The sequence below is a fragment of the Halorussus caseinilyticus genome (genome assembly GCF_029338395.1).
Taxonomy (GTDB): Archaea; Halobacteriota; Halobacteria; order Halobacteriales; family Haladaptataceae; genus Halorussus; species Halorussus caseinilyticus.
The window spans coordinates 1,902,907-2,014,825 of record NZ_CP119809.1 but is presented as its reverse complement, the minus strand read 5'-3'; the positions used below and the strand labels follow the sequence as shown (position 1 = coordinate 2,014,825).

Sequence of the window (111,919 nt, the reverse complement as noted above, 5' to 3'; positions counted from 1 at the left end):
GCGGCACCGTGACCGACCTCCACGGCGACCCGTGGCGACACGACTCCGAGAGCCTCGTCGCTTCGAACGGCGAGGCCCACGACGAACTGGTTGCCGCGCTCCAAAACGTCGCCTGACGGGGGACTTGTTGTCTGACTAACCACAAAATACCCCGCTTCTGGCGAGATGAATTCTAAGGATATTTAGTCTGAAAGAATCTGATGTAGGATATGGAACTCGATGATACCGACCGCGCAATCTTGGAAGCACTGCAGGAAGATGCGAGAACTCCGTTCAGTGAAATTGCACGCCGAATCGACATGTCGAGTGCGACAGTTCACGACCGCGTGAACCGAATGGAGGACGCTGGCGTTATCGAAGGCTATCACGCGAAGGTTAATCCGAAAGCTCTCGACTACGGAATCTCCGCTATCGTGGGTCTACAGGTCGAACAAGGACAAGAGCAAGACACGCTCGGCCGACTCGAAGATATTCCCGGCGTACAGCAAGTCCACCTCACCACCGGGTCGTGGGACGTACTCATGCGCGTCTACGCCGAAGACGCCGACCGCCTCCGCGAACTCATGTTCGAGAACGTCGCCCAGATGGACGGGTTCGCCCGTTCCCAGACGATGGTCATCCTCGGCACACCCTACGAGACCGAAGAACTCCCGATAGACGAGAGCGAAATCTAACGCGGTCGCACGGACGGCGACCCGGGTCGTTTACTCGAAGCGACCGGAGTGGCCAGTGCCGACTGCGGTCCGCCCGACGACGCGGCGCGAGCGACTGCCGACGACACGGCCGAGACCGGAACCGTAAAACGGCCGCGTTACACCTTGGGAAACATGGGTACCGCAACCGAGCGGATGGACACCGAACAACTCTGGGGTGGCGCAGTCGCGGCGTTATTAGCCGCGCTGGTCGGCGGTGCGCTCGTCTTCCCGGAGCGCGTCTACTACGGATTCGTCTGGCACTACTTCTGGGGACCGGTCGTCGCCGACGCCAAGAGCGCCCAGTGTGCGGCCTACGCCGACGGGACGGTGACGTTCCTCTACGAGTCGGCGGCGTGTCAGACCGCGGCCGAACCGGTCGCGTACCCCGGCTACACGCTGGTCTCGGAAGTCGGTTACGCGCTCACGATGTTGCTCGCGCTGTTGGGCGTCGTCTTCATGCTCCGGCGACTCGGCGTCGGGCAGGACCGGGGACTGTTCTACGCGCTGTTCCCCTACATGCTGTTCGGGGGAGCGCTCCGCGTGGTCGAAGACGCCTTCGACGGACTGTCGGCGGCCGACGCCGCCATCACCTACCCGTGGAACACCCTCATCATCAGTCCGGTCATCTACTTCACGATGTTCGCCATCACGCTGGCGGCCCTCCTCGGGAGCGTCTCGCTCCGGAAATCGGGCGTCGTGGACGACTACGAGTTCCCACTGGCGGGTATCGGCACGGTCCTCCTCGCCGCGACGGTAGGCTATCTCGGACTGCTGGCGTTCACTACCGACTACGTTGACTTCCACCCCCAAATCTCCATCATCGTCCTCGCCGGTGCGACGGTGGTGACGTGGCTGACGTGGCAGGGTATCGAGCGATACAAGCCCGAAATCAACCGCGGAACCGGCCAGATGGGTCTGGTCGTTCTGTGGGCACACGCGGTGGACGGCGTGGCCAACGTCGTCGGCATCGACTGGGCGAAGGAACTGGGCCTGCCCGCGGACCTCGTGCCCAAACACCCGGTCAACCGCGCGCTCATCGGCGTCGGCGAGCAGTTCCCCGAACCCGTCGTGAACCTCATCGGGACGGCGTGGCCCTTCCTCGTCGTGAAAATCGTCGCGGCGGTGTTCGTCGTCTGGGTGTTCGACGAGGGAATCTTCGAGGAGAGTCCCCGCTACGCCATCCTGTTGCTCGTCGCCATCGTCGCGGTGGGTCTCGGTCCCGGCACGCGGGACATGCTCCGGGCGACGTTCGGCATCTGAGACCGTCCGTCTCGTCATCCTCGCGCCCTCGCTCTCCGCGCTAACTCCGAAGTCGCTCCAGCGTCGTCTCCGGGAAGTACCGGCCGCCGCAGTTGGGACACTCCGCCACTTCCACCGAGTCGAGCGAACCGACCCCGAACCGGTCCGCGGCCACCTTCCGGCGCGTCAGCGACGACCCGCAGGTCGCGCAGTCGAGTTCGAACTCCGAAGTCACGGGCATCCCCCCCGATAGTTGCCTCTCAGAAATGGTGTCATACGTTAGCACGTATACCTCCGTTCGATATAAAACCCTCGTTTACTCAATAACGAATTCCGACTCTAGTCGAGCCGTTCGCGTCGTGGATTCGGAGTCGTGAGTCGTCCTCGGCGTCGGAACCGTCCGCGAGCGGGCGGCCCTTTTATCCACCCGACGGTGGTCCGGCCCCTCCGCTTCCGACCACCTAAGCACGTCTTTTAGAAATGTATAGATATGGGAAGAAAAGAGAAAACTTTCCAAGGGAACGAATTAGTTGTCCGGGAACGCGCGTCCGGTTCCGAGCAGTCGCTCCGCCCCGGCGACGGTGACACACGAGACGAACGCCGTGGTCCCGAGTTTCCCGCCCGCGCCCGAGAACGCCGCGGCGACGGTGACGAAGACCAGTCCGCACACCGCCCCGGCGAGCGCGACCCGGCCCGCGCCGCCGAGTCGGTCGGTCGAGGACATCCCGACGAACGACGCGCAGAACGCGGCCGCGGCCAGCGTCCCGCCGGACCCGAGCGCGAGCGCAGGGAGTCCGGCGACGAGACCCACGACCGCAGAGCCGACCACCGCGCCCAGTCCGAGGCGGACGCTCAGGACCGCAGTGGCGACCGCACCCGCGACCGAGACGGGGACGACGAGACCGGCCTGCGTCCACGCGAGCGCGCTCGCGGCGGCGTAGTCCGCGCCGGTCAGGACGGCCGTCGCCGCGCACCCGAACAGCGCGAGCGTGCCGAGTTTTCCGCCGAAGCCGTCGAACGCGCGTTCGGCGGCGACGAACGCGAGACCGGCGAGCAGGCCCGCTACGGCGAGGTAGCCGACCGAGGGAAAGAGGTCAGGCGAGGCCATGCCCACGAACGACCCGCAGTAGGCGGGAACCGCGATTTCGGCGGCGAACGCGCCCGCGGCCAGTCCGACGAGCGCGGAGGCGACCACCGGACCGAGACCGAACCGGACGCTCAGAACGTAGGTGAGGACCGCCGCGGCGACCACCGAGAGCGCGTCGATAATCTCCCCGCGGCCGAGTTCGGGCGCGTCCGGCGTCCCGAGCGCGCGGTCGCGCTCGGCCGCCACCGCGACGCCGCCCGCGAGGACCAACCCGCCTTCGAGACCGACCGTGGCGGTCGAGGCGCTCCCGGCGAACAGCGCGCGGGCGAGCAACGCGACCGGGGTTAGCGACAGGACGACGTAGCCAGCGAGACGAGTCGGCGCGTACACGCCCGCTCGTAGTCCGTCGACCCCTGTAGTGGGTTGCGATTCCCCGCCGGACTGCCGGGAGCGCGAGCGGTCGTCAAGCCCTCACGGATACGGGTGGTGGTCGCGGTCGGGCCGGAACTCGAAACCCAACTCGGCGGGCACCTCGCGGGCGCGTTCGCCGAAGAACGCCTCGCCGGTGAAAAGCGGTTGGGCCGCGGGCACCAGCGCGCGGACCGCCTCGAACCCCAACTGGTCCACGTCGCGGGTCGTCAGGCGCGCGGCGTAGGCCGGGAGGTCGGCGTCCGCGAGTCGGGCGAGAACGGCGTCGAGTTCGGTCCCGCCGGTCGGCGGGTCGGCCGGGCCGACGCTCGCGGTGGGGACCGCCGTCTCTGCGGTCACGAACTCCCGTGCCGTCTCGGGGAAGTCGGCGTACCGCCCGATTGCGCCGTCGGCGTCGGCGGCGTCGTCCTCGCCCATCGACCGGAGTTCCATCCAGTTCTGGAGGGCTTCCGCCAGCGCGGAGACCGCCGCGGCGTCGGGGTTCAGGTCGGCGTCGGACCCGACCGCGAACCGGGGCCACTCGCCGTCTCGATGCACTGCCACGGCGACCACGGGCACGTCCACGTCCTGCGTGACCAACAACGGCGTCACGTCGAGGTTTTCCGCGCGTGCGCGCGACCTGAGCGTCTCGAACCGCTCGCTCTCGACCGACAGTCCGAGGGGTTCGAAAGTCGAGTACCACGCGAGCATGGTGGCGTCGCGCTCGATTACCTCGTAGAGACCCGACAGCAGGGCTTCGACGGTCGAACTCCCGAGACCGAGACCGGTCGTGATGGACGGCTTGTACCGGACCTCCGGCGGCGGGAAGTGGACGAACTCTGCCGGGAGCGAGACCGACTCGCCGGTCCGTAGGTCCTGCCCGTCGCGCCACGCCACTTCGTCGTCGGGCGAGGGGTCGGCCCACCCCTCGGGCCGGACGAACGCCGCCGGTTCGACCGCGGAACCGAGGTCGGCCGCGCGCGCCGTCTCGAACTCCCCGACGCGGTAGACCCCCGCGGCGTAGCGTTCGAGCGCCTCGCCCAGCGCCTTCATCAGCGCCTCGTTCCAGTCGTGGGCGACTCCGGCGGCCTGTTCTGCGGCCTGCGCGTCGCTGAACTCGGAAGTGTCGGCGAGTTCGGCGAGGTAGTACGGCGCGGGGAACGACTCGGCTTCGCCGATGGTCGAGACGACGCCCACTCGCTCGTCCACGGACTGCTCGGCCCGCGAGAGCGCGCTCTCCAAGTCGGTGTCGGCGTACTCGCGGTCTATCGCCGGGCCGCCCTGCGCGCTCGGTCCGGATTCGCCGCAGACCGCGCACCCCGGCACCGGAAGCAGGGTGCGCTCGGCGTGTGGTACCTCCACGACGCCCCCGAGGACCGCCGATTCGCCGCCAGAGAGTAGGGTCGCGGCCTCGCGCCCGGCGAGCGCGCCCGCGAAGCGCGCGCTCGCCGAGTCGATTTCGGCGTCGTCCCCACCGGCGTCGCCGCCCTCGTCGTCCAGATTCGCCGCGACTCGCGTCCGGAGACACTCCCAGCAGGCGGTCCCCGGTGCGAACCCCGAGACGGCGGCGTCCACGTCGGGTATCGCGTGGCCGCCCGCGCCGCCGAGTTCGACCGCCAGCCACGGCGTTCCGGTCTCGCGCGCCGCCCGGGACGCCTCGCCGAAGGCGTCGGCGTCCGTCCCGCCCGCGACCACGGCGAAGTCGGCGGTCCCGACTCGCCGGGGGTCACACTCGACGGTCTCGGCCCGCACGTCGGCGAGCGCGGCCGTCACCGCGTCGATTGCCGGACCCGACCCGACGAGTCCGACGGTGGGTGCGTTCATGGCGCTACCGAGGGGCGCGGTTCGGAAAAAACGCTGTGCTATCGCTCCGGGGTCAGTGGGCCGAAGAAATTGTGGTTTGAGTCGTCAGTGCAGGAGACTCTGGGCCGCGCTCGCCAACTGGTCGGTGTCCGCGTTGCGCAGGTCGTCGTTGGCCAACTTGAGGCGCAGGCGCGGTCGACCCACGTCGATGGGGACCTTCTCGGTACCGATGAGACCCATGTCTTCTAGCTTCGTCTTCGTGCGCGAGAACGTCGCCTTGCTGGCGATGCCCACGTCTTCGCCCCACTTGCTGATGTCGTAGAGCAGGGCCTCGTTCTTGGCGGCCACGAGCAGGCTGATGGTAACCTCGTCGAGTCCGTCACCGTCGCCACGCGCGGTCTCCATCGACGACAGCACCTCGTCGAAGTCGTGCTGGGCGTCGGGGCTGATTTCGTCGCCGAGCGTGTCCCGGACCTGCGAGAGCGGCGGCGTGCGGAGCGAGAACTCGTCGGCCGACTCGAACTGCGCGGTGTACGAACTGTTCGCGTCCGAGACGAACTCGGCGTCGTCGGCGGTGAGACCGCCCACGCGGTCGTCCGCGGTCACGAGCGCGATGACCACTTCGTCGGTGACGAGCAGCGAGTTGCTCGGCACCTCGTCGGTGGTCCGGAGTTCGAGCGACCCCGCGGCCATGAGGTCGGCGGCGTTACTGGCGACGATGAAGTCTTCCATCACGTCTTTCAGCGTCCCCGACTGCGCGAGCATGCGCAGGGTCGGCAGGTCGCCTTCGTACTTCGTCGCGACGTTGATTAGCTCTTCGATGGCGTCCTTCGAGGGGTTGACGACGAGCATCGTATCCGGTGCCTCGTCGATGACCGTCCGAAGGATTTCGGCGATTTCTTGGTCGAGTAAATTCGATTCGGTCTCCATGTACCGACAAACGTTTTACCCCTACTTAATTTTAACGTTAGTAACGGGGGGAAATCACGGATTATCCGGAGAGAGGTCGAAGTCAGTTACACAATTCTAATCCGAGACCCAAATGGGTTTTGGGTTCCACGCCATTTTGCAACCGAATTAACATCTCCGGAGCAAAACCGAAAGAAGGAAGCGGGGTTAGAGACCGCCATACTGAATTCGAGACGCGCGTTAATAGGATTAATGACGGCTTTCCAGAGTTATTATCCTTCCCTAAATGCGTGAAAGATACGAAACAATAAAGTGGTATGGTTGTCTAACACGAATCAAGCCATGCAAGGTAATATCCGGCAGTGGTTCGTTGACAACCCGCAAGCACTGAATGCAGCGTTCGCGCTGATGCTAAGTACCTCGGTCGCGTTCGAAATCGGCATTCAGGACGCCATTGGCGCGACGAGCGGTCCTTAAGGACTAATTCGGTCAGACAGTTCTTCCGACCAGAACAAATCGCCGTCGTACACGAACGGCGATTTTGCACGTTCTAAAAATTCGAGCAGTTCAGACTGGTCGAGCGTGAAGGCCGACTCGGTTCCGTGAAGTCGCGGTTTCTCTTCCCCGTCTCGATACACCTGAAACACGCCACCGATGTTCGGCATCGAGAGGGTCCTGTACTCGACCTCGTACTGGTCGCCTCGCTCTTCTAACGTGGCGATTGTCGGATACCGGTTGTCACACTGGGTCAACTGGTGGCCTCCGTCGCCGACCACCGCGTAGTCTTTCCCCATCATGATGCGACGGCGCGCGAGTTGGATGGCGTGGGCGATGTCGTAGCCGTTGATGAGCAACTGGGAGAACGCCACGCCGACCTTCGCGGCCTGCTTGTTCAGGACCTTGGTGAACGTCACCGCGCCCGCGACGCTCCCCTTCTGTACGAGGTCCCTGCCCTCGTAGTAGGACCCACAGGCGTTGAGGAAGAACGTCTGGACGTTGCTCTCTTCGATGTCCGCGACGGCGAGATTACCGTCGCGGCACCGCAGGCCGTCTTTCTCGCAGTGGCCGATGTAGTGAACAAAGTCGTGGGGCGACTCGAACACGTCTGCGAGTTCGGCTTTCGCGAGATGTTCGTGAACGGTTACGTCGATAGGCAAGTGTTCGGCGCGTTCTTTGTAGATTTCGGCCACCGTCTCGTGTTCGTCGGACATCTCATCGTCGTTGAGGATGACCGTCACGTCGATGTCCCCGCCGCCCTGATTCAGGTACTTGAAACGGTTCTCGTAGGCTTCGGGAACGGCTTTGAACACGTCTATGGGCACGCCATCGGCCAACCACCCGTTGACCTGCCCCTCGTAGAGAACGGGGTCGCGCCTATCGACGGACTTCACCGGGCCGGGACCTTTCCGGGGCGCCTCCGCGACCGGTCCGGACGGTCGCAACTCCGGGGGTTTCTCGGGGGACTTTCCGCGGTAGAAGTCGTCGATGGACTTGTTCAGCAGTTCGTCTTTCTCCAAGTCGCTCGACTCGGGGAGGTAGACGAGGCTGAGCGTGTCCAGAAAGTACGAGAGCGACGTGGCGTTGTCCGGGCGGGGACTGATGTGCATGGCGAGGTGCCACTCGGGTAACTCGTCGTCGATTCGCTCGTAGGGCGCGTCTAGGTACGTCGCCAGTTGCTCGGCCGGGGTCGCCTCGTAGGTCTCTTCGGCGTCGATACCGACGGTATCCAGCATCGGCAACTCGGTCAGGTCCCAACTGTACTCGCCCGCGTTCCGGACGAGGCAGTCGAGAAAGAACACCCGGCGAAGCATGTCGGTGGCTTCGTGTTGGAACCCCGGAAGCGGGGTGAATCGGTACTCGACGTTCGCTTCGGGTGCCCGAAGCACGGGCGACCGTCGGTCTTCGACCGTCATCTCGGCCTGCAAGTAGTAGGCGAGTGGGGCCGCGACGAAGGCGTAGTCGAAGCTATCGGGAATCGCCAACTCGATGCCCACGTCGAATCGTTGCTCGCGGACCGGCGTGGGAATCTCGGTCTCGTCACCGAGTTCGATGCGCGGCGGGTGGCCCCGGAGCGTCGGGTACGACCGGTCGGGACCCGAGACTTTGTGCGACGACGAGAGATGCGTCACCGCCGTCGCCACGCCCTCGGGGGTCTTCGGGACGGTAATCGTGTCCACGGGTTCCTCGTGGTGGCTTCGGAAACCGAAGGTCACGAGCGTCGGGTCGGGAAACGAGACGTGAAGTTCGTTGTAGTCGTCGGTCTTCGAAACCGTCACCGCTCCGGAGAACCGGAGATACGTCTTCACGTTGAGACTGATGTTGAGCAGGTAGTTTTCGGCGTCGAGTTCGAGGGGTTCGGCGTCGCCAGCGTGCTTGTACTCCTCGCCGGAGTCGAGACCGGTCGCCTTCACCAACGCCGCCGGGAAGCGAATCTCGGACACGTAGCCGGACACCGTCTCGTCGAGTGGGCGTTCGATGTCGTAGCCCGCATCGACCGCCTCCCACGCGTCGGTTTCGATAGACACCTCCGTCTTGGTGCGGTCGAACACTCGCAACCCAAAATCAGTCTCGTCCCACTCAATCATGTCGGCGTTGTACAACGTGTCTCACCGGGACTTTATATTTTTGTCGCCCAGTGCCGTTCCCGCGAAAGGTAAGCTTATACTCCGGGCCGCACCGATTTTTGGTATGAAGTACGACCGCGTTCGTGACGTAGACCCGAAGGTCGCAGACGCCCTCGAAGCCGAGGTAGACCGCCAGCGCGACACGCTGGCGATGATTGCGAGCGAGAACCACGTCAGCGAGGCAGTTCTCGAAGCACAAGGGAGCGTCCTCACGAACAAGTACGCGGAGGGGTATCCGGGGTCGCGCTACTACGGCGGATGCGAACACGTCGATACGGTCGAGGAGTTGGCCATCGAGCGCGCGAAGGAACTCTGGGGGGCCGAACACGTCAACGTCCAGCCACACTCGGGCACGCAGGCGAACATGGCGGTCTACTTCGCCATGCTGGAGGCGGGCGACAAGATTCTCTCGCTCGACCTGACCCACGGCGGCCACCTCAGCCACGGCCACAGCGCCAACTTCACCGGCCAACTCTACGAGGTCGAACAGTACGAGGTGGACCCCGAGACGGGGTATCTCGACTACGAGGAGTTGCGCGACCACGCCGAGGAGTTCGAACCGGACATCATCGTCTCGGGGTACTCGGCGTATCCCCGCGAAGTCGAGTGGGAGACGATTCAGGAGGCCGCCGACGCGGTGGACGCCTACCACCTCGCAGACATGGCCCACATCACGGGTCTCGTCGCCGCGGGCGAACACCCCTCGCCGGTCGGCGTCGCCGACTTCGTGACCGGTTCGACCCACAAGACCGTCCGGGCGGGCCGCGGCGGGATAGTCCTGTGCGACGAGGAGTACGCCGACGACATCGACTCGGCCGTGATTCCGGGGATGCAGGGCGGTCCCTTGATGCACAACATCGCGGGCAAGGCGGTCGGGTTCGGCGAGGCCCTCGAACCGGAATTCGAGGAGTACGCGGCCCAGACCACCGCCAACGCCGAGGCCCTCGGCGAGAGCCTACAGGAGAACGGCTTCGGTCTCGTTTCGGGCGGCACCGACACCCACCTCGTGCTGGTTGACCTCCGGGAGTCCCACGAGGACGTGACCGGAAAAGAGGCTGAGGAAGCCCTCGAAGACGTGGGCATCGTCCTGAACGCCAACACCGTCCCCGGCGAGACTCGCTCGCCGTTCGTCACCAGCGGAATCCGGGCCGGGACGCCCGCGCTCACGACCCGCGGGTTCGACGAGGAGGACTGTCGGTACGTCGGCGACCTCATCTCGCGCGTGGTGAACAACGTGGGCGACGAGGACGTGAAGGCCGAAGTCGCAGAGGACGTACAGGAACTCTGCGAGGCCAACCCGCTGTACGAGTAAGCCGCGGTTACTACGGCGGTATCCGCTCTTACGGCGGCAGAAAGCTTATAATGACAATCTAGTATCGATTTTTCATGCCGCCATCCCGCCGCCACCTGCTCGTCGCGGCCGGTGGGTCCCTCCCGGCGCTGGCCGGATGCCTCTCGTCGTTCTCCGGCGGCGAAAAAGTCGTCCTCGACTACCAGACCCTGCTGAACCGCGACGGCGAGGTGATTCCGGAACCGACGGTGCCCTACGACCGGGTGAAACGGGTCGCGCCGCGCCGGGTCACGGTGTCGCTCACGCTGGACGAACGCGAACGCGCCTGCGTCGTTCGCGTGAAAACCCGCCAGACCGAGGTACGGCAGACGTAATGTGATGCACTATTGTGCATAAAAGCTGGTATTATTTGGAGTAAATACGCACGAACCCGAGGGTTGAAGGGGTTCGGCGTCCCTCTATCGAACGATGACAGAGGTAATCGACGGCGACGCCGTCGCCGAGCGAATCCGCGACGACCTGCGGGACGGCATCGAGACGCTGGCCGACGAGGGCGTCGAAGTCGGACTCGCCACGGTGCTGATGAGCGACGACCCCGCAAGCGAGACCTACGTCTCGATGAAGCAACGCGACTGCGAGGAGGTCGGCATCGAGGGCATCCACGTCGAAATCGACCCCGAGGCACCCGCCGAAGAACTCCACGACACCATCGCGGACCTCAACGACGACCCCGACGTTCACGGCATCCTCGTCCAGATGCCCGTCCCCGACCACGTGGACGAACGCGAGGTTCTGCGCGCAATCGACCCCGAGAAGGACGTTGACGGCTTCCACCCCGAGAACGTCGGCCGACTCGTCGCGGGCCACGCCCGCTACCGGCCCTGCACGCCCCACGGCGTGCTGAAACTGCTGGAGTCGGCGGGCGTCGAGACCGAAGGCGCGGACGTGACCATCGTCGGCCGGTCGAACATCGTCGGCAAACCGCTGGCGAACCTCCTGATGCAGAAGGCCGACGACGGCAACGCCACAGTCACGGTGTGTCACTCCCGGACCGAGGACCTCGCGGCGAAGACCCGGCAGGCCGACGTGGTTGTCGCGGCCTGCGGCGTCCCGGAACTCGTGGACGGGTCGATGCTCTCTCCGGGGACGACGGTCATCGACGTGGGCGTCAACCGCGTGGACGCCGACAACGAGAAGGGCTACGAACTCGTCGGCGACGTGGACTACGAGAGCGCGAAAGAGAAGGCCAGCGCCATCACGCCCGTCCCCGGCGGCGTCGGCCCGATGACCCGAGCGATGCTCCTCTACAACGCGGTCAAGGCCGCCGGTCGCCGAGAAGACGTGGACGTGGACCTGCCCTGAACCGAGCGTTCTCCGACCAACTCCGGCTATCTCTAACCAACCTCTAGCAAGTTAAGACACTTCTTTATATTTTTCTAGGACACTTTTACGATTCTATACCCCACCTCGACCGGCCCGGCGCGCGAGTGACGCGGCGCGTCACTCGCGTGCTTCGCGGTCCGTTCGCGCGACTTCCTCGGCCCGTTCGCGGATTCGCTCGCCTTCGCGGTGGGCCGCCCGCTGTTCGTTGTAGGCGTAGGGCGCGTATACCTCGCCGCTCCCCTCGACCTGCCGGTCTTCGGGTCGCTCGGCGAACCCGTCGGACGGCGACCGGCCGCGCGACCGGCGCTTCTGGCGGATGAGGAGCGCGACGACGGCCAGCAGGACGCCGAGTCCGGCCGCCCGGACCAGCAGGTCCGTACCGACCCGCGGGAAGAGGTCCGTACCGACGAGTCCCCACCGGACGACCAACGGCGAGAGGACGAGCAGAACGACCGCGAGTTTGGCCGCCTGTCGCAGTCGGGAGGCGGTGTCGGACGCCATACCTAGTGGGAAGTTAGCAAGAACCAAAAGCGTTGACCGAAAATTACGAGGACAGTCTTCCGGTTATCGGTCCGCGAGCGCCTGCCACGTGTCGTGGCCGACGATGCCGTCCACGGTGATACCCGCGTTCGACTGGAAGTCCTCGATAGCGCCGCGGGTCTCCGGACCGTAGTAGCCGTCTACGGCGATGTCGTAGCCCTGTCCGTACCGAAGGTGGTGTTGCGCGCCGTAGGTCGCCCACCACGGGTCGTTCTCGGCGTCCCACACGGTCACGTAGAGTTCCTCCCACGTGTTCGGGCCGACCACGCCGTCCACGGCGAGTCCGCGCGCCGACTGGAACGACTCGACGGTACTCTGGACTTCCGACCCGTAGATGCCGTCGTGGTACTGGAGGCTGTAGCCGTGTTCCTCCAGCAGGTACTGGATGGAGTAGACCGACTCGGCTTGGTCGCCGTAGGAGTAGGTCGGCCAACTGTAGGAGGTACCGCTCCCGCCGCCGTAGTCGATGTTCGATGCGAGCAGGTTCATCACGTCACGAATCTTCTCGGCCCACTGGTCGTCGGTGGCGTAGTGGACGTTCATCCCGGCGAGGTGCGCGCCCTCGTAGTACTGGGCGCCGGGCGTGAGATACAAGTCGCGGACGCGGGGCATCACGTGGCGGATGCAGTGTTCGAAGGAGTCGAAGCGCTTCGCGCCGTCGTAGGGGTCGCTGTCGTACGCGCCCCACCCGTAGATGTTGTTCTTGTCTTGGGCGATGTTGCTGGTCCCCCACGCCGACTCGTGGGCGGCGTGTGCCGCCATGTAGACGGCGTTCATGCCTTGTTCGGCCGCCACGTCCTTCCACGTGCTTCCGAGACCCACCAGCGGACAGTCGCCGCGAACTTCGAGAATCGCGTTGTCGATTTCGTCGGCGGTAACGCCGTCCTCGTAGGTTCGAAGGTCGGAGTAGATGGTGTATCGACCGGCCGCGGCCGACCCCGAGAGGGCCGCGACGCCGCCGAGACCCAGCAGTCCTGTACTCGTCGTCTTGAGGAACTTTCGTCGTGAGTAGTTCATCCTCGACCTACTCCACACCGACGCCGGATTTAGATTTTCCCTTTTTAATTTGGAATTATTTGGCCGGTTGCGTTCAGGCAAGTCGGCCGAATCGGTCGCGCGCGCTGACGAGGGCGTCGTCGTCGCCCTCCCGGAGGTATCGGCCCACGTCGCGGGCGGCGGCCACGAGCAGTTCCGCGGCGTCGGCGTCCACGTCGCCGTCGAGTGCTTGGACGCGCTTGACGTGTTCGCCGAGGGTTTCGAGCGCGTCCCGTCCGTTCGGTCCGACGGCCTCCTCGTCTGTCCAGTCGGAGAGTTCTCGGCGGTACTCGGCCACCGCGTCGGCGTAGGCGAGACCCCGAACCGGATGCATCGACTCGGGCACCTCGCCCGGAGCAGGGCGCTTGTCGGCGTCGGTCTCGGAAGCGTCCGGGTCGGTCTCGGCGTCAGCGCCGCGCAGAAGCGCGAGGAAGTACCACTCCTCGTCGTCGCTCAGGTCGAGACCCCGGCCCACCACGTCGGCGGCGTGGCGGAGTTCATGGGCCGCGAGGTAGGTGTCGTCCAAGGGTCGGAGGTTCCCGCCGCGCACGAACCCGCGCTTGCGGACGTACTCGCGTGCGGTCTCGCCCGCGCGGTCGGCGACTTCTCGGAGTGGTCGGGCGTCCACGTCTTGGCGGACCTCGGTCAGGTCGAACTCGGCCGGACTGTCGGTGTGGAGTCGGCGCTCGGAATCGACGCCGACGCTCCGGAGACTGCCGCAGTCGGGACACTCTACGCTCCCCGTCTCGTAGTAGGACCACCGCGCGCCGCAGTCGTTACACTCGCGCTGGCCGCGAACCTTCATGTCGGCGCCTTGGTCGGCGAGATACAAAATACGGTCGCTCTCGACGCTCTGACCTGCTCGCGTTTCGGCGTCGGAACGCCGCCGCGCGCTCTCGCTCGCACGCGCGAGACTGACCAGAGAGCGAGGGAGTCGGCCGAGGAGGGTGGGTCTGCGGTCCCATCGCTCTGCCACGCCGCTGGCCGGTTTCGAGCAGTAGTCACCGCGAGTAATCGGGCAGAGAAACACCGCCGACGCGACCCGAGACGCCGACGGACAGCTAAAGACCGCCGAAATTCACCTCAAAGTTTATGCTCGAAAACGACGACAGATACCGTATGGAAGAGCGTGGCAAACCGCGGCCGCTCGCGTTTCGCGTGCCGGTCTCCGACGGCTTCTGGCGCGAGTACGGCATCTCGCTCGGCCTGCTCGTGCTGGCACTGTCGGCCGTGGCGGTGGTGGCCGCACGCGACCCCGGCGACGGCGTGGTCGTCGGCGCGACGTTCGTCGGGTTGTCGGCCGGAGCGATACTCGCAGGGCTGGCGGTGTACAATGTGGTAGTGGCCGCACTCATCGCCGCGAAGCGGTGAGTCGGACGAACTACCCGGAGATTTATCATCCCGGTCGCGCTACACTGGGATGGTATGTCGAGCCACGGTCTCACCGAGCCACCCGAGGATAGAGTAAGTCGCCAGTCGGCGGCTGGTCGAGAAATTCCGCGCGGAGTCCGATAGCTGTTCTGACCCGGAGCGAGTCGCGGTAACCGTCGCGGGCGAGACCCACGAACTCACCAGAGCCGAGGCCGACCAGCTACGGCAGTCGCTCGGCGAGGCGCTGACCGAGCGCCGGGAGTTCGTCCGCACCGCCGGGACCCACCGCGAAGACGGCAGTTACGTCGTGGAACGGCGGCGCGCGGAGTCGTCGGGCCACCGGAAGGTGTTCGAGAGCTTCGCCGAACTCCGGCGACTCTACGACCGACTGCCCGGCGAGTTCACCGCCGCGGACGTACAGCAGACGGGACTGACCGGCGGGCGGCGGCACATGCTCGTCCACCACCTCGCCGAGCATCCCCACTTCGACTGCGAACTGGCGAAGCGCCAACCGTTGACCGCGCGAAAGCGAGCGAACGAGCGAGAGCGACCCGCTGGCGGGGGTGAAACCGGAGACTGACGCCGCCGGGCGAACGCTTTTCGGCCGCGCGGCCCTCGACTCGGGCATGGAACCGCGACCATCCACGTTCTCCATCGTCGCGCGCGACCCCGAGACGGAAGCGGTCGGCGTGGCGGTCCAGTCGAAGTTCGTCAGCGTCGGGTCGGTCGTCCCGTTCGCCAGCGCCGACGCCGGAGCCATCGCCACCCAGAGCTTCGCCAACGTCGCCTACGGCCCGGACGGACTCGACTACCTCCGCGAGGGGAAATCGGCCGAGGAAGTCGTGGCGGCGCTGACCGACGACGACCCCGAGGCCCCACAGCGACAGGTCGGCGTGGTCGGACAGGACGGCTCCGTCGCCGCGTTCACCGGCGAGGAGTGCTTCGAGTTCGCCGACGACCGGCAGGGCGAGACCTACACCGTGCAGGGCAACATCCTCGAAAACGAGGCCACGCTGGAGGCGATGGAAGACGCCTACGAGGCGACCGAGGGCGGCCTCCCCGAGAAACTGCTCGCGGCGCTCCACGCGGGCAACGAGGCGGGCGGCGACAAGCGCGGGGAACAGAGCGCGGCGATGTACGTCGTCAAGCCCGAGGGCGGGTACGACGGCAAGAACGACCGGTGGATAGACGTGCGCGTGGACGACCACGAGACGCCAATCGAGGAACTCGAACGGGTGTTCAAAATCTACGACGTGACCCTGCTCGAACGCGAGGAACCCGACGACCTGCGGGAACTTGACGGCGAGACGGCCGCGGAAGTCGCGGAGACGTTGGCCGAGTTGGGGTTCTACGGGACCGAGGCGCGAAGCGCCTCGGATGCGAGCGGTGAAACCGCGAGCGAACCGACCGAGACGTTCGGCGAGGACGAACGCGAGGCCCTCGAAGCGTTCCGCGGCATGAACAACTTCGAGAACCACGACCTCGCGGTCGTGGAGGACGCGCTCGCCCGCGGGTGGTCCGACGCCGACGGCGAGGGCGAAGACCGGATGGTGGACGCCATCTGGCACGGTCTCTCGCGCTCGGACCGGAAATAGAGAGATGGCTCCGAGACGCGTTTTTATCCTCTATAGCAATATTTTTCGTTGTTAGAGGATTGTAATAGTTGCTCGTCTCCCACTGGCACGCGGGCGCGGCCACGAGTGGCCGCGCCCGCGCGAGGTTTCCGGGAACGGAGCGACCGATTGCTCGCCACGGGCGAAGTGACGGGAGACGAGCGAGTGGCCCGTCACCTCCGACCACGCTCCGATGGCGAATCCCACCGGACTCATTACCCGCGAAACCAAACCGTCGTCACATGAGAGACGAGGAGGAAATTCGTGAGCAGTACGAGTTCCTGAAAGAGCAACTCGACGACGAGAACATGCGCCACGAGGGGGTCAGACAGATGTTCACGTACTACAAGCGCGCGCTCGGGTGGGTGCTGGAAGAAGAACACATATAGCTCGCCTAACAACACCGAAAATTTCGCGCTCGTGGTTCTGAAATCGGTGATGCAACCCGGTACCGGTACAAGGTTCCGGCGGCGTTAGGTTTAAGTTGTTAGGGCGTTTTGGTTCAGGTGACGCTTCGCTTGGAGGGCCGAAGCGTCAGCGGGGACCAATTCAGGGCGGCAAGCGGTTCGCGGGGCTTTTTCACCCCCGCGTTTTCCGCTTTCCTTTCCATATTCGCTTTCGAGTGTCCACAAGTTCGGTAGTCACGGCTTCGTCTCTACGGATTTCGATACTGACGAGTCGCTAGTGTGTCGCTTCTCTCGTCACCAGAGCCGCGCCTTCGTTCAAGAGTGTCGCTGGTCGCTACGTGACGAGCAGTCGGCGCACAGCGCCGACGACACCGGCAGACGTACGTTCCTGCTCACTTCGCTGTCTCCGAAAATCGAAGATTTTCGGGATGACGAGAGCGTTGCTCTCGAACCATGCGGGCGTGCGACTGCCGAGGTTCGCGTCGCGTCGCTCCGCGGACGGTCGTCTGACCGACATCTCTTCGGTTCGCTTCGCTCACCTCGGAAAGGGGTCGGTCAGACGACGGCGGTAAACGCGACCGGGCGGTCCCTTCATCCACCCTGTCGGTCGATAGGCCGTGCGCGTGGCGGTGGGAGCGTCGCCGGTCCAGACCTGTAGCCGTGGCTACGGCGTTCGGGAAGTTTCGAAACGGAGAGGTCGAAAACCGTGTCGGTCGAGCGCCGACCGAGGGCAGGCGGGCGGTCTACCAGAGGTAGCCCGGCCAGACGAACTTGAACAGCAACCAGATGAGACCCGTCAGGATGGCGGTCATCAGCACGTTCAGCACCATCCCGGCGCGCATCATGTGCTTCTGCTTGAGGTGGCCACTCCCGAAGACGATGGCGTTCGGCGGCGTGGCGACCGGAAGCGCGAACGCGAAACTCGCAGCGACGGCACCGCTGACCGCGAGGAACACCGCGGCCGCGACTTCCGTGAGACCGAGCGTCGTGGCGAAGATGCCGCCGATGCCGATGAGAATCGGGACGATGATGGCCGACGTCGCGGTGTTCGAGGTCATCTCGGTCAGCAGGATGACCAGCAGGACGACGGCCGCGACCACGAGCAGGATGGGTTGGCCCGTCAGCGACCCGAAGATGGTCTCGGCTATCCACTTGGTTGCGCCGGTCTTCTCCAGCGCGTCGGCCAGCGAGATGCCGCCGCCGAACAGCAGGATGGTTCCCCAGTCGATGTCCACGAGGTCCTCCCACTCCACCGTGTCGGCGAGCACCAGCGCCGGAATCGCGTACAGGCCGACCATCACGTAGTAGAGCAGTCCCTGATGGCTTTCGACGCCGAGGACGGTCATCCCCGGCCCGCCGAAGATGGTGGTGTACCACTGGGAGGGGAGTAGCCCCTCGAACACGAGGTCGAATCCGCCGAGGACCCACAACCCCGCGGTCGCGGTGAAGATGTACGCGACGCGGCGACCCCGCGGACCGAGGCTTCCCTCCTCGTCGAGGTACTCCCGGGCCTGCTGGCGCGCGCCGCTCACGTCCTCGATTTCGGGCGGGTAGAGGTGGAACGTCAGCAGGTACCACACCAGCGGGAGCGTGACCGCCACGATGGGCAGGCCGATGATTAGCCAGTCGGCGAACCCGATGGAGTAGTCGAGCATCGCGTTGAGTTGCGTGACGACCACCGCGTTCGGCGGCGTCCCGATGATGGTGCCGACGCCGCCCACGCTCGCGGCGTAGGCCGTGCCGAGCAACGTCGCTATCTGCATGTTCGAGAACGCCTCGGCGTCGTCGGCGTCGGCCTCCAGCACTTCTTCGCGGCCGATGACCTGCGCGAGGACGCCCAGCGCGATGGGCGTCATCATCGCAGTCGTCGCCGTGTTCGACACCCACATCGAGAGGAAGGCCGTCGCCAGCATGATGGCCAGAATCAACCGGCGCGGCGACGACCCCATCTTAGTCATCAACCAGAGCGCGATGCGCCGGTCGATGTTGTACTTCTGGAGCGCGTTGGCGAGCATGAATCCCGCGACGAACAGGAAGATGAGGTGGTCGGCGAATCCCGAGAGCGCCGGGTCGATGTCGCCGTACACGCCGAACGCGGTCAGCGCGACCGGAATCGAGAGCGCAGTCACCGCGAGCGGAACCACGCCCGTCACCCACAGCACCGCGGCGAAGAACATCGTGGCTATCGCGTACTGGCCCCTGACCGACAACCCGTCCGGCGAGGGCGCGAACGCGAGCGCCGCGGCACCGAGCGCCGCGACGAGAAATACGACGATTTTCCTGCGTTCCGTACTCATACCGAGCTGTATCATTGATACACATCGGAATGTACGAAGGTGATATTTAACGATTTTCCTCTCGGTTCAGAAACGGTAACAAACGACAGGCCATCGCCGACGAATCGTCACCCCCGAACTCAGAAGTGTTCGACGAGAACCTCGACCTGCTCGTCGGAGAGTTCGGCCGAGTAGAGTTCGAGGAGTGCCGCCCGCCGCGACCGGGAGAGACCCCGACTTCCGCTTTCGAGCATCGAGACGTGGGCCTGCATCAGGTCGTCGATTTCGCGCTCGACCGCTCGCTGGTCGTAGTCGGCCGCGGTCCGGAGGAGTCGCCACGCGAGCGGCGAGATGTCAGCGACGTCTACGGCCTCCGGGAGGTTCATCTGTCAGGTGGTGTCTCGACATCGGCGTATAAAACCCTGCGTCTCGCCGACGCTACTGGATTTCCAGCGAGGCGTCGGTCTCGCTCCCGCCGGCACCGTCCTCGTCCCACTCCAACTCGAACTCGATGCTGAGTTCACCGGGACCGCCGCTACTCGGCGTCTCGTGTTCGGCCTTCACCTCGAAGGTGGGTTGGGCGGGCGGGTCGAGCGTCACCGACTGGTCGCCCGCCGACAGCATAATCGAGTCGCCCGACTCCAGTTTCTCCGCGACGGTCCGGAGGTAGGACGCAACGTCGTTGCGATTCATCCGGCGCTCGGTTTTGAACAGCACTTCTTCTGGCATACCTACAGAGACGGGGGCCAAGCGGATAAGTTCGCCGCCTGTTCGTCCTGACGCTGACCGGAGAAATCCGTGCGTGACCCGAGACTCGCCGAGACGTACCGGGTCGTTTACACGGCGAGAGTCGGCCACGAAGGGCCGTTATCTTCATTTCCATCGCTCTCTTAATCCGTACGTTACCGATGCACGACCTGACGGGTTTCCAACGCGACCTGCTGTACGTCATCGCCGGACTTGACGAACCGCACGGACTCGCTATCAAGGACGAGCTGGAGAACTACTACGAGAAGGAGATTCACCACGGTCGGTTGTACCCGAACCTCGATACGCTGGTGGACAAGGGGTTAGTCGAGAAGGGCCAGCGTGACCGCCGGACCAACTTCTACACGCTGACCCGGCGCGGCGACCGGGAAATCGAGGCCCGGAGGGAGTGGGAGGCCCGGTACGTCGAACTGAGTGTCGAGGTCTGAGGTTCGTCCGGAGGCGTCGGTCCGGTCAGCGCCCAGTCGCGCCAGCGGTGTCCTCGCCCCCGTCCTCGGGGTCGTCGTCCGGCCCTCCGCCACCGACTTCGGTATCGACTCCGCCGTCCGTCTCTCCGGCGTCGGCCGCGTCCGCGGACCGGTCGGCGTTCCGGAAATCCTCGTTCGCTCTCGTCCTCGGTTCGGGGTCGAAGAGGTAGGTCGGGTCCACCGCCCACGGTCGGATGGGTTCGCCCGCGACCAATTCCGGCAGGACGATGCGGACGAAGTGGACGACCAACACGAGTATCATCGGTCCGAGGAAGATGCCGTACCACCCGAACAACAGCGGTCCGAAGATGTACGCCAGCATCACGAGACCGACATGGAGGTTCCGACCCGAGACGTAGGGCCGCAACACGAGGTCCGGAATCGTGTCCACGACGACGAGCGAGACGGCGAAAAACAGCGCCGGGAACCAGAGAAACGCGGGGTCGGCCATCATCGTTTCGACGCCGAGATACGCCGAGACGGGGAAGTAGACGAGTTTCATCCCGACGATGGGGATGAGACTGGCCGCGCCGGTCAGCAGGCCCAACAGCGTCGGAAACGGGACGACGAGTTCGGTGGGCGCAATCAGGTTCAGCGCGTTGTACGACGCCGCGCCGATGGTCCCCGTGAGCAGGGCGTTCAGGATGTTGCCGAAGAAGATGCTGTTGAAGTCCCTATCGACCGCCCGGACGTAGGCCTCCACGACGCCGCCCTCGTCGCCGAACTGCCGCCGGAAGAACCGCGAGAGGCGGTGGTCGTCCCGGAGCAGGTAGAACGCGATGGCAATCATCACGAACAGGTGCAACACCGCGTTGCCGATGAACCCGACGTACTCCAGCGCCGACCGCCCGACTTCGCTGACCAGCGCGGGGTCGGGATTCGCCAGCAGTTCCTCGGGACTCCGGGCCAGCGACGAGACATCGACGTAGGGTTGAATCGTCGTCTGGAGACCGTCCACGTCGGTCCTGTCGGCGATTTTGTCGAACTCCTGTAGCGCGATTGCGCCGGTGTAAGCCATCAGGAGCAGTACCGGAAGCGCCAGCGCGAACAGCGCGGTGGCGACGGCCAGACTCGGCGGCCGGACGCGTCGGCGAAGCCGCCTGTAGACCGGCCGAGTAGCGTAGTAGAGGAAGATACCGAAGACGAAGGTGCCGACGAACGAGTAGACGACGAACAGCACGGCTACGCCGAGCGCCAACCCGACCAGCCACCATCCGACTCGCGCCCGGTCGATGTCCAAACCGCCGACCATACCCATGGCACGGTGGCGCTGTGGTAAAAACGTTCGCAGTCAGACGGGTTTCCGACCGGTGAGTTCCGGGTGTCGCGTCGTCGCCGGGTCCCGTCTGGGGAGAGATATTTATACCTACATAGCCATAGTGAGAGAAGTGCCGAGTATCGTCGACTTCCTCACCAAAGTGCCGTTGGACAGCAACGTCGTCCGCATCGCCCTCGCGGGGGCGCTGGGCCTGTTCCTCGGACTGGAGCGTGAGTGGTCACACAAACCCGCCGGGATTCGGACGTTCACCCTCATCAGTCTGCTCGGCGCGGTGTTCACGCTCCTCGACCGGGACGTTCTGCTCATGCTCGGGGGTCTGCTCGTCATCGTGCAGGGCGTCCTGCTCGCGGTGCAGGGACTGACCGACGACGAGGAAGAGGGTCTCTCGCTGACGACTTCGGTGTCGATGCTGGTTTCTTTCGGCGTCGGCGCACTCGTGATGGAGGGGTTCATCCTCGTGGGCGTGACGGTGGCGGTGCTGTCGTCGCTGTTGCTCGTCCTCAAGCGCGAACTCCACAGTTTCGCGTGGGGGATGTCCCGGGAAGAACTCCGGTCGGCCGTCGAGTTCGCCATCCTCGCGTTCGTCATCTACCCCCTGCTCCCCGACGAGGAGTTGGCCTTCGGCGTCGAACCCCGCGTGGTGTGGCTGATGGTCGTCACGGTGGCGGCCATCGGCATCGTCAACTACGCCGTCGTCGAGAGCTACGGCGGTCGGGGCATCGCCGTCACCGGCTTCTTCGGCGGTCTGGCGTCCTCGACGGCGGTCGTCGGGACCATGCTCGACCACGTTCGCCAGCGCCCCGAGGCGGCCTCCTACGGCGTGGCGGCCATCCTGCTGGCGGACGCGGCGATGGCGGTCCGGAACCTCGGTATCGCGCTGGCGTTCTCGCTCGGGAGCGACAAGCCGATTCTGTACGGCGCGGTGCTTCCGCTCGGGGCGGTCATCCTCGGGAGCGTGGCGATTGCGGCCTACGCCGCCGACTGGTCCGAACACGTGGACATCGACCTCGAAAGCCCGTTCTCGCTCCGGAACGCCCTCGGATTCGGGGCCATCTTCCTGCTGGTCATCGCGGGCGGCGCGGTCGCCCAACAGCAGTTCGGGTCCGCGGGGTTCTACGTGACGGCCCTGCTGTCGGGACTCGTTTCGAGCGCCGGGGCGACTTCCTCGGCGGTCCTGCTCTACCGGGCGGGCACCATCGGCCACGGGACCGCCGTGTTCGGCATCCTGCTGGCGACTGCCTCCTCGATTACGGTGAAAGCCGCGCTGACCCTCTCCGCGCCGAACCGGAGGTTCAGCTACCGGGTCGCGGCGTGGAGCGGCGTCCTGCTCGCGGGGTCGGCAGTCGCCGCGGCGTTGGCGACAGTGTAAGTTCGACGGCGAGAGTCGAAACTGTTGCAAGTATTGCCCGAAGCGCAACAAACCAATTCAATTAAAGGGTGCCTCTCCATACCCCGTGTCATGGACCGAGATACCGTAGAGCCAGCGGTCGATGGCATGCCCGGAGAGCGTGCCCAAGAGTGGGCCGACTACCACCACCAGTTCTCCGCACCGAGTACCTACGTCTACGACTTCGTGTGGGACTTCACCGAGGAGGCGGCGGGTCCCTTCTGTACCGACGTGGACGGCAACGTCCTGATGGACTTCACCAGCCACGTCGCCGCCGCGCCGCTCGGGTACAACAATCCGAAGATTATGGAGAAGTTCGAGGAGTTCGACCTCGTGGACCCGACCAAAATCGCGGGGCAGGACTTCTACGCCGCGGGTGGCTGGCCGCCCGAGGAACCCGAACTGCCGGGTCCGACCCAACTCATGGACCGCCTGACCGACCTCACCAGCCACTACGACATGGACACCGTGTTCCTGTCTAACTCGGGCGCGGAGGCCGTCGAGAACGCCATCAAAATCTGCTACGCGCAGGGCGGCCACCGCGCGTTCACCTTCGACGGCGCGTTCCACGGCCGGACGCTCGGCGCGCTCAGCCTCAATCGCTCGAAGGTCAACCACCGGAAGGGCTACCCCGAAGTCGGCGGCGTGGTCTCGGTTCCCTACCCCTCGACGGAGGAAGCCTACCGGACGAAGTGGCTGACCGACGGACCCGGTGGCAACGTCGTCGCGGACAAACTCGACCCCGAACAGGGCGTCATCGACCCCGACGAGGTGGCCTACATCATCCTCGAACCCGTGCAGGGCGAGGGTGGCTACCGGACGCCCCACGGCGAGTTCGTCGCCGACCTCGCCGAGATTCGAGAGCGGTTCGACGTGAACGTCATTAGCGACGAGATTCAGGCCGGGATGGGACGGACCGGCGAGATGTGGGGCGTGGACCACCTCGACCTCGAACCCGACGTGATTACCTCGGCGAAGGGGCTTCGCGCGGGTGCGACCGTCGCCAACTCCGAGATGTTCCCCAAGGAGAAGGCCCGCCTCTCCTCTACGTGGGGCGCGGGCAAAATCGTGGACTCGATGCAGGGCGTGTTCACCATCGACGCCATCCACGAGTACGACCTGCTGGAGAACGTCGCGGAGCGCGGCCGTCAGATGACCGAACTCCTCGAAGACGCCGACCTCCCGAACGTCGTGGACGTGCGGGGTCGCGGCCTGATGCTCGCGGTGGAGTTCGACACGAAGGAACGCCGCGAAGCGGTCGTGAAGGCCGCCCTGAAGCGCGGCCTGCTCACCCTCGGATGCGGCTACAAGACCCTGCGCCTCCTGCCGCCGCTCGACGTGACCGCGCGCGAAATCGAACTCGGCTTCGACCTGTTCCGCGCGGCGGTCGAAGACGTGGCCTGAGCGAGTTCTGTCTCGCCTTCGCGGGTATTTTTCGGAGTTTTCGCCGGACTGTCGTCGGTGAGTCGGTGAGAGGTCTCTGGCGACGACCGCGAGAACCGGCGAGAGGTCTCTGGCAACGTCTGTGGGAATCGGCGAGAGGTCTGTGGGAATCGGCGAGAGGTCTGTGGGAATCGGCGAGAGGTCTGTGGGAATCTGCGAGACGCTAGCTTCAGTCTTGAACCCATCAAGACCGCACAGCACCGCACCGCAACCGCCACCGCACAGCACCGCGCCCCGAACCTCCCCGCGTGCGTCTGCGCTCGCGCGGAACCGCGAGCGCGAGCGCAGACGCGGCGCATCCCGTGGATTGTGAAGATTCGCGCATCCCGTGGACTGTGGGACCTCGTGCGTCCCGTGGACTGGGAGGATTCGCGCCCCGCGGTCCCGGTTCCCCGCGAGAAGATTGATAACGCCCATCGCCGATACCACGGACATGTATCAACTCAGCGACTCGCTCCGCGAGGAGTCCTCGCTGGCGGCCCGACTCCTCGGTGCGATTCGGAGTCGCGCCGCGGGCGTCCTCGGGGTCGTCGCAGTGCTGGTCGTCGTCGCGCTCCCCGACCCGCTTCCCGCCTACCCCGCGGGGGCCTACGCGCTCGTCGGGATTGCGGAGGGCGTCGGACTCGCAGTCGCGGCCGAGAACCTCGTGTGGCGGCCAGCGAAGGGGTTCGACTTCGGGCGCGCGAGCAGGCGCGTCGGCGGCGTGGCCGGGACCGCGGCGGTGTTCGTCGTCGCCATGGCCGCGCTCGGGGTCGAACTCGGCCCGCGCGACCGGGCGCTGTTGGCCGGGTTCCTGCTGTCGGGACCGGGTGCGATAGCCGCTATCGACTACCTCAAGGCGCGAGCGCAGGCCGACCTGCTCGCGGGCGACTCCGCGGCCGACTGCGGATGAGGTTCGAGACGAGTCGGCAGTCCATCGGCGCGTCAGCATCCCCGCCAACGTGAGCTTTTAGTCCGCCCGCCGTCTTCCGACACGATATGAGTCAACTCGCGGCACAGTCCCCCGACGTGCGGCGCTTCGAGGCGACCGTAGCGGACGTGGACGGCCGAGCGGTCGTGTTGGACGAGACGTACTTCTACGCCGAGAGCGGCGGCCAACCCGCCGACCGGGGCACCCTCGGCGGCGTCACGGTCGAGAACGTACAGAAGCGCGACGGCCGGACCGTCCACCACCTCGCGGCCGAACCGGACTTCGCGGCGGGCGAGAGCGTCACGGCCGAAATCGACGACGACTTCCGGACCTACTGCATGCGCGCCCACTCCGCCAGCCACGTTCTCTACGGCGCGGGCCGCAAGATTCTGGACGAGTTGGGCTACGGCGGGTTCGACATCGGCGAGCGGAAGGTCCGGGTGGACTTCACCACCGCGACCGACATCACCGACGAGACGCTGGCGGAACTGGAGCGCCTGACCAACCGCGCGGTGTGGGACTCGCTGGACGTGTCGTGGGAGGAGGTGCCCGAAGCGGAGGCCCGAGAGCGCGAGGAAGTCGCGTTCAACACCAAAACCGAGGAGGGCGTGATGAGCGAGTCGGACGCCGTGCGCGTCGTCACCGTCGCCGACTGGGACTGGGCGGCCTGCGGGGGCACCCACGTCTCGAACACGAGCGAAATCGGTCCCGTCACGGTCCTCGGCCGGTCGAACCCCGGCGAGGGCCTGACCCGCGTGGAGTTCGCCGTCGGGCCGACGGCCATCCGGCGGCGCGCCGCGGACGTGCGCGCCGCGCGGGAGGCCGCCACGACCCTCGACGTGGGCGTCTCGGAACTCCCCGAGGCCGCCCAGCGAGTCAGCGAGCAGGTCGAGACGCTGGAGGCCGACCTGAACGACGCGAAAGAGGAAGTCCTGAACGCGCGACTCGCCGAACTCCGCGAGGACCCCCTCGAACGCGACGGCGGCGAGTGGCTAGTCGGCACGGTGTCGGGGTTCGGCCCGAACGAAGTCGCGGACCGCGCCCGCGAACTCGCCGGTGACGCGGCCGACGCGGTGGTCCTCTCGGGCGAGGACGGCGCGACGTTCGTGGTTGCCGCGACCGGCGGGAGTCCGGACGCGGGCGACGTGGTTGACGACGTGACCGACGCCTTCGGCGGCGGTGGCGGCGGCAGTCCGACGTTCGCGCAGGGCGGCGGGTTGGACGCGAGTCCGGAGGAAGTCGTCGCCTTCCTCCGCAAGTGAGAAAGACAACTATAGATTGCTTTTAGAATTATCTTATTTGTCTAAAGAAAGGTGGGAATAGCCGTCAACCGCGGTATGGGCGGCGTCTGCGCTCGCTTCGCTCGCGCAGACCCGACAGACGCCGGCCGTCCGCCGAGTCGTCGGGGACGACGCGGCTTCCCGGTCGCGCTCGTCGCCACGTTCCGGTCCGAGGGTCCTCGGGCCGCCTCGTACCTCTGGAAGAGAACGACCCCGCCGTCCCGTAAAAACCGTGACCACATGAAGACTTATTCCACTAGATTCACTATCAGTCTTATGAGCGAGCGGGCAGAGGCCTCCGACGCCGACTTCTGGGGAGACGCCGACGAGACGGAGGCGCTTCAGCACTACCGGACTCTTCTGAACGCGGTAGACGACGGCATCTACCGTCTCGACGCCGACGGGCGGTTCGTCGCCGTCAACGAGGTCCTCGTCGAGTTGTCGGGCTACCGGCGCGACGAACTGGTCGGCGAACACGTCTCGGTCCTTCTCGACGCCGACGACTGTACCACCATCGAACGCGAGATAGAGCGGCGTCTCGGAAGCGGCGGCGACCGGCTGAGTACGTTCGAGTTCCCCGTCCAGACCGCCGACGGCGAGCGGGTTCCCTGCGAACTGCGGTTGAACCTCCTCGTGGAGGACGACTCGTTTCGGGGGACGGTCGGAGTACTGCGCGACGTTTCCGAACGCAAGCGGACCGAACGGGAACTCGGCGAGCGCGAGCGACAACTCGAACGCGCCCGCGACCTGACCGACGAAATCCTCGAATCGAGTCCCGTCGGCGTCGTCGTCATCGACGCCGACGGGACGGTCACGCGGACGAACGAACGGGCCAGAGAGATACTCGGCGTCTCCGAGAGCGAGCGAGAGACCTACTCGGCCTCCGACAGACCCACCTACGACGAACGGGGTCGGCCGGTTCCGGTCGAGGAACACCCCTTCGCGCGGGCGCTGGAGACGGGCGAACCCGTCTACGACCGGGTGTTACAGGTCGAACACCCCGGCGGCGAACGCCGATGGCTGTCGGTCAACGCCGAACCAATCCTGACCGGCGACGGCGAAATCGACCGAGTGGTGACGACCGGCGAGGACGTGACCGACATCAAGCGCCGCGAGCGCGAACTGGAGAGCGAACTCAGCGAGGTGTTCGGACGCGTCACCGACGCCTTCTACGCGCTTGACTCCGAGTGGCGGTTCACTCACGTCAACGACCGCGCCGAGGAGCTAATCGACTCCCGTGGCGAGGGACTCGTCGGCGAGTGCTTCTGGGAGGTGTTCGAGTGGGCCGCCGACTCGAAACTCGGCGAGCAGTACCGGACCGCGATGGAGACCCAAGAGCCGACTTCCTTCGAGTTCCATCACCCCGAACCGGGCGAACTATGGTACGAAGTCCGCGCCTACCCCTCCGAGACGGGGCTGTCGGTGTACTTTCAGGACGTGACCGAGCGCAAGCGCCGCGAGCGCGCACTCGAAGAGAGCGAGCATCGCTACCGGACGCTCGTGGAGAACTTCCCGAACGGTGCCGTGGCGCTGGTGGACGAGGACCTCCGGTACGTCACCTTCGGCGGCGAACCCATCGTAGACGACGCCACGGTCGAGGGGTTGGAAGCCGAGCGCGTCCGCGACGCCCTCCCGACGGAGTTGGCCGACGAACTCGTGCCGCGCTACGAGTCCGCACTCGACGGCGAGCGGAGTTCGTTCGAGACCGAGGTCGGCGACGACGTGTTTCAGATTCACTTCGTCCCGGTCCGGGACGACGGCGGCGAAGTCTTCGCGGCGCTCGGGATGTCCCAGAACGTCACCGACCATCGGGAGAACCAGCGGAAACTCGAAGAGAGCGAGCGCCGCTACCGGACTCTCGCCGAGAACTTCCCGAACGGCATCGTGACGCTGTTCGACCACGACTTGGAGTACACGCTCGCGGCGGGCCAAGCGTTCGACGAGTTCCCCGTCGAACCGGAGGACGTGGAAGGGAAGTCGTTCCGCGAGGTGTGGGGCGACGAGGCCGCCGACACGCTCGAACCCGCGTTCGAAGCAACGTTAGACGGCGAACAGCGGTCGGTCGAAGTGGAGTACGCGGGACGAGATTGGCTGGTCCACGCGGTTCCCATCACCGACGAACGCGGAGACGTGTTCGCCGGGATGACCATGGCCCAAGACATCACCGAGCGCAAAGAACACGAGCAGTACCTCCGCGACGCCAAGTCGCAACTGGAGGCCGCGACCGAGGCCGGAGCGGTCGGGACGTGGGAGTGGCACATTCGAGAAGACGAGTTCGTCACGGGTGCCTCGTTCGCGCAGGTGTTCGGCGTGTCCCCCGAAGCGGCCCGCGATGGCGTCTCGCTAGACCGGTTCGTCTCGGCAGTCCACGAGGACGACCGCGAGCGAGTCGAGCGGAAGATAGCGGAGGCCGTCGACTCCGGCGGCGAGTACACCGAGGAGTACCGCGTCTGGAACGACGACGGCGAGTTACGGTGGGTCGTGGCCCGCGGACACGTCGAGTGCGACGAGGACGGGAACCCCGTCAAGTTCCCCGGTGCGCTGGCCGACATCACCGAACGAAAGCGGGCCGAGCGGGAACTCGAAGAACACAGAAAGCAACTCGAAACCCTCTTCGAGGTCCTCCCTGTCGGCGTTCTGGTCGCGGACCGCGACGGCCGACTCGTGGAAGCCAACGAAGCCGCGAGGGACATCTGGGGCGAAGAGTTGTTCGACGCCGAGAGCGTCACCGACTACGACCGGTTTCGCGGGTGGTGGGCCGACACCGGCGAACCCGTCGGTCCCGAAGAGTGGACCCTCGCGCGCGTCCTCGACGGCGAGGAGGTCACAGAGCCGGACATCTACGAAATCGAGACGGCCAGCGGGGAGCGCCGGACCGTCATGGTTCACGGGATGCCGGTCCGGGACTCGACCGGCGAGGTCACGCGCGCCGTCGCCACGATAACGGACATCACCGACCGCCGGGAGTACCAGCGCCAACTCGAAGAGTCCGAGCGCCGCTACCGAACTCTCGCCGAGAACTTCCCGAACGGTGCGGTCGGCGCGTACGACACGGACCTCCGGTACACGCTGACGCAGGGTGCCGCGCTGGGTAACGGACTTCCCGGCAGGGAGGCGCTCGAAGGCAACACCGTGAGCGAGGTGTTCCCTCCGGACACCGCGGCGGAACTCGAATCCCTGTTCGGGGGCGCAGTCGAGGACGGCGAGACCGATAGCATCACCATCGACTTCGGCGGCCGAACGTGGCAGTTGTGGGCGGCACCGCTCCGAGACGCGAGCGGCGACATCTTCGGCGGACTGAGTTTCACGCAGGACATCACCGAACAGGTCGACCGCGAGCAGAAACTCGAAGAGACCGTCGCGAAACTCGAAGAGTCGAACGAGCGACTCGAAAGCTTCGCCAGCATGCTCGCCCACGAACTCCGCAACCCCGTCACCATCGGCCAGATTTACGCTCAGCAACTCTCCGACGAGTCGGACCCGGAGGCGGTCGGCTACGTCACGGAGGCGTTCGACCGCATCGAGAACATGATAGACGTGATGCTGATTCTGACGCGGGGCCGGGAGGCGGTCGGCGAGAACAGTTCGCTCTCCCTTTCGGCCGTCGCGCGGGACGCGTGGGGGGGCGTGGACGCGCCCGACGCGAGACTCGAAGTCGAAGTCGATGCGGTCGTGGAAGCCGACGAGACGTACGTCCGCCACCTCTTCCGGAACCTGTTCGAGAACGCGGTCCAACACGGCGGTTGCGACGTGGCCGTCCGAGTTGGAGAGCTACCGGGCGGGTTCTACGTGGCAGACGACGGGTGCGGTATCCCGGCGGACGACCGGAACGCCGTGTTCGAGGCGGGATTCACCACCGCGGCCAGCGAGGGAGGAACCGGACTCGGACTGGCGTTCGTCGGCGAACTCGCCGAGGTGTACGACTGGTCGTACCGGGTCGTCGAGAGCGACGGCGGCGGGGCGCGCTTCGAGTTCCGGAACGTCGTTCCGTCCCCCGAGGGGTGACCGACGAGTAGCGTTCGGGACCCCCGCCGAGAACAGGCAACTTTTTCCACGCACTCCCCGACACGTCAGATATGAACCTCTCCGACGAGCAACGGGCCATCCGCGACGTGGTACGGGAGTTCGCAGTCGAGGAGATACGCCCGACCGCGGCCGAGTGCGACGAAGACCAGACGTTCCCCGAGGAAGTGTGGGATGGACTCGCCGACCTCGAAGTCACCGGCATGACCGTCCCCGAGGAGTACGGCGGACTCGACGTGGACCGACTCACCTACAGTCTGGTCAACGAGGAAGTCGCCTACGGGATGCTCTCGGTGGCGACTGCCCTCTCGGTCCACAGCCTCGCCACCTCCTGCATCGCGGAGTTCGGCGACGAGGACCAGAAAGAGCGGTGGCTTCCGGACATGACCGAGGGCCGCCCCGTGGGAGCGTTCGCGCTCTCGGAACCGCAGGCCGGGTCGAACCCCGCCGAGATGACCACCGAGGCGCGCAGGGAGGGCGACGAGTACGTCATCGACGGCAAGAAGCAGTGGATAACCAACGGCCAGCGCGCGGGCGTCGTCGTCCTGTTCGCCAAGACCGACCGCGAGGACCCTCGGTCCGTGACCCAGTTCGTCGTCCCGAAGGACGCCGATGGCTTGGAGGTCGGCAAGAAGGAAGACAAGTTGGGGCTTCGCGCGAGCGACACCACCTCGCTGATTTTCGACGACGTTCGCATCCCCGCGGAGAACCGCCTCACCGAGGAAGGGAAGGGTCTCTCGGCGGCGTTCCACATCCTGACCGGCGGGCGCATCGGCATCGCCAGCCAGTCGGTCGGACTGGCCCAGTCCGCGCTCGACGAGGCCGTCGCGTACGCACAGGACCGCGAGCAGTTCGACAAGCCCATCGCCGACATCCAGACCATCCGGCACAAGTTGGCCGACATGAAGACCCAACTGGAGGCCGCCCGCTTGCTGACGCGGGACGCCGCACGCCGCGAGGACCGCGGCGAGAACGTCGAGATGGCCGCGAGCATGGCGAAGTACTTCGCGAGCGAGGCCGCGGTGGACGTGACCAACGAGGCGGTCCAGATTCACGGCGGCTACGGCTACACCACCGACTTCGACGTGGAACGTCTCTACCGGGACTCGAAGATTACGACCATCTACGAGGGCACCTCCGAGATTCAGAAGAAGGTTATCGCCCGAAAGCTGTTGGAGTAGCGCCGAAGACGGCGCAGAGACCCATCTGGCGCGACCGACACGCCTTTTTCCGCGCTGGACCTACCGCGGAACGTGACCCGAGACGACGCGAGCGAAGTCGAGGCGGTCGTCTACGACTTGGACGGCACGCTGGTCCGCCTCGCCGTGGACTGGGAGGACGTGGAGCGACGACTGACCGAGTTGCTGGAGCGAGAGGGCGTGAACGCCGACCCGCTGAGCGCGTGGTCGTTGCTGGACGCCGCCGAGGACGCGGGAGTCGGCGACGAGGCCGACGAACTCGTCGCCGCGGCCGAGCGCGAGGGTGCCCGCGCGTCCGAGCGCCTGCCGCTGGCCGACGAACTCCTCGCTCGGGAGATTCCGGTGGGTGTCTGCTCGCTCAACCACGAGAGAGCGGTCCGCATCGCGCTCGACGCCCACGAACTCGCTGAGAGCGTCGAGAGCGTGGTCGGCCGGGGCACCGTCCCCGAGCGCAAACCGCACCCCCGCGCCCTGCTCGCGGCCGTCGAGCAGTTGGGCGTCGAACCCGAGCGCGTCCTGTTCGTCGGCGACTCGGCGAGCGACGAGGAGACCGCCGAGCGCGCCGGGACGAAGTTCGAGCGGGTCGAGTGAGGGGGGTCGAGCGATAGCCGCGGGCGCTCGGCCCGACAGACCACCGGAAACGGCCGGTGAACCAGACCGCGGTTTGGGTGGACGAAAGGGGCCGCCCGCTCGCGTTCAGTTCAGTCGTCTCAGCGACCCCTATCCGAGCGAGCGAAGCGAGCGAGGATATGTCGCTGAGCGGCCGTCTGCGGAGCGAAGCGACGCAGACCTCGGAAGTCGCACGCCCGCGCAACGCAGTGAGCAGGAACGTCTTCCGGTGGCGAGCGGGCGGGGGCTTTCTGAGACTTCTCGTCGGCGGTTCTGGCGGTTGGTGTCGCCTATTCAATGACGTAGAGCAGGCGGAGGCTTCCGAGGAAGACACCCCGTCTCCGTCGCCGGAAAACGATTTCGAGACGCTTACTCCTGATTCCGCTTGGCGTACAGAAACACGCCCACGGCCACGACGAACCACACCAGCGCCCCCACACGGACGGCGAACGACACCCGCGCCCCCCACGTCGGGAGCGAGACGCCCACGGCCAACGCGACGAGGGCGACGAGGGGCGCACCGGCGACGATGGTGACGACGAAGGTGGTCTGCATCACCCACCCGTAATCGACGCCCTCGGGGTCGTGAGTCTCGACTGGTTCGGGCACGTCCGAAAGGCGGGACGCTCGGGGCTTAAACGTTGCAGTCTCGGCCGGAATCTATCACGAACGAACGGAATCGAATACGTTTAACCGAGGGATGGAGAGTTCTCGATATGGCGACGACCGTTCAAGACCTCGCGGAGATGGCGGGAGACGAGGAGATTACGATGCTGACGGCGTACGACGCGCCGACCGCGGCAATCGTGGACGAGGGGGGCGTGGACCTCGTGCTGGTGGGCGACAGCATGGGGAACGCGGTGTTGGGTTACGACTCGACGCTCCCCGTGACCGTCGAGGAGACCCGGAGTCGGACCGCGGCGGTCGCGCGAGCGACCGACGACGCGATGGTGGTCGCGGACATGCCGTTTCTGAGCTACGGGGTAGACGAGAGCGAGGCAATCGAACACTGCGGGCGGATGCTCAAGGAGGCCGACGCCAACGCCGTGAAGTTAGAGAGCGGCCCCCACACCGTGGAGTTGACCGAGCGACTGGTGGAGTTGGGCATCCCGGTGATGGCCCACCTCGGCCTGACGCCCCAGCGAGTCAACCAACTCGGGGGCTACTTCCGGCAGGGAACCGACGAGGAGAGCGCCGGAGAGATGCTGGAACTGGCGAAGGCCCACGAGGAGGCAGGTGCCTTCTCGCTGGTGCTGGAACACGTCCCGTCGAACGTCGCGGCCCAGATTACCGACGCCATCGACATCCCGACCATCGGCATCGGCGCGGGACCGGACACCGACGGGCAGGTCCTCGTTCTGAACGACGTGTTCGGCATGAGCGAGCGGAGTCCGTCGTTCTCCGAGCAGTTCGGCGACGTGAGAAGCGAGATGGAGCGAGCGGTCGAAGGGTTCCGCGAGGCCGTCGAGTCCGGGGAGTTCCCGGCCGAGGAACACAGCTACGAGGAAGCCGAAATCGACGACATCTACTGAGTCGGCGCGTCCGCGCCGTCGAACAGCACCGCCGCGAGGACCGCACCGCCGACGCCCGCCATCGCCTCGCCGGGCGTGAGAAATCCGGACGGACGCGCCGGAGCGACCAGAAGCAGGACGCCGACGGCGGTGGCAACGGTTCCGGCCCCGAGCAGTTTCGCCAGCGCGTGCGGTCCCGAGAGTCGGTCGGCGAGCAGTTCGTAGACGCCCAGCGTCGTGAACCCCGCGACCCCGGCGACGACCGCGGGCCAGTAGGCGGGCGGCGACGAGACGGCCGCGAAGAGGTCCGTCGTCGCGTCTATCGCCGGGACGACCAGATTGACCACCGCGGTCGTCACCGCGGCGAGTAGCGCGAGAAAGCCGTCGGCCGACAGCGACGACCCCGGCGGGAGCAGGCCGACGAAACTCCGGTAAGCGACCACCGACCCGACCAACGGAAGCGCCACGGTCACCGGCGTCACCCCGTCGGTGTACACCGTCGCGGCCATGCCGTGCCCGAGGAACGCCACGCCGAGGGCGAACAGCGCCAGCGCGTAGGCGTAGCGCTCGTGTCTCGCGTAGTTCATATCACCTCGCGCTCACGCTGGGGCAATGAAGGTTCCGTCGTGGCTTTGAAAAGGTATAGATTGCTTTGAGCAGTTTTTCTGTTTCTTTTAGCAATGTAAAGTTAGTTTTGTCGCGGGGTCGAGGCGGGACCGCACGGCACCGTACAGCACCGCTCTGCACCGCAGACGGAGCGACGATTCGCGGAAACTAGCTTCAGGTTTGCGCCAATCAGGGCCACAACCGCACCGCGAACACGAGAAGTCGGTGAAGGCTAGCTTCAGGCTTGAACCAATCATACCGCACCGCACAGCACCGCGACGGCCACGTCCTCCCCAACCGACTCCCTCGTTCCCTTCGGTCACTCGGTCGTCCACCGTCGGAAGCGAGTTCCGACGAGCCTGCGCTCACGTTCGTTCGCGCAGACCTCGCGCGGGCGCGGCGCACGAGAGCGCCGCGCCCTCGCGCGCCGGGTGTCGGTGGTGGTTCGGTCGGGTGTCGGTGGTGGTTCGGTCGGGTGTCGGTGGTGGTTCGGTCGGGTGATGTCGGTGGTGGTTCGGTCGTCGCCGACACCGGTTCAGACGCCCGTCTCGTCCAGAAAGTCCACGATTGCGGCGTTGAACCCCTCCGGTTCCTCCAGCATGGCGAGGTGGGCCGCGCCGAGGACCTCCCGGTAGCGTCCGTCGGGAACCGCCTCGGCCAACTGCTCGTGGTACTCCGGCGGCGTCAGGTGGTCGTATTCGCCGACGAGAGCGAGCGTCGGCACGCCAACGTCGCCGAGTCGGTCCCGAACGTCGAAGACGTGGCAGGTCTCGAAGTCCCGGCGAGTGACGCGCTGGCCGACCGCCCGCATCGTCTCGGTCGAGAGTTGGACGTACCGCGAGTCGGCGTCGTGAAAGAGGCGGTCCGGGCCGTGGAGGAACTCGACCGCGCGCTCGAAGTCCGATTCGAGCCATCCCCGGAGGTCGTCCAGTACGGGAAGTTTCGCGCCCGTTCCCGCGAGGACGAGGGCCTCGAAGTCGTGGTCGCGTTCGATGGCGACGTGGAGCGCAATCGCGCCGCCGAGCGAGTTGCCGACCAGCACGTCCGCGTCCGTCTCGTCGGCGACCGCCAACACGTCGTCGGCGTAGGCCGAGATAGTCTCCCAACCGGGGTCGGCCTCGAAGTCCTCGGAGTCACCGTGCCCGCTCAGGTCGAGTGCGACGACCGGCCGCCGACTCGCCAGTCGGCCGAGTTGGGACTTCCAGACTTCGTGCGTGCCGCCCGACCCGTGGACCGCGAGTAGTGGTGACCCCTCGCCGCCGCGGTCGGCGGCTCGATAGGCCGTGGTCCGTCCGTGGTGCGTGACCCGTTGCATGCCGAGACAAACGTGTGCGCGAGACAAAAACCTCCGGTCGCGCCACGGTCCGAACCGCAATTCAGCTTGTCCTGAGGAACCCCGACGCCATACCGCGATTTTCAGGAGAAAGATTTAAGTACTAGAAACACTAACCTGTAGTTAGCACCAAAATGTCACTGAAACACATCGCCGACCGCGACGACGTGTTCGCCCGCCGATACGTCTACGACGACGAGGAGGTCCTCGTGGCCGACCTCGGCGTCGGAAACGACGCTACCGTGGACGTTCTGGACGACGCCGCCATCGTCGTCTTCGAGGACGACGACGAGGCGCGCCAAATCGAACTCCAACTGCCCGAAAGCGGGGCGGAAGCGTTTATCACCAACGGCGTCCTCACTATCGAGGTGGGACTATGAAGCTAACTGTCAAGCCGTTGAAACAGAAGGACGCCGGTCGCGGACTGGCCGCCATCGACCGCCAGTCGATGCACGACCTCGGCGTCGAAAACGGCGACTACATCGTCATCGAGGGGAAGAATCAGGGTCGGGCAGTCGCTCGCGTCTGGCCGGGCTACCCCGAAGACGAGGGCCGGGGGGTCGTCCGCATCGACGGACAACTGCGACAGGAGGCGAGCGTCGGAATCGACGACAAAGTTACCATCGAGAAGGCCGACGTGAAGCCCGCGAACTCCGTCACCATCGCGCTCCCGCAGAACCTCCAGATTCGGGGCGACATCACCCCGCACGTCCGGGACAAACTCAGCGGACAGGCCATCACGCAGGGCCAGAACGTCCCGTTCGGATTCGGGTTGATGGGGATGGGTTCGGGTCAGTCCATCCCGCTGAAGGTCGCCAGCACCGACCCCGAGGGAACGGTGGTCGTGACCGACTCGACCAACATCAACATCAGCGAACGCGCCGCCGAGGAAATCGCGCAGGGCGGCGCTGGCGGCGAGGGCACGCCCAGCGTGACCTACGAGGACATCGGCGGACTCGAAAGCGAACTCGAACAGGTTCGGGAGATGATAGAGTTGCCGATGCGCCACCCCGAACTGTTCAGTCGTCTCGGCATCGACCCGCCGAAGGGCGTCCTGCTCCACGGCCCGCCGGGGACCGGCAAGACCCTGATGGCGAAGGCCGTCGCCAACGAAATCGACGCCCACTTCCAGACCATCTCGGGTCCCGAAATCATGTCGAAGTACTACGGGGAGTCCGAGGAGAAACTCCGTGAGGTGTTCGAGGAGGCCGAGCAGAACGCTCCGGCAATCATCTTCATCGACGAGTTGGACTCCATCGCGCCCAAGCGCGAGGAGGCCGGTGGTGACGTGGAACGCCGCGTCGTCGCGCAACTCCTCTCGCTGATGGACGGTCTCGAATCCCGCGGCGAGGTCACGGTCATCGCGGCGACCAACCGCGTGGACGCCGTGGACCAAGCCCTGCGTCGGCCGGGACGGTTCGACCGCGAAATCGAAATCGGCGTGCCGGACCGCGAGGGCCGCCTCGAAATCATGCAGGTCCACACCCGCGGGATGCCCCTCGCGGACGGCGTGGACTTAGAGGAGTACGCCGACAACACCCACGGCTTCGTCGGCGCTGACCTCGAAAATCTGGCGAAAGAGGGCGCGATGAACGCCCTCCGGCGTATCCGGCCCGAAATCGACCTCGAATCCGAGGAGATTCCGGCCGACGTGCTGGAGTCGCTGAAAGTCACCGAGAAGGACTTCAAAGAGGCGCTGAAGGGCATCGAACCCTCGGCGCTCCGCGAGGTGTTCGTGGAAGTCCCCGACGTGACGTGGCAGGATGTCGGCGGACTCGAAGACACCAAAGAGCGCCTCCGGGAGACCATCCAGTGGCCGCTTGACTACCCCGAGGTGTTCGAGGCCCTCGACATGCAGGCCGCCAAGGGCGTGCTGATGTACGGCCCGCCGGGGACCGGCAAGACCCTGATGGCGAAGGCCGTCGCCAACGAGAGCGACAGCAACTTCATCTCGATTAAGGGGCCGGAACTCCTGTCGAAGTGGGTCGGCGAGTCCGAGAAGGGCGTCCGCGAGGTGTTCAGCAAGGCCCGCGAGAACGCCCCGACGGTGGTGTTCTTCGACGAGATAGACTCCATCGCCACCGAACGCGGGAGCGGACAGGGCGGCGGGTCGCAGGTCAGCGAACGGGTCGTCTCCCAACTGCTGACCGAACTCGACGGTCTGGAAGAACTCGAAGATGTCGTGGTCATCGCCACCTCGAACCGGCCCGACCTCATCGACTCGGCGCTCCTGCGCCCCGGTCGGTTGGACCGCCACGTCCACGTGCCGGTGCCCGACGAGGACGCCCGCCGCGCAATCTTCGAGGTCCACACCCGGAACAAGCCGGTCGCCGACGACGTTGACCTCAACTGGTTGGCGGGCGAGACTGGAGGCTACGTCGGCGCGGACATCGAAGCAGTCACCCGCGAAGCGTCGATGGCGGCCTCTCGGGAGTTCATCCAGAGCGTGGACCCCGAGGAAATCGGCGAGAGCGTCGGTAACGTCCGCATCGGCAAGGAACACTTCGAGCAAGCACTCGACGAAGTGACGCCCAGCGTCACCGAGGAGACCAAGGAACGCTACGAGGAAATCGAAGAGCAGTTCGACACGGCCGAACCCGAGACCGGCGAGGACCAACTGGGTCGGACCTTCCAATGAAAAACGCGTCGTCACCCTCGGCCACGCGCCTGCGGCGCGTGACTTCGAGGATTCCTCGGTCCGCTCGCTCGGTCGCTTCGCTCCCTCACTCGCGGTGGATTGCGGTATCCTCCCGCGGCTTGCGGTACGCTCCCGCGGACGGACCCGCCGAGCCAAGCGCGTCGGTTGCTGATTTTTCGGTTCGTCAGTCCAGAATCGCCGAGAAACCCCACAGGTCCCCCTCGAAGTAGCTGTGACTCTCGAAGCGGTACTCGCCCGACAGCGGACACAGCGCGTCGCCCGCGGGGGCCGCGAGCAGGGCGTAGGTCTCCGCCGGCGTCTCGCCGGGCGCGAGTCGTCGCGGGGCCGAACAGCCAGCGAGCGCGAGCGAGAGCGTCGTTCCGGCGGTTCGGAGGACGCGGCGACGGCGACGGGAACGCTCGGGCGGCATCTCAGGCCCCCGGAACCAACCCCGTCACGTCCAGCGTCTCCAAGACCATCCAGACGATGAAGACGCCGTAGAAGGCGAGCAGAGCGTATGACTCACCCGTCGAGAGCGCAAGTTCCGTCCGGAGGAAGCCGAAGACGACCATCGTGGCGAGGGTCAGAAAGCCCATCATCGGGACCGCGACGGCGAAGTCGATGGGCGCGGTTCCGGCGACGAGGATGCCCGCCGGAACCGCCACCAGCAGGTCGAAGACGTTGCTCCCGAGGACGTTGGCGAGACTCGTCACGCCCTCGTCGTCTCTGGCGGCCCGGACGCTGACGAGCGTGTCCGGGAGACTGGTTCCGGCGGCGATGACGGTCAGTCCCCAGACGAAACTCGGCGTGTCGAACACCTCGCCGAACCCGAGGGCCGCGTGGACCAGACCCTCGACTGCGCCAGCGATGAGGACGAGGCTGACCGCGAGAAACGCCCACTCCTTCAGGGGTTCTACGTCGCCGGGCGCGGCCTCGGCGTCGTGGTCCATCGTGTCCTGATACTGGGTGAACACGTAGACGGCGTAGAAGCCCACCGGAATCAGCGCGAGTCGGCGGGTGACGGACCCGCCGAGTCGCATCCCCTCGACGGGGTTGTAGATGACCGCCAGCGCGAAGGTGATGACCAACACCGACACCGAAATCATGTAGAACTGGGCTTCCTTGTACACCAGCGTCCGGTCGGCCTCCACGCCGTCGCCGAGGATGCCCGACAGCGCGGGGATGACCAGCAGGTTGAAGATTGCCGACCCGACGATGGCGCTCACGCCGAGGTCGAACTCGCCGTGAATCCACGTCGAGATGACCGCGCTCGACAGTTCCGGGAAACTCGACCCCACCGCGACGACGACTGCGCCCTGCACGACGGCGGGCAGACCGTAGTAGACCGAGAGATTCTCGGCCGCGCGTTCGAGCAGTCCGCTGGCTTTCCAGATAACCGCGGTTGCGACCACTGCGACGACCGCGTACTCCAGAATCGGCGTAACCATTCGGGTAGGTGGTGTCGCCCGCCGGACTTAAATCGGCAGGGGAACGCTTCCGCGAAGCGCGGTCCGGTTTTGACAAAGGCGAGCATATATCTAACACGAGTATACATTTACGAAAGCAATATTTCCGATGCCGAAAGCAACCGATACGCGTCTTCGACGGTCGCGGAAAAACACCGCCCTACTCCAGTCGCTCGGCCGCGCCGCGTTCCACGAGGGGTTCGGCGTTCGCCTCGGGGAGGGTCACTACGTCCTCGCTCGCCAGTTCGTAGGTGCGCTCGTCCACGCCGAAGATTTCGCCCACGTCGTCGGTGAGACGGACCGTCGTGCGCTCGTCCAGTCCCGCCAGCGGGTCGTCGTCGTCAGCGCCCGAGTCCGGTGCTGACGCCGCGCCAGCGGATGACCGCTCGTCGGCGGGCGACTCCCCATTCGCCGGGCCTGCCGTCGCTCCGGGGTCGGGTCCGTCCGCGATGGCGGCCGCTTCCGCGGCCGCCGGACGCTCGCCGTCGCCGTCCGACCCGCCCGAGGGCGTCGAACCGACCGTCGCGTCGGACCTCGCGTCCGTCGCCTCGCCAGCGTCTCCGCCCATCACGTCCGCGGCGCTCACGTCCTCGCCCGACGCGCCCGCGCCGGGAGCGGGCGCGCCGCCGAGGTCCGACGGGTCGCCGGAGTCGGCCACGGGGTCGCTGGCGGCCGACCCGCCGGAAGCGGGTGCCGACTCGCCGGACGGCGAGTCGGCTGGCGGCGGCGTGGGCGACTCCGCGGCACCCGCCGATTCGCCAGCGAGGACGCTCAGCACGTCCTGTTTGTTCGACTCGATGCGTTCGACCAGTTCGGTGAAAAGCTCCTGTTCCTCGCCGGTCAGACCCTCCTCGTCGGCGGGCATCCCGGCCGCGGCGAGACTCGCGCGCTTGACGATTTTCCCGACCCGGCGCTCGTAGACGGCCTCTACCACGTCCTCGGCGGTGCTGATTTCGTCGGTCAGTCGGTTGACCTCCGGGTCGTCGAACGGACTGTCGGCGCGTTCGGCCGCGCGCTCTCGCTGGTCTTTCAGGTCGGCGATGTAGTCGGCAACGTCCGCGTAGAACGACTCCCGCAGGTGTTGGAGGCTGTCTTTCGACCGCTCTTTGCTCTGTACCGTGCGGAGTTCGTCCAGATTCATCGTCGTCCCGTCATCGTCGTTCCGTCATCTCTCGGTCGTCTCTTTTCCTTTTTCGGCCCGGCCGCGCGCCATCAGGAACACGGCCACGTGTTCGGGAAGCGATACGTCGCCGGCCGAGAGCCTAAAGCTTTCGCCGCCGAGTTCCACCGGTCCCGGTTCGGTCACTTCGACGGTCACGTCGTGGCCGACGAACGTCTCGGACACCGGGTCTACCAGCGGGTCGAAGTCGGCCACCTCCTCGCGCGGGATGCGCGTGACCGCGAGTCCGGTGCCGCCGTGGAGACTCCCCGGCAGGCGGATGAGTCGCCGGAGGTCGGTGGTGACGGGTTCGTCGATTGCCGCCGACTGGTCGGCGACGACCTGTTGGGTCGTCACCTTCGCCAACTGTCGGATGCCCGGCCCGCCGCGTTCGATGTTGCCGCTCTCCAACTTCTCGTAGTCCTCCGACACCGCTCCGAGGATGGTCTTGGCCCGGCCGTCGCCGATGCGGTCGAACTCCTTGAGGCGTTCGAGGGCGTCCTCTTCGTCCAGTTCGAGCAGTTCGTCGGCCAGCGAGAGGAGTTCCCGGTGGACCCGCCGACCCCACCCGCCGTCCTTCTTGAGGACCCGTCGGGTCGCGGTGCCGCCCATCTCGGTGCGCTGGATGGCGTCGAGTTCGATGCCCTCGCCGCGAACGTAGTCCACGATTTCCCGGCGCTCGTCCCGCCCGAGTTCCCGGACGCCCTCGTCGCGGACGTGGACGTGGTAGCCCCGCCCGCCCGAGAAGACCAACGTCAACTCCGAGAAGCCGAAGTCGTCTTCGAGCAGGTCCAGCAGGTTCAGCACTTCGGCTTTGCCCGCCGCGAGCATCTCGCCGTAGCCGTCTCGCTGTGGGTCCACGCCCGAGAGGTGGTCGGCGTCGATGTCGAAGACCAAATCGGAGTCGCGCCACCCCTTCGCGTCCATGTCGTCCTCGCCGGGGTCGTCGTAGCGCCCGGCCGAGAAGTAGACGTGGCGCGGGCGCTCGCGCCGGAGGAAGTCCCCGATTTCGCCGAGTTCCAGCAGGGACTGGTGGCGGACCATCCGGGTCGCGCCGTGGGTCCACGGGATGTATCCCCACTCGCGCGCCTCCGGGTCCGGCGGCGGGGTGAGGTCCGTCCCCCGGTAGTGGTCGCGGAACCGACCACGGAGGTAGCGTAGGGTGCGCTCTTCCATGCTGTCTCGGCTATGCTCGGGCCGAGACTAAAACGCTGACTATCTCTCTGCGAGGAGCGATTCGCGCCGTTTACGACGGGAGTGAACCCCCGTCAAATACCGGAAATTTCAAGTTAGATTCTAGAAACGAATGAGTATGAAAGTCGAAACCCAGACGGCCGAACGCGACTCCCCGACCGATTCCGGATTCCCGTGGCACTACCTCGTCTACGCGGGACCGGCGAATCTGGTCCTCTCGCTTCTGACCGCCGTCGCTATCGGTGTGTACATGACGACCGATATTCGTGCTATCGGCACCGTCGCCGGACTCGGCTTCCTCGTCCTCGCTCTCGGCGGGTTCCTGACGGTGATACTCGTGGAGGTCGGTCTCTTCTTCGACATCGCGTCGGTACAGGACGCGGACGTGCAGTGGTCGCCGAGTCGGTTGCTCTACATGCTCGGTGCGCTTCCGTTCGCACCGCTGGTCGGAACCGTCTACGTCGTCCAGCGACGACAGTACCTCGGGTAGGTCTCGGGTCGCTCACCCGCGCATGAAGTCCGAGATTTTCTCGGTGAGACCGCCGCCGCCGCCGAGTTTCAGGTAGTAGGCGTCCCCACCGTCCTCGTAGTAGTTCTGGATGTGTCGCTCGACTTCGAAGCCGAGGTGTTCGTAGAATCCGAGCGCGTTCTCGTTGCTCGCGCGGGCGTGGCAGGTAACGCTGTCGTGGTTCTCCGCGACTCGTCCAACGAGGCGCTTGCCGACGCCTTCTCCGCGGAACTCGGGTGCGACGGCGAGAAAGAGAATGTAGCCGTCGCGTCGGACCGCGGCGAACCCCATCAGATGTTCGTCGTCGCCCTCGTGACTCACGAGGAGGTAGACGGTCGAGCGTCGGTAGGCGTCGGTGAAAAAGCCCTTCCGCTGTTTCAGGACATCCTCCGTCTGTCGGATGCGCTCTTTGAGTTCCCACGCCGCCCCGACGTAACTGTCGTCGCCGGGGCGAGCGGTTTCTGTATCGACGTTGACGCTCACTAGATTGGCGTAGGCCCGTGGTCAATATAATTCCACCGCCCCGTCGCGCCAAGCGGCCGCGCTTCTCTCGCGTCGAGTCCGGATAGCGACCGGCCGACCGGCGCGTCTAGACGGGACCGAAATCGACTACCACGCGTACTCCTCGCGCGGGTCCACGTCGTCGCGTTCGCGGTCGTAGACGCGTTCGCCCTCCACGAACACCTGCCGGGCGTCCGAGTCGAGTTCGAACATCGGGCCGTCCCACACCACGAGGTCGGCGTCGGTGCCTTCCTCGACGGTGCCCACGCGGTCCTCGACGCCCAGAATCTCCGCCGGGTTGCGCGTGACCGTCCGGAGCGCAACCTCCTTCGGCAGGCCCTCGCGGACCGCCAGACCCACGCACACGTCCAGATGCTCCTGTGGGAGGACCGGCGCGTCGGTCTGGATGGCGACTTTCACGCCCGCCTCGTGGAGGATGCCGGGCGTCTCGAAGGTGATGTTGCGGAGTTCGTACTTGCTGGCCGAGGAAATCGTCGGTCCCACGACGGCGGGCACGTCGCGCGCGACGAACTCCTCGGCGAGGACGTGGCCCTCGGTGGCGTGTTCGATGGAGAGGTTCTCGATGCCGAACTCGTCGGCGATGCGGAACACGGTGGCGATGTCGTCGGCGCGGTGGGCGTGGACCCGGAGGGGCAAGTCGTCTTCGAGGACGCGCGCGAGGTTCTCCATCCCCAAGTCGCGCTCGAACTGCTGGTCGTTCTCTCGGGCGATGTCCCTGTTGCGGAGGTAGTCCTCGGCGTCCATCAGGGCTTGGCGGAGCGTCGCGGCGACTCCCGGCCGGGTCGAGGGTTGGCGGTCCTTCTCGTCGCCGTGGAACCGCTTTGGGTTCTCGCCGAACGCCGCCTTCATGCCGTCCTCCCGGATGAGCATTCGGTCGGCCACGTCGCCGTAGGTCTTCATCGAGCAGATGATTCCCCCGACGACGTTCGCGCTCCCCATCCGGGCCGAAACCGTCGTCACGCCGCCCTGAAAGGCGTGTTTCAACTCGTCGTCGCGCGGGTGAAAGCCGTCCAAGGCGTTGACGTGGGGCGTCACCGGGTCCGACACCTCGTTGAAGTCGCCGTCCTCGGGTTCGCCCCACTCGGCCATCCCCGCGTGGCTGTGGGCGTCGATTAGGCCGGGCGTGACGTGGGCACCCTCGGCGTCGAACACTTCCGCGCCGTCCGGTACTTCGACCTCCTCGTCCGGTCCGACCGCCGAAATCTCGCCGTCCTCGACCAGCACCGTAGCGCCGTCGATGGTCCCGCTCTCGGCCACCGTGTGAACCGTTCCGTTGACGATTGCTCGCATACCACGATGTTCGAAAGCGCGAGCAAGAGGGTTTCGGGTCGAAGTACCACCGGCCGCTCCCCCGACGACGGGAGCGGTCGGCCCCACCGGACGCGGGACGAATAGCTCGTTACGGCCTCAGGTATAGCTCGTTACGGAGTTAAATAGGTGGTTCGCGCGCGACCCCGAAGAGTCGCGCGGGATTTCCGGTCTCAGAGACCGAGCATGTTCCAGTAGGACAACTGCCAGACGAACGCCGCGAGTGCCACCGCGAACAGGGTGTAGTGGAGTCGGCCGACCAGCCCCCAGTAGCGGTCCTTCCACGCCAGCACCGCGAACGCGACGACGCCGAGCGTCGTCGCGCCGACCAGCCACGGGACGGCGAACAGGAGCGCGGGCTTGCCGGGGAAGTAGAGCAGACCCGTCGGGTTCGTCGCGGCCAAGCCGACGAATCCGCCGAGGAATCCCAGTCCGAGCAAACCGGCGAACCCGGCCAACCAGCGCGCCGCCCGCGGTCGGTCGCTGGTCGCGCTACTCGCTTGCGTCGGCCCGTCGTCGCTCCCCCGCCACCGTCGCCAGAGCGCCGCGCCGGGCCATCCGAGGATGCCCGAGAGGAACACGACGAGCGCTCCGCCGAACAGACCGCCTTGGAAGAGTCTGAACTCCCAGAACGGGATGCGCTCGAAGCTCTGTGGCGCGGCGCTGTCGAAGAAGACGTAGGTCGCTCGGCCGTCCTCGACCCGGAAGGCCATCTTCCCGTCGCCGCCGACTTCGCTGAACACCGTCGGTCCGGTCCGGGTCCAGTACCGGGTGCCTTGGCGCGGGGCCGAGGTCACGAGCGTCCCGTTGTCGGCCTTCCGGACCCGGAAGTGGGAGTTGAGCGAGATGGGTTTCAGGAACGTCGTGTGGGGGAACCGCGTGGTGCGGTACGGCCCGGTGAACGCAGAGAGCGACGGCCCGGACGCCGCGCCGTCCTCGGTCGCGGTCGGCGTCCCCTCCGTCGGGAAGTAGCGGTTCATGAACGAGTCGAAGAACTCCTCGCGGGCGGGCACGCCGCCGTTGCCGTTGTAGGAGACGAACACGCCCAAGTCGCGTTCGGGGAACAGCCACATCCCCGAGTGGAAGACGCGGGTGTCGCCGCCGTGAGCGAGGATTCGCACCCCGTTTCGGCTCTGCTCCATGAGACCGAACGTCATCCCGTTCAGCGCGGGGTGGTTGGTGTACTGCTGGGTGTGCATCCGCTCGGCCGACGACTCCGAGAGGATGCGGGCGTCACCGTAGCGGCCGTCCTGTAGGTGGGCAATCATGAACTTACCCATGTCGGTGGCCGTGGCGCTCATCGCTCCGGCGGGCGGCGTGGCGACGGCCTCGAAGTCCTGCGGGACGTACTCGCCGTTCTTGTACTGGTAGCCCTTCGAGAGGGTGCCGGGCATCTCGGCCGGAACTGGCTGGCGGAAGGTGCTGTGTGTCATGTTCAGCGGTTCGTAGATGCGCCGGTCGATGTAGCGCGGGAACGTCGTGTCGGCCTGTCGAGCGACGATGTGACCGGCCAGCGCCGCGCCGTAGTTGGAGTACGACGTGGCTTCGCCCGGCGGTCGGACGCGGGCGGGCACGTCGCTGAGTGACTTTCCGAGCGGTTGCACGTCCTCGGGCGATTCAAGCATGATGCCTTTGACCTCGGCTTCGAAGCCGGGCGTGTGGGTGGCGAGGTGTTCGACGGTGACGGGTTCGCCGTACTTCTTTGGGACGTGTATCCGGTCGAGATACCGGTTCACGCTCGCGTTCGTGTCGATGTTTCCGCGTTCGACCTGTTGCATCACCGCGGTCCAGAGGATGGGTTTGGACACCGACCCGATTCGGAACATGGTCCGGTTGGCGACGACCGGCGTCTCGTTGCGCCGGTCGGCGTAACCGTACCCCTCGCTGAAGAGGATTTCGCCGTCTTTGACGACCGAAACGGTCGCGCCCGAGAAGCGATGCTCCTTCATGTCCTCGGTCATCTGTTCGTCCACGAAGGTCTCGACTTCCTCGCGGGAGTCCACGCCTCGCGTCTCGTCTTGCCGGTTCGACAACTCCGTCGGCGGGGCCGCGAGTACCGGCCCGACCTGTGCGGCGACGAGCAGACACGTCGCCACCAGTGTCAGAATTCGTGTTCTATTCGTCATGGAATAAAGTACGGGGGTCCCGGTATTTAGATTTCGGGCACCGGCGGTTTCCGGACGAACTCGCGCGGGGACGTATCCTTTTCTCGGCGGGGTGCGAACGACGGCACGTGACCGACCCCAACCGAGAGCGTCTCCACGCCGAGATGGACGAACCGTTCGTAGTCTTCCTCGTCGGGATGCGCATCAACTCGTTCTGGCGCGTGTGGGAGTGGCTTCCGGTGTTGCTCGCGATGCCCCGGATGCTCCGCGAACTGGCCGACGACGACGCGATGCTCGGCAGTCGAACCAAACCCGGCCTGCGAAACTGGATGGTCGTCCAGTACTGGCGCTCGTTCGAGGAGTTGACCGAGTACGCCCGCGATGACGAGGCCGAACACCTGCCCGCGTGGAGCGAGTACAACGAGAAGCGAGCGGCGTCGGGAGCGGTGGGTATCTGGCACGAGACGTACGTCGTCGGTCCCGGCGACTACGAGACCGTGTACAACAACGTACCGCCGCAGGGACTCGGCGAAGCGGCCCCGCTCGTGCCAGCGACCGGCCGCAGAGAGAGCGCCGCCGGGAGACTCACCGAGGACGCAGACGATTCGGAACGTGACGACGAACCGTGATACTCGCCGCCCCGGACCTGTGATTCGTCCGATACGAAACGCGGAAAATCCCGCGACGTAGCATCACAAACTCGGAAGGTCAATTCTTTAATACCCGGCGCGGAACCGTAGGGATATGAAGCGAGTCGATGTTGCCATCGTCGGCGGGGGTCCCGCCGGGACTTCCGCGGCGCGGGCGGCCGCCGAGCAGGGGGCCGACGCGCTCCTCGTCGAGAAGGGCGTTCCACGCGCCGACCGCGAGGAGTTGGGACCGGACTCGACGGACGCCGCCGGGATGCTCGACTACTGGGTGGACATCATGGGGATTCCGTTCGAGAAGATTCCGGACCGCGTGGTCCTCCGGGAGTTGGAACGGACCGAGTTCTTCGGGCCGAGCGAAGCGTGCGTCATGGAGAGTACGGGTATCGAGTCGTCCTACGACGGGTTCGGGTTCACCTTCCACCGCACACGGATGGACGATTGGCTACGAGACCGGGCCGAGCGAGCAGGCGCGGAGTACCGCGTCGGTCTCGGCGTGACCGACGTGGAGACCGACCTCACGGGGACGCCGACACACACGCTCCACCTCTCTGACGGCGAGGAGGTCGAGGCCGAGTATCTGGTGCTGGCCGACGGGCCACAGCGACAGGTCACGATGCGAGTCCTCGACCGATTCTCGCCCGCGGACCGCCGTATCTCCGAGGTGATGGCCCCGAACGAGGCGAACCACATCGCGTATCAGGAGTACCGACGGTTCCCCGAAGAGCTGTTCGACCCGAGTTCGCTCAAGTTCTGGTGGGGCGTGATGCCCGGCGAGACGGCCTATCCGTGGATTTTCCCCAACGACGGGACCGTCGCCCGCGTCGGCCTGACGATGCCCATCGGGATGGACCTCCAAGATGTGGACCGTCCCGGCGACTACGACCTCCTGCGGGCAGACGACGACGCGGTTCCCCGGCCCGCGGAGTACGTAGAGCGCCTGCTCGAACGCGAGTTCGGCGACGAGTACGACGTGAGCGACTTCCCGCTGGTCGAAGACCGAGGGAAGAGTGCGGGTACCGAGACCTACCCAATCTCCTCGACGCGACCCATCGACTCGCCGACCGCCGCGAACATCGCCGTCGCTGGCGGCGCGATGGGCACCACCTCGGCGTTCCACGAGGGCGGCTATCACGTCGCGGTCCGGACGGGGAGGATTGCGGGCGAACTCGCCGGGAAGGGCCGCCTGTCGGGGTACAACGACCGATGGAAAGACGCCATCGGCGAGGAGATTACCCGGAACGTCACGTTCGCCGACATCGTGGCCGACTACGGTCCCGACGACTGGGACAAGACGTTCTCGGCCGCGAGCGACATTCTGGCCGACGAGAGCGAGGGCCGACTCCGGAAGTACAAGCTATCGTCGGGTCTCACCGGCGCGAAAATCGTCACGAAGTACAAGACGGTAAAGCGCAAGTACAAGAAGGGCAAGTACGTCCAGTTCGAGGAATCCGAGTACACGGTCTGAGAGCCGCGAAATAGGACGGCCCGCGAAACGGCCTACGAAGTCGTCGTCTGATTGTCGTCGCCTCCGAGTTCGTCACGAACCGCACCGAACGGGACAGTGCCTGCCTCCTGAATCCGGGTCGGGTCGAGTGCGTCGGCGTCGAGGACTTCCGCGGGCGTCAGCCACACCCACTCGGTACCCTCGTTTCGGTCGCTGAACCCGTCGAGTTCTCCTTCGAGCATCTCCCGACTGTAGGGGGCTAACACCGGCGGGTCCTCGGAGCCTTCGAACGTGGCTTCGTACTCGGGGACGGCATCCTCGCCGAGTTCGCCGACGACGAGTCGCATCACCATGCCGAAGACGTGGTGTGGCCCGCAGTAGGCGTCGTACACCCCTTCGCGGTCGAATCGGTAGAGCCACGCGCCCCCGACGTTGACCACCGGCGACGAGAACGGCGGGACGTTCTCGGGGACTCGCCGCTGGAAGCCGTTGGCGGGATGGTACGCCGTGACGGTGTGGTCCGGCGTGTCGAAGGTGAACTGAACGATGTCGCCCGCTTCGACCCGGAGACCGGTGGGTTCGAAGAAGAACGACGGCGGGGTCCCCGCTTGCGGGTCGGGCGGCGTGATTTCGAGGGCGACTTCGTGGTCGGGTCGCAGGTCGGCGGGAATCTTCCCGGCGTCCGGGACCGGATAGCCGTACCGGGGGTCGATTTCGGCGTCGTCTTGCTCCCCGGCCGCGAGACCGGGGGCGAGCGAGAGAAACAGGTCGTCCTGAAAGCCACCAAGTACTACGACGACGGCATGACCCCCTTCGACGCCTTCCACGCGGCGGCGGCCGAAACACGCGGTAGCGACGTTCTCTCGTCCGAGCGGGTCGAAGTCGAGCGCGTACCGCTCGAACCGCCGACCGAGGACTGACCGCTCCATTGGGTAACGGACCCAAACCAGAACGTACTACAGTCTCGAAGCCTTCCAGTATCTCCCGTGGGCGACTCTGGATACCGGAACGTGACGAAACACCCGACGTTCGTCCGCCTCTATCGGTTCGTCGTCGTCGGGGCGAGCGCCGCTCTCGTACAGACGGCGGTCCTCTGGCTACTCGTCGAGTACGGCGGTCTCAACTACCTGTTCGCGGCGACGCTCGCAATCGAGTTGACCATCATCCTCCAGTTCTTTGCGAACAACGCGTGGACGTTCCAGCACTCGCGTCACCACGCCCGGTCGGACTATCTGGTGGGTCTGCTCCGGACGAACGTCGTGCGCGGGACGGCGATTCCGCTCCAACTCGGTCTGCTGTGGGCGTTCGTCAACTGGGCCGGACTCATGTACCTGCTCGCCAACGGGTTCGCCATCTTCATCAGCGGCTTGTATCGGTACTATCTGGACTCGCGGTGGACGTGGCAGATTGCGTGAGTCGGCACGCTCATCCGACGTTTGAAAAAGAGATATATTGCTTTTAGATGTGTATTTAATTCTCTAGCAATTGTCTTTCGTTTCGAGTGACCGAAGCGGGGAGTGCGGTGCCGTGCGGTCGCGACGCTGTGCTGAGCGGTGGCGGTCGCGGTGCCGTGCGGTCGCGGCGCGGTGAGTACCAGCGATTCTTCCGCGAGCGAGGAGCGCCGTCGGCGCTCCTCGCTCGCGGGCCGAGGAACCCCGGAGAAGCGCCCCCGGCGCTTCGGAGGGAGTGACGACGGCTTTTTGGTCGAGCTTTTATCGAACGCAGTCGCCGGTGGCGACTGCGTTCGCAATAAAAAGGTCGTCTAGAAGCCCTTACCGAGCAACTCCCGAGCGATGATGTTCTTCTGAATCTCGGTGGTGCCCTCGTAGATTTGGGTAATCTTGGCGTCGCGGTAGAACCGCTCGACCGGGAAGTCGTTGACGTAGCCCGAGCCACCGTGAATCTGGACCGCTTCGTTGGCCACGTCCACGGCGACTTTAGAGGCGAACTCCTTGGCCATGCTCGCCAGTTTCGTGATGTCCTCGCCTTGGTCGACGTTCCACGCCGCCTTGTAGGTCAGGTTGCGCGCCGCCTCGGTCTGGGTGTGCATCTCGGCGAGTTTGTGCTGGATGGCTTGGAACTCCGAGATGGGGCGGTCGAACTGCTCGCGCTCTTTGGCGTAGTCGAGCGCCGCCTCGGACGCGCCCTTGGCGATGCCGACGCCTTGGGCGGCGACGGCGGTTCGGGTCTCGTCGAAGAACTGCATCTGCTGGAGGAAGCCCATGCCGCGGGTGCCGATGAGGTTCTCCTCGGGCACGCGCACGTCGTCCAGAATGAGTTCGGCGGTGTCAGAGGCCCGAATGCCGAGTTTGCCCGTAATCTTGTCGGCCTCGAAGCCGTCGCGGTCCGACTCCACGACGATTTGACTGAAGCCGTTGTACCGGCCGTCGGCGTCGGGGTCGGTCTGACAGAGGACGACGTAGTAGTCGCCGACCGACCCGTTGGTAATCCACATCTTGTTTCCGTTGACGACCCACTCGTCGCCGTCCTTCTCGGCGGAGGTGGAGACGCTCGACACGTCCGACCCCGTGTCGGGTTCCGAGATTGCCGCGCCCATGATGGCCTCGCCCTCCGCGACCGGCGTCAGGAAGCGCTCTTTCTGGTCGTCGGTACCGAACTCCATGATGGCGTCCGCACCGAACGCCGCCGACGTGATGCAGAGACCGATGCCGGGGTCCACCGCGAACAACTCCTCGGTGATGATGGCCGATTCGAGGTTGCTGTAGCCCGCACCGCCGTACTCCAGCGGGATGTGGGCACCGAGCAGGCCCATCTCGGCGGCCTCGTCCATGAGGTCGTGGGGGTACTTCTCCTCTACGTCGTACTCCTTGGCGACCGGAGCGATTTCGTTCTCGGCGAATCGCCGCACTTCCTCTCGAATCTGCTTCTGTTCGTCGGAGAGTCCGAAGTCCATGTGTCCGGATTACATACCCTGCCCTAAATCTCTTCGTAACCGAGAGTAAACTGGAAGAGAGTTTCTAACCTGCGATAGGGAAACGTTCAAACGCCCGGCAACCGACTCCACGAACATGGAAGTAGATAATATCAACACCATCGCGGTTCTCGGAGCGGGCAACATGGGCCACGGCATCGCCGAAGTCGCGGCACTCGCCGGGTACGAGGTCAACCTGCGCGACATCAAAGACGAGTTCGTCCAGAACGGCTACGACCAGATAGAGTGGAGCCTCGACAAACTCGCCGAGAAAGACCAGATTTCCGACGAGGAGGCCGACGCCGCCCTCGACCGAGTGACTCCCATCGTGGACTTCGAGGAGGCCGTCGAAGACGCCGACTTCGTGGTCGAGGCGGTCCCCGAGAAGATGGACATTAAGAAGGACGTGTACGGCGAACTCGAAGAGTACGCGCCCGACCACACGATTTTCGCCACCAACACCTCCAGCCTCTCGGTCACGGAACTCTCGGAAGTCACCGAGCGACCCGAGCGCTTCTGCGGGATGCACTTTTTCAACCCGCCGGTCCGGATGCAACTCGTGGAGGTCATCTCGGGCGAACACACCGACGACGAGGTGCTGGACCTCACCGAGGACCTCGCCGAGGCGATGGGCAAGACGCCCGTCCGGGTCCGGAAGGACAGTCCCGGATTCATCGTCAACCGCATCCTCGTTCCCCTGATGAACGAGGCGGCGTGGATGGTCGAATCCGGCGACTACACCGTCGCGGAAGTCGATAGCGCGACCAAGTTCGACATGGGCCTGCCGATGGGGAGCTTCGAACTCGCCGACCAAGTGGGAATCGACGTTGGCTACCACGTTTTGGACTACATGAACGACGTGTTGGGCGAGGCCTACGAACCGTGCCCGCTCCTCGTGGAGAAAGTCGAGGCCGAGAAACTCGGCAAGAAGACCGGCGAGGGCTTCTACGACTACGACGAGGGCGGCGCGGACATCCCCACCGACGCCGGGAGCGAGGACGCGGTTCGCCGCCTCCAAGCGGTGATGGCCAACGAAGTCGCCAAACTCGTCGCCAACGACGTGGCCGACCCCGACGCAATCGACGAGGCGGTCATGCTCGGCGCTGGCTTCCCCGAGGGACCGGCGAAGATGGCCGACGACGCGGGTCTCGACGCGCTCGCCGACACCCTGAACGAACTCCACGACGAGACCGGTGCGGCCCGGTACGAGGCCAGCGACTACCTCCGTGAGGCCGCCGCCGAGGGCGGTTTCTACGGCGGCGACGAGGAATCCGAGGGCGAGGAGGGCGCGTACGACTACGACAACATCCGCGTCGAGAAACCGGGCGAGATGGTCGGGAAGGTCGTCCTCGACCGACCACACCGGATGAACACCGTCAGCGAGGAACTGCTGGACGAACTCGGCGAGGCCGTCGAAGCTCTGACCGAGGACGACGACGTGCGCGCGCTCCTGCTCGTCGGCGAGGGAGACAAGGCCTTCTCCGCGGGCGCGGACGTACAGAGCATGGCCGCGGGCGGGGGCGACCCGATTCAGGCGGTCGAACTCTCGAAGAAGGGCCAAGACACCTTCGGCAAACTCGAAGCCTGCCCGATGCCGGTCGTGGCGGGCATCGACGGCTACTGTCTCGGCGGCGGGATGGAGATGGCGACCTGCGCCGACATGCGCGTCGCCAGCGACCGCTCGGAGTTCGGCCAACCGGAACACGACTTGGGTCTCCTGCCCGGATGGGGCGGGACCCAGCGCCTCAAGCACATCGTCGGCGAGGGCCGCGCGAAAGAAATCATCTTCACCGCCGACCGCTTCGAGGCCGAGACGATGGAAGATTACGGCTTCGTCAACGAAGTCGTGGAGGTCCCCGCGTTCGAGGACCGCGCCTTCGAACTCGCCGCGGACCTCGCCGCCGGACCGCCCATCGCCCAGAAGTACACCAAGCGCGCGATGCTCGCGGGCCGCGACGACACCGATGCCGGTCTCGAAGTCGAGTCTCAGGCCTTCGGCCACCTGATGAACACCGACGACCTGATGGAGGGCATTACCGCCTTCATGGGGGACGGCGAACCGGAGTTCGAAGGGAAGTAAGCGAACGGCGTTTCCGAAAAAGCGAAGCGAGGGCCATCCGGTATCGGTGGCCATCGTATCGGTTCTATTCGTCCTTTTCTCTCGGAAGTCGTAGTGCTTTATAGTCTAGGAAGTCTAACCCGACTATAGATGGGGCGGTATCGAAGTGGACACTGGCTCGAAGTAAAATACCAGAAGGGGGGTCTCACACAGCAGAAAATCGCCGAAGAGTGCGGCGTTTCACCGAGAGCTATCCGGAAGTACATGGAGAAGTTCAGTATTCCGACACGATAGATACGTGGCGAGAATCATCCTCACTCGTTCGAAGGAGACTCGTCGAAGAATGAGCGAATCGACGGCAGGAGAGCGAAACCCGAACTGGCGAGGCGGCTACAGCAACCACTACGGCTCCGGTTGGTCGGTTGCACGCGAGGACGTTCGAGAACGCGGCGAGGTATGCCAGCACGCGGTCACGTCGGGTCGGAGTACCGTCTGGAGGTTCACCACATCGTGCCCGTCCGACTCTTTCGCCAGTCGGAGAACTGCTCAACGAAAGACGCCCACCGTGGGGAAAACCTCGTACTCCTCCGTAAACGATGCCACGGCCGAGCCGAACACGGAAAGATAACTCTCGACGCTCCGATAGAGTTACTATTCGAGGCGGAACGAGAGGGTGGTCGGGACAGACATGCTAAACCACACCACGCTGATAGAACGATTTAGTTGGGTTTATAAGCATGCGGTCCATTCGTCAAAATGCGTCCGGAAGAGGACCCGGATGGAAGCTAACGCTCCGTTGGTGTAGTCCGGCCAATCATTTCGGCCTTTCGAGCCGATGACCTGGGTTCAAATCCCAGACGGAGCATCATTTTGTCGAACATTACGCTCGAATAGCGACGATTCTCCGGTTTCGGTTCTCCGAAAGTGCGAGCTACGTCTCCGCGTACAGCGAGTAGGTCAGGACGCCGAACCCGAGGGCCATGAAGACGCTCTCGACGACGATGCCGTCGGCGATGCTGAGGGCGGTAAACTGGTGGACGACGCCGCCGAGGACGGTGCCGGTCGTCACGAGACCGAACCCGACCGAGAGCGCGCGGAGCGCAGCGACGTTCGTCCGGCGATACGCCTCGTACGCGAAGTAGGTCAGCGCGATGCCGAGCGCCAGCGTGATGGTCTTGAGTGCGACCACCATCGCGGAGTCGGCGAGGGCTTGTGAACTGGTCATACGTGTCACTACGCCCTCTCGGGCTTAGTACCGGGTCGTCGTTTTCGAGAACTGGGAACCGGTCGCTACGCCGACTCCTTCGGGTCGAGTACGTCCCGCATCGCGTCTCCGAGGACGCTGAACGAGACTATCGTCGTCGCCAACAGCGCCACCGCGAACGTCGAGGCCCACCACGTCTTCGGGAACCCCTTCCGGAGTTCGAGCGCGATGATTTCGCCCCACGACATCAACAGGAGGTTGTTGAGTTCGAGGTAGGCGATGGCCGCCTCGGTCAGCAGGAAGACGGGAATCTGTCGGCTCATCGCGGTTGCGACGGTCGAAGAGACGTTCGGGAGGACGTGCTTTCTGAGGACGTGCCAGTGGCTCGCGCCCGCGTTCCGTGCGGCCGTGACGTAGCCCTCGCGCCGACGCTGGAGGACTTCGCTCCGGACCATCCGGGCGGTGCCGCCCCAACTGGTCAGGCCGAACACGAGGACGACCAGCAACAGTCCCTTGTCGAATAGGAAGATGAGGACGAGATAGAGGACGAACGCCGGAAGCGTCTGTTGCACGTCCACGTAGCCCATCAACAGGGTATCGGTCCATCCGCCCGCGTACCCGGCGACGACGCCGATGGTGACGCCGACCGGAACCAGAATCGTCGCCGAGACGAGCGAGACCAGCAGGCTCACGCGCATCCCCGACACCAACAGCGCGAGGACGCTCTTGCCGGTGCCGTTGGTCCCGAGGGGATAGCGCAGAGTCCCGTGACACCGACCGTCCACGACCGGACCGAGGCAGTTGTAGACGAGTCCGTCGGTGATGGTGAAGAACATCGGCGGTTGGTTGGCGTGGCCGAAGTTCAAGTCGGGTTCGAGGAACCACGGACCGACGGTGCCGACGACCAAGAAGACGACGAGGTACGCGAGGCTGGCGACTGCCAACCGGTTCGTCCGGAGTCGTCCCCAGTAGGTGCGAGTCATCCGCGGACGCGCGACAAGCGGCCAGACGACGAACGTCGCCAGCGCAAGCCACGAGAGGGCGAAAAGCCAGTCCAACCCGGAGGGGTCGATACCCGCGACCAGCGGTCGGTCCCCGCGGACGAATCGGTCGATTGCGAACCCGACGCCGAGACCGAGTGTCCCGAGACCGAACGCCGCGAATCGGCCGCCGACCGACGCTCGTCGGGTCGTCGCCGCGCCGTCGTACCCTACGTCGCCGCCCATGTGAACGTGGGAGCGATTGTCACCCACCGCAAATAAATATTGAGATTCTGTCGTAACTGTCGTGGCGGCGTCCCGTTCGACCCTGCCGTGGGTATCGGTACCATCGACCCCGAGAGTCGACCGCAAGTGTTAATTTTCTGTCCTCGGCAACGGAGAACGATGGGACTGCTCCGACACGTTACTCGTCGGACAATCGTCGCGCTCGTCGCCGTCTATCTGGTGACGAGCGTGGCGTTCGTCTTCGTCGCGGCCACACCGGACCCGAATCAGGCGTTGGTGGCCTATCAGGTGTCGAAGAAAGGCGGGAGTACCGAAGACGTGCAGAGCGCGATTCGGGTCTACCGAGCGACGCGGAACTTGGACGAACCGCTGGTCGAGCGATACGGTCGCTGGGTAGTGGCCGTTTCGACGTTCGAGTGGGGGCGGTCGTACAGTTTCGGCGTCCCGGTCACGTCGCTGATACGCGACAGACTTCCCTACACCGCGCTGTACGTCGTCCCGGCGCTGTTGGTGTCGCTGATAAACGGAGTGGTGATTGGTCTCTACGCGGCGTTCAACCGCCGGGGCATCTTCGACCGGGTGTCGAGTCTGACCGCCTATCTCGGACTCGGGGTGCCGAACTTCTGGCTCGCGGAAATCGTGACGCTGGCGTTCGCGGTGCAGGTCGGGTCGTCGGGTCTTGGCGTCGGACAACCCGACTTCTCGGGCGGGGCGTTCTGGAGCGTCTCGCACCTGAAGCAGTTCGTCCTCCCGGCGCTGGTGCTGTCGTCGGGCCTGTTCGCCGGGCAACTCCGGTACGCACGCGCGGAGTCGATGGAGTACGTCAACGCCGAGTTCGTCGCGGCGCTCAAGGCCAAGGGCGTCTCGCGCCTGTCGGTCGCTCGCCACGTCCTCCGGAACGCCGCGGTCCCCATCCTGTCGCTTTTCTTCACCGACATGGTGGCGGTCCTCGTGGTCAACATCTACGTCATCGAGGAGATATTCGGCATTCAGGGACTGAGCGCGCTGAGCCTCTACGCCATCGAGAAGCGCGATGTGCCGGTCGTCGTCGGGACGACCATGGTCATCGCGTTCGTCGGCATCGCGGCCAACTTCCTGCAGGACGTGCTGTACGCCGTGTTGGACCCGCGAATCAGCGAGAAGCGGTGAGTGACTTCGGTCCGGGGACCGACCGTTATCCCGGCGTCACGTTCCCGAACGAGGGGAGTATCCGGACCTGCACTTGGTCGGCGGTGTCGCCGTCCACGTCCACCGTCAGGGTGTAGCGACCCGGTTCAACGCCGTCGGTGTTCATGGACACCGCCCAGTTGCCGTCCAAGTTCCAGTCTTGGGTCCACGCGGTCGAGATGCGACTGGGAGTCGGTCCGTCGGTCGCTTCGACCATAATCGTACTCTCGTCGGGGAGTCGGTTGGTCCGGCCGCGGACGACCATCGTCTCCCCGGCAGTGACCGCGTAGATTCCCTCCGCACCGACCAGACTCTCGGGCGTGACGCTGGAGACGGTAGTAGACTTCTCGGCGTAGCGAAACTGGGTCGAGACCAGAAGGTCGTCGCTCCCCGCCTCGTCGACTGTCTGGCCGAGGAGTCGCTCGCGGACCTGCCACGCGTCGAGTCGACCCGGCGAGGTGGTGAGGTACTCCGCGAGCGCGTCGAGAGTGGCGTTCGACCCGTCGGGGAGGAGTCCGTCGCCGACCCGGTTGTCTCGACCGACCGCGAGTACGTACCCGGTCGTCTGGCCCTCGGCGAGTTGCTCGCCGTCCGGGGTCAGAAGCGCCACGTCTTGGTCGAACGAACCGCTTCCGCGCGGGACGGCTATCCGGTCGGCCGCGACGTTCCCGCGCGAGTCTACGAGGACGACGAGCAGTTCCTGCGCGCCGCGTGCGGTCCCCTCGACGGTAATCTCGGCGTTCTCGGTCGGGAGTTCGCCGCCGACGGTCAGGAAGCTCCCTTCGAGTCGCGCGCGCTCGATTCGGAGCGAGGACTGCGCGCCTCCGGCCTCGAGGAGTCTGTTCGCCGGAAGACTACTCGGGACCGACCCGTTCTCGCCGACCTCGGCGGCATCGACGGCACCTAGCTGGTAGTTGCCGGGGTACGACAGTATCGGGTTCGAGTCCGCGAGGACGAGGTTCCGAACCGACCAACTCCCGTCCGTGTCGACCGTGAGCGTGTCGCTTCCGTCCCGAACCCCGTCCTGATTCACGTCGAGCAACAGCCAATCGCCGCTGGCCCGCGCGTAGAGCGCGACAGACCCGACGCTCCCGTTCGCCGTCCCGTTGATGGAGACTGCCTCGCCCACGAAGTACTGGTCGCCCTCCGAGGGCGAGTCAATCGTCACCGACTGGTGGGACGCCGACGCCACCGGCGTCCAGAACGCTCCCAGTCCGCCCACCGATACCGCCAGTGCAAGTACGACCGCCGAGACCGTTTTCGTCCACCTCATCGTGTCACTCCGTAGGATGTGTCACGGTAACGTGCTTTATGCCTGTTCGGGTGGTCGGCCGAGCGCGTTCGGTGGTCGCGTCCCCGGAGCGTTCGCGGTGAAGCCGTTCTGCCGCGTATAAAATATATTTCTATTGCTTAAGAGTATCTAAATATTGCTTTAAGAATCCTATTTAATTCTCTATCGGCGCGCGCTGGCGCGACCGTCGTGGTCGCGCCAACCCGCGCGAGGGAGTCGGCCGCCGGAGGCGGCCGACGAGGTTGGGGAGGCGTGAGGCGTCGCGGTGCGGTTGCGGTCTCGATTGGCTCGAGCCCGAAGCTAGTTCCTCTTGTCTTCCACAATTCAAGCCCGAAGCTAGTTCCTCTTGTCTTCCACAATTCAAGCCCGAAGCTAGCGTTCTCGTCGTCGTGATGTACGGTCGCGGTGTTGTTGCGTACGGTACGGTTGCGATTCTCGGCCGTTCGACGCCAAAACTCACCCGTGCCGATAGCCGACCCCCGTACACTTTTCACCGCACGCGCGGTCACTCACTCCATGCGACTCCTGTTCGTCCACTCCGACCACCTCGAGTTCGAGACCACCACCGAGGCCGGGGAAGGTCTCGCCGAGACCGAGGGCGTCCCGATGGCGGGTCGGATGGAGGACTGCGTGACCGCCTTTATCAGCGTCGAGCGCGAGGACGAGGCCGACGTAGACGCCGTGGTCGAGAACGCCGCCGACGAACTCCGCGACGTTGCCGACCAGTTGAACACCCGGAATGTCGTCCTCTACCCCTACGCCCACCTGAGCGAGGACCTCGCAAACCCCGACAGTGCCAAGACCGTCCTCCAAGACCTCGAAACCGCGCTCGCCGACGATTTCGAGGTCCTGCGCGCCCCCTTCGGGTGGTACAAGTCGTTCGAGGTCGCCTGCAAGGGCCACCCGCTCTCGGAACTCTCCCGGCACGTCACGCCCGAACGAGGCGACGGCGACGACGAAGCCGCCGAACGCGCGCCGAGCGACTGGAAACTCGCGTTCCCCGAGGGCGAGACGGTGGACGCTCTCCAAGCTAAAGATTCCGACCGCGTGAGCGACGACATGCGCGCGTTCGTCACTGGCGAGGTGGAGGGCGAGACCGCCAGCGCGGGCGAGCGACCGCCCCACGTCGAACTCATGCAGGAGAAGGAAATCGCGGGTTACGACGAGTTGAGCGACGTGAGCAACCTCCGGTGGTACCCCCGCGGGAAGGTAATCCGCGACTCGCTGATGGAGTACGTCGACGACCTCGCGGTCGAGTACGGCGGGATGCCGGTCGAGACGCCCGTGATGTACGACCTCGGCGTCCGCGCGGTTCGGGAACACGCCGAGAAGTTCGGCGAGCGCCAGTACCGCTTCGACTCGGGCGACCGGCGGATGATGCTCCGGTTCGCGGCCTGCTTCGGCCAGTTCTCAATCATGCGGGACATGCACGTCTCCGAAAACGACCTGCCCTTGCGAATCTACGAGATGGCGACCTACTCGTTCCGACGCGAGCAACGCGGCGAGGTCGTGGGCCTGAAGCGCCAGCGCGCGTTCACCATGCCCGACATGCACACCGCGACCCGCGACCTCGGACGGGCCAAGGAAGAACTCCGGGCGCAGGCCAAACTCGCCCTGCGGACCGGCGACGACCTCGGCCTGAACTACGAACCCGCGATTCGCGTGACCAGCGAGTTCTACGACGACAACGAGGCGTGGGTCGAGTCGCTCGTGGAAGACCTCGGCAAGCCGGCCCTCCTCGAAGTCCTGCCCGAGCGCCACCACTACTGGTCGGCCAAAATCGACTTCGCGGCAATCGACAGTCTCGGCAGGTCTATCGAGAACCCGACGGTCCAAATCGACGTGGAGAGCGCCGAGCGCTTCGACATCACCTACGATACCGGAGACGAGACCCGACACCCGCCCATCCTCCACTACTCGCCGTCTGGCGGAATCGAGCGGGTGGTCGCCGCTCTGCTCGAAACCGCCGCCAAGCAAGAAACGCCGCGACTCCCGACGTGGCTCTCGCCCACGCAGGTCCGGTTCGTCCCGGTCGGCGAGGAACACGTCGAGTACTGCGACGCCCTCGCAGACGACTTCGAATCCGACGGCATCCGGGCCGACGTGGACGACCGAGACGAGTCGGTCGGCAAGCGCATCGCCAGAGCCGAGACCGACTGGGTGCCCTACTACGCGGTCGTCGGCGACCGGGAGGTCGCCGACGACGAAGCGTTCAAAGTCACGGTCCGCGGCGAGCAGACCGAACGAGAACTCACCTTCGAGGAGTTGCGGGAGGCAGTGCTTGCCGACATCGGCGACCTGCCGAAGAAGCGCCGCTACCTGCCGAAACACGTCAGCAGACGCCCGAACTTCACCGGCCGGTAGGCCGAGGGTTCCACTGATAGGTAGGACGAACTTCCGCCCGACTCCGAGTCACCGGTCGAAGTTGCCGCGTTCTACGACACAGCGCTTGTGAAGCGGCTACAGCCGTGTCTAGCGATACCAGACTGCAATTTGAATATTCCTTATACGAATAAAATCGTTCCTGTTTAATACTCTCGCGCATTATTCGAGGTCGTCAATGGCTTCGCTCGACTTCGAACCGCTCACGTACGGAGAACTGTCGCCCGAGCGACGGCCGACGCTGGCGCAGGCGCTCGTGCCCGTCCTCGGCGTCGTCGTCTTCCTCGGAATCGGGTCGGGGTACCTCGAACTCGCGCCCCACGGTCCCCTGCTCTGGAGCATCGTCCTGACCGGACTGGTCGGCTACTACTGGATTGGTCTCTCGTGGGACGACCTCTACGACGGCATCGCCGACAGCCTCCTGATGGGGTTACAGGCCGTCCTCATCCTGTTCGTCATCTACGCGCTCATCGCAACGTGGGTCAGCGCGGGGACGATTCCCGGCCTGATGTACTACGGCCTGTCGATACTCACGCCGGAGGTGTTCCTGCCCGCGACCGCGATTCTGGCGGCCGCAGTCGCGTTCTCAATCGGGTCGTCGTGGACCACCGCGGGGACGCTCGGCGTCGCGTTCGTCGGCATCGGGTCGGGGCTGGGAATCCCCGAACCCATGACCGCGGGCGCGATTCTCAGCGGCGCGTACGCCGGTGACAAGCAGTCGCCGCTCTCGGACACGACCAACCTCGCGGCCGCGGTCACGAACACCGACCTCTACGACCACATCCGAGCGATGCGGACCGGCACCGCGCTGGCACTCGGCATCTCGCTGGTTCTCTACGCCCTGCTCGGACTCCGGGCCGGTGGGGCGATTCCGGCCGGACAGGTCGCCGAGATTCAGGGCGCGCTGGCGGGCACCTACGACCTCTCGCCGCTGGTGTTCCTGCCGCTGGTCGTCACCTTCGGTCTCGCGCTCTACGGCTCCCCCGCGCTCCCGTCGCTCGTCGCGGGCGTCTTCGCTGGCGTGTTCACCACGATTCTCGTGCAGGGCGTCGGCTTCACCGCCGCGTGGGACGTGTTCCTGAACGGGACCGCACCCGAGACCGGCACGAAACTCGTGAACGACCTGCTGGCCGCCGGGGGCGTCTCCGGGTCCGCGTGGACAATCTCGGTCGTCGTCGCCGCGCTCTCGCTCGGCGGTCTACTGGAGGGGATGGGCGTCCTCGCGGTGCTAGCCCACTACCTCGCGCGGGGCGTCCGGAGTGCAACCGGCCTCGTCGTGAGTACCGGCGCGTCCGCGATTCTGGTCAACCTCTTCTCGGCACAGCAGTACATGGCGATTGTGGTGCCCGGTATGACCCTCCGAAACCTCTACGACGAGTACGACCTCGAAAGCCGGAACCTCTCGCGGGCGGTCGAGGCCGCCGGGACGCCCACGGGCGCGCTCATCCCGTGGCACGCTGGCGCGGTCTACATGGCCAGCGTCTTCGGCGTGGCGACCCTCGAATACGCCCCGTACTACTTCTTCGGGTTCCTCTCGCCGCTGGTGCTGTTCGTGACGACGTTACTCGGGTGGAACACGACCAGACAGGAGTCCCCGCAGTCAGAGACACCGGTTTCTGCGGACGACTGAACCACCGGAAGCCGGGTCGTTGTCTGCTTCACTCCCGGCGCGCGCCGGTCCCCGGTCGCTCCATCCCGGCGAGGTCGATTTCTCCCTCGGGCATCGGGACGCCCGCGTACTCGTCTTCGGCGAGCAACAGCGACCCGTCGAGGTCGGCGTAGTCAAGCAGTGGCGCGAGGTGGGCCGCCGCCGCGATAGCGGCGTTGGACTCTATCATGCACCCGAGCATGACTTCGAGTCCGTGGGCGCGCGCGGCGTGAATCATCCGCTTGGCCTCCCGGAGACCGCCGCACTTCATGAGTTTCAGGTTGGCGATGTCGGCTTTGTCGGCGATTCGAGGGATGTCGGGCAGGGTGACGCACGACTCGTCGGCCGCGATGGGGAGCGCCGCGCGCTCCCGGACGAACCGCATTCCCTCGGGATTCGCGGCCGCGACGGGTTGCTCCACGAACTCGAGGTCGTAGTCCGCGAGGCGGTCTATCTTCCGGACCGCTTCGCGCGGCGACCACGCCTCGTTCGCGTCCACGCGGATGGTCGCGTCGGGCGCGTGGTCGCGGACCGTCGAGACGATTTCCTCGTCGCGGTCGGTGCCGACCTTCACCTTCAGGACGGAGTAGCCGCGTTCGACCGCGGTCTCGGTCTTCTCGGCCATCTTCTCGGTGGAGTCGATGCCGATGGTGTAGGAGGTCGGGACCGTCTCGTCGGGGTCGAGTCCCCAGTAGCGGTACAGCGGCAGGTCCGCGCGCTTGGCCACCAAGTCGTGGAGCGCGATGCTGACCGCGCACCTCGCGGCCGGGTTGCGCGCGACCGTCTCGCGCATTCGGCGCTCGATGCGGTCGAGTTGGTGGGGGTCGCCGACTTCCTCGACGACTTCGAGGAGGTCGGGGAGGACGGCTTCCACGGTGGCGGCGGTCTCGCCGTAGTGTTCGGAGGGAGCGGCCGCGCCGACGCCCGCGGTCCCGTCGTCGTCCTCGACTCGGACGACGACGTTCTCGGCGGTCTCTTGGGTCCCGCGCGAGATGGTGAAGGCGTTTTCCAGCGGGAGCGTGACGCGCTCGAAGTGGGTTTCGAGGCTCACAGAATCGCCTCCAGCACCGCCTCAAGGCTCTCGGAGTCGGGACCGCCGAAGCGAACGGGGTCGGTCACGGGCGCGTCGAGTTCGTCGCCGAAGGTCGCCACGGCGTCTCTGGCCGCGTCGTCGTCGGCGACTTCTCTGGTGTTGAGCGCCCCGGCGACGACTTCGGTCTCGTGGACCGGTCGGGCGAGGTCCTCGTAGAGGTCCACGTAGTCGGCTATCGGCGGCAGGTCGAACTCCTCGTAGCCGTGGACCGCCTCGCGGCCCGCCTCGTGGCAGAGGACGAGTTTGTCGGCCATCGACCCGTGGAGGATGCCACAGGTGACCGCGGAGTAGGCCGGGTGGACGATGCTTCCCTGTCCTTCCACGAAGAGGTAGTCGTAGTCGTCGCCGCGTTCCAGAATCATCTCCTCGACCGCCCCGGCGGTGAAGTCGCTGACCACGCGGTCGATGGGGTTTCCCCACCCCTCAATCATGATTCCGGTCTGGCCGGTCGGGATAAACCCGGCGTCAACGCCGCGTTCGCGGGCCGCTTCGAGAAGTTCGAGCGTGGCGGTCATCTTCCCGACCGAGCAGTCGGTGCCGACCGTCAGCACGACTTCGGCGTCAACCTCGTCGGCGACCCCCTGCGCGACGGTCAGGTCTTCGGAAGGTTTGCGAACGTCCCACACGTCGCAGTCGTTCTCGGCGGCGAGTTCGGCGAACTCGTCGTCCTCCGCGAGGAAGTAGTGGAGACCCGAAATCAGGTCGCATCCCCGCTCCAACGCGGTGGTCACGTCCGAGCGCCACGACTCGTCGAACCCGCCCCCGATGGGCGCGATGCCGACGATGAGGGCGTCCACCTCGGGCGCGTCGGACATCTCGGCGACGATTGGGGCGTCCTGCACGTCGGCCACGAAGTCCGAGACCCGTTTCCCGGCGTTGTCCCGGTCGAGGACCGCCTCGACCTCGTAGTCGGAGTAGCGCAACAACCCGACGGCGGTCTTGGCGCGGTCGGGGAACTTCTCGTGTGCGAGTACGGCGACTCTCATGGGAGAAGGGTTGCGATACGGGGGTATAAAACTCGGTGTGGCGGAACATAGGTGGTCGGCGAGATGACTAGTTTCGAAGTCGGAAAGCGGACGACGGTGCCAGCGTCTCCCCTTCTCGAAAGCCCCCGCCCACTCGCTTGGAAACGGCGTAGGTTGTCACCGAGGCGACCGGAAAAGTACACTCAGAAAGTGTCCGCTCGCCACCGGCCAAGCTTTCGCTCGAACGGAACGTTGCTCTCCGGCAGAGCGTCGCTCTGACGAGCAGTCGGGAGCGAAGCGACGGAAGGGGCCTCAGCGCGTGCCTTTGGAGGTGTCTGGGCGAACGGTCATTCGCGCAGGTGCGTCGGCACTCGCTTCCGCCGGTGGACGACCGAACGAGCGAAGCGAGTGAGGGAGTCGGATGGGGCGAGTGTGACTATACTGCTCTAGCAAATCCGTACAAGTCTAAAAGCAATCTATATCTGCCTAAAGAAATTAAAAAACGTGTTCGAGGACGCGACCACCGACGGACTCGGGGAAACGGAGTCGGCGAACGTCCTCAGTCGATGACAACCCGGTCGCCGTCGTCGCGGCACTCTTCGAGTGCGTGCTTGGCCGCCATCCCCGCAGTCTGGGGGTTCGCGGCCTGTCCGACGCCGACCTTCAACTCGACTTCCACGGTGTCCCGAACGTGTTCGATGGCGTCCTCGTAGGCCGCCGCGTCCAAGTCGGGACACACCGCGATGATGTTGTCCCCGCCGACGAAGAACGAGAGGGCGTCGTGGGCGCGGCGCATGTACTGCATGAGTTCGGCGTAGCCCTGTTCGATGTGGATGAACGAGTCGAAGGCGTTCATCCGGTCGGTGTACTTCCCGGTGGCGTCGTTCACGTCGAAGTGGGCGATTTGCACGTCGTCGTCCGCCCGTTCGTCGGGGTCTAACGTCCTACCCCGCAGAATCTCGGTTCTGTCGGCTTCTTGGGCGCTCCCGGCGTCTTGGATGTGGTCGGTCGCCGCCGAGAGTGCTTCGACGGGACTCGGGTCCACGCCCACGCCGAAACTGACGGTGACGGGATAGCGGTTGCCGACCGACTCCTGAACGAGGGCGTGGTCGGTCTCGTCCATCCCGTTCGTCACCGCAATCATGTTGTCGAACCGGGTGAAGAAGACGTACCCCTCGCGGTTGCCGACCAGTTGCGAGAGGTCGGCGTACAACCGCGATTGGAGGGTCTGGAGGTCTACTTCCCGACGCGGTTCGGGCGTTACGGTCCACGGTCCGTAGTTGTCAATCTGAATCAGGGTGACCTGCGCGTTCGTCACTGTTGACAGGGGTTTCGGTTCGATGGTTAATAAGTCGTCCTAATTCTGGTAGCGTTTCCAGAATTGGAGGGCGGGTTCGTTCTCGGGGCCTCCGTTCGTAGCGATACGCCACCTGCGAGAGTCGCCGGGGAGAGGTCCTCGAAAGTCCCGTTCGCTACGAAATAGAATCGGTACAGCAACCGCAGAAACCGCAACGACGAACACCCAGAAAGCCCCCGCCCGCTCGCGGTCGCTCAGCGACATATCCTCGCTCACTGCGTTCGCTCGGATAGGGGTCGCTGAGACGACCACGGGTCTGCGACCCGCGAGCGGGCGGCCCCTTTCATCCACCCACACGGGGGTCCGGTCGGCCGAGCGTTCGCTGGTGGTTGTCGGGCCGAGCGTCTGCCAGTGGTTTGGTCGGCCGGGGCGTAACTGGCCGGTGACGCTCTCCCAACCCGTCGGCACGTTTAACTGCTCGCGGCCCCCACCGACGGGTATGTCGGCCGCGGTCCACCTCACGGCGTCCGCCCGCGCTATGCGTATGCGCAGTCGCGCGTAGCGTCGGGAGGACCCGCCGGACCGTGGCGCGGACGGTTTCTCGCGGTGGCGAAACCCGACCACCCGCCCGAATCGCCGACCAGTCGCAACTGCGACCCACCGAACACTGACGACCCGATACGATGCTCGAACACGGAAATCGGCGGGTTTTACACCCGCGAAGGAGGACTGCATAGTATGAGCCACGACGACTTCCCCACGGAGAATCCCGCGGTGGTGACGTGCGGACTGCCCTACGCCAACGGCGACCTGCACATCGGCCACCTCCGGACGTACGTCAGCGGCGACGCCTACGCCCGCGCGCTGGAGAAATTAGGCCAGCAGACCGCGTTCGTCTCCGGGTCCGACATGCACGGGACCCCCGTCGCGGTCAACGCCGCGAAGGAGGGCGTCTCCCCCGAGGAGTTCGCCACGCGCCACCACGAGAAGTACGCCGCGACCTTCCCGAAGTTCAACGTCGAGTTCGACAACTACGGTCACACCCACGACGAGACCAACACCGAACTCACCCAAGAGTTCGTCCGGTCGTGGATAGACGAGGGCCACGTCTTCGAGAAGGAGATTCAGGTCGCGTGGGACCCCGAGACCGACCAACCGCTCCCCGACCGCTACGTCGAGGGCACCTGTCCCTACTGCGGCGAGAAGGCCCGCGGCGACGAGTGCGACGAGGGGTGTCAGCGCCACCTCGAACCCGGCGAAATCGAAGACCCCCACTCGACGCTCACCGGCAACCCCGCGGAGTACCGCACCCGCGAACACGAGTTCCTGCGACTCTCGGACTTTCAGGAGTACCTCGGGGAGTTCATCGACCGACTCGAGGGCACCGCGAACGCCCGCAACCAGCCCAGAGAGTGGATAGAGGGCGAACTGCAGGACCTCTGTATCACCCGCGACATGGACTGGGGCATCGACTACCCCGCTGGCGAGGACGGAGAGACCAAAGAGGACCTCGTTCTCTACGTCTGGGTAGACGCCCCCATCGAGTACGTCGCTTCCACGAAGCAGTACACCGAGCGCGTCGGTACCGACACCTACGACTGGGAAGCAGTGTGGAAAGACGGCGCGCCCGCGGCCAGCGAGAGCGACCCCGACTGGGACGCCGACGACACCGGCGAAATCGTCCACGTCATCGGCCGGGACATCATCCAGCACCACACCGTCTTCTGGCCCTCGATGCTCCGGGGCGCGGGCTACAACGAACCGCGCGCGGTCATGGCCAGCGGGTTCGTCAACCTCGACGGTCAAGCGTTCTCGACCAGTCGCAACCGGGCGGTCTGGGCCGACGACTACCTCGACGAGGGCTTCCACCCGGACCTCGTGCGCTACTACCTCACCACGACCGGCGGTTTCCAGCACGACGTGGACTTCTCGTGGGAGAAGTTCCAAGAGCGCGTCAACGGCGAGTTGGTGGGCACGCTCGGCAACTTCGCCTACCGGAGTCTGCTGTTCGCGGCCCGGAACTACGACGGTGCGCCCGACGCCGACACCTCCGAGGAAGTCGAAGAGCGCATCGAGGAGGCCGTCGCCGACTTCGAGACCGCGGTCAACGACTACTCGCTCAAGAAGGCCGGAGACGCCGCCCTCTCGCTCGCCGGGTTCGGCAACGAGTACATCCAGCGCAACGAACCGTGGAACCTGACCGGCGACGACCCCGACCGCGCCGCGCAGGTCATCTACGACTGCGTGCAGATAGCGAAGGCCGTCGCGGTCCTCTCGGCCCCCATCCTGCCCGGCAAGGCACAGACGCTCTGGGAGCAGTTGGGCGAGGACGGCACGGTCCACGACGCGGACCTCGACGCCTGCCTCGAATCGCCGCCCGGCGAGTTCGGCGAACCCGACGAACTCTTCGAGAAAATCGAGGACGAACGCGTCGAGCAACTCAACGAGAAGCTACAGGAGCGAATCGAAGCGGCTACGGAAGACGACGACGAAGCGGACGAGAGCGAGGACGAAACCGTGAGCGAGTCAGACATCCAACCCGTCAACGACGACCGCATCAGCTTCGAAGAATTCCAAGACCTCGACATCCGAGTCGGCGAAATCGAAGTCGCCGAACCCATCGAAGGGGCCGACGACCTCGCGCGCCTCGAAGTGGACATCGGCGTCGAGACCCGCCAAATCGTCGCGGGCATCAAGCAACTCCACGACCTCGACGAACTGCCGGGCACGAAAGTCGTCGTCGTGGCGAACCTCGAACAGGCCGAACTCTTCGGCGTCGAGTCCAACGGCATGGTGCTGGCGGCGGGCGAAGACGCCGACCTCCTGACGACCCACGGCGACAGCGTTCCGGGCACGAAGGTCAAGTAGCGCCGACGCGACGGTCGAGGAAGCTTCTTTTTCGCCGCGACGACCGGCGAGTGACGGGTATCGGCGTCGGGCCACCCCGGACGACAATTACCGAAACCGACAGAATCGGCGACGAAGGCGCGGAATCGAGCGCGATAGCCGCTAGACGTGACCAATCAGTCGCATCTGACCATCAGAACCTACGTTACGGATATATCCGTCCAAATATTCACTAATCTGCGAAACGAATTACCCAAGACTTATCCGTATAACCCACATCTGTCTAATTGCAATGGCAGAAGGAAACGTTGATTTCTTCAACGACACTGGCGGCTACGGTTTCATCTCGACGGACGACGCGGACGACGACGTATTCTTCCACATGGAAGACATCGGCGGCCCGGACCTCGAAGAGGGAACTGACGTAGAGTTCGACATCGACCAAGCCCCCAAGGGCCCGCGCGCGACGAATCTTACGCGCCTTTAAATACGCTTTCAGGCCGCCGCGAGGCGGGTGAACGCGCTTTTTCCGTGCAATTATCTTCCGCGAGCGACTGCTTACGGTATACCAGTTTGAGCAGTTGAGTTAGGTATCTCGTTTACCACAGCGACCAAGCTAGCTTCAGGCCCGAGCAAATCAGACCGCAACCGCCCCGCATAGCACGGCACTGCCCGGCGACCGCACGGCACCGCGCCCGCAGGCCTCGCGCGGTTGGACGCGGCGCGCGCAGTTCTGCGCGCGCCGCGCCCGCACGCGCCGGGATGAATAACGTCACGGAGCGCAGTCTACCTCGTGTCCTCACTCGACTCGTCCGAACACCGGAGACGCTCCTAGCAGAAACGGAAAGAATCGGAATCCGGGAGATTCAAACCCCAGTCCGCCCTGCACCACACCAATGACCATCCCGTCGTTCGTCGTGGGTATCGCGGGGGGGACCGGGGCCGGAAAGACGACGGTCGCCCGCGAAATCACCGAGGAAGTCGAGGACGCCGTGACGCGCATCCCGATGGACAACTACTACGAGGACCTGAGCCACATGGACTTCGAGGAACGCGAGGAGGTCAACTACGACCACCCCTCGGCGTTCGAGTGGGACCTGCTCCGGGACCACATGGACGCCCTACTCTCGGGCCAGACCATCGAGATGCCCCAGTACGACTTCTCCATCCACAACCGGAAAGACGAGACCGTCACGGTCGAACCCACCGACGTAATCGTGCTGGAGGGCATCTTCGCGCTCTACGACGAGGACGTGAACGAGATGCTGGACATCCGCGTCTTCGTGGAGACGGACGCCGACGTGCGCATCCTCCGGCGCATCGAACGCGACGTGGTGGACCGCGGCCGGGACTTGGAGGGCGTCATCGACCAGTACCTCTCGACGGTCAAACCGATGCACGAGCAGTTCGTCGCGCCCACCAAGAAGCGCGCGGACCTCATCATCCCCGAGGGCGCGAACGCCGTCGCGGTCAACCTGCTGGAGGAGAAAGTCCGCGCGGAGACCTACACCGACTCGGGGTCGGCGTGGACACTGAGCGACGAGGGCGTCGAACGCGAGGAGCGCGAACGCCTCGCCGTCACCGGTCCCGCCACCGCCGACGCGGCCCCGGACGGCCCGGAGTTGGGCGACACCGACCGAGACGCCGTGGAACGCGACGACGACGACCGGCGGTGGGAAGACGACAGCGCAGAATAAGAAACGGACTCAGGCGCTCTTCTTCTCGGGGTTCTCGCCCTGCGGGTGGTAGTCCCAGAACCCGCCGCGGCGCATCCCCGCGCCCACGGCCTTGTGGAAGTCCACGATGGTCTCGAACTCCTCGCCCTCGACGTGTTCGAAGATGTCGCCGACGCTGACGACGCGCTTGTGGTTGATGCGAATCGGTTCGTCGGCGTGTTCCTCGGCGAACTCCCGCTTGTTCAGCGGGAAGTCCTCGTCCTCGTCGAGTTTCTTGGCGAGAATCGCCATGCCGTACTTGCGTCCGCCTTCGCTCCCTTCCTCGCCGTCGGGGTCGTGCGGCCAGTCCATGTCCGGAACGTGGGACGGCCCGTAAAAAGAGTTTACCGTTCGCCCGAGCGTTCCGGGGATTCGGGGCGGTGGTATCGGCATACAATTTCTTTAGCCAACCAGATATTGTTTTAAGCAATGTATAAATTTCTCCGAGGGCGTAGAAAGCCCCCGCCCGCTCGCTTCGTCTCGGCGTGACCGCGACCGCGAATCGCAGAATCGGTGTCGTCCTCTCGAAGCCCCCGTCCGGTCGCGGTCGCTGGCCGGGATATTCGGCGCTCTCCGCACAGCCCGCGCCGAATACTGGCCCGGCCAGACGACCACGTAAACGCGACCGGACGGCCCCTTCATCCCCCCTGTGGTCCGGTCAGAGAAGCTTCTGCTGGCGGTCGGTCGGCCGAGCGCGTTCCGGTGGTCCGGTTCACCGAGCGTCGGCCGTCTCCCGGTCAGTCGTCGGCGTCCGCCGTCTCGCGCTCGTCGCGCGGGGCGCGACTCGCGCCGTCTCCGAGCAGTTCCTCGCGGTGTTCGTCCAGCAGGGGCGCGCGCTCGCCCGGTTTTGGCGGGGTCTCGCTGAGTTTGATGGGGGACCCGGCGATGGTCACGTCCTCGTCCGCGCCCGGTTGTTCCACGTCCACCAGCATCTCCCGAGCGTGGACGTGGGGGTCCTCGAACACGTCGGCCGCGTCTTGGACCGGCGCGCAGGGGACCGACCCTTCGAGGGCGTCACGGATTTCGGCGGCGGTGAGGGTCGCGGTCCAGTCGGCGATTTCCGACCGGAGGGGTTCGCGGTGTTCGAGTCGGTCCGCCGTCGTCGGGTACTCCGCCGCGAGGTCCGGCCGGTCCATCGCCTCGCAGAGCGCCCGCCAGTGGTTGTCGCCGAACGCGGCTATCACGACGTGGCCGTCCGCCGCCTCGAACGCGTTGTACGGGAACAGCGTCGGGTGGGCGTTGCCCCGGCGCGTGGGCACGTCGCCGGTGTAGGAGTGCTGGTAGACGGTGCGCTCGCACATCGAAATCATGGCGTCGTACATCGCGGTATCGACGTACTGGCCCTCGCCGGTCCGGTCGCGGTGGTGGAGCGCCGCCAGAATCCCGACCGCGTTCAGCGTCGCGGTGAACAGGTCGCCGATGCCCGGTCCCACCTTGGTCGGCGGGCCGTCCTCCTGTCCGGTAATCTCCATCACGCCGCCGAGTGCTTGGGCGATGAGGTCGAACGAGGGTTGGCCCTGCCGGTCGGTCTCGCCCGTGCGAGGGTCGCCGAACCCGCGGATGGAGGCGTAGACGAGTTCCGGGTTGCGCTCGCGCAGGGTCTCGTACTCCAGTCCGAACTTCTCCATCGTCCCGGCCCGGAAGTTCTCGACAACCACGTCGGCGTCCTCGACCAGCGCCAGAAAGTCCTCGCGGTCCTCGCCGGTCAGGTCCATCTCCAGACTCCGCTTGCCGCGGTTGACGCTCTGGAAGTAGCCGCCGTAGGCGTCGTCGTCGCCGACGAACGGGGGGTTCGGCCGGATGAGGTCCCCGCCGGGGCGCTCTATCTTCACTACGTCGGCCCCGAGGTCCGAGAGGAGCATGGTGCAGTACGGTCCCGCGAGAACCTGCGTGAGGTCTAACACGCGCACGTCGTCCAGCGCTTGCATCGTTGCGACGGTGGACCACCCGGACCAAAAACCTTCTCAATAAATCATGTGGTTTGTGTCGAAGGGACACATACACCCTCAAATGACCTTAAAGGGATTTAATCATGAACAATGATTATCTTTAAGTATTGTTCATTGGTTTTCTTGGATGCGATGTCTGCCACAGTCATCCTCGGCGTTATCGGGTCCGACGCACACGCCGTCGGAATCACGATACTCGAACAGGCCCTCTCGACTGCTGGCTTCGAGGTCGTCAACCTCGGCGTCCAGTCCAGTCAGCAGGAGTTCATCAGCGCGGCACAGGCACACGAGGGTGACGCGGTACTCGTCTCCTCGCTGTACGGTCACGCCGAGCAGGACTGCCGCGGGTTCCACGAGGCCATCGAAGACGCCGGTCTCGACCCCATCACCTACATCGGCGGCAACCTCGCGGTGGGTCAGGACGACTTCGACCGGACCAGAGACCGCTTCCGCGAGATGGGCTTCGACCGGGTGTTCGACTCCGAGACCAAGCCGACGGAGGCCATCGCCGCGCTCAAGGCGGACATGAACATCGCCGAATCCGAAGCCGAGCGAGCGAGGCTGACGACCTGAGCCGCCCCTTTTTCAGCATGTTACGCGACACAAGACTATCCGGAGAGGAACTCTCACGAATCGACGAACGAATACGCGACGACTGGTCGGTCGAAGACGTAGACTTCGAGAAAGCGGTCGCCTACCACGACTCGCTCCCGGCGGGCAAGCAGTTCGCCCACGTCCTCGAATCCGCCGACCGGCCGCTCCTCCAACCCCGCGCTGGCGTCCCGAGACTCGACGACCAAATCGCGCTCTTGGACCACCTCGAAGAGGCGGGCCGAGCCGACCTGCTCCCGACGACCATCGACTCCTACACGCGGGACAACGAGTACGGGAAGGCCCAGCAGGGTCTCGAAGAGGCCCGCGAGAGCGGCGAGGACACCCTCAACGGCTTCCCGGCCGTCAACCACGGCGTCGAGGGGTGCCGCGAACTAATCGAGGCGGTGGACGCGCCCATCGAGGTCCGCCACGGGACGCCCGACGCCCGACTGCTCGCGGCCGTCACCTTCGCTGGCGGGTTCCAGAGCTTCGAGGGCGGTCCCATCTCGTACAACATCCCCTACACGAAGGAACACGACCTCGCCGAAACCATCGAACACTGGCAGTACGTGGACCGCCTCGCCGGTGCCTACACCGAGCGCGGTATCACCATCAACCGGGAACCGTTCGGTCCCCTCACCGGGACACTCGTCCCGCCGTCCATCGCCATCGCGGTCGGACTGGTCGAGGGGATGCTGGCCGCCACGCAGGGCGTCCGGAGCATCACGCTCGGATACGGGCAGGTCGGCAACCTCGTCCAAGACATCGCGGCGCTCCGTGCGCTCCGCGAACTCGGCGAGGAGTACCTCCCGAACGAGGTGACAGTCACCACCGTCTTCCACGAGTGGATGGGCGGGTTCCCGCCGGACGAGGCCCGCGCCAACGGCGTCATCGCCCTCGGCGCGGCCACCGCCGCCATCGCGGAACCGGACAAAGTTATCACCAAGTCGCCACAGGAGTTCGGCGGCGTCCCGACCAAGGAGGCCAACGCCGCGGGCCTGCGCACAACCAGACAGCTCATCGATATGATGCGCGAGCAGGACATCGAACTCGATGGCGTCGGCCGAGAACGGGAGTTCATCGAGAAGTCCACCCGGTCGCTGATGGACACCATCCTCGAACTCGGCGACGAGGACGTGGCGCAGGGCGTCCTCGCGGCGTTCGAGACGGGCAAACTCGACGTTCCGTTCGCGCCGAGCGAGAGCGCCGAGAGCGCGGTCCTCCCGGCCCGCGACGACGACGGCCGGGTCCGCATCCTCCAGTTCGGAAACCTCGCACTCGACCCGGACCTCAAGGACGTTCACATCGACCGACTCGACCGACGGGCGCGCGCGGAGAACCGCGACCGGTCCTTCCAGATGGTCGCCGACGACGTGGACGCGATAAGCGAAGGGCGACTCATCGGCCGACCGGGAGGTGAGGGCGCGTGAGTCCGATTCGGACTGCGGACGGCGCGACCACCATCGAGTCCGTCCGGGCGGTGGCGGGCGTCTCGGGGTTCTTCTTCGACGACCAGCGAGCAATCAAGCGGGGCGCGGAGCGCGACGGCGCGGGCTACCGCGGCGACCCGGTGACGCCCGGGTTCGACCGGGTTCGACAGGCGGGCGAAGCCATCAGCGTCCTGCTCGAACTCGGCGACGGCACGGTGGCGACCGGCGACTGCGCCGCCGTCCAGTACTCCGGGGCGGGCGGCCGCGACCCCCTCTTCCGTGCCGAGGAGTTCGTCCCGGTCGTGGAGGGTCCGGTCGCCGACGCGCTGGTCGGGAGACGGTCCGAGAACTTCCGCGAGAACGCCGAACTCGTGGAGGACCTCTGTGGGACCGACGACCGGCGACTCCACACCGCGATTCGGTACGGCGTCTCGCAGGCCCTGCTCGACGCCGCGGCGACCGCGCGCCGGGAGACCGAGACCGACGTGCTGGCCGACGCCCTCGGCACCGACCCGGCCGACGAACCGATTCCGGTGTTCGGCCAGTCCGGCGACGACCGGTGGGAAAACGCCGAGAAGATGCTTCTGAAGGGCGTTCCCGTCCTGCCCCACGGTCTGTTCAACAGCGTCGAGAAGGTCGGCGAGGAGGGCGAGCGACTGGTCGAGTATCTCGAATGGCTCGCCCGACGGACCGAGGAACTCGGTCCGTCGGGCGGCGAGACGGAGGAAGGCGGCTACTCGCCGCGGTTCCACGTGGACGTGTACGGCGTCCTCGGCGAGGTGTTCGGCCCGCCCTACGACCGACCGGAGGTGGCCGACTACTTCGCGGACCTCCGCGAGGCGGCGGCACCCTACCCCGTGCAGGTCGAGGGACCGATGGACGAGGGCGGTCGCGGCGACCAGATTCACGCCATGACCGAACTCCGCGAGGGTCTCGCGGACGCTGGCGTCGGCGTGGACATCGTGGCCGACGAGTGGTGCAACACGTTCGAGGACGTGTGCGCTTTCGTGGACGCGGGTGCGGCCGACGTGGTGCAGGTCAAGACGCCCGACCTCGGCGGCGTCCACCGGAGCGGCGAGGCGGTCCGGTACTGCGAGGGGACCGACACCCGCGCGTACCTCGGCGGGACCTGCAACGAGACTGCCGAGTCCGCCCGGACCTGTGCGCACGTCGCTCTCGCAACCGACGCCGCGCAGGTGCTGGCGAAACCCGGCATGGGCTTCGACGAGGGGTACATGATAGTGGAAAACGAGATGCGGCGGGCGCTCGCGCGCCGCGACCTACGGAACTCGCAGGTGATTGCAGATGACTGATTGGACGGATTCGGACACGTTCGCGGCGGCGCTGAATCGCGCGGAAACCAAGCAGAAGGGCAACTGCTTCGAGGACTTCGCCGAGGGCGAGACCATCGAACATTCGCCGGGTCTCGAACTCTCGCGGCACGGGTCGGAACTCTGGGCCGGGCAGACGCTCAACTACGACCCGGCGTACTGGCGGCCCTCGGTCGCCGAAGAGCGCGGATTCGGCGAGGTGCCGGTCCACCCCGACTACCTGCTGGCGTGCGTGATGGGCGCGAGCGTCGAGGACCTGAGCGAGAAGGGCGGTTACTTCCTCGGGCGCGACGACCTGCGCTACCACCGACCGGGCGTCGAACCGGGCACCGAACTCCGCGTGGAGTCGGTCGTCGAGAGCAAGGCCGAGTCGAGTTCCCGTCCGGCCTACGGCATCGTGACGTGGGAGACCACGGGCTACGACGCCGCGACCGGCGAGCGCCTGCTGTCGTACACCCGGACGAACATGATTCCGCGCCGGGAACCGCTCGCCACCGACGGCGCTGGCGAGGGCGGGACCGCGACCGAGAGCGAGTCGGCAGACGCCGAGGCGTCCTCGGCGTCTGCCGACGCCGACCTCCCCGAGGAACTGCTCGCGCCCGAGGGCGGCCACTTCGAGGACTTCCGCGAGGCGCTCGACCGCGCGGAGGGCCGGGACGCCGCGGTCGCCTACCGCCACGAACGCGGCCGGACGGTAGACGACACGACGGTCGCCCAACTGCCGCTTTCGACGCTCAACACCGCGAAACAGCACCACAACGGCGACGTGATGGCCGACTCGCCGTCGGGAGAAATCGTCGCCTACGGCGACGTGACCCGCTCCATCGCTCTCGGGCACGCGCGCTCGGACGAGCGCACGGCCCGCGAGGTGGCCTGCGGCGACGAGCGATTCCACGACTTCGTGACCGTCGGCGACACGATTTACGGTTTCACACGTGCGCTCGACGCGCGGGAGACCGACCGAGACGGCGCGGGCGAAGTCACCTTCGAACACGTCGCGTTCAACCAGCGCGACGAACCGGTCTACTCCGGGACCCGAACCGCACTGATTCGGAAGCGAAACTGAGACCCCACAACCAATGACGAACACACGACTCTGCCGAACGTTCCAGACCGCGCCCGCTGGCGTCCCCCGCGACGACAGCGCGAAGTACCTCCTGTCGGGCCTGACCGCCGAGGGGTGGCAGGCACCCGATTGGCTGGTGCCGGACCTCGAAGACGGCACCGCCCCCGACTGCAAAGCCGAGGCGCTGGAGAACGTCTGCGACCTCCTGCCGGAGTACGCGCCCGACTTCGCGGGCGAAATCTGGCCCCGCGTCGAGTGGGGCTACGGCGACGAGGCGACCCGCGAACGCGGCCGCGACCAGATTGCGACCCTCGCCGAGTCGGTCGGCGACCACCTCGACGGCGTGGTCGTCCCGAAGGTCGGGCGACTCGACGACGTGCGGGCGGCCGAGACCGCAGTGGAGGCCGCAGTGCAGGAGTCGGGCCACGACATCGAGCTTGCGATAATCGTGGAGACTGCTCGCGCTCGGTCTGACCTCCGGGAAATCGCGCAGTTCGGCGCGGACTCGCGGCTCTCGGCGCTCGTGTTCGGCCCGGTGGACTACGCCGCCGAGTTGGGCGGCCGCGACGTGGGCGGCAGTCCGGCGTGGCCCGGTCTCTACGAGGCGATGTCGAACGAGGCCAGCGCGAACGACCTGCTGGCAATCGGCGGTCCCTTCGACAAACTCTACCGCGAGCGGGCGGGTGTCACGTTCTACAACGGCGAGGCCTACGCCGAGTACGTCGAACGCGAGGCCCGCGTCGGACTCGACGGCAGTTGGTCGCTCCACCCCAACCAGACCGAACAGGCAAACCGCATCCACCTCCCGACCGACGAGGAACTCCGCGAGGCGGTCCGGAAGATAGAGACCTTCAACGAGGCGAAAGACGAGGGGACCGGCGCGGTATCCATCGACGGCCAGATGGTTGACGAGGCGACCCTGAAGAATTTCGAGAACACCGTCGAGACGGTTCGAGCGGTCCACGACGCCCGCGAGACCCAAGCGCGGGAGTGCTACGACGCCGACCTGCTGGACCGGGCGCTCTCCGTGGTCTGAAGGTCTCTCGGTCGATTATTAATCGTTACCGGCGCGTGCGGGCGCGGCGTCGTCGGGAGCGGAGCGACCGACGGCTCGGGGGACGCGGGTTGTCCCCCGGCGCTCTCGTGCGCCGCGCCCGCGCGAGGTCTCTCCGGAGCGAAGCGACGGAAGGCCCGGCAGAGCTTGCTCTACCGAGGGACGACTGAGTGACCGAAGGGAACGAGGGAGTCGGTTGGGGAGGACGTGGCCGTCGCGGTGCCGTGCGGTTGCGGTGACTCCTTTTTGTCGGCAGTAGCTAGCTTCCTCGCCGCAGTTCACGAATCGGCGACCTATCCGACGCAATCTTCCACTCTCAAACCAAAAACTACGGAACTCGCTCGCCGAATCAGGCGCTCGCGGAGTGGCGAACACACGAGGTGTTCGCCGTCTTGCTCGCGCCAGAAGTACGGTGGGATTGGGATTTGAACCCAAGAGGCATGACGCCACCTGCTTTCAAGGCAGGCGCAATAGGCCGCTCTGCCATCCCACCTCGCGGTCGATTCTACCAACTCCGGCGTCTAAGAACTGTCGGTCTCGTCCGGACGATACCCGGCGAGAGACGCCTACGCTCGCGTCAGGGTCGGCCCGTCCTCGCCGTCTTCGACGCGCAGGCCGAACTCTCGGAGCAGGGTCGCGGTGTGTTCCGGGACGATGCGCCCGGCGGCCGCCCGCGCGTTCAACTCCGGGACGAGCGACAGCAGGTCCGCGCCGGTCTCGATGCGGGTCGCCGCGGGCAGGAAGCCGACTTCGTGGCCCGCGTCCCCCGCGCGGTTCGTCAGCGTCTCGACTTCGGGGGTGGCGTAGGCGTCCTCGAAGTCGATGGACTCGGTGAACCCGGCGTAGTGGACCCGGCCCCGGCCGCTCGGCCCGAGGACGACTTCGTTGCGCCGGAGTTTCATCGCGGCGCTGTCGATTTCCTTCCGGGTGAGCATCGGCGCGGTGCCGGGCACCACCGCGACCGATTGGGCGTCCTCCTGTTCGAGGAGGTGGGTCACGGTGTTCCCGGCGCGCGCGGCGAAGGTCGAACCCACCTGCACCTCGAAGCGGGTCTCGTCGGGTTCCTCCAGAGCATCGGCGGCGAGCGCGCGGACTTCGGCCTCGGCGCTCTGGCCGGTCGTCCCCGCGTACTCGTCGGGGAGCGACTCCTCGTCGCGATAGTTCACGAGCAGTTCGCCGCCGCTCCGCTCGGCGGCCCGCATGGTGTCTTTCAGGGTCGCGGCGTAGAGGTCGGCCGCCTCCTCCTCGGAGAGGGGAGACGACTCGGCGAGTGTCGACAGTACCAGTCCGGGCCGCGGCGGGTCGGCGAAGACCGCGATGTCGGTCATGCTCGTCTCTCCGCGTGCGCGAACCTTGAAAGTTTTACTCCGGGCCGCCGACAGTGGTGGCGTGAACTGGTGGAAACCCCTCGCGGCGCTCGCGCTCGCACTGCTCGCGTTCGTCGCCGTCGGCGGACTCGTCGGGGCGCTCGACGTTGCTCTCGGCAGTTTCGGGGCGCTCGCGGTGGTCGGCCTGCTCGTCGTTTCGATTCTCGCGGCGAGCAGAGCCGGGACCGGGCCGAACGGCGCGCTCTCGACGCCCTACTGGGGTCGGTGAGTCTTCACCGACCGCGCCGACCCTTCGTCTGGCGGTAGTCGCGGTCCATCAGCGACTCGAAGTGGTCCACGAACGCTTCGCGCTGGTCCTCGGAGGCGTCCAGCGGGTCGGCCATCGGGACGATTTCGAAGCCCCGACCCCGGATGGTCGTCGCGTGGTCGTCGGCCACGTCGAACTCCGCGGCGGGCGTGGTGGTGTACTCGGTCGCAATCTCGGCCAGCGCGCGCTCGCCGACCGGGACGAGGATTTCGGGGTTTATCATCCGAATCTCGGCGTTGAGGTAGGGTTCGCAGGTCAGAATCTCGTCGTCGGTCGGCGGACGCTCGGGACTGCGACACCGCGCGAGGTAGGTCAGGAAGGCGTTTTCGAGTTCCGGTTGCTCGTCGCTCGGCAGGGAGTTGTTGAGTCCGAGCAGGCCGAGGACGTGCTGGAGGGCCTCGCCGCGTTCGTCGCCGGTGAACGGCACCCCGGTCCGGTCGGCCCCCTCGCCGGGGGCCTCGCCGACGAAGAGGAAGTCCGCGCCCACGTCACCGTACCCGTGGACGACCTGCTGGCGGGTCGCGCAGAGTTCCGGACAGTTCTCGCAGTCGGCGTCCATCCCGAACGGGTTCGCGCGAGTCTGCTGGTTCGCGTCCATCGTCGGTACCGTGGGGACCGCGCGGTAAAAACCGGTCGGAGAGGCTCGAACGGCGAAGTTCGAGCGTTAAGAAAATATATGCATGGCTATAGCAAATATAATCCTTGCTGGAAGAATCATATTTCTGTCCTAGGGTCGGACGGTCCTCCGGAGCGAACGAAGCGAGCGGAGACGGGACTGGCGAGTCGCCACGGTTCCGGCGATTGCCGGAGAGGACGAGACGTTCCGCGACCCGGCATCGTCTGCCGACCTACATCAGCGACTCGTCTACTTCCATCGCCTTCCGCAGGTAGGGTTCGACTCGCTCGAAGTGGTCCCCTCGCTCGACGCGCCCGCGTTCGCGGTCGTAGGCGACCATGCCGAAGTCGGCCAGTTTCGGCAGGTGAACGTGTCTCAGCGAGGACTCGACCTGCTTGCGGTCGAGGGAACTCCGACCGGCGACGGTGGCCGCGAGGTCGGCGACGGCGACCGACTCGGAGTCGGGAACACCGGCGAGGACGTACCGGCGTCGGGGGTCCGCGATGGCGTCGAAGCAGTCGCCGACGCAGGGTTCGACCGTCGCCTCGACGCCGCTCTCGACACACTCGACCACCGTGTCGAACAGCGACGCGACCTCCCGGACCGTCGCCCGGTCGTGGGCCGCGGGCGTCAGGCAGAAGTAGCCCACCGCGTCACGAGCGTCGAGGGCGCGGAGCAAGTCCCGGACGAACGCCGTCGTGGTGGCGATGTCCCAGCAGTCGAGGAGCGGCGTTACCGAGTCGAAGTAGCCGACCGTCTGGCCGTCGGCGGGCCACGCGTCGAGGTATCCCGTCGTGGCGTCGCGTATCGCGTCGGCGTCCATCGGGTCGGCGACCCCGCGGACGACGTTCCGGTCGGAGGGCGTCGTCGCCGCCGCCGACCGCATCTGTTCGCCGACGCTGACGACGCCGACGTTCCGGGGGCGTCGGTCGATGCGGTCGCGCCACGTCCCGAGGAACTCCTCCGGTCCCTCGTGGGTGACGGCGAGCGCGTCGGTGGGTTCGTTCTCCGAGAACGAATCGAACAGGAGGTCGAGCGTCGAGATTTTGCCGCGGGTCCGCCGCAAGACGAGTTTGTGCGGGTCCGCGTCCACGCTGGTTCGTACTAACTTCGTGTCTTGCACACCACTCCCCCCTTCACTCGGCGTCTGAAACCGACTCGTCTACGATTCGGACCCGACCGTCGCTCTGCACGAGGACTTCGAGGCCGCAGACACGGAACGTGACCTGCGAGTCGCCCTCGTGGTCGGTGAACAATGCGTCGAGTGCGTCCGGGTCGATTTTGTCGGAAAGCGGGATGACGGTCTGCGTCGGGTCTACGTCCGCGACTTCCGCTATCGCCTCGATAACGGTGTCGCTGACTGTTGCCGGACCGTCCGGGTCGTACGACGCACGGTAGACGCCGGGACGGTCCGACGACTCCGCCAGTCCCGAACTTTCGCTCGTATCGTTTCCCATATTGCTTTTAGACACGTTTCCCGACCCCGTTACTTATTTCGTTTCGTATAATAATAAATTTACGGCGAGAGTGAAAGAAGTCGAGACCGAAATCGGCGGCCGGAATCCGCCCCGGAGTGGGCACTCGCCCGACGTAACGGTTCACGACGATTCGTAACCTCCCATTACGTTCCTCCCGGCGAGCGAAAGCGACGAACGATTGCCCCCATTTAATCCGCTCGCGGATGACTCTCCGTCGGGGGTTTCATGACACAACAGTCATCCCGTCGCCGCTTTCTGAAAGCGGCGGCAGCGACAGGTGCATTGGCCGGTCTGAACGCGACGGTTCTCGCACAGGGCCAGAACGAGGAGATAATCCTGCTCGGCGGGTACACGCGGGCGTGGCAGGGGTATCGTCTCCCCGGCGGGCAAGAAGCGACCGATGGAGGAAATCCGACGCTGACGCTTCAGAGGGGGACGACCTACACCCTGATGTGGCAGAACGGCGACGGCGTGGGCCACAACTTCGCCATTCAGGACTCGCAGGGCGAGAACCTCCAAGTCCTCGAACCCCTCACCGTCCAGTCGGACGTGTTCGAGCAAATCAACGGCACGGGGGGCAACGAGAGCGTCTCGCTCGACATCTCGAACGGAAACGTCACCGGGGTCGGTACCGGTGGCGGCGGAAACGCGACGGGAAACCAGACCGGCGGTCAGCAGTCCACCGAATCGCTGGTCTCCGAGACCGAAATAATCGCCGAACAGGGGGCCGTACAGGGCGTTCGGTTCACCGCGACTTCGGAGATGGCTCAGTACATCTGTCTGGTCCACCCGAACACGATGGTCGGCGACGTGGAAGTCCAGAGCGGCGGCGGAACGGACAACAGTTCCGGATAGTCCGACTTCCGACGTTCGGTCTCCTTCTGGGCGTTCGGTCTCCTTCTACTCGTTGTGCGGACTGCTCGGGTGGTAGTCGGTGTCGTACTCGCCGGGGCGGTCGTCCACGCGGTCGGGGTTGATGCGCCCGCCCAACAGCATGAAGTCCACGAGCGTCAGCGCCAGCATCGACTCGACGACCGGGACGCCACGCGGCGGAAGCACCGGGTCGTGGCGGCCGATTACCTGCTCTTCTTTCTCTTCGCCGGTCTCCCAGTCCACGGTGGTCTGGGACTTCGGAATCGAGGTGGGCGCGTGGAGCGTCACCTCGCCGTAGATGGGTTCGCCCGTGGTGATGCCGCCCTGTAGACCGCCGTGGTCGTTCTCGACCGGTACGGGGTCGCTCTCGCCGGGATTCTGGGGGTCTTCGAACTCCCACTCGTCGTTTCGCTCCATACCGGTGTACTCGCGGGCCTCGCGGCCGAGACCGAACTCGAAGGCGGTGGCGGCCGGAACCGACAGCATCGCCTGTCCGAGTCGGGCCTGCACGGAGTCGAACCGCGGCGCACCGAGTCCCCGCGGGACGCCGCGGGCCTCGAAGTAGATGGACCCGCCGATGGAGTCGCCTTCCTCCTGATACTCGGCGATTCGCTCGCGCATCTCCTCGGCCGTCTCGGGGTGGGCACATCGGACCTCGTTCTGCTCGCTGTGTTCTTTGATTTCCTCGAAACTCACCTCGGGAGCCTCGATGTCGCCGATTTGGTTGACGTGGGCCTTCAGTTCGATACCTTCGCGCGCGAGGAGTTTCTTGGCGACGGCACCCGCCGCGACCCAGTTGACCGTCTCACGTGCCGACGAGCGTCCGCCGCCGCCCCAGTTGCGCGTGCCGAACTTCGCCGAGTAGGTGAAGTCGCCGTGGGAGGGCCGCGGCGCGGTGATGAACGGTTCGTACTTCTCCGACCGGGCGTCCTTGTTGTCGATGACCATCCCGATGGGGGTACCGGTGGTGTAGCCGTCCTGTAGGCCGGACTTAATCGACACGTGGTCGGGTTCGCCGCGACTCGTGGTAATCATCGACTGGCCGGGTTTCCGCCGGTCCAAGTCGGTCTGTACGTCGTCCTCGTCGAGTTCGAGACCCGCCGGGCACCCCGAGATGGTGACGCCCATCGCCTCGCCGTGACTCTCACCGAACGTCGTGACTTGGAAGAGTCGTCCGAAGCTGTTTCCGTTCATTGGCGTGTGGTTGTGCGGGCGGGCTATTTATGGTTTGCAAAAGGTGCAAGTTGGTCCTCGGCGCGCGAGGGTGTCGGGGAAGAGTCGGGGGTGAATCGGTGGGGTGAGTCGGATGGACCTCGGATTTGACCCGACGAAGACCGCACCGTACCACTCCGCAGGAACCGGAAAGCGGCGATTTCCTCGAAAGCCCCACTCGCTCGTTTCACATCGTCACAACGACCGCAGGAACTGCCGTGATGAACGCCCAGAAAGCCCCCGCCCGCTCGCGGTCGCTCAGCGACATATCTTCGACTCACCTTCGGTTCGTCTCAGATAGGGGTCGCTGAGGCGACTGAACTGCACGCGAGCGGGCGGCCCCTTTCATCCACCCAGACTGTGGGCTGGTCGGCCGAGCGTTCGCTGGCGGGTGGTCGGCCGAGCGCACCCGCCGCGGAAAGGCAGATTCAGAACGCGTTCCTACCGATTCACGGTCGCGCCGAGGTCGTACAGCACCTCGAAGAAGTCGGGGAACGACACGTCCACGTGTTCGCCGCCCGCGATGGTCGTCGGGCCGTCGGCCGCCAGCGCCGCCATCGAGAGCGCCATCACGATGCGGTGGTCGCCCCGGCCGTCGGCGGTGCCGCCCGTCAGGTCGCTCTCGTCGCCGACGACGGTGAGGGTGTCTTCACGCTCTTCGGTCGTCGCGCCGAGCTTCTCCAACTCCTCGGCCATCGCGCTCACGCGGTCGGTCTCCTTGTACCGGACGTGTTCGCAGTTGACGATGCGGGTCTCGCCGTCTGCGACCGCTCCGAGCGCCGCGATGGTCGGCAGGAGGTCGGGCGTGTCGCCCACGTCCACCTCGACGCCAGAGAGCGACGACTGTTCGACGGTTATCACGCCGTCGTCGCGGTTCCAGTCCACGTCCGCGCCCATCCGACCGAGGACGCCGACGATTTTCGAGTCGCCCTGCGCGCTCGGATACGCGCCGCGCACCCGAACCTCGTCGTCCTCGTCGGCGGCGACTGCGCCCGCGCCGAGCAGGTACGAGATTGACGAGAAGTCGCCGGGGACGTGGTACTCGCCGTCTTCGGGTTCGTAGAACTGGCCGCCCTCGACGTGGTAGGTACCGCCGCCCTCGCCGTCCGCGCCGACGCCGCGCTTCCCGGCCTCGACGCCGAACTCGTCCAGCAGTTCGAGCGTGATGTCCACGTAGGGCGCGGACTTGAGTTCGGTTTCGAGTTCGACTTCGATGCCCTCGTCGGTGACGGCCCCGGCCATCAACAGGGCCGTGACGAACTGCGAGGACACGTCACCGGGCATCGAGACGGTACCGCCCGAGAGCGGTCCCTCCACGACCAGCGGGGCCTGTCCGTTCTTCCGAGTACTCTCTGCGCGTCCGCCCAACTCGTCGATGGCCCGGAGGAGCGGGCCGTGGGGCCGTGAGCGAAGCGAGCTATCGCCCGTGAGAACCGTCGCGCCGTCGGCCAGCGCCGCCGTCGCGGTCACGAGTCGCATGGTCGTTCCGCTGTTGGCGCAGTCGAGAACGTCGCCGGGCACCTCGGGTCGGCCGTCGAACCCGTCCACGTCGAGGTGGTCGGACTCGCGGGTCACGTCGCCGCCGAAGGCGTCCACCGCTCGCATCGTCGCTTTCGTGTCGGCACTCACCAGCGGGTCGTAGACGAGCGCACCGCCGGAGTAGCCAGCGGCGAGAATCGCTCGGTGGGTGTAGCTCTTCGAGGAAGGCGCGCGCGCCGACCCCGAGAGCGTCGATGGTTCGATTTCTACGTCCATGTCCGACCCGACGGCCCGAGGGGGTTTCAGAATACCGGAGGGAGCGAGTTCTCCGCGTCACCGGACGACGGTCACGGGAACCGTCGCCCGGCCCACGATGTCCTTGGCGGTGCTTCCGACCAGTCCCTCGTACTCCTCGGAGAGACCGCGGTGGCCGACGAAGATGGCGTCGAACGACTCGTCGTCGGCGTACTCGGTGATGGCCTCGACCGGTTCGCCGTAGAGCATGCCGGTCTCGACTTCGACCCCGGTCCGGTCGCCGACTTCGGCGGCCTCGTCGAGCGCTCGCTGGGCGTCCTCCTCGGCGTCCGCTACGTCCTCGGCGACGAGTTCGTCGGCGGCCTCGGCGTAGCTGGTCGGCGGGTCGTCGCCGCCGGTGAAGAACTGTTCGGGCACGACGACGCTGATTGCGACGACCGTCGCGCCGGTCGCGGCGGCCTGTTCGACCGCGTAGCGGAGCGCGTCCATGCTGGGTTCGGAGCCATCGACGGCGACGAGGTACCTCATGCGCGAGGGTTCGACGCGAGCGGTAATCTGGATTGTGGCGGGTTTCCGGCCGACCGCCAGCGAGAGCAAGTCACTCGGTCACGACTCGCGGGCCTCCATCGCGTCGGCGATGCGCTCGACTGCGCGGACGAACCGCGCCGCGAGGCGGAAGAACCGCCAGAGGAGGTACGCTCCGAACAGCCAGACGACGATGGCGACGCCCAAGAGCGGCCGGGTTGCGACGACGACGCTGTAGAGGACCACGACGAGCGCGAGGACCCCGAGCGCGACTCGGAGGCCGGTCGAGGGTTCGTACGCTCGCGTCGGGGATTCGTCGGCGGGCATGCCTGCGCCCTCGAACGCCGGGACCGAATAGCTTCGGTGTTCGGGACGCGCTCGGCCGACCAGCCCACAGTCTGGGTGGATGAAAGGGGCCGCCCGCTCGCGTGCAGTTCAGTCGCCTCAGCGACCCCTATCTGAGACGAACCGAAGGTGAGTCGAAGATATGTCGCTGAGCGACCGCGAGCGGGCGGGGGCTTTCTGAGCCTTCCGCCTCGTAGGTCGTGCAGTTGCGGTGCTGTTGCGGAGCGGCTTCCCTCGGAGAAAGTATTTACCGCGCCGCCGAGAGTCGCCGTACGTGTCACCGTCGAGACGCCGCGTCCTCCGCCTCGGCACAGTCGCCCTCGCGGGGTCGCTCGCCGGATGCGCGTCCGGAACGCTCGGGGAGTCGGACGTGACCGAGACGGAGGCGACGACCGAATCGCGCGGGACGCCGACGACCCCCGAATCCCCGGCGTCTGCCGAGACGACGACCGACGACCCCACCACGTATCCCGCGAGCGCGGGTCCCTCGCTTCCGCAGGGGTCGGTCGAGTTCCCCGCGGGACCGAAGTCCCGGCCGGAGCGCCCGGCGGTGCTGACCGCGGCGAGCGTCCGGGAGTTCGTCCGGACCTTCGAGCGCCGATGGGTGTACAACCGCCTCTACCGCGACGACTCGACCACGGTCCATCAGGAGTGCGGCGTCGATGCCGTCGAGCAGTACGGCGAGGGCTTTCGCGTCGTCGCGTGGTGTTCGGCGTGGGCGAACACCGGCCGAAACGGGACGACGCTCCACGCCGACTACTTCACGCAGTACGCCACCTACGTCGTCGGTCCCGACGGGACGGTCCGGCGCGACGGGAAGTCGGCGGAACGCGAGTGAGCGACGGAACGAAGGGAGAGAGACATAATTTTGATTGTTTTAGAAATAAGTAGTTATTTTAGAAAATTGTAAAATGAGTCTTTGGAACGAAATAGGATGCTTAGGACCGGCGACGAACACGTAGAACGCTCCCGGTCGCTCGCTACGTCTCGTTTCCGCAACCGCAGGAACCAGAACCGCGGTGACTTCCTCGAAAGCCCCCGCCCGCTCGCGGTCGCTCAGCGACGTATCCGTCGCTCACTCCGTTCGCTCCGGATAGGGGTCGCTGAGACGACCAAGCGGTGCGCGAGCGGGCGGTCCCTTTATCCAACCCTGTCGGTTGGTCGGCCGAGCGCGTCCCGGTAGTCTGTGACACTGAGCGCGTCCCCGTCGCTCACGTTCCGGAACCCGTATCGTTTTCCTGTTCGCGTGGCTTTCGGTGAGTATGGACCCGGACCTATCACCGCTCTCCGACGCGCTCGCCGCCGCCGACGTGGACGGCTACCTCCTCGACGCTGGCTCGGACGATTCCGACCAGTTGTACCTCTCGGGATTCGACGCGCCCGACCCCTTCGTCACGCTCTACACGCCCGAGGGGACCTACCTGCTCGTCTCGGGACTTGAGTACGGCCGCGCGACCGAGGAGAGTCGCGCCGACGAGGTGGCCCGCCTCTCGGACTACGACTTCCAGCAGAAGGTCGCCGAACACGGCCGGACCGAGGGCAAGCACCGCGTCTGCGCGGCGTTCCTCGCGGACCACGGCGTCGAGTCCGTCGCGGCGCCCGAGCGGTTCCCCCTCGGCACCGCCGACGGACTCCGCGAGCAGGGCGTCTCGGTCGAAGTGCTGGACGAGGACGTGGTGACGCGGATTCGCGCGACCAAGACCGACGAGGAAGTCGAACACGTCCACGAGGCCCAGCGAGCGAACGAGGCCGCGATGCGGGCCGCCGAGGAGATGCTGGCCGACGCCACCGTCGAGGACGGCGTGCTGTACCACGACGGCGAAGTGCTGACCAGCGAGCGACTCAAGGAGGAAATCGAGGTGACGCTCCTGCGCCACGGGGCCGGATTGGACGAGACCATCGTCGCCTGCGGTGCCGACGCCGCCGGGCCTCACAACCGCGGCAGTGGCCCTCTCGAAGCGAACGAGACCATCATCATCGACATCTTCCCGCGGAACAAGACCACCAAGTACCACGGCGACATGACACGGACGTTCGTCGTCGGCGAACCCACCGACGAGGTTCGACGCCGGTACGACGACACCTACGAGGCGTTCGAGGCGGCGCTGGACGCCATCGAACCCGGCGCGACCGGCGAGGAAGTTCACGCCGCGGTCTGCGACGTGTACGAGGCGAAAGGCTACGACACACTCCGTAGCGACCCCTCGGCCGAGACCGGATTCATCCACAGCACGGGCCACGGCATCGGTCTCGACGTTCACGAACTCCCTCGGGTCAGTCCCGACGGCGGGGAACTGCGACCGGGCCACGTCGTCACCATCGAGCCGGGTCTCTACGACCCCGAAGTCGGCGGCGTCCGCATCGAGGACCTCGTGGTCGTGACCGAAGACGGCTACCGGAACCTGACCGACTACCCGATTCGGTTGGAAGCGGAGTAGTCGGCCGACGGCTACGCTACTTCCGGTAGCCCGCCAGCACTCGCACGTCGGGTTCGGAGTAGACCGTGCCGACGAGTCGCAGGCCGTGTTTGTAGCCGAGCTTGACGAGGTTGTAGGCGAAGGTCCCGTTGTTGTACTCGCCTCTCGGTTCGAAGTGGACTCGGGCCGTCCGCTCGTCGTCGAGGGGGAGCCGGAAGTTTATCCACTCGATTTTCCCTTTCCCCTCGGTCGCTTCCTCTATCGCCCGAATCGACTCTTCGGGCGTGAAGTTCTCGACGTACGGCTTCCACGAGTCGTCTCGCCTCGTCGCGCCAAGTTTGTCGTAGAGGGTCTCGATACGGCCGTCCTCGAACTCGACGGCCATGGGGATGAGTTTCGTCTCGGGAACGTTGTACGACTCCGCTTCGTACTTCGACGGCAGGTCGAGGAAGACCAACTCTCGCGGGACCGCCTCTATCTGTTCGTCCTTGAACCAGCCACGGTCTTCGGCAACGTCGTCCACGAAGAAGATGCGGTCGGAGTTGTTCACCAGATACTGGGACACCAACTGAATCAACTGTCGTTGGGGTGTGTCGATGGGCGTGAGTTCGATGGTCCGGGTGTTGTTCTCGCTCTTCGACCGCTTTTTCTTCGCTTCGCCGCCGACAGTCGCTTCGACGGGGCTGAGTACCTTGGTAAGGCTTCCGAACACGCTCAAAGGACTCACGTCCACGTCCAAATTGGAACTGAGTTCGCTGGTCTTCTGCTCGGTTATCTCCAGTTTCAGCGACTCCTTTCGCTCGGCTTTCGGTTGGACCACGGCGTCGTAGAACGAATCCAACTGCGCGGCGTCGATGAAGAACGGCGCGTCGAGCATCCACTGGAGTTTCTGGTCGAGCGGCGTCTGTCGTGAGTCTCCCCCATCCATAGTTAGAAACCCAACTAATCTCTATATAGTCGTTGCGGCGCGGCGGGCGACCAGCCCGCCGCGCCGGGGACGACTGGCCCAAACTGCCACAACCACAAAGTACGCGTCTCTCGAACCGAGAGGCCATGCTCCGACGAGAGACGGAAACCGACGAGCGCCGGGAGCGAGACCAGCGCGAAGGCGGGGGACTGCTCCGGAAGACGCTCCCCTTCGCGGCCGCATTCGTGATGGGCTTCCTGTTCGGCAGACAGCGCGGCGGCGCGGCGAGCGCTGGAGACGGGCAAGACCACCTCGGCGAGGCCGCGAGCGAGGTCCGCGAACGAGCGACGCCGGGTGAGAGTTCCGACTCCGACCAGCCGAGTTCGATGGGGAGCGTCGCGGGCGAGGAAGAACGCGAGACCGAACGGGAGGGTGCCGAAACCGAACGGGAGACCGCAGACGAAGGAGTGACCGAAGAAGAGGCCGAAGCGGACGAAGAAGTCGAAGAGGAAGTAGGCGAGGAAGTGGCCGCGCTCTCGCCGCCGACGACCAACGGGATGCCGATGCTCGGTCTCGGTACGTACCAGATGGACGACTACGACGAGTGCTTCGAGAGCGTCCGGACCGCCCTCCGAATGGGGTACCGACACGTCGATACTGCGGAGGGCTACGACAACGAGAGCGCGGTCGGGGACGCCATCGACGAGTACGGGGCGGACCGCGAGGACATCTTTCTGGCGACGAAAGTGAGTCCCGACAACCTCGACTACGACCACGTGCTGACCAGCGCCGCCGATAGCTTCGAGCGACTCGGCGTTGACTTCGTGGACCTGCTGTACGTCCACTGGCCGATGGGCGAGTACGAGGCCAGAGACACACTCGAAGCGTTCGCGGAACTCCGCGAGGAGGGACTCGTCGGCGAAATCGGCGTGAGCAACTTCACGGTCGAACTGCTCGAAGAGGCGGTCGAAGTCGCCGAGGAACCCATCTTCGCCAATCAGGTCGAGATGCATCCCCTGCTCCCCCAGACCGAACTCCGGCAGTTCTGCGCGCAGGACGACGTTGACGTGGAACTGGTGGCCTACTCGCCCATCGCCCGCGGGGACGTGGAAGATGTCGATGAACTTCAGGAAGTCGCCGAGAAGCACGACGCCACGCCACAGCAGGTCAGCCTCGCGTGGTTGCGCGAGAAGGAGGTGACGGCCATCCCGAAGGCGACAAGCGAGGACCACCTCCGGGAGAACTGGCTCAGCCTCGGCGTGGAGTTGGACGACGAGGACGTGGAGAAAATCGACTCCATCGAAGAGCGCGAGCGAATCGTGGACCCGGACGACGCGCCGTGGAACCGGTAGGCCGACGACGCGCCGGAGAACCTTCCGGGCGTGCGCTCGGCCCACCAACCAACAGGACGCGCTCGGTGGCACCATCCACCGTGTGGGTGGATGAAAGGGGCCGCCCGCTCGCGTGCAGTTCAGTCGCCTCAGCGACCCCTATCTGAGACGAACCGAAGGTGAGTCGAAGATATGTCGCTGAGCGACCGCGAGCGGGCGGGGGCTTTCTGGGTATCCGTCACCACTTCCCGACACCGCGTCGTGACGCTGATTCGGAGCGAACCCCTTTTGAGACCACGACAGCAACCACCACGTGATGAAGCTACTCGTCGTCGGTTCGGGCGAGATGGGCCGGTGGTTCGGCGAGGTCGTCGCGACCGAACTCGGAGACGCGGACGTGGCGTTCGCCGACGCCGACCCGGAAGTCGCCGAATCTGTCGCCGAAGCGGTCGGCGAGCGGTGGGTATCGCTCTCGACCGACGAGCAGTTCGACGCGGTGTGCGTCGCGGTCCCCATCGCGGCCGCGGACGAAGTTATCGAGCGCCACGCGGGGAAAACCGAGCGCGCGCTTCTCGACGTGACCGGACAGATGGCCGGTCCCGTGGACGCGATGGCGGCGGTCGCGCCCGACCGCGAGCGCGTGAGCCTCCACCCGCTGTTCGCCGCGGCGAACGCGCCGGGGAACGTGGCCGTCGTGACCGACGAGTCGGGTCCCGTCACCGACCGGGTGCTGGACGCCCTCGGGTCGGCGGGCAACCGACTCGTGGAGACGACGCCCGCCGAACACGACGAGGCGATGGAGACGGTGCAGGCCGCGAGTCACGCGGCCGTCCTCGCGTTCGCGCACGCGGCCGAGGACGTGCCCGAGGGCCTGACGACCCCGGTGTTCGAGGACCTGTCGGCGGTGGCCGAGCAGGTCACGGGCAACTCGCCGGAGGTGTACGCCGAGATTCAGGCGACGTTCGACGGGGCCGAGCGAGTCGCCGACGCCGCGGCGCGACTCGCCGACGCCGAGGCGGACGAGTTCGAGCGACTGTACCGGGACGCGAGCGCCCGCGACCGAGACGGAACTGACGAGGGGAAAGAACGATGACCGACGACCGGCGCGAGAAGATTCGGGAGAACGCCAAGTACCTCCGGGAGGTCCGGCCCATCGACCCCGACGAGATTTCCGAGTACGTCGAGGGCCAACCCCATCCCGGCGTCGTCCGCCAGATTCTCCGGGAGGAAGCCCCGTCGCTCGGACTCGCGGAGCGCGAGGACCGAACTTTCGAACCGGTCGAGGAAGGCCGGATTAGCCCCGCGTTCCACGGCGTCGAGGCGTTCCCCGCGGAGTACGGTCGGCGACTCGAAGACCTGCTGGTCGGGCGGTTCGGTCCCGACTGGCACGAGGGTGAGTCGGGCAACCGACTCCGGAACGTGATTCGGCGACTCAAGGAGGACTACTTCCGGAACAACCCCGTCGAGTACGACGAGACGGCCGCGCTCGGATACGCCGTCTACCACCTGCCGGACAACTACGCGGTGGTCCAGTACGTCCTCCACCAACTCGCCGAGTCGGGACTGGTGGACCGCCGTCTCCGGATTCTCGACGTGGGCGCTGGCGTCGGCGGTCCGGCGCTCGGCGTCGCCGACTACCTGCCCGACGACGCCCTCGTGGAGTACGACGCGCTGGAACCCAGCGCCGCCGCCGACGTGTTCGAGCAGGTTGCGGCCGACGCGGGCCGGAACTTTCACGTCGAACTCCACCGGGAGACCGCAGAGGCGTTCGACCCCCGGAGCGAACGGGCGGGGTCGGACTCGGGGACCGGAGGTGAGTACGACCTGATTCTGTTCGCCAACGTCCTGAACGAACTGGACGACCCCGAGGCGGTGGTCGAGCGCTACCTCGACTTCCTCGCGGAGGACGGCGCGCTTCTCGCAATCGAACCCGCCGACCGCGAGACCAGCATCGGACTCCGACGGGTCGAGCGCGCCATCGCGGACGACAAGCGCGCGGCGACGGTGTTCGCGCCCACGCTCCGACTCTGGCCGGGCGAGCGCCCGACCGACCGCGGGTGGTCGTTCGACGTGCGACCCGACCTCGACGTGCCCGCGTTCCAGCGAAAACTCGACGACGCCGCGGGCGCGTCCGGCGAGTTCGTCAACGCGGACGTGCAGTTCTCCTACTCGATTCTGCGACCCGACGGGAAGCGCAAGGCCGACTTCACGGGCGACGCCGAGCGCACGGCGAAGATGGCCGAGATGGACCGCCACGTCAGCAATCGCATCAACCTCGTGGCGGTGAAACTCAGCCACTCGCTCGCGGAGGGCGACCGCAATCCCCTCTTCAAAATCGGCGACGGGAGCGAGTCCGACGACCACTTCGCGGTCCTGACGAAAGAGACTTCGCTGAACGGCGACCTGCGGACCGCGGACTACGGCGACCTGCTCTCGTTCGAGGGAGTGCTGGTCCTCCGGAACGACGACGAGGACGCCTACAACCTCGTGGTGGACGAGGAGACGGTGGTGGACGGTATTCCGATATAGATTTTTCGTTTCCTCGAACAAATTTTTGTTTGTTAGAGATTGGTGTATATTTTGTAAAGATGCTTCTGTGTTGCTTGGGGGCGTGCGCTCGGCGCGATAGTCCACCGGGTGCGCTCGGCCCGTCAACCGACGGGACGCGCACCGCGAGCGCCGACGGCGCTCGCGGTGCGGAGAGGTCCGGGGCGCGGTGGCGGTGCTGTGCGGTGGCGGTGCTGTGCAGTGCGGTCTTCATCGGTTCGAGCCTGAAGCTAGCTTCTCCCTGCAAGACTCGTTCGAGAGTCGGAACTACTCGAAAAGTTCGAGGCACGGACTTCAGGCTTGAACCTATCAAACCGCAACCGCACCGCCGCCGCACCTCGTCCTCCCCAACCTCCTGCGCTTCTCACTCGCGCCGGAAGACAAACCGCGTCTTCCGGGCCTTCGCTCGTTGCGATGCTCATCCCTCGCGCGACGATGGCGCGACACGCTCACGCGGTCGCGCCAGCGCGCGCCGGGGTCGTAGATTCCCGATAGCGCGCTCCGAAGTCCTAAATCTCCGATAGCGCGCCGGAGCGACGGGTCGTCGGCACCGAAAACCCCGGAGAGAACTACGGAAACCGGAGAGAAGTATCCGCAAAACTCCGCGTCCTCCCGCGTCGTAGTCCCCGGTCTCCTTTGCCGACTCTGCGGGCTTTTAGCGGGCGAGGCGAGAAGCACGACCATGACCGAGTTCCGCTCGTTCGAGGGTCTCCGCGAATCGCTCGCGGACGCCGACTTCGACCGCCCACCGGCTATCGTCTGCAACGCCCACGTCACCGGCCTGAGCGTGGCGCGCGCGCTGAAGGCCCGCGACGTGCCCGTCATCGCCATCGACCGCAACGGGAAGGGGGTCGCGCCCTACTCCGACGCCGTGGACTTCGCCGGGCGCGTGACCTACCCGCTGGACGACGAAGCGGGCTTTTGCGACGACGTGGAGGCGCTGGCGGCCGAACTCGACCACGAACCCGTCGCGTTCGGGTGCATGGACGAGTGGGTCCACGCCTTCTCCCGGACCGAACCCGAGGGCGTCGTCCTGCCGTTCGCCGACCGCGCGACCGTAGACCGCGTGCTGGACAAAGAGTCCCTCTACGCTATCGCCGAGCGGTTGGACGTGCCCTACCCCGAGACCTACCGCATCGCGGAGACCGACCCCGAGGAGACCGGCGGCAAACCCGGACCGGAGCGAGGGGACCGCGAGAGCGTCCCTATGGCCGAGGCCGCAGACCGCCTCGACTTCCCGCTGGTGGTCAAACCCGCGCTGAAGCGCAAGTTCGCCGAGGCGGTCGGTACCAACGTCATCGAAGTCGCCGACGAAGCGGAGTTCGAGGACGTTGTGGCCAACGCCGCCGCGGAGGGCATCCGCGTGATGGCCCAAGAGAAGGTGCCGGTCGAACGGGGCGCGGACTGCTCGCTTGCCTCTTACGTCCCCGAGTCCGGCGAGGCCGTCACCTTCGTCGGCAACGCCCGCGTCCGGTACCCGCTTGGCTACGGCACCTCCTGCGTGGTCCGGCGAGCGGACGCCCCGCAGGTCGAGGAGAACGCGCTGGCCGTCCTCGACGAGACCGGTTACTACGGCATCAGCGAGGCCGAGTTCGTCTACGACGCCGACCGCGAGGAGTACGTCCTGCTCGACGTGAACACCCGGCCGTGGAAGTGGATTTCCCTTCCCGTGCAGGCGGGCGCGAACCTCCCGCTGGCGGCCTACGCCGACGCCGTGGGCGAGACCTACGAGTCCGGCGAGATTCGGGACGCGCAGTGGGTCTACCTCGCCGACTACCTCAAGGCGCTCTCCACCGACGGCTTCGCGGACGTGTTCGACCGCGAAACGTGGCTCTCGCTGTTCTCGGGCGAGTTCGAGACCAGCGAGACGCTCACGACCGGCGTCTACCGACCCTCGGACCCCGGCCCGGCGTACCAACTGCTCGCCACCGAGTTCGGCACCCGAGAGTACTACTGCTCCTGCTGAGCGTCCGCGAGGACTCGCGGACGCTCACCGACCGCAAACGGGGACGCTCTCGCCGACTCGGGTGCCTCGCTGTCGCTCTTGGGACGTTCCACGAACGTCTCGCGGTGGCCAATCGAAACCGTTCGCGGGCATCGCCCGGCGTCTCACTTAAAAAATCCCTAAATATATAGGGATAGAACTAATAGGTGGTACGTTCTACTGTATAATTGCAGGCGACGTTGACGACGCGAATGGCTACGACAGCGGGGAACTGTCGCGTCGTGGCCAGCACACCCCGCGGTGGTTCCTGCGGGGAATCCGGCAGTGTGTCTCGAAGTCGCCGTAGCACTCACCAACGTATAGGCTCGTAAAAAACTCGGTAAGGTCCGAAGGCGACCTCCGGCTGGAACCTCCGGCCAAGGTCGCCACGTTCTTTCATTTATCGTTTGTAAACTCGCCAGCGACGGCGACGTAGACGCCGGAAGCCCTCGCCGCCATCCGGCCCTACTTCGGTCGTCCGCCCGGACTCACGTTCATGGGTAGCGACTACGTTCACCTCAATCTCTTCACGATGAACTCGGTCGAACACGTCACGACGGGCAACTGGCGGACCCCCGGCGACCAGTCGGACCGCTACACCGACGTAGAGTACTGGCTCGACGTGGCGCGGACCGCCGAGCGCGGCGGGTTCGACGCGGTGTTCTTCGCCGACGTGCGGGGCATCTACGACGTGTACGGCGGCGACAGCGGGACCGCAATCGAGAACGCGGTCCAGACGCCCGCCAACGACCCCCAAACCCTCGTTCCCGCGATGGCGACCGTCACCGACCACCTCGGCTTCGCGGTGACTCGCTCTACGACCTACGTCCATCCCTACCAACTCGCCCGGGAACTCTCGACGCTCGACCACGTGACCGACGGCCGGGTCGCGTTCAATATCGTCACCTCCTACCTCGAAAGCGCGGCCCGGAACCTCGGACTGGACGAGCGGATGGACCGCCGGACCAGATACGACCGCGCCGACGAGTTCATGGCGGTCTGTCACCGCCTCTGGGAGGAGAGTTGGGACGACGACGCCGTGGTTCGGGACCGAGAGGCGGGCGTCTACACCGACCCGGAGAAGGTCTCGGGCATCGACTTCGACGGCGAGTACTTCTCGGTCCCCGACGCCCACAGTTGCGAACCCTCGCCCCAGCGCACGCCGGTCCTCTATCAGGCCGGGTCGTCGGACCGCGGGCGCGACTTCGCCGCGGACAACGCCGAAGCCGTGTTCGTCAGCCAACCGACCGAGGAGGGCGTTCGGAGCTATATCGAGGACCTCCGCGAGCGCGCGGCCGAACGCGGGCGCGACCCGGACGAACTCCGCTTTTTCCCCGGTATCGTCCCCGTCGTCGGCGAGACCGAGGAAGTCGCCCGAGAGAAGTACGAGACCTACGCCGAGAACGTCGATTACGAGGCGACCCTCGCACTACTTGCCGGTTTCACTGACATCGACTTCTCCGAACTCGACCCCGACCAGAAGGTCGAACACATCGAGACCGACGCGATTCAGGGCGCGGTCAACGCGTTCACGCAGAACGACCCCGACCGCGACTGGACCGTCGGCGAAGTCGCGGCGTTCGCGGGACTGGGGTCCACCTCTCCCGTCGTCGTCGGCGACCCCGAACAGGTCGCCGACGAGTTGCAGTACTGGTTCGAGGACGTGGGCGTGGACGGGTTCAACCTCAAGGAAGTCGTCCGACCGGGCACCCTCCGGGACTTCGTGGACATGGTGGTGCCGGAACTCCGGGAGCGCGGACTCGTCCGCGAGGGCTACGAGGGCGACACCCTGCGCGAGAACCTCTTCGAGGAGGAAGGACGAACGAGGCTTGCGGAGGACCATCCGGCGCGGAACTGACATCCGACCGTCTTCGAGTCCGGAGCGCACGAGTCGCCTCGAATTCCGGAGCAGTAGGACTTTTGACCGCCCACCGTAACGTCTCCTACATGACCGACTCCCGCGAAATCCTCCTGACGAACGACGACGGGATAGATAGCCCCGGCATCCGCGCGCTCTACGACGCCCTCTCGGAGGTCGGCAACGTCACCACCGTCGCGCCCGCCGACGACCAGAGCGCGGTCGGCCGAGCGATGACCTACGAGTTCCCGGTCCACGAACACGAGTTGGGCTACGCCGTCGAGGGGACGCCCTCCGACTGCGTGGTCGCTGGACTCGCGGAACTCGGCCCGTACCCCGACATCGTGGTCTCGGGGTGCAACGAGGGCGCGAACATCGGCGCGTACGTCCTCGGGCGGTCGGGCACCGTCAGCGCCGCGGTCGAGGCCGCGTTCTTCGGCGTGCCCGCAATCGCGGCGTCGCTCCACGTCCCCCAGAGCGAGTGGCCCCGCGACACCACCGTCGAGGAGTACAGCGAAGTCGCCGAGGCGGTCCGCTACCTCGTGGAACGCGCACCCGACGAGGGCGTCTTCGAGGAAGCCGAGTATCTCAACGTCAACGCGCCGCTTCCCTCCGCCGACCACACCCCGATGGCCGTCACCCGGCCGTCGCACGTCTACGATATGGACGCCAGCGAGGACGACGGCGTGGTGACGCTCCACGACCACACGTGGGAGCAGATGGACGGCGAGAGTCTGCCCGACCCCGAAGGCACCGACCGCCGGGCGGTCTTCGAGGGGAAAATCAGCGTCTCGCCGCTGACCTCGCCACACACCACCGAACGCCACGAGGCGCTGGACGAACTCGCCGAACGGTTCTGACGGGCGAGGCGGCGACCCTGCTCGCAGGGTCGCCGCGGAATAAGTACTGCTGATAGTACCAGCCTCAGAACACTGGCAGACGACGGAGGGGAAGCCGACGGTCGAATCGGACGACGTAGTGGGGTGTCGAACCGAAATCGTCTGCGTAAGTGACTGATACATTTATTTACCAGCACCGATATGTTTGGGGCCAAAGTTTATTGGACGGTACCGAGGATACAGTGACATGGTGAAGAGTACCGTCCGATTTCCCGAACCCGTAATCGAGGAAATCGAATCGCTCGTGGACGAGGGCGTCGTCGAGAGCAAATCGGAGTTTCACCGCTTCTGCTCGGAGTACGTCCTCGCGCAACTCTTGGACGACTACGAACCCAAGACGCTCGATTTCGAGGCCCTCGAAGAGCAACTCGTCCGCGAGTCTCCCGGTCCCTCCGGCGAGGACAGCGTTTCCTTTCTCGAATCGGTTCTCTTCGTTCGCAAGCAGGCGCTTCGCGGGAACGTCCAAGACGCCGAGGACTTCATCGACCACCACTACGCTCCCCACGAGAGAGACGCCGTGTTGCTCGAAGAACTGCTCTCGTTCTACCGGGAGTCGGCCCCCGAGTCGTCCTCGCCGCCGCATCGGTCGGTCCAACCGGAACAGCGGTGAACGCGACGGGAGCGTCGGGTCCCGGCTACTCGCGGGGACGGAACGCCCGAAGGCCGAGGACCCGACGCGGGTCTCCTATCGCTTCTCGCGTTGCTCGACCTTGTTCGGGTCGCAGACTGACGTTACAGATTTTACGTATTTCGCCGCCTTTCCAAATATCTGGAGCGGTGGGGTTAGAGAGTGCCCCAGATAGCGAGTAATCCGAACCCGACGATGACTGCACCCGCCAGTTGGTTCACTCGACGCATGACTGAGCGCGTGAACCGGGAACGGAAGCGGCTCACACCGGCACTCAGGGCGAGCCACCAGAACGCCGAGCCGAGGAAGACGCCGCCAACCAACACGGCGGCATCGGTGTATTTCCCTGACACGCCAACCCCCAATCCTGTGAAGATGCCGACGAAGGCGATGATGGTCACCGGGTTAGTTATCGTCAACAGGAACGTCGAACCGTAGTCTCTAGCGACCCCCTGCACGTTCGAGGTGGACACTGCTGTCTCCGCTGGCTCGGCACGGAACGACCGTATGCCGAGATACAGCAGAAGGAGTCCGCCTCCAATTCGAATACCCGTGCGGTAGTCGAGCAGGAGCGATGACAGCACCGTGATTCCGAACCCTGCAATCGAACCGTACACGGCGTCCGCAGACGCGGCTCCGAGTCCACTTACGAACCCCGAGAGTCGGCCCTTAGAAAGCGTTCGCTGGATGCACAGAACCCCGATCGGGCCGACTGGGGCCGCAATCGAGACCCCGATAATGATACCCTGAATCAGGATGTCGATTGTCGTTGTCGTTAATACGCATCACCTCACGGCTACTCGGAGGTAGCTCTCGTCTAAATACCTTCTGGAAGGGTGTTATACGCTACCGTTTATCACGCTGTTCGACCTTGTTCAACTCGATGAGAAGCCTGAAAATCGCTTTCACGAGGTTCGCGTCCACGTCGAACTGCTCTGCGTTCTCCCCGGCGCGTTCCATCACGCGCTCTTCTTGACTCTCGTCGGTCGTCGGCATCTCCCTCTGCTCTTTGACCTGCGCGACCGTCTCGGCCACGTAGGTCCGACGAGCGATGAGTTCCACGATGTCGTGGTCGATGCTCTCTATCTCCTCGCGGAGTTCCGCGAGTGTCATCTGGTCCGGGCGCCGTCGTTCTGTGTCGTCGTCAGCCATGTTGTACCACTTCGTTGTCTCCATCGGTCTCGTACCTGTTTCAGTACCGCACGCTCGCCGACCGCGACGAAACTCGGGCCAGTCCCCGACAGCGAGACCCCCCGCGCGTCGGGTAGCGCATCCAGCATCGGGTCGGCCGTGAAACCGAGCGCCGCGCAGAACGCGAAGCCGTTGACGGTCATCGCCTCGCCGTACCGCCCGTCTAGCGCGAGGTCCGCGACCACTTCCGCGACCGGCGCGACGTGCTTGCACCGTTCTACGTCGGCGTCCGCGCTGAAAGCCTGTTCGGGCGGCGTCCACACCAGCACGTCCCACGAAACCGATTCGCGGGCGAGCAGTTCGTCCGACCGGTTGTCGGTGACGGTGACGCCGCCGAGCATGCTCGCGCTGGCGTCGTCGAACGCCCCGGTGACAGTCACGCCAGCGTCACGCGCCGCGCGCACTCCGAGTCGGCAGGCGTCCTCGCGGGCAACGTCCTCTGCGACCCCGAGCGCCGACAGCGCCGCCAGCACGGTGGCGTTCGCCGCGGCGCTGGAACTCTTGAGTCCCGCGGCCATCGGCACCTCGCTCTCGGTCCGGACGTGCCCCCCGGAGACGGCATCTGCGGTCGGGTCGCCGTACTCCTCGATTGCGAGTTCGACGCATCGCTCTATCAGCGCGGTGTCGGCGTCGGGTGCGTCGGCGACTTCGCCCGCGACCGACCCCGAGTCGTCGAGTTCGACTTCGGCGGTGGTCTCGGCGTCGATGGCGAACGCCGACCCCTTTCCGCTGGCGAGGGCGTTGAGGACGGTCCCCGCCGCGGGTGCCGATGCTCGGCCGTGCATGCTCGGGATTCTCTCACGGCGCGTATTGACGCTGGTGGTTGGGGCAAATGGAGAACCGACCGAACCGCGGGGGTCGGGTCGTCGCCGCCGGAAGCGTACCCCTTTTCCCCGGCCCCGACGAAAATCCGGGTATGAGCGCGCGCAACGACGTGGCCCCCGATACCCTCGGCGTCGAGTTGACCGAGGACGGCATCGTCGTGGAGTACACCGACGGCCGGGAGACGTTCTACAACGGCGTGCCCCGCAAGGAGTCGGGCACGCTCCGGACCCAACCCGGCAAACTCGTCCAAGTGCTGGTGACCGACCCGACCGAAACCGAGGGCGTGATGATGTACGTCAACGACCGCAACACCCACGACGACATCCTCGAATCGACCGGCGTCGGCCGAGTGATGCTCGAACCCGGCGAGGAGGAAGAACTGTTCCCCGGCGTCACGGTGCGGGTGGACGGCTACGCCGTCGAGGTGGAGGCCGACCCCGAGACTGCCCGCGGCCGGGTGTTCGTCTTCGAGGAGGACCAACTCGGCGAACGGTTCTACGAGATGGTCGAAGAGGAGTGAGCGCCGTGCCGCTTCCGAAACGCTGGCAGACGCTGAACCGCCAGACGGTGGGGAGCGCCCCCGAGCGCTACGGCGTCTACGAACTCGGCGACGACGGCGAGGTTCTGGAAGTCGGATGGGGCGTCCTGCGCGACGAACTCAAGGACGCGCTGGCCTACGGGTCCGGCGACGAGGTTCGGTGGGAGACCTGCGGGACGAAGGCCGAGGCGAAGGAACTCGCCGAGGAACACCGCGAGCGCGCCGGGTCGTAGGTCGGGATAGCGACGTTCGTGGCGGGGTCTTCTGGGGCGCTCCGGAACGGAGCGACTGCTGGCGCGCTCGACTGAATTTCCGACTCGGCGCGTGCGGGCGCGGCGCTCGTGGTCGCGCCCACCGCGCGAGGGAAGCGGTCGCGTTCGGGCGACCGCTGGGGGCGGGGAGGCGTGAGGCTGATGCGTGCGGTCGCGGTGCCGTGCGGTCGCAGTGTGTGCGGTAGACTCCTCGGAGTCGGCGATAGCTAGCTACTCCCTCGCGGTCCACGTTCGGTCTCCGACAACCCTGCCGACCACCGGAACTCCCGCGGCGACACCGAAACCCACGCCACTCGACCAATCCCGTTCCGACTCGTGAACACCCTCAACCGAGAAACCGACTACTGGATGTAGGAGGGGTCTTCGTGGTCGCAGTTCTGCTCGTGTTGCTCGGCGTCTTCCTCGTCGTCGAACATCATCCCGCACCCCTCGCACTTGTACCACGTCATCTCGTCGCGCTGGGTTTTGACGACCATGTTCGTGGATACACGCGACGAAAGTAAATCGTTTGCCCCGACAGGGGAACCCTCAATACGGACGAGAAACGAGAGACTGACATGAATGCGAAGGGTTCGGCCGCGGTCGAGTTGACCGTACAGGGCGCGGAGAAGCGTGACGCGGGCCGGGGAATCGCTCGCATCCCCGAGTCGGCCCGGTCCGCGCTGGGCGTCCTGAGCGGCGACACCGTGGTCGTGGAGGGCGAACGCGACACCGTGGTCAAGGTGTGGCCCGCCGGAAGCGACGTGACGGGCGGAACCGTCCAAATCGACGGCGAGACGCGGGCCAACGCTGGGGTCAGCATCGGTGACGCGGTGACGGTCCGCCAGATTTCGGTCGCCGACGCCGAGTCGGTGACGCTCGCGCCGACCGCCAGATTCGACCCCGACGACCGCGACACCCTCGAAGCGGCCCTGAAGCGCACGCTCCGGGACCGGCCGGTCAAGGAGGGCGAGCGCGTCCGCATCGAACGCCTCGGGGACGCCGGGACGTTCCACGTCGGCGCGACCGACCCCGACGGCGTGGTCCGCGTGACCGACGACACGCGGGTTTCGGTCGCCGAAGACGCCGGGGCGGGCGGGTCCGGCGGGACCGGAGCCAGTTCGACCGGGGCAACTGGGTCGGGCGTCTCCATCCCCATCGGCGGCGAAGGGACCGAGGGCGGCGACGAGACGCCGCCCAAGCCGACCGGCGCGACCTACGAGGACATCGGCGGGCTCGAAGAGGAACTGCGCCGGGTCCGCGAGATGGTCGAACTGCCGCTCTCGAACCCCGCGCTGTTCCGGCGCCTCGGCATCGACCCGCCGAAGGGCGTCCTGCTGTACGGGCCGCCGGGCACGGGTAAGACGATGATAGCCAAGGCCGTCGCTAACGAGGTTGACGCCCACTTCGTCACGGTGTCCGGACCCGAAATCATGTCGAAGTACAAAGGCGAGAGCGAAGAGCGCCTGCGGGAGGTGTTCGAGACCGCGCGCGAGAACGCCCCGACAATCGTGTTCTTTGACGAGATAGACGCCATCGCGGGCGAACGCGACGAGGAGTCCGACGTGGAGAACCGCGTGGTCGCCCAACTGCTCAGCCTGATGGACGGTCTCGAATCCCGCGGGGAAGTCGTCGTCATCGGCGCGACCAATCGCGTGGACGCCATCGACCCGGCCCTCCGACGGGGCGGCCGGTTCGACCGCGAAATCGAAATCGGGGTGCCCGGCGAGTCCGGACGCCGCGAGGTTCTGGACGTTCACACCCGCGGGATGCCCCTATCCGACGACGTAGACTTGGACCGACTCGCGGCCTCGACCCACGGGTTCGTCGGCGCGGACCTCCACGCCCTCTCGACGGAGGCGGCGATGGCGGCGCTCCGGCGGGCGCGCGACGCCGGAGCAGACGACGAGGCGCTGATGGAGGTCGAAGTCACCCGCGCGGACTTCGAGACGGCGATGGCGTCGGTGGACCCCTCGGCGATGCGGGAGTTCGTCGCCGAGTCGCCCGAAATCGACTTCGGCGCTGTCGGCGACTTGGAGGAAGCCAAACAGACCCTGACCGAGGCCGTCGAGTGGCCGCTGGCGTACCGAAACCTCTTCGCGGAGACCAACACCGAACCGCCGACGGGCATCCTGCTGTACGGTCCGCCGGGGACCGGCAAGACCCTGCTCGCGCGGGCGCTGGCGGGCGAAAGCGACGTGAACTTCATCCACGTGGACGGCCCGGAACTGCTGGACCGGTACGTCGGCGAGTCCGAGAAGGCGGTCCGCGAAATCTTCGACCGGGCGCGACAGGCCAGTCCCGCAATCGTGTTCTTCGACGAGATAGACGCCGTTGCGGGCGAGCGCGGGACGGGCGCGGGCGGCGGCGCGGAGGTCAGCGAGCGCGTGGTCTCCCAACTGCTGACCGAGATGGACGGACTCGCGGAGAACCCCAACCTCGTCGTGTTGGCCGCGACCAACCGCCGGGACGCGCTGGACCGCGCGCTCCTGCGGCCCGGCCGACTGGAGGAACACATCGAGGTGCCCGCGCCCGGCGAGGGAGGCCGCCGGGCGATTCTGGCGGTCCACGCCGACGACAAGCCGCTCGCCGACGACGTGGACTTGGACGAACTCGCCGCGGAACTGGTGGGGTACACCGGCGCGGACTTGGAGGCCGTGGTCCGTGACGCCTCGATGCGGGCGATTCGGGAGGCCGCAGACGCGTGGGGCGTCGAACAGGCCGACGAGAACGCCGACGAGATAACAATCGAGCGCCGACACTTCGACGCCGCCGTCGAGAAGGTCCAGCCGACGCTGGACTGACGGCTGAATCCGGTGGAAGTGCCGGTACGACCTCTTTGAGACATGCTGACGACGTGTGCGAGCCATTATTATACAAATCTAGAAATATTAAAAATATATAATTTTATTATAGAATATTTTATATAGCTTCGGTCGGATAGACCTATCGAAGTCATGACAGACGAAACCCCCGACCGTCGTTCGCGCGGCGGCAGTCGTCGTCAGTTCCTGAAAGGTATCGGCACGCTCGGCGTCGGTTCGCTCGGTCTGCCCCTGCTGTCTAGCGACGGCAGGGCGGAGTCCGGTCCCGCCGCCCCCGAGAAGTTCCACGTCACCGGCCGCGAGGTCATCAAGGCGAAGATTCGACCCGACACCGTGACGGTAACGAAGCGAAAGAGCAGTGACGACCTGCGGCGTCGCTACGGCATCTCCCCGCCGGTCCTGACCAAGACCGAGACGTTCGACCGGCCCAACGCCGAGGAAGACGACCTGCCGCTCCGGGACACGCAGACCGTAGAGCAGGACTGGAACACCTACTACGCCAAGGAAGACGAGTGGAAGGACCACTTCCAACCGACCGGCGTGAGTACCCAGTCCCACGCGCCCGCAGAGGAGGACCACCCGTACGGCATCTGGGAGTACGAGGCGGTCGACGGCGGCTATGAGACTGCGGCCCCGATGAACATCATCTCCGAGCAGTCCACCGGTGATGTGGCCGACGTGCTGACCAGCGACGGATGGACGACTTCCGTCGTCCAGTACGACCGCTACGCGTGGAACAGCGGCATCGGCGAGTTCCAGACCCAGCACAAGTCCGCCGCGACGGGCACCTTCGGCTTCCTCGGACGCAAGCACCTGAAGATGTGGTTCTTCGACGGCTACCTCTCCGGGTCGGCCCACATCGACAGTTCGGCACCGCACGAGGCGACTTCGTTCGACGACGCCGAGCAAGCCATCGAGAACACCTTCGACGACGCGTCCGGTTGGTACGGCTACGAGGACTACTACTACATGGACAACGGCTACCAACTCGACCACGACAGCTACGCGACGAAGCTCATCAAGTACTAACCGCGACCGGGATTTATCCCCTCTCCTCCCCTACACCTCGCTATGGACTGGTACGCCGCCCTCCGTCCCCGTCGGAGCCTCGTCCTCCCCCTTCTCGTGTTCGCGACCCCGGTGCTGTACTTCGTCTACCGGGACGCCTCGATGGGGTGTCCCGCTGGTCCGTCGTGCCTCGACGCGACCCACGCGGGGTACGCCCTCGCCGGACTCGCAGGGTCCTACCTCGTCGCCGTCGGCGTCCTTGCGATGGTGGACGCCCCGGCGCTCGCGGACCGTACCCCCTACGGCCGACTCGCGTTCCGTCCGACCGACCGGACGCTCGCGGTTCTCGGCGTCTTCGTGGCCGCGACTGCGGGCTATCTGCTCGCCACGCTCGTCACGACGATTCCGGCGTGGGTGGACCTCGTTCTCGCGCCGTTCGGTCTGGTCCTCGCGCTCCCGTTCGCCGCGAGTTACGCCGCGATGGTCGTCGCCACGAACGCCGTCTTCTCGGAACCGCCGATGTGGTTCCAGACGGCGGTGGTCGCCGTCTCGCTCGCGCTGACGGCCGTCTGGATGTTCGCGCTGGCGACCGGAACCGCCGGACTGCTCGGGTCGTGGCTCCCCGCGCGCGTCGGGTCGGGACGGTAGTCGGACGCGAGAGGCGGGACAGAGAGGGCCTCTCGGCGCTCCCAGACTTCCGTCCCACCCTCAAAGATTATCCGGCTACCGCGCGATAGTTCTCCGGACGAACCATGACCGGTATAACCTACGAAGACTTCATCGACCTCGGATACGACCCGGACGACACCGCCCTCGTCTGCGAGTTCTACGTCGAACCCGCCGCCGACATGGATATGGAGGCGGCCGCCAGTCGCGTGGCCTCCGAGAGTTCCAACGGGACGTGGGCCGAGTTGCAGGTCGAAGGCTCCGTGCGCGACTTGAGCGCAACCGCGTGTGACATCGACGGCGACCGAGTGACGGTGGCGTACCCCGACGCCCTCTTCGAGGCGGGCAACATGCCCCAAGTCCTGTCGTGCATCGCGGGCAACATCCTCGGGATGAAGGCCGTAGAGCGCATCCGCCTGCTCGACTGCGACTGGCCCGAGAAGTTGACCACCTCGTTCCCCGGCCCGCAGTTCGGCACGAGCGTCCGCGAGGAGATTTTCGACGCGGGCGACCGACCCATCACCGCGACGGTCCCCAAACCGAAGGTCGGTCTCACGACCGACCAGCACGTCCGAGTCGGCTACGAGGCGTGGACCGGCGGCATCGACCTCCTGAAGGACGACGAGAACCTCACCGACCAAGACTTCAACCCCTTCGAGGAGCGCCTGAAGCGAAGCCTCGAAAAGCGCGACCAAGCCGAGGAGGAGACCGGCGAGAAAAAGAGCTATCTCGTCAACGTCACCGCCGACGGCGACGAGATGCTCGACCGCGTGGATATGGCCGCCGAACAGGGGTGTGAGTACGTCATGGTCGACGTGATTACGACCGGGTGGGCCGCGGTCCAGCAGGTCCGACGGCGGTGCGAGAAACACGGACTCGCCATCCACGCCCACCGCGCGATGCACGCCGCCTTCGACCGCATCGAGACCCACGGCGTCTCGATGCGCGTCATCGCGCAGGTGGCCCGTCTCTGCGGCGTGGACCACATCCACACCGGAACCGCGGACCTCGGCAAACTCGAAAACGAGGACACGGTGGGTATCAACGAGTGGCTTTACTCGGACCTCTACGGTCTGAACGACGTGTTGCCGATGGCCTCCGGCGGACTCCACCCCGGACTCGTCCCGGAACTGGTAGCGCGCACCGGCACCGACATCGGCATTCAGGCCGGGGGCGGCGTTCACGGCCACCCCGACGGGACCCACGCGGGGGCGAAGGCCCTCCGGCAGGCCATCGACGGGACGATGGCGGGCGTCCCCCTCGAAGAGTACGCCGAAGACTACCCGGAACTGGCGACTGCGCTCGAAAAGTGGGGGACGGAAACGCCCCGATAGCCGTCGTTCGAATACCCAGTATAATTTCCTACGGTTTTAAGCAAATATCAATTTGTGACAGAGCCGTTATCGTCCGCAGGTAATATGTCTACTCGAACTAATAATGAACTGATTATGTCGAAGCAGTTATCGAAAGTCGTCGCCGGGCGGCCGCCGACCGGGACGACTGGCGAGATGCCACCACGGCGGCGTCCGATAGCGGGTGACGAAAACGCGAGCGAAGCGGTCGTAGCGGCGGTCGCAAACGCCACGGACACCGACCGGCGGTCGCTCCCACCGCTCAGCGACTACGTTGACGCCGACTCGTTGAACCGACTCGTCGGCGTCGCCGAACGGTCGCCCTCGGCCGGACTCGTCTTCACGCGCGCGGAGGACATCCCGACCGAAGTCGAAGTGTCGTTCGAGTACGCGGGCCACGAGGTGACGGTTTCGGAACGCTACGTCGTCGTCGAGTAGCGGACGCCGATATATCAAACTGGGATTTGAGTTTACGGAAGACCCTTTGAGTAGCGACCGTAACCGAGGCGTATGAACCGACGCGAACTCCTCCACCGTGGCGGTGCGCTGGCCGCCGCCGCGGGTCTCGCCGGTTGCCTCGGCAGTACCGGAACCGACGCCCCGACGACAGACGGCGACCGGACGACCGACCGCGGAACGACAACCGACTCCGAACGAGACGGCGACTCGGGCGCTGGCGGTTCCGGCGGCGAGTTCTCCGGCGTCCGGTCCGACGACGAGAACCCCTTCCGGACGATTTCGGTCGGAAGTCGAGAGGCCGTCCCCTTCCCCGACAACAACCAACCTCGACGGGTGCGGGTCTGGAACGCGACCGAGGGGAGCCGCGAAATCGAGATTCGGGTGTCTCGCGGGAGCGAGACGCCCGTAGACAGAACCGTCGAGTTCGAGACCGACGCCTACCTCACGGTCCTCCTGAACGAACCGGACGACTACCGAGTCGCGGTCACACCCGAGGGTGGGGACGCGACCACCGTCGAGTTCTCCCGCGCGTCGTTCGACTGCAACTCCGCGACCACCGACGCGGGCGTCATGCCCGACGGGAGCGTCGAGACGATTTCGGCGTCCACCGCCGCGGGGTGTCCGAGTCCCGAAGTCGCCGACACCTCGCTCTCGGTCGGAAAGGGCGACTGCGGCACGGAACACCGCGCGACGGTCGAGTTCGCGGGCGAGAAAGTCGAAGTCCGCGGTGCGGTCCGCGCTCCGACGCCCCGGTCGGACCTCGCGCTCGCGGGGACCGACTACGACCGGACGGCCGACGCGCTGACGGTCCGCGTCCGAGCGACTGGCGAGGACGGCGGCGAACCGGGAACCCAGTGTACTGGGGAAGTCGCCTACCAAGCCACCGTCGGGTTGAACTACGCGCTCCCGAGCGAGGTGGCCGTCGTCCACGAGAGCATGAACGAAACCGTCGAAGTGACCCGAGCGGACCGAGGGGGCGATTAGCCCGACAACCGAATGCGAGCGCCCAGAACCGAGTTCACCACCCCGCCGAGCAGAACGACCGCACCCGCGAAGTAGAGCCACGTCAATAGGAGCAACACCGCGCCGATGACCCCGTAGGCCTGATACTGCCCGGCGTGAGCGAGATAGAACTGGAAGAGGACCTGCAACGCGACCCATCCGACGCCCGCGACGACTGCACCCGGAAGCGCCTCCCTGACGGACATCTCGACCGGCGCCATGACGTAGTGAACTACCCCACCCTACTCGCTCACGGCTGACGCCGTTCGCTCGGTGAGGGTGAGGCTTCCTGTTTCAACGACGCGCTTTGCATCCACAACCGAGGACACAGGGAGCGCAGTCTCCACAGGCGTTGATTCGGAGCGTCCCGCTCCTAACCGCTTCCTGATACCGTGAGAAAGAATATTCCACGCCGCGTTCGCGTCTCTATCCGCCTCGAACCCACACGCCGGACAGGAGTGTTTGCGCACCCACAGCGGTTTCTCCGTCGAAACGCCACAAGACGCGCACTCCTTCGTCGTTCCGCGCGGATTCACGGCGACGAAGTGCGTTCCCTCACGCTCGCACTTGTATTCAAGCATACGCAGGAACGTCCCCCACGCCGCTCCTGTCCGATTGCGTGAGTTGCCCGGCAGTTCGACCAACCCCTTCGCGTCAAGGTCTTCGACCGCCACGAGGTCGTACACCCGTGCGTAGTAGTTTGAGAGTTTGTGGAGGAAGTCCCGCCGCTTGTTCTTGAGGTCGGCGTGACGTTCGGCCACAACACGGCGCTGTTCCTCCCAGTTATTCGAACCGTGCTGTTTCCGCGAGAGGTCGCGTTGGGCGCGTTCCAAGCGGTCACGCTCGTCGGACAGGTCGAGGGATTCGACGGCGGTGCCGTCGGTGTCTTGAGCGTACTTGAGAATCCCTACATCGATACCGACGCACTTCTCGGGATGCTCGGGTTTCGCGGGCGGGTCGTCAGGAGTTTCGACGCCGAGGACAGCGTACCACTTCCCGGTCGGTTCCTGTTTGACCGTGACGGTCTTAATCTCGGTGTCGTCGGGGAGGTCGCGGTGGAAGGTGAGCGGGATTTCTCCGAGTTTCGAGAGCCACAGTTTTGTCCGACCGCTCGTGTTCTTGAGCTTGAAGCCGGATTGACTGTAGGTGAAACTGCGGTACTCGCCCGGTGCCTTCCACTTGAGCGTCCCAACGCGGTAGCCGTTCTCTTTGCGACCGCGAAGTGTCGAGAGGTTGTCGTACAACCGCTGAACGACTTTCTGAAGAACTTTCGAGTGAACGTGTTTCAGGTCGTTCCACCACTTCTTGAGGTCGGGGAGCCGCTTCTGTTCGCTGTATGCCGAGGTGTCGTCGGTGCGGTTGAGGCGGTGGAGGAAGTGGTTGTAGACCTGCCGACAGGTATCGACAGTCCACGCTAACTGTTCTTCGAGAGCGTCGGACGGTCGGAGCCGATACCTGTAGTTGTAGTTCACGAGCGTTCTTCGATGAGTTCGTCAAGTTTCTCTTGGACGAACGAAGACAGACTCAGATGATTCTCCTGAATCCACTCCTCTTGGTCGTCGCGGATAGAGATAGTCTTGCGCGTTGCTACACCATAAATTATGGAAATTACGTACTAAACAGTTACGATTGCGTGGGCCTGTGGGCCGAGCGACGAACGTGTTTGAGAACTGTGTGGCGCTGTATCCCCTCCCTACTCACTCGCTCCGCTCGTTCGTTGAGGAAGGGGCCTTAGCGCCTCAATTCAGGTAAAGCGGCAGAAACGCGACGACGAGACCCCCGACGAGCGCGAGATTCCCGAGGAAGTTGGCGTACGGGATGCTCTCGGCGAGTGCGGACGACCGGAGAGCGTAGCCGACTGCGACCACCAGCGCGACTGCCGCGGCGACCAGACCGATGCTCACCACGCCGTCGATAATCTGCTCGACCAGCGACGGGTCGCGGTCGGTGCCGTAGGCCTCCGAAAACGCGATGTCGAGACCCCGGAACAGTTTCAGTGCGCTCCACGCGACGGTGGCGAACCCGACGACGCCCGCGCCGGTCCGCCCGGTCGAACTCGTGAGCGCCTGCTGAAGAACTCGCTCACCCGACCCCGACAGCGAGCTTTCGACCTGCTGGACGAGAAAGTCGGCGAACGCCTGCCCGCCCACGATGCTCCCGACGACCACCACGAGCAACGTCAGCGGAATCAACGAGGCGAACGCGTAGTAGGCGATGCTCGCCGCCAGAAACATGACGTTTCGGTCCCGCGCGACGTTCACGACGCGCTCGACGCGACTCCGGGAAGTAGCCATAGCTGTAACGTCACACGTCGGCCACGCCTAAAGGCCGTACGGCCCGATTCAGGGTCGTCGCGGCGCAGAGGGCGCTTACTCCGTCGTCGTCTCGCCGCCCGCGGCAGTCGTCGTCTCGCCGCCCGCGGGGGTAGCGGTCGTCTCCGGCGGGTCCGTGACCTCGATGGTGAGTCGGTTCAGACCGTCGCAGGTCTCGGCCGACGCGACCCGGTACCACTCGCCGAGTTGGATTTCGGGGAGTCGGCCGCCAGCCATCGTCGTCGTTTCTTCGACCACCTCCGTCGTTGTTTCCCCTTCCTCTGTCGTTGTCTGGTCCTGCATCGCGGCCTCGGTGGTCGTTTCACCGGCCATCGCCGTGGTCTCGGTCGCCCCGCCGCCCGCGGCAGTCGTCGTTTCGAGCAGGTCCTCCGCCAGTGCCATCTGCGGGGCCAGCAGACCCCGGAAACCGATGTCGGCGTCGGCGCGGAACGTCCGGACGACGAACAGTTGATACTCCTCGGACCGGTCGCCGCCGAGACACGCCGCCGGGACGGTTTCGGTCGCGGGTTCGCCGAAGGGGTCCCGCGGCCGGAACCGGACCCGGAACAGGTCGCCTTCTTCGAGGCTGAAACTGAAGACGCCGGTTCCGCCCTCCCCCTCGGCCTGCGTCGTCGTCTCCTGTCGCGTCCTCGCCTCTTGGGCCGAAGCGCCGTTCAGGGTGAGGCCCGCGACTCCGAGCAGACCCGCGGTGGCACCGGCCTTGAGCAAGTCGCGCCGTCGTGGTGTGTCGTTCGGCATGG

At 65.8% G+C, this 111,919-nt stretch carries 106 protein-coding genes, 2 tRNA genes and 2 pseudogenes (1 of these 110 cut by a window edge); 60 read left to right on the top strand and 50 right to left on the bottom strand.

The genetic code is table 11. From position 1 onward, the window contains the following. The 3 genes from P2T60_RS10055 to P2T60_RS10045 all read left to right on the top strand — a co-directional run. Positions 1-116, top strand: partial view of an inositol monophosphatase family protein gene (locus tag P2T60_RS10055; protein ID WP_276279111.1) — the final stretch only. 679 nt of this gene lie to the left of the window's left edge; only the last 116 of its 795 coding nucleotides appear in the window; the start codon falls outside the window, past its left edge; it ends in the stop codon at positions 114-116. A 93-nt stretch (positions 117-209) separates the two neighbouring features. Further along, on the top strand, positions 210-674 hold the full coding sequence (locus tag P2T60_RS10050) for an Lrp/AsnC family transcriptional regulator (protein ID WP_276279110.1): 465 nt from the start codon (positions 210-212) through the stop codon (positions 672-674). 153 nt (positions 675-827) lie between these two features. Next, on the top strand, positions 828-1,955 hold the full coding sequence (locus P2T60_RS10045) for a DUF63 family protein (protein WP_276279109.1): 1,128 nt from the start codon (positions 828-830) through the stop codon (positions 1,953-1,955). A 40-nt stretch (positions 1,956-1,995) separates the two neighbouring features. On the opposite strand, the gene P2T60_RS10040 is transcribed toward P2T60_RS10045, so the two are convergent. From P2T60_RS10040 to P2T60_RS10020, 5 genes are all read right to left on the bottom strand, one after another. Further along, complete coding sequence (locus tag P2T60_RS10040; protein WP_276279108.1) at positions 1,996-2,169, bottom strand: zf-TFIIB domain-containing protein; 174 nt, start codon at positions 2,167-2,169, stop codon at positions 1,996-1,998. A gap of 291 nt (positions 2,170-2,460) precedes the next feature. Further along, positions 2,461-3,411, bottom strand: coding sequence for a hypothetical protein (locus P2T60_RS10035; RefSeq protein ID WP_276279107.1), 951 nt, complete (start codon positions 3,409-3,411; stop codon positions 2,461-2,463). 81 nt (positions 3,412-3,492) lie between these two features. Then, positions 3,493-5,253 (bottom strand): YcaO-like family protein, encoded by a 1,761-nt coding sequence (locus tag P2T60_RS10030; protein WP_276279106.1) that lies wholly within the window; start codon positions 5,251-5,253, stop codon positions 3,493-3,495. Between the two features lie 84 nt (positions 5,254-5,337). After that, positions 5,338-6,162: a transcriptional regulator TbsP gene (tbsP, locus tag P2T60_RS10025; RefSeq protein ID WP_276279105.1), complete on the bottom strand. Its 825-nt coding sequence runs from the start codon at positions 6,160-6,162 to the stop codon at positions 5,338-5,340. Between the two features lie 452 nt (positions 6,163-6,614). After that, positions 6,615-8,726 (bottom strand): hypothetical protein, encoded by a 2,112-nt coding sequence (locus tag P2T60_RS10020; protein ID WP_276279104.1) that lies wholly within the window; start codon positions 8,724-8,726, stop codon positions 6,615-6,617. 103 nt (positions 8,727-8,829) lie between these two features. On the opposite strand from P2T60_RS10020, the gene glyA reads away from it, so the two are divergent. The 3 genes from glyA to P2T60_RS10005 all read left to right on the top strand — a co-directional run bounded on the left by glyA (position 8,830) and on the right by P2T60_RS10005 (position 11,418). Then, positions 8,830-10,077 (top strand): serine hydroxymethyltransferase, encoded by a 1,248-nt coding sequence (glyA, locus tag P2T60_RS10015; RefSeq protein WP_276279103.1) that lies wholly within the window; start codon positions 8,830-8,832, stop codon positions 10,075-10,077. Between the two features lie 74 nt (positions 10,078-10,151). Continuing rightward, a complete protein-coding gene (locus P2T60_RS10010; protein WP_276279102.1) occupies positions 10,152-10,430 on the top strand; it encodes a hypothetical protein in 279 nt (92 codons plus the stop codon). A 94-nt stretch (positions 10,431-10,524) separates the two neighbouring features. Continuing rightward, positions 10,525-11,418 carry a bifunctional methylenetetrahydrofolate dehydrogenase/methenyltetrahydrofolate cyclohydrolase gene (locus P2T60_RS10005; protein ID WP_276279101.1) on the top strand — a complete coding sequence of 298 codons (894 nt, stop codon included), beginning with the start codon at positions 10,525-10,527 and terminating at the stop codon, positions 11,416-11,418. Between the two features lie 138 nt (positions 11,419-11,556). Here the strand turns inward: P2T60_RS10005 and P2T60_RS10000 are convergent, their stop codons facing one another. The 3 genes from P2T60_RS10000 to P2T60_RS09990 form a co-directional block, all read right to left on the bottom strand. Then, positions 11,557-11,940, bottom strand: coding sequence for a hypothetical protein (locus P2T60_RS10000; RefSeq protein ID WP_276279100.1), 384 nt, complete (start codon positions 11,938-11,940; stop codon positions 11,557-11,559). A 63-nt stretch (positions 11,941-12,003) separates the two neighbouring features. Beyond that, on the bottom strand, positions 12,004-12,996 hold the full coding sequence (locus P2T60_RS09995) for a peptidoglycan hydrolase (RefSeq protein ID WP_276279099.1): 993 nt from the start codon (positions 12,994-12,996) through the stop codon (positions 12,004-12,006). Between the two features lie 73 nt (positions 12,997-13,069). Next, a complete protein-coding gene (locus P2T60_RS09990) occupies positions 13,070-13,819 on the bottom strand; it encodes a DUF7117 family protein (protein ID WP_276279098.1) in 750 nt (249 codons plus the stop codon). 314 nt (positions 13,820-14,133) lie between these two features. Between P2T60_RS09990 and P2T60_RS09985 the strand changes: the two genes are divergently transcribed. The 4 genes from P2T60_RS09985 to P2T60_RS09970 all read left to right on the top strand — a co-directional run bounded on the left by P2T60_RS09985 (position 14,134) and on the right by P2T60_RS09970 (position 16,387). Continuing rightward, complete coding sequence (locus tag P2T60_RS09985; protein ID WP_276279097.1) at positions 14,134-14,385, top strand: hypothetical protein; 252 nt, start codon at positions 14,134-14,136, stop codon at positions 14,383-14,385. A 112-nt stretch (positions 14,386-14,497) separates the two neighbouring features. Continuing rightward, positions 14,498-14,965 (top strand): DUF7528 family protein, encoded by a 468-nt coding sequence (locus P2T60_RS21890; RefSeq protein WP_276282195.1) that lies wholly within the window; start codon positions 14,498-14,500, stop codon positions 14,963-14,965. Positions 14,966-15,011: 46 nt separating this feature from the next. Continuing rightward, on the top strand, positions 15,012-15,980 hold the full coding sequence (locus tag P2T60_RS09975) for a DUF1028 domain-containing protein (RefSeq protein WP_276279096.1): 969 nt from the start codon (positions 15,012-15,014) through the stop codon (positions 15,978-15,980). Between the two features lie 260 nt (positions 15,981-16,240). After that, positions 16,241-16,387, top strand: coding sequence for a hypothetical protein (locus P2T60_RS09970; RefSeq protein WP_205427199.1), 147 nt, complete (start codon positions 16,241-16,243; stop codon positions 16,385-16,387). Between the two features lie 761 nt (positions 16,388-17,148). Here the strand turns inward: P2T60_RS09970 and P2T60_RS09965 are convergent. From P2T60_RS09965 to P2T60_RS09955, 3 genes are all read right to left on the bottom strand, one after another. After that, positions 17,149-18,717: an SLC13 family permease gene (locus P2T60_RS09965; RefSeq protein ID WP_276279095.1), complete on the bottom strand. Its 1,569-nt coding sequence runs from the start codon at positions 18,715-18,717 to the stop codon at positions 17,149-17,151. Positions 18,718-18,821: 104 nt separating this feature from the next. Further along, on the bottom strand, positions 18,822-19,067 hold the full coding sequence (locus tag P2T60_RS09960; protein WP_276279094.1) for a hypothetical protein: 246 nt from the start codon (positions 19,065-19,067) through the stop codon (positions 18,822-18,824). Positions 19,068-19,119: 52 nt separating this feature from the next. Beyond that, a complete protein-coding gene (locus tag P2T60_RS09955; RefSeq protein WP_276279093.1) occupies positions 19,120-19,410 on the bottom strand; it encodes an amphi-Trp domain-containing protein in 291 nt (96 codons plus the stop codon). A gap of 179 nt (positions 19,411-19,589) precedes the next feature. On the opposite strand from P2T60_RS09955, the gene P2T60_RS09950 reads away from it, so the two are divergent. After that, positions 19,590-19,877, top strand: a complete 288-nt coding sequence (locus tag P2T60_RS09950) for a PadR family transcriptional regulator (protein WP_276279092.1) — start codon at positions 19,590-19,592, stop codon at positions 19,875-19,877. A 25-nt stretch (positions 19,878-19,902) separates the two neighbouring features. On the opposite strand, the gene P2T60_RS09945 is transcribed toward P2T60_RS09950, so the two are convergent. Beyond that, positions 19,903-21,168, bottom strand: coding sequence for an AI-2E family transporter (locus P2T60_RS09945; protein ID WP_276279091.1), 1,266 nt, complete (start codon positions 21,166-21,168; stop codon positions 19,903-19,905). Positions 21,169-21,304: 136 nt separating this feature from the next. Here P2T60_RS09945 and P2T60_RS09940 point away from each other — a divergent pair, with 136 nt between their 5' ends. From P2T60_RS09940 to P2T60_RS09910, 7 genes are all read left to right on the top strand, one after another. Next, positions 21,305-22,564, top strand: coding sequence for an MgtC/SapB family protein (locus tag P2T60_RS09940; protein ID WP_276279090.1), 1,260 nt, complete (start codon positions 21,305-21,307; stop codon positions 22,562-22,564). Positions 22,565-22,654: 90 nt separating this feature from the next. Beyond that, positions 22,655-23,986 carry an aminotransferase class III-fold pyridoxal phosphate-dependent enzyme gene (locus P2T60_RS09935; protein ID WP_276279089.1) on the top strand — a complete coding sequence of 444 codons (1,332 nt, stop codon included), beginning with the start codon at positions 22,655-22,657 and terminating at the stop codon, positions 23,984-23,986. 472 nt (positions 23,987-24,458) lie between these two features. Beyond that, the gene (locus P2T60_RS09930; RefSeq protein WP_276279088.1) at positions 24,459-24,917 is read left to right on the top strand and encodes a hypothetical protein; all 459 of its coding nucleotides are present in this window, start codon (positions 24,459-24,461) and stop codon (positions 24,915-24,917) included. An 86-nt stretch (positions 24,918-25,003) separates the two neighbouring features. Continuing rightward, positions 25,004-26,197 carry an alanyl-tRNA editing protein gene (locus tag P2T60_RS09925; RefSeq protein ID WP_276279087.1) on the top strand — a complete coding sequence of 398 codons (1,194 nt, stop codon included), beginning with the start codon at positions 25,004-25,006 and terminating at the stop codon, positions 26,195-26,197. Between the two features lie 294 nt (positions 26,198-26,491). Further along, entirely contained in the window at positions 26,492-30,220 is a 3,729-nt protein-coding gene (locus P2T60_RS09920; protein WP_276279086.1) for a PAS domain-containing protein, read from the top strand. A gap of 71 nt (positions 30,221-30,291) precedes the next feature. Next, positions 30,292-31,419 (top strand): acyl-CoA dehydrogenase family protein, encoded by a 1,128-nt coding sequence (locus P2T60_RS09915; protein WP_276279085.1) that lies wholly within the window; start codon positions 30,292-30,294, stop codon positions 31,417-31,419. A 72-nt stretch (positions 31,420-31,491) separates the two neighbouring features. After that, positions 31,492-32,028: an HAD family hydrolase gene (locus tag P2T60_RS09910; protein WP_276279084.1), complete on the top strand. Its 537-nt coding sequence runs from the start codon at positions 31,492-31,494 to the stop codon at positions 32,026-32,028. Positions 32,029-32,415: 387 nt separating this feature from the next. Here the strand turns inward: P2T60_RS09910 and P2T60_RS09905 are convergent, their stop codons facing one another. Next, a complete protein-coding gene (locus P2T60_RS09905; RefSeq protein ID WP_276279083.1) occupies positions 32,416-32,655 on the bottom strand; it encodes a DUF5822 domain-containing protein in 240 nt (79 codons plus the stop codon). A gap of 107 nt (positions 32,656-32,762) precedes the next feature. Here P2T60_RS09905 and panB point away from each other — a divergent pair, with 107 nt between their 5' ends. Continuing rightward, on the top strand, positions 32,763-33,578 hold the full coding sequence (gene panB, locus P2T60_RS09900; RefSeq protein WP_276279082.1) for a 3-methyl-2-oxobutanoate hydroxymethyltransferase: 816 nt from the start codon (positions 32,763-32,765) through the stop codon (positions 33,576-33,578). Here the strand turns inward: panB and P2T60_RS09895 are convergent. Both P2T60_RS09895 and P2T60_RS09890 read right to left on the bottom strand, forming a co-directional pair. Continuing rightward, positions 33,572-34,144 (bottom strand): hypothetical protein, encoded by a 573-nt coding sequence (locus P2T60_RS09895; RefSeq protein WP_276279081.1) that lies wholly within the window; start codon positions 34,142-34,144, stop codon positions 33,572-33,574. The two genes, panB and P2T60_RS09895, sit on opposite strands and share 7 nt — an antisense overlap. Positions 34,145-34,698: 554 nt before the next feature. Next, positions 34,699-35,478 carry an alpha/beta fold hydrolase gene (locus P2T60_RS09890; protein WP_276279080.1) on the bottom strand — a complete coding sequence of 260 codons (780 nt, stop codon included), beginning with the start codon at positions 35,476-35,478 and terminating at the stop codon, positions 34,699-34,701. Positions 35,479-35,630: 152 nt separating this feature from the next. Here P2T60_RS09890 and P2T60_RS09885 point away from each other — a divergent pair, with 152 nt between their 5' ends. Beyond that, complete coding sequence (locus tag P2T60_RS09885; protein ID WP_276279079.1) at positions 35,631-35,876, top strand: DUF7127 family protein; 246 nt, start codon at positions 35,631-35,633, stop codon at positions 35,874-35,876. Continuing rightward, positions 35,873-38,134, top strand: coding sequence for a CDC48 family AAA ATPase (locus tag P2T60_RS09880; protein ID WP_276279078.1), 2,262 nt, complete (start codon positions 35,873-35,875; stop codon positions 38,132-38,134). The genes P2T60_RS09885 and P2T60_RS09880 overlap by 4 nt, the downstream gene beginning before the upstream one ends. 184 nt (positions 38,135-38,318) lie before the next feature. On the opposite strand, the gene P2T60_RS09875 is transcribed toward P2T60_RS09880, so the two are convergent. From P2T60_RS09875 to priS, 4 genes are all read right to left on the bottom strand, one after another. Then, a complete protein-coding gene (locus tag P2T60_RS09875; protein ID WP_276279077.1) occupies positions 38,319-38,564 on the bottom strand; it encodes a hypothetical protein in 246 nt (81 codons plus the stop codon). A gap of 1 nt (position 38,565) precedes the next feature. Further along, complete coding sequence (locus P2T60_RS09870) at positions 38,566-39,582, bottom strand: sodium:calcium antiporter (protein ID WP_276279076.1); 1,017 nt, start codon at positions 39,580-39,582, stop codon at positions 38,566-38,568. Between the two features lie 178 nt (positions 39,583-39,760). Next, positions 39,761-40,741 (bottom strand): hypothetical protein, encoded by a 981-nt coding sequence (locus P2T60_RS09865; protein ID WP_276279075.1) that lies wholly within the window; start codon positions 40,739-40,741, stop codon positions 39,761-39,763. Between the two features lie 24 nt (positions 40,742-40,765). Beyond that, positions 40,766-41,935, bottom strand: coding sequence for a DNA primase small subunit PriS (gene priS, locus P2T60_RS09860; protein ID WP_276279074.1), 1,170 nt, complete (start codon positions 41,933-41,935; stop codon positions 40,766-40,768). A gap of 136 nt (positions 41,936-42,071) precedes the next feature. Between priS and P2T60_RS09855 the strand changes: the two genes are divergently transcribed. After that, positions 42,072-42,443 (top strand): hypothetical protein, encoded by a 372-nt coding sequence (locus P2T60_RS09855; protein ID WP_276279073.1) that lies wholly within the window; start codon positions 42,072-42,074, stop codon positions 42,441-42,443. 12 nt (positions 42,444-42,455) lie between these two features. Here P2T60_RS09855 and P2T60_RS09850 read toward each other — a convergent pair whose 3' ends face one another. The 3 genes from P2T60_RS09850 to P2T60_RS09840 form a co-directional block, all read right to left on the bottom strand. Next, positions 42,456-42,944, bottom strand: coding sequence for a GNAT family N-acetyltransferase (locus tag P2T60_RS09850; protein ID WP_276279072.1), 489 nt, complete (start codon positions 42,942-42,944; stop codon positions 42,456-42,458). Between the two features lie 126 nt (positions 42,945-43,070). Next, positions 43,071-44,273: an amidohydrolase gene (locus P2T60_RS09845; RefSeq protein ID WP_276279071.1), complete on the bottom strand. Its 1,203-nt coding sequence runs from the start codon at positions 44,271-44,273 to the stop codon at positions 43,071-43,073. Between the two features lie 191 nt (positions 44,274-44,464). Further along, complete coding sequence (locus P2T60_RS09840) at positions 44,465-46,417, bottom strand: serine hydrolase domain-containing protein (protein WP_276279070.1); 1,953 nt, start codon at positions 46,415-46,417, stop codon at positions 44,465-44,467. A gap of 107 nt (positions 46,418-46,524) precedes the next feature. Here P2T60_RS09840 and P2T60_RS09835 point away from each other — a divergent pair, with 107 nt between their 5' ends. Continuing rightward, positions 46,525-47,025 (top strand): DUF4188 domain-containing protein, encoded by a 501-nt coding sequence (locus tag P2T60_RS09835; RefSeq protein WP_276279069.1) that lies wholly within the window; start codon positions 46,525-46,527, stop codon positions 47,023-47,025. A gap of 115 nt (positions 47,026-47,140) precedes the next feature. Then, positions 47,141-48,511, top strand: coding sequence for an NAD(P)/FAD-dependent oxidoreductase (locus tag P2T60_RS09830; protein ID WP_276279068.1), 1,371 nt, complete (start codon positions 47,141-47,143; stop codon positions 48,509-48,511). Between the two features lie 32 nt (positions 48,512-48,543). On the opposite strand, the gene P2T60_RS09825 is transcribed toward P2T60_RS09830, so the two are convergent. Continuing rightward, a complete protein-coding gene (locus P2T60_RS09825; RefSeq protein ID WP_420028713.1) occupies positions 48,544-49,119 on the bottom strand; it encodes a cupredoxin domain-containing protein in 576 nt (191 codons plus the stop codon). A gap of 96 nt (positions 49,120-49,215) precedes the next feature. Between P2T60_RS09825 and P2T60_RS21885 the strand changes: the two are divergent. Next, positions 49,216-49,410 (top strand): annotated as a pseudogene (locus P2T60_RS21885) (PIN domain nuclease); the annotation flags it as partial. A 66-nt stretch (positions 49,411-49,476) separates the two neighbouring features. Next, positions 49,477-49,905 carry a GtrA family protein gene (locus P2T60_RS09820; RefSeq protein WP_276279066.1) on the top strand — a complete coding sequence of 143 codons (429 nt, stop codon included), beginning with the start codon at positions 49,477-49,479 and terminating at the stop codon, positions 49,903-49,905. Between the two features lie 347 nt (positions 49,906-50,252). On the opposite strand, the gene P2T60_RS09815 is transcribed toward P2T60_RS09820, so the two are convergent. Continuing rightward, positions 50,253-51,404, bottom strand: a complete 1,152-nt coding sequence (locus tag P2T60_RS09815) for an acyl-CoA dehydrogenase family protein (protein ID WP_276279065.1) — start codon at positions 51,402-51,404, stop codon at positions 50,253-50,255. A 115-nt stretch (positions 51,405-51,519) separates the two neighbouring features. Between P2T60_RS09815 and P2T60_RS09810 the strand changes: the two genes are divergently transcribed. The 4 genes from P2T60_RS09810 (at position 51,520) to P2T60_RS09805 (ending at position 54,346) form a co-directional block, all read left to right on the top strand. Further along, entirely contained in the window at positions 51,520-53,502 is a 1,983-nt protein-coding gene (locus P2T60_RS09810) for a 3-hydroxyacyl-CoA dehydrogenase/enoyl-CoA hydratase family protein (protein WP_276279064.1), read from the top strand. 129 nt (positions 53,503-53,631) lie between these two features. Next, positions 53,632-53,775: a helix-turn-helix domain-containing protein gene (locus P2T60_RS21880; protein ID WP_420028678.1), complete on the top strand. Its 144-nt coding sequence runs from the start codon at positions 53,632-53,634 to the stop codon at positions 53,773-53,775. A gap of 162 nt (positions 53,776-53,937) precedes the next feature. Next, entirely contained in the window at positions 53,938-54,204 is a 267-nt protein-coding gene (locus tag P2T60_RS21875) for an HNH endonuclease (protein ID WP_382209269.1), read from the top strand. A gap of 67 nt (positions 54,205-54,271) precedes the next feature. Beyond that, positions 54,272-54,346, top strand: a tRNA-Glu gene (locus tag P2T60_RS09805). Positions 54,347-54,412: 66 nt separating this feature from the next. Here the strand turns inward: P2T60_RS09805 and P2T60_RS09800 are convergent. Both P2T60_RS09800 and P2T60_RS09795 read right to left on the bottom strand, forming a co-directional pair. After that, positions 54,413-54,706 (bottom strand): DUF7521 family protein, encoded by a 294-nt coding sequence (locus tag P2T60_RS09800; RefSeq protein ID WP_276279063.1) that lies wholly within the window; start codon positions 54,704-54,706, stop codon positions 54,413-54,415. A gap of 65 nt (positions 54,707-54,771) precedes the next feature. Continuing rightward, on the bottom strand, positions 54,772-55,911 hold the full coding sequence (locus tag P2T60_RS09795; RefSeq protein WP_276279062.1) for an ABC transporter permease: 1,140 nt from the start codon (positions 55,909-55,911) through the stop codon (positions 54,772-54,774). 159 nt (positions 55,912-56,070) lie between these two features. On the opposite strand from P2T60_RS09795, the gene P2T60_RS09790 reads away from it, so the two are divergent. Further along, a complete protein-coding gene (locus tag P2T60_RS09790; RefSeq protein WP_276279061.1) occupies positions 56,071-57,060 on the top strand; it encodes an ABC transporter permease in 990 nt (329 codons plus the stop codon). A 25-nt stretch (positions 57,061-57,085) separates the two neighbouring features. Here P2T60_RS09790 and P2T60_RS09785 read toward each other — a convergent pair whose 3' ends face one another. Continuing rightward, complete coding sequence (locus P2T60_RS09785) at positions 57,086-58,351, bottom strand: hypothetical protein (RefSeq protein WP_276279060.1); 1,266 nt, start codon at positions 58,349-58,351, stop codon at positions 57,086-57,088. Between the two features lie 534 nt (positions 58,352-58,885). Between P2T60_RS09785 and P2T60_RS09780 the strand changes: the two genes are divergently transcribed. Then, complete coding sequence (locus P2T60_RS09780) at positions 58,886-60,733, top strand: threonine--tRNA ligase (protein ID WP_276279059.1); 1,848 nt, start codon at positions 58,886-58,888, stop codon at positions 60,731-60,733. A gap of 196 nt (positions 60,734-60,929) precedes the next feature. Next, a complete protein-coding gene (gene arcD / locus P2T60_RS09775) occupies positions 60,930-62,381 on the top strand; it encodes an arginine/ornithine antiporter ArcD (protein WP_276279058.1) in 1,452 nt (483 codons plus the stop codon). Positions 62,382-62,409: 28 nt separating this feature from the next. On the opposite strand, the gene P2T60_RS09770 is transcribed toward arcD, so the two are convergent. From P2T60_RS09770 to P2T60_RS09760, 3 genes are all read right to left on the bottom strand, one after another. Further along, positions 62,410-63,450, bottom strand: a complete 1,041-nt coding sequence (locus P2T60_RS09770) for a dipeptide epimerase (protein ID WP_276279057.1) — start codon at positions 63,448-63,450, stop codon at positions 62,410-62,412. Then, positions 63,447-64,478, bottom strand: coding sequence for an N-acetyltransferase DgcN family protein (locus tag P2T60_RS09765; RefSeq protein WP_276279056.1), 1,032 nt, complete (start codon positions 64,476-64,478; stop codon positions 63,447-63,449). Before P2T60_RS09765 ends, P2T60_RS09770 begins: the two co-directional genes overlap by 4 nt. Before the next feature lie 538 nt (positions 64,479-65,016). Next, positions 65,017-65,775 (bottom strand): GTP cyclohydrolase III, encoded by a 759-nt coding sequence (locus P2T60_RS09760; protein ID WP_276279055.1) that lies wholly within the window; start codon positions 65,773-65,775, stop codon positions 65,017-65,019. 717 nt (positions 65,776-66,492) lie between these two features. Between P2T60_RS09760 and metG the strand changes: the two genes are divergently transcribed. The 3 genes from metG (at position 66,493) to udk (ending at position 70,298) form a co-directional block, all read left to right on the top strand. Beyond that, the gene (metG, locus tag P2T60_RS09755; protein ID WP_276279054.1) at positions 66,493-68,622 is read left to right on the top strand and encodes a methionine--tRNA ligase; all 2,130 of its coding nucleotides are present in this window, start codon (positions 66,493-66,495) and stop codon (positions 68,620-68,622) included. Between the two features lie 271 nt (positions 68,623-68,893). After that, complete coding sequence (locus tag P2T60_RS09750; RefSeq protein ID WP_276279053.1) at positions 68,894-69,088, top strand: cold-shock protein; 195 nt, start codon at positions 68,894-68,896, stop codon at positions 69,086-69,088. 409 nt (positions 69,089-69,497) lie between these two features. Continuing rightward, entirely contained in the window at positions 69,498-70,298 is an 801-nt protein-coding gene (gene udk / locus P2T60_RS09745; RefSeq protein ID WP_276279052.1) for a uridine kinase, read from the top strand. A gap of 9 nt (positions 70,299-70,307) precedes the next feature. On the opposite strand, the gene P2T60_RS09740 is transcribed toward udk, so the two are convergent. Together P2T60_RS09740 and mct are read right to left on the bottom strand one after the other, a co-directional pair. Next, complete coding sequence (locus P2T60_RS09740) at positions 70,308-70,628, bottom strand: DUF5785 family protein (protein ID WP_276279051.1); 321 nt, start codon at positions 70,626-70,628, stop codon at positions 70,308-70,310. A gap of 425 nt (positions 70,629-71,053) precedes the next feature. Then, positions 71,054-72,244 carry a succinyl-CoA:mesaconate CoA-transferase gene (gene mct / locus P2T60_RS09735; RefSeq protein ID WP_276279050.1) on the bottom strand — a complete coding sequence of 397 codons (1,191 nt, stop codon included), beginning with the start codon at positions 72,242-72,244 and terminating at the stop codon, positions 71,054-71,056. Positions 72,245-72,397: 153 nt separating this feature from the next. On the opposite strand from mct, the gene glmS reads away from it, so the two are divergent. From glmS to citE, 5 genes are read left to right on the top strand one after another with little or no spacing between them, the layout of a single operon-like run. Next, complete coding sequence (glmS, locus tag P2T60_RS09730) at positions 72,398-72,838, top strand: methylaspartate mutase subunit S (protein ID WP_276279049.1); 441 nt, start codon at positions 72,398-72,400, stop codon at positions 72,836-72,838. 17 nt (positions 72,839-72,855) lie between these two features. After that, positions 72,856-74,289 carry a methylaspartate mutase subunit E gene (locus P2T60_RS09725; RefSeq protein ID WP_276279048.1) on the top strand — a complete coding sequence of 478 codons (1,434 nt, stop codon included), beginning with the start codon at positions 72,856-72,858 and terminating at the stop codon, positions 74,287-74,289. After that, positions 74,286-75,602 carry a methylaspartate ammonia-lyase gene (locus P2T60_RS09720; protein ID WP_276279047.1) on the top strand — a complete coding sequence of 439 codons (1,317 nt, stop codon included), beginning with the start codon at positions 74,286-74,288 and terminating at the stop codon, positions 75,600-75,602. The genes P2T60_RS09725 and P2T60_RS09720 overlap by 4 nt, the downstream gene beginning before the upstream one ends. Further along, positions 75,595-76,686, top strand: coding sequence for a 2-methylfumaryl-CoA hydratase (mch, locus tag P2T60_RS09715; RefSeq protein ID WP_276279046.1), 1,092 nt, complete (start codon positions 75,595-75,597; stop codon positions 76,684-76,686). Before P2T60_RS09720 ends, mch begins: the two co-directional genes overlap by 8 nt. Positions 76,687-76,699: 13 nt before the next feature. Beyond that, positions 76,700-77,722 (top strand): L-malyl-CoA/beta-methylmalyl-CoA lyase, encoded by a 1,023-nt coding sequence (citE, locus tag P2T60_RS09710; RefSeq protein WP_276279045.1) that lies wholly within the window; start codon positions 76,700-76,702, stop codon positions 77,720-77,722. Positions 77,723-78,150: 428 nt separating this feature from the next. Here citE and P2T60_RS09705 read toward each other — a convergent pair. Together P2T60_RS09705 and P2T60_RS09700 are read right to left on the bottom strand one after the other, a co-directional pair. Then, positions 78,151-78,233 (bottom strand) — tRNA-Ser (locus P2T60_RS09705). A gap of 73 nt (positions 78,234-78,306) precedes the next feature. Next, complete coding sequence (locus P2T60_RS09700; protein ID WP_276279044.1) at positions 78,307-79,068, bottom strand: TIGR04282 family arsenosugar biosynthesis glycosyltransferase; 762 nt, start codon at positions 79,066-79,068, stop codon at positions 78,307-78,309. A 61-nt stretch (positions 79,069-79,129) separates the two neighbouring features. On the opposite strand from P2T60_RS09700, the gene P2T60_RS09695 reads away from it, so the two are divergent. Then, on the top strand, positions 79,130-79,336 hold the full coding sequence (locus P2T60_RS09695; protein WP_276279043.1) for a hypothetical protein: 207 nt from the start codon (positions 79,130-79,132) through the stop codon (positions 79,334-79,336). A 4-nt stretch (positions 79,337-79,340) separates the two neighbouring features. On the opposite strand, the gene P2T60_RS09690 is transcribed toward P2T60_RS09695, so the two are convergent. The 3 genes from P2T60_RS09690 to P2T60_RS09680 form a co-directional block, all read right to left on the bottom strand. Further along, positions 79,341-79,973: a uracil-DNA glycosylase gene (locus tag P2T60_RS09690; protein ID WP_276279042.1), complete on the bottom strand. Its 633-nt coding sequence runs from the start codon at positions 79,971-79,973 to the stop codon at positions 79,341-79,343. A gap of 250 nt (positions 79,974-80,223) precedes the next feature. Further along, positions 80,224-81,114, bottom strand: a complete 891-nt coding sequence (locus P2T60_RS09685) for a DUF7504 family protein (RefSeq protein ID WP_276279041.1) — start codon at positions 81,112-81,114, stop codon at positions 80,224-80,226. 13 nt (positions 81,115-81,127) lie between these two features. Next, positions 81,128-81,448: a HalOD1 output domain-containing protein gene (locus P2T60_RS09680; protein WP_276279040.1), complete on the bottom strand. Its 321-nt coding sequence runs from the start codon at positions 81,446-81,448 to the stop codon at positions 81,128-81,130. 246 nt (positions 81,449-81,694) lie between these two features. On the opposite strand from P2T60_RS09680, the gene P2T60_RS09675 reads away from it, so the two are divergent. Beyond that, on the top strand, positions 81,695-82,324 hold the full coding sequence (locus tag P2T60_RS09675; RefSeq protein WP_276279039.1) for a twin-arginine translocation signal domain-containing protein: 630 nt from the start codon (positions 81,695-81,697) through the stop codon (positions 82,322-82,324). A 45-nt stretch (positions 82,325-82,369) separates the two neighbouring features. Here P2T60_RS09675 and aroC read toward each other — a convergent pair whose 3' ends face one another. The 4 genes from aroC to P2T60_RS09655 all read right to left on the bottom strand — a co-directional run bounded on the left by aroC (position 82,370) and on the right by P2T60_RS09655 (position 86,140). Then, positions 82,370-83,536 carry a chorismate synthase gene (aroC, locus tag P2T60_RS09670; RefSeq protein WP_276279038.1) on the bottom strand — a complete coding sequence of 389 codons (1,167 nt, stop codon included), beginning with the start codon at positions 83,534-83,536 and terminating at the stop codon, positions 82,370-82,372. 459 nt (positions 83,537-83,995) lie between these two features. Beyond that, positions 83,996-85,309, bottom strand: coding sequence for a 3-phosphoshikimate 1-carboxyvinyltransferase (gene aroA / locus P2T60_RS09665; RefSeq protein WP_276279037.1), 1,314 nt, complete (start codon positions 85,307-85,309; stop codon positions 83,996-83,998). Positions 85,310-85,366: 57 nt separating this feature from the next. Continuing rightward, positions 85,367-85,816 carry a universal stress protein gene (locus P2T60_RS09660; protein WP_276279036.1) on the bottom strand — a complete coding sequence of 150 codons (450 nt, stop codon included), beginning with the start codon at positions 85,814-85,816 and terminating at the stop codon, positions 85,367-85,369. A 78-nt stretch (positions 85,817-85,894) separates the two neighbouring features. Next, positions 85,895-86,140, bottom strand: coding sequence for a DUF8066 domain-containing protein (locus P2T60_RS09655; RefSeq protein WP_276279035.1), 246 nt, complete (start codon positions 86,138-86,140; stop codon positions 85,895-85,897). A gap of 292 nt (positions 86,141-86,432) precedes the next feature. Here P2T60_RS09655 and P2T60_RS09650 point away from each other — a divergent pair, with 292 nt between their 5' ends. Continuing rightward, complete coding sequence (locus tag P2T60_RS09650) at positions 86,433-86,996, top strand: hypothetical protein (RefSeq protein WP_276279034.1); 564 nt, start codon at positions 86,433-86,435, stop codon at positions 86,994-86,996. Positions 86,997-87,420: 424 nt separating this feature from the next. Continuing rightward, entirely contained in the window at positions 87,421-88,596 is a 1,176-nt protein-coding gene (locus P2T60_RS09645) for a M24 family metallopeptidase (protein ID WP_276279033.1), read from the top strand. A 16-nt stretch (positions 88,597-88,612) separates the two neighbouring features. On the opposite strand, the gene P2T60_RS09640 is transcribed toward P2T60_RS09645, so the two are convergent. Beyond that, positions 88,613-89,503, bottom strand: a complete 891-nt coding sequence (locus P2T60_RS09640) for a hypothetical protein (RefSeq protein WP_276279032.1) — start codon at positions 89,501-89,503, stop codon at positions 88,613-88,615. Positions 89,504-90,039: 536 nt separating this feature from the next. Between P2T60_RS09640 and P2T60_RS09635 the strand changes: the two genes are divergently transcribed. From P2T60_RS09635 to P2T60_RS09605, 7 genes are all read left to right on the top strand, one after another. Then, positions 90,040-90,834 carry an aldo/keto reductase gene (locus tag P2T60_RS09635; RefSeq protein WP_276282194.1) on the top strand — a complete coding sequence of 265 codons (795 nt, stop codon included), beginning with the start codon at positions 90,040-90,042 and terminating at the stop codon, positions 90,832-90,834. Positions 90,835-91,129: 295 nt separating this feature from the next. Next, on the top strand, positions 91,130-91,906 hold the full coding sequence (locus tag P2T60_RS09630; RefSeq protein ID WP_276279031.1) for a prephenate dehydrogenase/arogenate dehydrogenase family protein: 777 nt from the start codon (positions 91,130-91,132) through the stop codon (positions 91,904-91,906). Then, entirely contained in the window at positions 91,903-93,342 is a 1,440-nt protein-coding gene (locus P2T60_RS09625; protein ID WP_276279030.1) for a small ribosomal subunit Rsm22 family protein, read from the top strand. The genes P2T60_RS09630 and P2T60_RS09625 overlap by 4 nt, the downstream gene beginning before the upstream one ends. Positions 93,343-94,042: 700 nt before the next feature. Further along, positions 94,043-95,326 (top strand): carboxylate--amine ligase, encoded by a 1,284-nt coding sequence (locus tag P2T60_RS09620; RefSeq protein ID WP_276279029.1) that lies wholly within the window; start codon positions 94,043-94,045, stop codon positions 95,324-95,326. Positions 95,327-95,840: 514 nt separating this feature from the next. Continuing rightward, positions 95,841-97,202, top strand: a complete 1,362-nt coding sequence (locus tag P2T60_RS09615) for an LLM class flavin-dependent oxidoreductase (RefSeq protein ID WP_276279028.1) — start codon at positions 95,841-95,843, stop codon at positions 97,200-97,202. An 89-nt stretch (positions 97,203-97,291) separates the two neighbouring features. After that, positions 97,292-98,062 (top strand): 5'/3'-nucleotidase SurE, encoded by a 771-nt coding sequence (gene surE, locus P2T60_RS09610; protein ID WP_276279027.1) that lies wholly within the window; start codon positions 97,292-97,294, stop codon positions 98,060-98,062. Positions 98,063-98,288: 226 nt separating this feature from the next. Next, on the top strand, positions 98,289-98,711 hold the full coding sequence (locus P2T60_RS09605) for a transcriptional regulator (RefSeq protein ID WP_276279026.1): 423 nt from the start codon (positions 98,289-98,291) through the stop codon (positions 98,709-98,711). A 173-nt stretch (positions 98,712-98,884) separates the two neighbouring features. Here P2T60_RS09605 and P2T60_RS09600 read toward each other — a convergent pair whose 3' ends face one another. The 3 genes from P2T60_RS09600 to P2T60_RS09590 form a co-directional block, all read right to left on the bottom strand. After that, positions 98,885-99,454: a LysE family translocator gene (locus tag P2T60_RS09600; RefSeq protein WP_420028712.1), complete on the bottom strand. Its 570-nt coding sequence runs from the start codon at positions 99,452-99,454 to the stop codon at positions 98,885-98,887. Positions 99,455-99,575: 121 nt separating this feature from the next. Further along, a complete protein-coding gene (locus P2T60_RS09595) occupies positions 99,576-99,881 on the bottom strand; it encodes a chorismate mutase (RefSeq protein ID WP_382209285.1) in 306 nt (101 codons plus the stop codon). Beyond that, positions 99,839-100,705 (bottom strand): shikimate kinase, encoded by an 867-nt coding sequence (locus P2T60_RS09590; protein ID WP_276279024.1) that lies wholly within the window; start codon positions 100,703-100,705, stop codon positions 99,839-99,841. Before P2T60_RS09590 ends, P2T60_RS09595 begins: the two co-directional genes overlap by 43 nt. A gap of 131 nt (positions 100,706-100,836) precedes the next feature. Between P2T60_RS09590 and P2T60_RS09585 the strand changes: the two genes are divergently transcribed. Both P2T60_RS09585 and P2T60_RS09580 read left to right on the top strand, forming a co-directional pair. Next, positions 100,837-101,265 (top strand): DUF5796 family protein, encoded by a 429-nt coding sequence (locus P2T60_RS09585; protein ID WP_276279023.1) that lies wholly within the window; start codon positions 100,837-100,839, stop codon positions 101,263-101,265. 5 nt (positions 101,266-101,270) lie between these two features. Next, on the top strand, positions 101,271-101,516 hold the full coding sequence (locus P2T60_RS09580) for a DUF7508 domain-containing protein (protein WP_276279022.1): 246 nt from the start codon (positions 101,271-101,273) through the stop codon (positions 101,514-101,516). A gap of 380 nt (positions 101,517-101,896) precedes the next feature. On the opposite strand, the gene P2T60_RS09575 is transcribed toward P2T60_RS09580, so the two are convergent. Next, positions 101,897-102,031, bottom strand: coding sequence for a DUF7128 family protein (locus P2T60_RS09575; protein WP_276279021.1), 135 nt, complete (start codon positions 102,029-102,031; stop codon positions 101,897-101,899). A gap of 81 nt (positions 102,032-102,112) precedes the next feature. Here P2T60_RS09575 and P2T60_RS09570 point away from each other — a divergent pair, with 81 nt between their 5' ends. From P2T60_RS09570 to P2T60_RS09545, 6 genes are all read left to right on the top strand, one after another. After that, positions 102,113-104,338, top strand: coding sequence for an AAA family ATPase (locus P2T60_RS09570; RefSeq protein WP_276279020.1), 2,226 nt, complete (start codon positions 102,113-102,115; stop codon positions 104,336-104,338). Positions 104,339-104,491: 153 nt separating this feature from the next. After that, on the top strand, positions 104,492-105,388 hold the full coding sequence (locus P2T60_RS09565; RefSeq protein ID WP_276279019.1) for a hypothetical protein: 897 nt from the start codon (positions 104,492-104,494) through the stop codon (positions 105,386-105,388). Positions 105,389-105,430: 42 nt separating this feature from the next. Beyond that, complete coding sequence (locus tag P2T60_RS09560; RefSeq protein WP_276279018.1) at positions 105,431-106,015, top strand: hypothetical protein; 585 nt, start codon at positions 105,431-105,433, stop codon at positions 106,013-106,015. A gap of 104 nt (positions 106,016-106,119) precedes the next feature. Then, positions 106,120-107,367 (top strand): type III ribulose-bisphosphate carboxylase, encoded by a 1,248-nt coding sequence (gene rbcL, locus P2T60_RS09555; protein WP_276279017.1) that lies wholly within the window; start codon positions 106,120-106,122, stop codon positions 107,365-107,367. Between the two features lie 114 nt (positions 107,368-107,481). Then, positions 107,482-107,823 carry a HalOD1 output domain-containing protein gene (locus P2T60_RS09550; RefSeq protein WP_276279016.1) on the top strand — a complete coding sequence of 114 codons (342 nt, stop codon included), beginning with the start codon at positions 107,482-107,484 and terminating at the stop codon, positions 107,821-107,823. Positions 107,824-107,895: 72 nt separating this feature from the next. Beyond that, positions 107,896-108,828 carry a hypothetical protein gene (locus P2T60_RS09545; protein ID WP_276279015.1) on the top strand — a complete coding sequence of 311 codons (933 nt, stop codon included), beginning with the start codon at positions 107,896-107,898 and terminating at the stop codon, positions 108,826-108,828. Here P2T60_RS09545 and P2T60_RS09540 read toward each other — a convergent pair. From P2T60_RS09540 to P2T60_RS09525, 4 genes and pseudogenes are all read right to left on the bottom strand, one after another. Continuing rightward, positions 108,825-109,070, bottom strand: a pseudogene (locus tag P2T60_RS09540) (YhjD/YihY/BrkB family envelope integrity protein); the annotation flags it as partial. The gene P2T60_RS09545 and the pseudogene P2T60_RS09540 sit on opposite strands and share 4 nt — an antisense overlap. Positions 109,071-109,088: 18 nt before the next feature. Further along, positions 109,089-110,318, bottom strand: coding sequence for an RNA-guided endonuclease InsQ/TnpB family protein (locus tag P2T60_RS09535; RefSeq protein ID WP_276279013.1), 1,230 nt, complete (start codon positions 110,316-110,318; stop codon positions 109,089-109,091). Between the two features lie 267 nt (positions 110,319-110,585). Beyond that, the gene (locus tag P2T60_RS09530; protein WP_276279012.1) at positions 110,586-111,140 is read right to left on the bottom strand and encodes a YhjD/YihY/BrkB family envelope integrity protein; all 555 of its coding nucleotides are present in this window, start codon (positions 111,138-111,140) and stop codon (positions 110,586-110,588) included. Positions 111,141-111,215: 75 nt separating this feature from the next. Next, positions 111,216-111,917, bottom strand: coding sequence for a hypothetical protein (locus tag P2T60_RS09525; RefSeq protein WP_276279011.1), 702 nt, complete (start codon positions 111,915-111,917; stop codon positions 111,216-111,218). Positions 111,918-111,919: the final 2 nt, after the last annotated feature.

What these genes read in the sequence shown, in the direction of transcription:
- P2T60_RS10050 (WP_276279110.1), top strand. Translation starts at nt 210, where the DNA reads ATGGAACTCGATGATACCGACCGCGCAATCTTGGAAGCACTGCAGGAA.
- P2T60_RS10045 (WP_276279109.1), top strand. Translation starts at nt 828, where the DNA reads ATGGGTACCGCAACCGAGCGGATGGACACCGAACAACTCTGGGGTGGC.
- P2T60_RS10030 (WP_276279106.1), bottom strand. Translation starts at nt 5,253, where the DNA reads ATGAACGCACCCACCGTCGGACTCGTCGGGTCGGGTCCGGCAATCGAC.
- tbsP (WP_276279105.1), bottom strand. Translation starts at nt 6,162, where the DNA reads ATGGAGACCGAATCGAATTTACTCGACCAAGAAATCGCCGAAATCCTT.
- P2T60_RS10020 (WP_276279104.1), bottom strand. Translation starts at nt 8,726, where the DNA reads ATGATTGAGTGGGACGAGACTGATTTTGGGTTGCGAGTGTTCGACCGC.
- glyA (WP_276279103.1), top strand. Translation starts at nt 8,830, where the DNA reads ATGAAGTACGACCGCGTTCGTGACGTAGACCCGAAGGTCGCAGACGCC.
- P2T60_RS10010 (WP_276279102.1), top strand. Translation starts at nt 10,152, where the DNA reads ATGCCGCCATCCCGCCGCCACCTGCTCGTCGCGGCCGGTGGGTCCCTC.
- P2T60_RS10005 (WP_276279101.1), top strand. Translation starts at nt 10,525, where the DNA reads ATGACAGAGGTAATCGACGGCGACGCCGTCGCCGAGCGAATCCGCGAC.
- P2T60_RS10000 (WP_276279100.1), bottom strand. Translation starts at nt 11,940, where the DNA reads ATGGCGTCCGACACCGCCTCCCGACTGCGACAGGCGGCCAAACTCGCG.
- P2T60_RS09995 (WP_276279099.1), bottom strand. Translation starts at nt 12,996, where the DNA reads ATGAACTACTCACGACGAAAGTTCCTCAAGACGACGAGTACAGGACTG.
- P2T60_RS09990 (WP_276279098.1), bottom strand. Translation starts at nt 13,819, where the DNA reads ATGAAGGTTCGCGGCCAGCGCGAGTGTAACGACTGCGGCGCGCGGTGG.
- P2T60_RS09985 (WP_276279097.1), top strand. Translation starts at nt 14,134, where the DNA reads ATGGAAGAGCGTGGCAAACCGCGGCCGCTCGCGTTTCGCGTGCCGGTC.
- P2T60_RS09975 (WP_276279096.1), top strand. Translation starts at nt 15,012, where the DNA reads ATGGAACCGCGACCATCCACGTTCTCCATCGTCGCGCGCGACCCCGAG.
- P2T60_RS09970 (WP_205427199.1), top strand. Translation starts at nt 16,241, where the DNA reads ATGAGAGACGAGGAGGAAATTCGTGAGCAGTACGAGTTCCTGAAAGAG.
- P2T60_RS09965 (WP_276279095.1), bottom strand. Translation starts at nt 18,717, where the DNA reads ATGATACAGCTCGGTATGAGTACGGAACGCAGGAAAATCGTCGTATTT.
- P2T60_RS09960 (WP_276279094.1), bottom strand. Translation starts at nt 19,067, where the DNA reads ATGAACCTCCCGGAGGCCGTAGACGTCGCTGACATCTCGCCGCTCGCG.
- P2T60_RS09955 (WP_276279093.1), bottom strand. Translation starts at nt 19,410, where the DNA reads ATGCCAGAAGAAGTGCTGTTCAAAACCGAGCGCCGGATGAATCGCAAC.
- P2T60_RS09950 (WP_276279092.1), top strand. Translation starts at nt 19,590, where the DNA reads ATGCACGACCTGACGGGTTTCCAACGCGACCTGCTGTACGTCATCGCC.
- P2T60_RS09945 (WP_276279091.1), bottom strand. Translation starts at nt 21,168, where the DNA reads ATGGTCGGCGGTTTGGACATCGACCGGGCGCGAGTCGGATGGTGGCTG.
- P2T60_RS09935 (WP_276279089.1), top strand. Translation starts at nt 22,655, where the DNA reads ATGGACCGAGATACCGTAGAGCCAGCGGTCGATGGCATGCCCGGAGAG.
- P2T60_RS09930 (WP_276279088.1), top strand. Translation starts at nt 24,459, where the DNA reads ATGTATCAACTCAGCGACTCGCTCCGCGAGGAGTCCTCGCTGGCGGCC.
- P2T60_RS09925 (WP_276279087.1), top strand. Translation starts at nt 25,004, where the DNA reads ATGAGTCAACTCGCGGCACAGTCCCCCGACGTGCGGCGCTTCGAGGCG.
- P2T60_RS09920 (WP_276279086.1), top strand. Translation starts at nt 26,492, where the DNA reads ATGAGCGAGCGGGCAGAGGCCTCCGACGCCGACTTCTGGGGAGACGCC.
- P2T60_RS09915 (WP_276279085.1), top strand. Translation starts at nt 30,292, where the DNA reads ATGAACCTCTCCGACGAGCAACGGGCCATCCGCGACGTGGTACGGGAG.
- panB (WP_276279082.1), top strand. Translation starts at nt 32,763, where the DNA reads ATGGCGACGACCGTTCAAGACCTCGCGGAGATGGCGGGAGACGAGGAG.
- P2T60_RS09895 (WP_276279081.1), bottom strand. Translation starts at nt 34,144, where the DNA reads ATGAACTACGCGAGACACGAGCGCTACGCCTACGCGCTGGCGCTGTTC.
- P2T60_RS09890 (WP_276279080.1), bottom strand. Translation starts at nt 35,478, where the DNA reads ATGCAACGGGTCACGCACCACGGACGGACCACGGCCTATCGAGCCGCC.
- P2T60_RS09885 (WP_276279079.1), top strand. Translation starts at nt 35,631, where the DNA reads ATGTCACTGAAACACATCGCCGACCGCGACGACGTGTTCGCCCGCCGA.
- P2T60_RS09880 (WP_276279078.1), top strand. Translation starts at nt 35,873, where the DNA reads ATGAAGCTAACTGTCAAGCCGTTGAAACAGAAGGACGCCGGTCGCGGA.
- P2T60_RS09875 (WP_276279077.1), bottom strand. Translation starts at nt 38,564, where the DNA reads ATGCCGCCCGAGCGTTCCCGTCGCCGTCGCCGCGTCCTCCGAACCGCC.
- P2T60_RS09870 (WP_276279076.1), bottom strand. Translation starts at nt 39,582, where the DNA reads ATGGTTACGCCGATTCTGGAGTACGCGGTCGTCGCAGTGGTCGCAACC.
- P2T60_RS09865 (WP_276279075.1), bottom strand. Translation starts at nt 40,741, where the DNA reads ATGAATCTGGACGAACTCCGCACGGTACAGAGCAAAGAGCGGTCGAAA.
- priS (WP_276279074.1), bottom strand. Translation starts at nt 41,935, where the DNA reads ATGGAAGAGCGCACCCTACGCTACCTCCGTGGTCGGTTCCGCGACCAC.
- P2T60_RS09855 (WP_276279073.1), top strand. Translation starts at nt 42,072, where the DNA reads ATGAAAGTCGAAACCCAGACGGCCGAACGCGACTCCCCGACCGATTCC.
- P2T60_RS09845 (WP_276279071.1), bottom strand. Translation starts at nt 44,273, where the DNA reads ATGCGAGCAATCGTCAACGGAACGGTTCACACGGTGGCCGAGAGCGGG.
- P2T60_RS09840 (WP_276279070.1), bottom strand. Translation starts at nt 46,417, where the DNA reads ATGACGAATAGAACACGAATTCTGACACTGGTGGCGACGTGTCTGCTC.
- P2T60_RS09830 (WP_276279068.1), top strand. Translation starts at nt 47,141, where the DNA reads ATGAAGCGAGTCGATGTTGCCATCGTCGGCGGGGGTCCCGCCGGGACT.
- P2T60_RS09815 (WP_276279065.1), bottom strand. Translation starts at nt 51,404, where the DNA reads ATGGACTTCGGACTCTCCGACGAACAGAAGCAGATTCGAGAGGAAGTG.
- P2T60_RS09810 (WP_276279064.1), top strand. Translation starts at nt 51,520, where the DNA reads ATGGAAGTAGATAATATCAACACCATCGCGGTTCTCGGAGCGGGCAAC.
- P2T60_RS21880 (WP_420028678.1), top strand. Translation starts at nt 53,632, where the DNA reads ATGGGGCGGTATCGAAGTGGACACTGGCTCGAAGTAAAATACCAGAAG.
- P2T60_RS21875 (WP_382209269.1), top strand. Translation starts at nt 53,938, where the DNA reads ATGCCAGCACGCGGTCACGTCGGGTCGGAGTACCGTCTGGAGGTTCAC.
- P2T60_RS09800 (WP_276279063.1), bottom strand. Translation starts at nt 54,706, where the DNA reads ATGACCAGTTCACAAGCCCTCGCCGACTCCGCGATGGTGGTCGCACTC.
- P2T60_RS09795 (WP_276279062.1), bottom strand. Translation starts at nt 55,911, where the DNA reads ATGGGCGGCGACGTAGGGTACGACGGCGCGGCGACGACCCGACGAGCG.
- P2T60_RS09790 (WP_276279061.1), top strand. Translation starts at nt 56,071, where the DNA reads ATGGGACTGCTCCGACACGTTACTCGTCGGACAATCGTCGCGCTCGTC.
- P2T60_RS09785 (WP_276279060.1), bottom strand. Translation starts at nt 58,351, where the DNA reads ATGAGGTGGACGAAAACGGTCTCGGCGGTCGTACTTGCACTGGCGGTA.
- P2T60_RS09780 (WP_276279059.1), top strand. Translation starts at nt 58,886, where the DNA reads ATGCGACTCCTGTTCGTCCACTCCGACCACCTCGAGTTCGAGACCACC.
- arcD (WP_276279058.1), top strand. Translation starts at nt 60,930, where the DNA reads ATGGCTTCGCTCGACTTCGAACCGCTCACGTACGGAGAACTGTCGCCC.
- P2T60_RS09765 (WP_276279056.1), bottom strand. Translation starts at nt 64,478, where the DNA reads ATGAGAGTCGCCGTACTCGCACACGAGAAGTTCCCCGACCGCGCCAAG.
- metG (WP_276279054.1), top strand. Translation starts at nt 66,493, where the DNA reads ATGAGCCACGACGACTTCCCCACGGAGAATCCCGCGGTGGTGACGTGC.
- P2T60_RS09750 (WP_276279053.1), top strand. Translation starts at nt 68,894, where the DNA reads ATGGCAGAAGGAAACGTTGATTTCTTCAACGACACTGGCGGCTACGGT.
- udk (WP_276279052.1), top strand. Translation starts at nt 69,498, where the DNA reads ATGACCATCCCGTCGTTCGTCGTGGGTATCGCGGGGGGGACCGGGGCC.
- P2T60_RS09740 (WP_276279051.1), bottom strand. Translation starts at nt 70,628, where the DNA reads ATGGACTGGCCGCACGACCCCGACGGCGAGGAAGGGAGCGAAGGCGGA.
- mct (WP_276279050.1), bottom strand. Translation starts at nt 72,244, where the DNA reads ATGCAAGCGCTGGACGACGTGCGCGTGTTAGACCTCACGCAGGTTCTC.
- glmS (WP_276279049.1), top strand. Translation starts at nt 72,398, where the DNA reads ATGTCTGCCACAGTCATCCTCGGCGTTATCGGGTCCGACGCACACGCC.
- P2T60_RS09725 (WP_276279048.1), top strand. Translation starts at nt 72,856, where the DNA reads ATGTTACGCGACACAAGACTATCCGGAGAGGAACTCTCACGAATCGAC.
- mch (WP_276279046.1), top strand. Translation starts at nt 75,595, where the DNA reads ATGACTGATTGGACGGATTCGGACACGTTCGCGGCGGCGCTGAATCGC.
- citE (WP_276279045.1), top strand. Translation starts at nt 76,700, where the DNA reads ATGACGAACACACGACTCTGCCGAACGTTCCAGACCGCGCCCGCTGGC.
- P2T60_RS09700 (WP_276279044.1), bottom strand. Translation starts at nt 79,068, where the DNA reads ATGACCGACATCGCGGTCTTCGCCGACCCGCCGCGGCCCGGACTGGTA.
- P2T60_RS09690 (WP_276279042.1), bottom strand. Translation starts at nt 79,973, where the DNA reads ATGGACGCGAACCAGCAGACTCGCGCGAACCCGTTCGGGATGGACGCC.
- P2T60_RS09680 (WP_276279040.1), bottom strand. Translation starts at nt 81,448, where the DNA reads ATGGGAAACGATACGAGCGAAAGTTCGGGACTGGCGGAGTCGTCGGAC.
- P2T60_RS09675 (WP_276279039.1), top strand. Translation starts at nt 81,695, where the DNA reads ATGACACAACAGTCATCCCGTCGCCGCTTTCTGAAAGCGGCGGCAGCG.
- aroC (WP_276279038.1), bottom strand. Translation starts at nt 83,536, where the DNA reads ATGAACGGAAACAGCTTCGGACGACTCTTCCAAGTCACGACGTTCGGT.
- aroA (WP_276279037.1), bottom strand. Translation starts at nt 85,309, where the DNA reads ATGGACGTAGAAATCGAACCATCGACGCTCTCGGGGTCGGCGCGCGCG.
- P2T60_RS09660 (WP_276279036.1), bottom strand. Translation starts at nt 85,816, where the DNA reads ATGAGGTACCTCGTCGCCGTCGATGGCTCCGAACCCAGCATGGACGCG.
- P2T60_RS09655 (WP_276279035.1), bottom strand. Translation starts at nt 86,140, where the DNA reads ATGCCCGCCGACGAATCCCCGACGCGAGCGTACGAACCCTCGACCGGC.
- P2T60_RS09645 (WP_276279033.1), top strand. Translation starts at nt 87,421, where the DNA reads ATGGACCCGGACCTATCACCGCTCTCCGACGCGCTCGCCGCCGCCGAC.
- P2T60_RS09640 (WP_276279032.1), bottom strand. Translation starts at nt 89,503, where the DNA reads ATGGATGGGGGAGACTCACGACAGACGCCGCTCGACCAGAAACTCCAG.
- P2T60_RS09635 (WP_276282194.1), top strand. Translation starts at nt 90,040, where the DNA reads ATGCCGATGCTCGGTCTCGGTACGTACCAGATGGACGACTACGACGAG.
- P2T60_RS09630 (WP_276279031.1), top strand. Translation starts at nt 91,130, where the DNA reads ATGAAGCTACTCGTCGTCGGTTCGGGCGAGATGGGCCGGTGGTTCGGC.
- P2T60_RS09625 (WP_276279030.1), top strand. Translation starts at nt 91,903, where the DNA reads ATGACCGACGACCGGCGCGAGAAGATTCGGGAGAACGCCAAGTACCTC.
- P2T60_RS09620 (WP_276279029.1), top strand. Translation starts at nt 94,043, where the DNA reads ATGACCGAGTTCCGCTCGTTCGAGGGTCTCCGCGAATCGCTCGCGGAC.
- P2T60_RS09615 (WP_276279028.1), top strand. Translation starts at nt 95,841, where the DNA reads ATGGGTAGCGACTACGTTCACCTCAATCTCTTCACGATGAACTCGGTC.
- surE (WP_276279027.1), top strand. Translation starts at nt 97,292, where the DNA reads ATGACCGACTCCCGCGAAATCCTCCTGACGAACGACGACGGGATAGAT.
- P2T60_RS09605 (WP_276279026.1), top strand. Translation starts at nt 98,289, where the DNA reads ATGGTGAAGAGTACCGTCCGATTTCCCGAACCCGTAATCGAGGAAATC.
- P2T60_RS09595 (WP_382209285.1), bottom strand. Translation starts at nt 99,881, where the DNA reads ATGGCTGACGACGACACAGAACGACGGCGCCCGGACCAGATGACACTC.
- P2T60_RS09590 (WP_276279024.1), bottom strand. Translation starts at nt 100,705, where the DNA reads ATGCACGGCCGAGCATCGGCACCCGCGGCGGGGACCGTCCTCAACGCC.
- P2T60_RS09585 (WP_276279023.1), top strand. Translation starts at nt 100,837, where the DNA reads ATGAGCGCGCGCAACGACGTGGCCCCCGATACCCTCGGCGTCGAGTTG.
- P2T60_RS09575 (WP_276279021.1), bottom strand. Translation starts at nt 102,031, where the DNA reads ATGGTCGTCAAAACCCAGCGCGACGAGATGACGTGGTACAAGTGCGAG.
- P2T60_RS09570 (WP_276279020.1), top strand. Translation starts at nt 102,113, where the DNA reads ATGAATGCGAAGGGTTCGGCCGCGGTCGAGTTGACCGTACAGGGCGCG.
- P2T60_RS09565 (WP_276279019.1), top strand. Translation starts at nt 104,492, where the DNA reads ATGACAGACGAAACCCCCGACCGTCGTTCGCGCGGCGGCAGTCGTCGT.
- P2T60_RS09560 (WP_276279018.1), top strand. Translation starts at nt 105,431, where the DNA reads ATGGACTGGTACGCCGCCCTCCGTCCCCGTCGGAGCCTCGTCCTCCCC.
- rbcL (WP_276279017.1), top strand. Translation starts at nt 106,120, where the DNA reads ATGACCGGTATAACCTACGAAGACTTCATCGACCTCGGATACGACCCG.
- P2T60_RS09550 (WP_276279016.1), top strand. Translation starts at nt 107,482, where the DNA reads ATGTCGAAGCAGTTATCGAAAGTCGTCGCCGGGCGGCCGCCGACCGGG.
- P2T60_RS09545 (WP_276279015.1), top strand. Translation starts at nt 107,896, where the DNA reads ATGAACCGACGCGAACTCCTCCACCGTGGCGGTGCGCTGGCCGCCGCC.
- P2T60_RS09530 (WP_276279012.1), bottom strand. Translation starts at nt 111,140, where the DNA reads ATGGCTACTTCCCGGAGTCGCGTCGAGCGCGTCGTGAACGTCGCGCGG.
- P2T60_RS09525 (WP_276279011.1), bottom strand. Translation starts at nt 111,917, where the DNA reads ATGCCGAACGACACACCACGACGGCGCGACTTGCTCAAGGCCGGTGCC.